At 32.6% G+C, this 115,343-nt stretch carries 100 protein-coding genes and 2 pseudogenes (1 of these 102 only partly in view); 52 read left to right on the top strand and 50 right to left on the bottom strand.

Annotation, left to right across the window (positions count from 1 at the left end; genetic code table 11):
* Positions 1-1,280 carry the 3' portion of an amino acid permease gene (locus tag LW133_RS04610; RefSeq protein ID WP_233077064.1) on the top strand. Its footprint begins 79 nt before the window's first position, so 1,280 of the gene's 1,359 nt are visible here — the last part of the coding sequence; its start codon lies off the left edge, out of view; its stop codon occupies positions 1,278-1,280.
* Here the strand turns inward: LW133_RS04610 and LW133_RS04615 are convergent.
* The 4 genes from LW133_RS04615 to accD are packed head-to-tail and all read right to left on the bottom strand — an operon-like array spanning position 1,269 to position 3,948.
* On the bottom strand, positions 1,269-2,282 hold the full coding sequence (locus LW133_RS04615) for a hypothetical protein (RefSeq protein ID WP_233077065.1): 1,014 nt from the start codon (positions 2,280-2,282) through the stop codon (positions 1,269-1,271). The genes LW133_RS04610 and LW133_RS04615 overlap by 12 nt on opposite strands.
* Positions 2,282-2,635, bottom strand: a complete 354-nt coding sequence (locus tag LW133_RS04620) for a TraR/DksA C4-type zinc finger protein (protein WP_233077066.1) — start codon at positions 2,633-2,635, stop codon at positions 2,282-2,284. Before LW133_RS04620 ends, LW133_RS04615 begins: the two co-directional genes overlap by 1 nt.
* A 10-nt stretch (positions 2,636-2,645) precedes the next feature.
* Positions 2,646-3,104 carry a 23S rRNA (pseudouridine(1915)-N(3))-methyltransferase RlmH gene (rlmH, locus tag LW133_RS04625; RefSeq protein WP_233077067.1) on the bottom strand — a complete coding sequence of 153 codons (459 nt, stop codon included), beginning with the start codon at positions 3,102-3,104 and terminating at the stop codon, positions 2,646-2,648.
* On the bottom strand, positions 3,076-3,948 hold the full coding sequence (gene accD / locus LW133_RS04630) for an acetyl-CoA carboxylase, carboxyltransferase subunit beta (RefSeq protein WP_233077068.1): 873 nt from the start codon (positions 3,946-3,948) through the stop codon (positions 3,076-3,078). Before accD ends, rlmH begins: the two co-directional genes overlap by 29 nt.
* Positions 3,949-4,211: 263 nt before the next feature.
* Between accD and LW133_RS04635 the strand changes: the two genes are divergently transcribed.
* The 3 genes from LW133_RS04635 (at position 4,212) to lpxD (ending at position 10,478) form a co-directional block, all read left to right on the top strand.
* On the top strand, positions 4,212-8,690 hold the full coding sequence (locus LW133_RS04635) for an autotransporter outer membrane beta-barrel domain-containing protein (RefSeq protein WP_233077069.1): 4,479 nt from the start codon (positions 4,212-4,214) through the stop codon (positions 8,688-8,690).
* Positions 8,691-8,826: 136 nt separating this feature from the next.
* Positions 8,827-9,525 carry a triose-phosphate isomerase gene (locus tag LW133_RS04640; RefSeq protein WP_233077070.1) on the top strand — a complete coding sequence of 233 codons (699 nt, stop codon included), beginning with the start codon at positions 8,827-8,829 and terminating at the stop codon, positions 9,523-9,525.
* Positions 9,522-10,478 carry a UDP-3-O-(3-hydroxymyristoyl)glucosamine N-acyltransferase gene (gene lpxD / locus LW133_RS04645; RefSeq protein ID WP_233077071.1) on the top strand — a complete coding sequence of 319 codons (957 nt, stop codon included), beginning with the start codon at positions 9,522-9,524 and terminating at the stop codon, positions 10,476-10,478. Before LW133_RS04640 ends, lpxD begins: the two co-directional genes overlap by 4 nt.
* Positions 10,479-10,586: 108 nt before the next feature.
* On the opposite strand, the gene ccoG is transcribed toward lpxD, so the two are convergent.
* The gene (ccoG, locus tag LW133_RS04650; protein WP_233077072.1) at positions 10,587-11,927 is read right to left on the bottom strand and encodes a cytochrome c oxidase accessory protein CcoG; all 1,341 of its coding nucleotides are present in this window, start codon (positions 11,925-11,927) and stop codon (positions 10,587-10,589) included.
* Between the two features lie 147 nt (positions 11,928-12,074).
* Here ccoG and LW133_RS04655 point away from each other — a divergent pair, with 147 nt between their 5' ends.
* The 5 genes from LW133_RS04655 to LW133_RS04675 all read left to right on the top strand — a co-directional run bounded on the left by LW133_RS04655 (position 12,075) and on the right by LW133_RS04675 (position 18,447).
* Positions 12,075-13,679, top strand: a complete 1,605-nt coding sequence (locus tag LW133_RS04655) for an ABC-F family ATP-binding cassette domain-containing protein (RefSeq protein WP_233077073.1) — start codon at positions 12,075-12,077, stop codon at positions 13,677-13,679.
* Between the two features lie 28 nt (positions 13,680-13,707).
* The gene (locus LW133_RS04660; RefSeq protein ID WP_233077074.1) at positions 13,708-14,991 is read left to right on the top strand and encodes a TolC family protein; all 1,284 of its coding nucleotides are present in this window, start codon (positions 13,708-13,710) and stop codon (positions 14,989-14,991) included.
* 266 nt (positions 14,992-15,257) lie between these two features.
* Entirely contained in the window at positions 15,258-16,229 is a 972-nt protein-coding gene (locus LW133_RS04665; protein WP_233077458.1) for an HlyD family secretion protein, read from the top strand.
* Positions 16,229-17,308, top strand: a complete 1,080-nt coding sequence (locus LW133_RS04670; RefSeq protein WP_233077075.1) for an ABC transporter permease — start codon at positions 16,229-16,231, stop codon at positions 17,306-17,308. The genes LW133_RS04665 and LW133_RS04670 overlap by 1 nt, the downstream gene beginning before the upstream one ends.
* A complete protein-coding gene (locus LW133_RS04675; protein WP_233077076.1) occupies positions 17,305-18,447 on the top strand; it encodes an ABC transporter permease in 1,143 nt (380 codons plus the stop codon). Before LW133_RS04670 ends, LW133_RS04675 begins: the two co-directional genes overlap by 4 nt.
* 12 nt (positions 18,448-18,459) lie before the next feature.
* On the opposite strand, the gene LW133_RS04680 is transcribed toward LW133_RS04675, so the two are convergent.
* Genes LW133_RS04680 through LW133_RS04785 form a run of 22 tightly spaced genes read right to left on the bottom strand, consistent with a single transcriptional unit; the run spans position 18,460 to position 38,168 of the window.
* On the bottom strand, positions 18,460-19,641 hold the full coding sequence (locus LW133_RS04680; protein ID WP_233077077.1) for an NAD(P)/FAD-dependent oxidoreductase: 1,182 nt from the start codon (positions 19,639-19,641) through the stop codon (positions 18,460-18,462).
* A gap of 46 nt (positions 19,642-19,687) precedes the next feature.
* On the bottom strand, positions 19,688-20,683 hold the full coding sequence (gene ruvB / locus LW133_RS04685) for a Holliday junction branch migration DNA helicase RuvB (RefSeq protein ID WP_233037929.1): 996 nt from the start codon (positions 20,681-20,683) through the stop codon (positions 19,688-19,690).
* Entirely contained in the window at positions 20,683-21,468 is a 786-nt protein-coding gene (panB, locus tag LW133_RS04690) for a 3-methyl-2-oxobutanoate hydroxymethyltransferase (protein WP_233077078.1), read from the bottom strand. Before panB ends, ruvB begins: the two co-directional genes overlap by 1 nt.
* Entirely contained in the window at positions 21,468-21,905 is a 438-nt protein-coding gene (locus LW133_RS04695) for a ribosome maturation factor RimP (RefSeq protein ID WP_233077459.1), read from the bottom strand. Before LW133_RS04695 ends, panB begins: the two co-directional genes overlap by 1 nt.
* 10 nt (positions 21,906-21,915) lie before the next feature.
* Positions 21,916-22,260 (bottom strand): 30S ribosome-binding factor RbfA, encoded by a 345-nt coding sequence (rbfA, locus tag LW133_RS04700; protein WP_233037925.1) that lies wholly within the window; start codon positions 22,258-22,260, stop codon positions 21,916-21,918.
* Positions 22,261-24,837 (bottom strand): translation initiation factor IF-2, encoded by a 2,577-nt coding sequence (gene infB / locus LW133_RS04705; protein WP_233077079.1) that lies wholly within the window; start codon positions 24,835-24,837, stop codon positions 22,261-22,263.
* Positions 24,822-25,097 (bottom strand): DUF448 domain-containing protein, encoded by a 276-nt coding sequence (locus tag LW133_RS04710; RefSeq protein ID WP_233077080.1) that lies wholly within the window; start codon positions 25,095-25,097, stop codon positions 24,822-24,824. The genes infB and LW133_RS04710 overlap by 16 nt, the downstream gene beginning before the upstream one ends.
* A 15-nt stretch (positions 25,098-25,112) precedes the next feature.
* On the bottom strand, positions 25,113-25,997 hold the full coding sequence (thrB, locus tag LW133_RS04715; protein WP_233077081.1) for a homoserine kinase: 885 nt from the start codon (positions 25,995-25,997) through the stop codon (positions 25,113-25,115).
* Between the two features lie 29 nt (positions 25,998-26,026).
* A complete protein-coding gene (locus LW133_RS04720; RefSeq protein ID WP_233077082.1) occupies positions 26,027-26,482 on the bottom strand; it encodes a hypothetical protein in 456 nt (151 codons plus the stop codon).
* On the bottom strand, positions 26,482-27,369 hold the full coding sequence (gene lpxC / locus LW133_RS04725) for a UDP-3-O-acyl-N-acetylglucosamine deacetylase (protein ID WP_233077083.1): 888 nt from the start codon (positions 27,367-27,369) through the stop codon (positions 26,482-26,484). The genes LW133_RS04720 and lpxC overlap by 1 nt, the downstream gene beginning before the upstream one ends.
* Positions 27,366-27,920, bottom strand: coding sequence for a septum site-determining protein MinC (locus LW133_RS04730; protein WP_233077084.1), 555 nt, complete (start codon positions 27,918-27,920; stop codon positions 27,366-27,368). The genes lpxC and LW133_RS04730 overlap by 4 nt, the downstream gene beginning before the upstream one ends.
* A gap of 18 nt (positions 27,921-27,938) precedes the next feature.
* Positions 27,939-29,342, bottom strand: coding sequence for a M23 family metallopeptidase (locus tag LW133_RS04735; protein ID WP_233077085.1), 1,404 nt, complete (start codon positions 29,340-29,342; stop codon positions 27,939-27,941).
* Positions 29,343-29,368: 26 nt separating this feature from the next.
* On the bottom strand, positions 29,369-30,400 hold the full coding sequence (locus LW133_RS04740) for an outer membrane beta-barrel protein (protein ID WP_233077086.1): 1,032 nt from the start codon (positions 30,398-30,400) through the stop codon (positions 29,369-29,371).
* A 9-nt stretch (positions 30,401-30,409) separates the two neighbouring features.
* A complete protein-coding gene (locus tag LW133_RS04745) occupies positions 30,410-31,051 on the bottom strand; it encodes an outer membrane beta-barrel protein (protein ID WP_233077087.1) in 642 nt (213 codons plus the stop codon).
* Positions 31,041-31,727: a hypothetical protein gene (locus LW133_RS04750; RefSeq protein WP_233077088.1), complete on the bottom strand. Its 687-nt coding sequence runs from the start codon at positions 31,725-31,727 to the stop codon at positions 31,041-31,043. Before LW133_RS04750 ends, LW133_RS04745 begins: the two co-directional genes overlap by 11 nt.
* A 1-nt stretch (position 31,728) precedes the next feature.
* Positions 31,729-32,952 carry a UDP-N-acetylmuramoyl-L-alanine--D-glutamate ligase gene (murD, locus tag LW133_RS04755; protein WP_233077089.1) on the bottom strand — a complete coding sequence of 408 codons (1,224 nt, stop codon included), beginning with the start codon at positions 32,950-32,952 and terminating at the stop codon, positions 31,729-31,731.
* Positions 32,949-34,016, bottom strand: a complete 1,068-nt coding sequence (mraY, locus tag LW133_RS04760) for a phospho-N-acetylmuramoyl-pentapeptide-transferase (protein ID WP_233077090.1) — start codon at positions 34,014-34,016, stop codon at positions 32,949-32,951. The genes murD and mraY overlap by 4 nt, the downstream gene beginning before the upstream one ends.
* Positions 34,017-34,058: 42 nt before the next feature.
* Positions 34,059-35,864: a mechanosensitive ion channel family protein gene (locus LW133_RS04765; RefSeq protein ID WP_233077091.1), complete on the bottom strand. Its 1,806-nt coding sequence runs from the start codon at positions 35,862-35,864 to the stop codon at positions 34,059-34,061.
* A gap of 1 nt (position 35,865) precedes the next feature.
* A complete protein-coding gene (nusB, locus tag LW133_RS04770; protein WP_233077092.1) occupies positions 35,866-36,258 on the bottom strand; it encodes a transcription antitermination factor NusB in 393 nt (130 codons plus the stop codon).
* A 1-nt stretch (position 36,259) separates the two neighbouring features.
* Positions 36,260-36,724, bottom strand: a complete 465-nt coding sequence (gene ribH / locus LW133_RS04775) for a 6,7-dimethyl-8-ribityllumazine synthase (RefSeq protein ID WP_233077093.1) — start codon at positions 36,722-36,724, stop codon at positions 36,260-36,262.
* Positions 36,721-37,518 carry a 3-deoxy-8-phosphooctulonate synthase gene (gene kdsA / locus LW133_RS04780; protein ID WP_408610463.1) on the bottom strand — a complete coding sequence of 266 codons (798 nt, stop codon included), beginning with the start codon at positions 37,516-37,518 and terminating at the stop codon, positions 36,721-36,723. The genes ribH and kdsA overlap by 4 nt, the downstream gene beginning before the upstream one ends.
* A gap of 5 nt (positions 37,519-37,523) precedes the next feature.
* Positions 37,524-38,168 carry a carbonic anhydrase gene (locus LW133_RS04785; RefSeq protein ID WP_233077095.1) on the bottom strand — a complete coding sequence of 215 codons (645 nt, stop codon included), beginning with the start codon at positions 38,166-38,168 and terminating at the stop codon, positions 37,524-37,526.
* Between the two features lie 289 nt (positions 38,169-38,457).
* On the opposite strand from LW133_RS04785, the gene pyrF reads away from it, so the two are divergent.
* The 9 genes from pyrF to LW133_RS04830 all read left to right on the top strand — a co-directional run bounded on the left by pyrF (position 38,458) and on the right by LW133_RS04830 (position 48,560).
* The gene (gene pyrF, locus LW133_RS04790; RefSeq protein ID WP_233077096.1) at positions 38,458-39,159 is read left to right on the top strand and encodes an orotidine-5'-phosphate decarboxylase; all 702 of its coding nucleotides are present in this window, start codon (positions 38,458-38,460) and stop codon (positions 39,157-39,159) included.
* A complete protein-coding gene (gene panC / locus LW133_RS04795; protein ID WP_233077097.1) occupies positions 39,147-39,977 on the top strand; it encodes a pantoate--beta-alanine ligase in 831 nt (276 codons plus the stop codon). Before pyrF ends, panC begins: the two co-directional genes overlap by 13 nt.
* 8 nt (positions 39,978-39,985) lie before the next feature.
* On the top strand, positions 39,986-41,182 hold the full coding sequence (locus LW133_RS04800) for an Opr family porin (RefSeq protein WP_233077098.1): 1,197 nt from the start codon (positions 39,986-39,988) through the stop codon (positions 41,180-41,182).
* Between the two features lie 61 nt (positions 41,183-41,243).
* Positions 41,244-42,398: a pyridoxal-phosphate-dependent aminotransferase family protein gene (locus LW133_RS04805; RefSeq protein ID WP_233077099.1), complete on the top strand. Its 1,155-nt coding sequence runs from the start codon at positions 41,244-41,246 to the stop codon at positions 42,396-42,398.
* The gene (gene serA / locus LW133_RS04810; protein ID WP_233077100.1) at positions 42,395-43,993 is read left to right on the top strand and encodes a phosphoglycerate dehydrogenase; all 1,599 of its coding nucleotides are present in this window, start codon (positions 42,395-42,397) and stop codon (positions 43,991-43,993) included. The genes LW133_RS04805 and serA overlap by 4 nt, the downstream gene beginning before the upstream one ends.
* 2 nt (positions 43,994-43,995) lie before the next feature.
* Positions 43,996-44,631, top strand: coding sequence for a phosphoserine phosphatase SerB (serB, locus tag LW133_RS04815; RefSeq protein ID WP_233077101.1), 636 nt, complete (start codon positions 43,996-43,998; stop codon positions 44,629-44,631).
* A 447-nt stretch (positions 44,632-45,078) separates the two neighbouring features.
* Positions 45,079-45,843 (top strand): fumarate reductase cytochrome b subunit, encoded by a 765-nt coding sequence (locus LW133_RS04820; protein WP_233077102.1) that lies wholly within the window; start codon positions 45,079-45,081, stop codon positions 45,841-45,843.
* Positions 45,844-47,814 carry a fumarate reductase flavoprotein subunit gene (locus LW133_RS04825; protein ID WP_233077103.1) on the top strand — a complete coding sequence of 657 codons (1,971 nt, stop codon included), beginning with the start codon at positions 45,844-45,846 and terminating at the stop codon, positions 47,812-47,814.
* Positions 47,814-48,560 carry a fumarate reductase iron-sulfur subunit gene (locus tag LW133_RS04830; RefSeq protein ID WP_233037889.1) on the top strand — a complete coding sequence of 249 codons (747 nt, stop codon included), beginning with the start codon at positions 47,814-47,816 and terminating at the stop codon, positions 48,558-48,560. The genes LW133_RS04825 and LW133_RS04830 overlap by 1 nt, the downstream gene beginning before the upstream one ends.
* A 373-nt stretch (positions 48,561-48,933) precedes the next feature.
* On the opposite strand, the gene LW133_RS04835 is transcribed toward LW133_RS04830, so the two are convergent.
* Entirely contained in the window at positions 48,934-50,202 is a 1,269-nt protein-coding gene (locus LW133_RS04835; RefSeq protein ID WP_233077104.1) for a D-serine ammonia-lyase, read from the bottom strand.
* 6 nt (positions 50,203-50,208) lie between these two features.
* A complete protein-coding gene (locus tag LW133_RS04840) occupies positions 50,209-51,501 on the bottom strand; it encodes a GntT/GntP/DsdX family permease (protein WP_233077105.1) in 1,293 nt (430 codons plus the stop codon).
* A gap of 197 nt (positions 51,502-51,698) precedes the next feature.
* Here LW133_RS04840 and LW133_RS04845 point away from each other — a divergent pair, with 197 nt between their 5' ends.
* From LW133_RS04845 to LW133_RS04865, 5 genes are all read left to right on the top strand, one after another.
* A complete protein-coding gene (locus LW133_RS04845) occupies positions 51,699-52,118 on the top strand; it encodes a DUF411 domain-containing protein (protein WP_233077106.1) in 420 nt (139 codons plus the stop codon).
* A 97-nt stretch (positions 52,119-52,215) separates the two neighbouring features.
* Positions 52,216-53,271 (top strand): quinone-dependent dihydroorotate dehydrogenase, encoded by a 1,056-nt coding sequence (locus tag LW133_RS04850; protein ID WP_233077107.1) that lies wholly within the window; start codon positions 52,216-52,218, stop codon positions 53,269-53,271.
* A complete protein-coding gene (locus tag LW133_RS04855) occupies positions 53,268-54,575 on the top strand; it encodes a M16 family metallopeptidase (RefSeq protein WP_233077108.1) in 1,308 nt (435 codons plus the stop codon). The genes LW133_RS04850 and LW133_RS04855 overlap by 4 nt, the downstream gene beginning before the upstream one ends.
* Positions 54,575-55,465, top strand: a complete 891-nt coding sequence (gene dapA / locus LW133_RS04860) for a 4-hydroxy-tetrahydrodipicolinate synthase (protein ID WP_233077109.1) — start codon at positions 54,575-54,577, stop codon at positions 55,463-55,465. The genes LW133_RS04855 and dapA overlap by 1 nt, the downstream gene beginning before the upstream one ends.
* A gap of 20 nt (positions 55,466-55,485) precedes the next feature.
* Complete coding sequence (locus tag LW133_RS04865) at positions 55,486-56,256, top strand: enoyl-ACP reductase (protein WP_408610464.1); 771 nt, start codon at positions 55,486-55,488, stop codon at positions 56,254-56,256.
* Positions 56,257-56,349: 93 nt separating this feature from the next.
* On the opposite strand, the pseudogene LW133_RS04870 reads toward LW133_RS04865, so the two are convergent.
* Positions 56,350-56,935, bottom strand: a pseudogene (locus tag LW133_RS04870) (toprim domain-containing protein); the annotation flags it as partial.
* Positions 56,936-57,410: 475 nt separating this feature from the next.
* Between LW133_RS04870 and LW133_RS04875 the strand changes: the two are divergent.
* The 7 genes from LW133_RS04875 to LW133_RS04905 all read left to right on the top strand — a co-directional run bounded on the left by LW133_RS04875 (position 57,411) and on the right by LW133_RS04905 (position 63,498).
* Positions 57,411-58,427 (top strand): hypothetical protein, encoded by a 1,017-nt coding sequence (locus LW133_RS04875; protein WP_233077111.1) that lies wholly within the window; start codon positions 57,411-57,413, stop codon positions 58,425-58,427.
* Positions 58,428-58,555: 128 nt separating this feature from the next.
* Positions 58,556-58,858: a hypothetical protein gene (locus tag LW133_RS04880; protein ID WP_233077112.1), complete on the top strand. Its 303-nt coding sequence runs from the start codon at positions 58,556-58,558 to the stop codon at positions 58,856-58,858.
* On the top strand, positions 58,855-59,127 hold the full coding sequence (locus LW133_RS04885; RefSeq protein WP_233077113.1) for a hypothetical protein: 273 nt from the start codon (positions 58,855-58,857) through the stop codon (positions 59,125-59,127). The genes LW133_RS04880 and LW133_RS04885 overlap by 4 nt, the downstream gene beginning before the upstream one ends.
* Positions 59,124-60,593 carry a pilus (MSHA type) biogenesis protein MshL gene (mshL, locus tag LW133_RS04890; protein WP_233077114.1) on the top strand — a complete coding sequence of 490 codons (1,470 nt, stop codon included), beginning with the start codon at positions 59,124-59,126 and terminating at the stop codon, positions 60,591-60,593. Before LW133_RS04885 ends, mshL begins: the two co-directional genes overlap by 4 nt.
* Positions 60,574-61,011, top strand: coding sequence for a hypothetical protein (locus LW133_RS04895; RefSeq protein WP_233077115.1), 438 nt, complete (start codon positions 60,574-60,576; stop codon positions 61,009-61,011). Before mshL ends, LW133_RS04895 begins: the two co-directional genes overlap by 20 nt.
* A complete protein-coding gene (locus LW133_RS04900; protein ID WP_233077119.1) occupies positions 61,008-62,321 on the top strand; it encodes a GspE/PulE family protein in 1,314 nt (437 codons plus the stop codon). Before LW133_RS04895 ends, LW133_RS04900 begins: the two co-directional genes overlap by 4 nt.
* The gene (locus LW133_RS04905) at positions 62,314-63,498 is read left to right on the top strand and encodes a type II secretion system F family protein (RefSeq protein WP_233077128.1); all 1,185 of its coding nucleotides are present in this window, start codon (positions 62,314-62,316) and stop codon (positions 63,496-63,498) included. Before LW133_RS04900 ends, LW133_RS04905 begins: the two co-directional genes overlap by 8 nt.
* Positions 63,499-63,529: 31 nt before the next feature.
* Here the strand turns inward: LW133_RS04905 and LW133_RS04910 are convergent, their stop codons facing one another.
* Genes LW133_RS04910 through pyrG form a run of 3 tightly spaced genes read right to left on the bottom strand, consistent with a single transcriptional unit; the run spans position 63,530 to position 67,567 of the window.
* Positions 63,530-64,399, bottom strand: a complete 870-nt coding sequence (locus LW133_RS04910; protein WP_233077131.1) for an RluA family pseudouridine synthase — start codon at positions 64,397-64,399, stop codon at positions 63,530-63,532.
* Entirely contained in the window at positions 64,387-65,913 is a 1,527-nt protein-coding gene (gene recJ / locus LW133_RS04915) for a single-stranded-DNA-specific exonuclease RecJ (protein ID WP_233077133.1), read from the bottom strand. Before recJ ends, LW133_RS04910 begins: the two co-directional genes overlap by 13 nt.
* A 28-nt stretch (positions 65,914-65,941) precedes the next feature.
* Entirely contained in the window at positions 65,942-67,567 is a 1,626-nt protein-coding gene (pyrG, locus tag LW133_RS04920) for a glutamine hydrolyzing CTP synthase (RefSeq protein WP_233077136.1), read from the bottom strand.
* A 179-nt stretch (positions 67,568-67,746) separates the two neighbouring features.
* On the opposite strand from pyrG, the gene LW133_RS04925 reads away from it, so the two are divergent.
* Together LW133_RS04925 and prmC are read left to right on the top strand one after the other, a co-directional pair.
* Positions 67,747-68,961, top strand: a complete 1,215-nt coding sequence (locus LW133_RS04925; protein ID WP_233077139.1) for a M48 family metallopeptidase — start codon at positions 67,747-67,749, stop codon at positions 68,959-68,961.
* Positions 68,951-69,793, top strand: coding sequence for a peptide chain release factor N(5)-glutamine methyltransferase (prmC, locus tag LW133_RS04930; RefSeq protein ID WP_233077141.1), 843 nt, complete (start codon positions 68,951-68,953; stop codon positions 69,791-69,793). Before LW133_RS04925 ends, prmC begins: the two co-directional genes overlap by 11 nt.
* Before the next feature lie 38 nt (positions 69,794-69,831).
* Here prmC and LW133_RS04935 read toward each other — a convergent pair whose 3' ends face one another.
* Entirely contained in the window at positions 69,832-70,341 is a 510-nt protein-coding gene (locus tag LW133_RS04935; RefSeq protein WP_233077143.1) for a YqhA family protein, read from the bottom strand.
* A 150-nt stretch (positions 70,342-70,491) separates the two neighbouring features.
* Between LW133_RS04935 and LW133_RS04940 the strand changes: the two genes are divergently transcribed.
* Entirely contained in the window at positions 70,492-71,910 is a 1,419-nt protein-coding gene (locus LW133_RS04940; protein ID WP_233077160.1) for a Do family serine endopeptidase, read from the top strand.
* A gap of 162 nt (positions 71,911-72,072) precedes the next feature.
* On the opposite strand, the gene LW133_RS04945 is transcribed toward LW133_RS04940, so the two are convergent.
* From LW133_RS04945 to pheS, 11 genes are all read right to left on the bottom strand, one after another.
* The gene (locus LW133_RS04945) at positions 72,073-73,770 is read right to left on the bottom strand and encodes an ABC transporter ATP-binding protein/permease (RefSeq protein ID WP_233077162.1); all 1,698 of its coding nucleotides are present in this window, start codon (positions 73,768-73,770) and stop codon (positions 72,073-72,075) included.
* Positions 73,757-74,728, bottom strand: a complete 972-nt coding sequence (locus LW133_RS04950; protein ID WP_233077176.1) for a GDP-L-fucose synthase family protein — start codon at positions 74,726-74,728, stop codon at positions 73,757-73,759. The genes LW133_RS04945 and LW133_RS04950 overlap by 14 nt, the downstream gene beginning before the upstream one ends.
* Before the next feature lie 11 nt (positions 74,729-74,739).
* Positions 74,740-76,062 carry an aminotransferase class V-fold PLP-dependent enzyme gene (locus tag LW133_RS04955; RefSeq protein WP_233077202.1) on the bottom strand — a complete coding sequence of 441 codons (1,323 nt, stop codon included), beginning with the start codon at positions 76,060-76,062 and terminating at the stop codon, positions 74,740-74,742.
* Complete coding sequence (locus LW133_RS04960; RefSeq protein WP_233077204.1) at positions 76,063-76,395, bottom strand: histidine triad nucleotide-binding protein; 333 nt, start codon at positions 76,393-76,395, stop codon at positions 76,063-76,065.
* Positions 76,396-76,403: 8 nt separating this feature from the next.
* Positions 76,404-77,246, bottom strand: a complete 843-nt coding sequence (locus LW133_RS04965; RefSeq protein WP_233077205.1) for a biotin synthase — start codon at positions 77,244-77,246, stop codon at positions 76,404-76,406.
* Between the two features lie 9 nt (positions 77,247-77,255).
* Positions 77,256-77,678, bottom strand: coding sequence for a hypothetical protein (locus tag LW133_RS04970; RefSeq protein ID WP_233077206.1), 423 nt, complete (start codon positions 77,676-77,678; stop codon positions 77,256-77,258).
* 53 nt (positions 77,679-77,731) lie between these two features.
* Positions 77,732-79,378 carry a 30S ribosomal protein S1 gene (locus LW133_RS04975; protein ID WP_233077207.1) on the bottom strand — a complete coding sequence of 549 codons (1,647 nt, stop codon included), beginning with the start codon at positions 79,376-79,378 and terminating at the stop codon, positions 77,732-77,734.
* A 313-nt stretch (positions 79,379-79,691) separates the two neighbouring features.
* Positions 79,692-80,513, bottom strand: a complete 822-nt coding sequence (locus LW133_RS04980) for a 4-hydroxy-3-methylbut-2-enyl diphosphate reductase (protein ID WP_233037845.1) — start codon at positions 80,511-80,513, stop codon at positions 79,692-79,694.
* Positions 80,503-81,783, bottom strand: a complete 1,281-nt coding sequence (aroA, locus tag LW133_RS04985; RefSeq protein ID WP_233077209.1) for a 3-phosphoshikimate 1-carboxyvinyltransferase — start codon at positions 81,781-81,783, stop codon at positions 80,503-80,505. The genes LW133_RS04980 and aroA overlap by 11 nt, the downstream gene beginning before the upstream one ends.
* A 5-nt stretch (positions 81,784-81,788) precedes the next feature.
* Positions 81,789-84,134: a phenylalanine--tRNA ligase subunit beta gene (gene pheT / locus LW133_RS04990; RefSeq protein ID WP_233077212.1), complete on the bottom strand. Its 2,346-nt coding sequence runs from the start codon at positions 84,132-84,134 to the stop codon at positions 81,789-81,791.
* Positions 84,134-85,123 (bottom strand): phenylalanine--tRNA ligase subunit alpha, encoded by a 990-nt coding sequence (pheS, locus tag LW133_RS04995; protein WP_408610461.1) that lies wholly within the window; start codon positions 85,121-85,123, stop codon positions 84,134-84,136. The genes pheT and pheS overlap by 1 nt, the downstream gene beginning before the upstream one ends.
* A gap of 82 nt (positions 85,124-85,205) precedes the next feature.
* Between pheS and LW133_RS05000 the strand changes: the two genes are divergently transcribed.
* Positions 85,206-85,520 carry a rhodanese-like domain-containing protein gene (locus LW133_RS05000; RefSeq protein WP_233037839.1) on the top strand — a complete coding sequence of 105 codons (315 nt, stop codon included), beginning with the start codon at positions 85,206-85,208 and terminating at the stop codon, positions 85,518-85,520.
* Positions 85,521-85,637: 117 nt separating this feature from the next.
* On the opposite strand, the gene LW133_RS05005 is transcribed toward LW133_RS05000, so the two are convergent.
* The 4 genes from LW133_RS05005 to LW133_RS05020 form a co-directional block, all read right to left on the bottom strand.
* Positions 85,638-87,308 carry a lactate permease LctP family transporter gene (locus LW133_RS05005; protein ID WP_233077214.1) on the bottom strand — a complete coding sequence of 557 codons (1,671 nt, stop codon included), beginning with the start codon at positions 87,306-87,308 and terminating at the stop codon, positions 85,638-85,640.
* A 351-nt stretch (positions 87,309-87,659) separates the two neighbouring features.
* Positions 87,660-89,003: a DNA repair protein RadA gene (radA, locus tag LW133_RS05010; protein WP_233077221.1), complete on the bottom strand. Its 1,344-nt coding sequence runs from the start codon at positions 89,001-89,003 to the stop codon at positions 87,660-87,662.
* Entirely contained in the window at positions 89,004-89,879 is an 876-nt protein-coding gene (gene ftsY, locus LW133_RS05015) for a signal recognition particle-docking protein FtsY (RefSeq protein WP_233077232.1), read from the bottom strand.
* Between the two features lie 15 nt (positions 89,880-89,894).
* Positions 89,895-90,455 carry a TlpA family protein disulfide reductase gene (locus tag LW133_RS05020; RefSeq protein WP_233077241.1) on the bottom strand — a complete coding sequence of 187 codons (561 nt, stop codon included), beginning with the start codon at positions 90,453-90,455 and terminating at the stop codon, positions 89,895-89,897.
* Positions 90,456-90,540: 85 nt separating this feature from the next.
* Here LW133_RS05020 and LW133_RS05025 point away from each other — a divergent pair, with 85 nt between their 5' ends.
* The 14 genes and pseudogenes from LW133_RS05025 to LW133_RS07435 form a co-directional block, all read left to right on the top strand.
* Entirely contained in the window at positions 90,541-91,155 is a 615-nt protein-coding gene (locus LW133_RS05025) for a 5-formyltetrahydrofolate cyclo-ligase (protein WP_233077255.1), read from the top strand.
* Complete coding sequence (gene rny / locus LW133_RS05030; RefSeq protein WP_233077270.1) at positions 91,085-92,656, top strand: ribonuclease Y; 1,572 nt, start codon at positions 91,085-91,087, stop codon at positions 92,654-92,656. Before LW133_RS05025 ends, rny begins: the two co-directional genes overlap by 71 nt.
* A 10-nt stretch (positions 92,657-92,666) precedes the next feature.
* Positions 92,667-93,869 carry an HD domain-containing protein gene (locus tag LW133_RS05035; RefSeq protein WP_233077272.1) on the top strand — a complete coding sequence of 401 codons (1,203 nt, stop codon included), beginning with the start codon at positions 92,667-92,669 and terminating at the stop codon, positions 93,867-93,869.
* Positions 93,870-94,634, top strand: a complete 765-nt coding sequence (gene fliR / locus LW133_RS05040; protein WP_233077279.1) for a flagellar biosynthetic protein FliR — start codon at positions 93,870-93,872, stop codon at positions 94,632-94,634.
* Positions 94,635-94,644: 10 nt separating this feature from the next.
* Positions 94,645-95,871, top strand: coding sequence for a molybdopterin molybdotransferase MoeA (locus tag LW133_RS05045; RefSeq protein ID WP_233077281.1), 1,227 nt, complete (start codon positions 94,645-94,647; stop codon positions 95,869-95,871).
* A gap of 60 nt (positions 95,872-95,931) precedes the next feature.
* A complete protein-coding gene (locus tag LW133_RS05050) occupies positions 95,932-96,351 on the top strand; it encodes a universal stress protein (RefSeq protein WP_233077283.1) in 420 nt (139 codons plus the stop codon).
* Entirely contained in the window at positions 96,351-97,601 is a 1,251-nt protein-coding gene (rmuC, locus tag LW133_RS05055) for a DNA recombination protein RmuC (RefSeq protein WP_233077285.1), read from the top strand. The genes LW133_RS05050 and rmuC overlap by 1 nt, the downstream gene beginning before the upstream one ends.
* 10 nt (positions 97,602-97,611) lie before the next feature.
* Positions 97,612-98,298 (top strand): di-trans,poly-cis-decaprenylcistransferase, encoded by a 687-nt coding sequence (locus LW133_RS05060; RefSeq protein WP_233077287.1) that lies wholly within the window; start codon positions 97,612-97,614, stop codon positions 98,296-98,298.
* A 391-nt stretch (positions 98,299-98,689) separates the two neighbouring features.
* Complete coding sequence (locus LW133_RS05065; protein ID WP_233077289.1) at positions 98,690-102,082, top strand: helicase-related protein; 3,393 nt, start codon at positions 98,690-98,692, stop codon at positions 102,080-102,082.
* Positions 102,082-105,189, top strand: coding sequence for an Eco57I restriction-modification methylase domain-containing protein (locus LW133_RS05070; RefSeq protein ID WP_233077291.1), 3,108 nt, complete (start codon positions 102,082-102,084; stop codon positions 105,187-105,189). Before LW133_RS05065 ends, LW133_RS05070 begins: the two co-directional genes overlap by 1 nt.
* Positions 105,182-106,621 (top strand): hypothetical protein, encoded by a 1,440-nt coding sequence (locus LW133_RS05075; protein WP_233077293.1) that lies wholly within the window; start codon positions 105,182-105,184, stop codon positions 106,619-106,621. Before LW133_RS05070 ends, LW133_RS05075 begins: the two co-directional genes overlap by 8 nt.
* A gap of 50 nt (positions 106,622-106,671) precedes the next feature.
* Positions 106,672-107,709, top strand: coding sequence for an AAA family ATPase (locus LW133_RS05080; RefSeq protein ID WP_233077295.1), 1,038 nt, complete (start codon positions 106,672-106,674; stop codon positions 107,707-107,709).
* Positions 107,709-108,251 carry a DUF3226 domain-containing protein gene (locus LW133_RS05085; protein ID WP_233077297.1) on the top strand — a complete coding sequence of 181 codons (543 nt, stop codon included), beginning with the start codon at positions 107,709-107,711 and terminating at the stop codon, positions 108,249-108,251. The genes LW133_RS05080 and LW133_RS05085 overlap by 1 nt, the downstream gene beginning before the upstream one ends.
* A gap of 147 nt (positions 108,252-108,398) precedes the next feature.
* Positions 108,399-108,485 (top strand): annotated as a pseudogene (locus tag LW133_RS07435) (class I SAM-dependent DNA methyltransferase); the annotation flags it as partial.
* Between the two features lie 129 nt (positions 108,486-108,614).
* On the opposite strand, the gene LW133_RS05090 reads toward LW133_RS07435, so the two are convergent.
* Positions 108,615-110,507, bottom strand: coding sequence for a primosomal protein N' (locus LW133_RS05090; protein WP_233077298.1), 1,893 nt, complete (start codon positions 110,505-110,507; stop codon positions 108,615-108,617).
* A gap of 101 nt (positions 110,508-110,608) precedes the next feature.
* On the opposite strand from LW133_RS05090, the gene LW133_RS05095 reads away from it, so the two are divergent.
* The 4 genes from LW133_RS05095 to LW133_RS05110 all read left to right on the top strand — a co-directional run bounded on the left by LW133_RS05095 (position 110,609) and on the right by LW133_RS05110 (position 115,293).
* Positions 110,609-111,952, top strand: a complete 1,344-nt coding sequence (locus LW133_RS05095; protein ID WP_332908896.1) for an NTP/NDP exchange transporter — start codon at positions 110,609-110,611, stop codon at positions 111,950-111,952.
* A 216-nt stretch (positions 111,953-112,168) separates the two neighbouring features.
* Positions 112,169-113,962, top strand: coding sequence for a glutamine--fructose-6-phosphate transaminase (isomerizing) (glmS, locus tag LW133_RS05100; protein ID WP_233037800.1), 1,794 nt, complete (start codon positions 112,169-112,171; stop codon positions 113,960-113,962).
* Positions 113,963-114,154: 192 nt separating this feature from the next.
* On the top strand, positions 114,155-114,319 hold the full coding sequence (locus LW133_RS05105; RefSeq protein WP_233077302.1) for a hypothetical protein: 165 nt from the start codon (positions 114,155-114,157) through the stop codon (positions 114,317-114,319).
* Positions 114,316-115,293, top strand: coding sequence for an asparaginase (locus LW133_RS05110; protein ID WP_233077304.1), 978 nt, complete (start codon positions 114,316-114,318; stop codon positions 115,291-115,293). Before LW133_RS05105 ends, LW133_RS05110 begins: the two co-directional genes overlap by 4 nt.
* Positions 115,294-115,343: the final 50 nt, after the last annotated feature.

The following is a 115,343-nucleotide window of genomic DNA, read 5'->3' on the forward strand; positions in this document are numbered from 1 at the left end:
TTGGCACAGGACTATTCGTCGCCACTGGTGAAAATCTACACAATGCCGGAGCACTTGGCACTTTACTCTCTTATGCAATTGGTGCAATTATTGTCTATACAGTTATGCTAAGTTTAGGAGAACTTAGCTCGAAATTTCCACACACTTCAAGCTTTGGAGACTATGCGCATCGTTTTATTAGTCCAAGTACTGGCTATGTTGTTACTTGGCTTTATTGGCTCACATGGGTTGCAGCACTAGGAGGAGAATTTACTGCTGTGGGGCTTTTAATGCAAAAATGGTTTCCTGATATTCCCGTGTGGATTTGGGCAAGCATTTTTGGCATAATAATTTTTGCACTAAATATCTGGACTGTACGGATTTTTGCAGAAGGAGAATTTATTTTTAGTTCCATTAAAGTTGCTGCGGTAGTATTGTTTTTATTCCTTGGCTTTGGCGTAATTTTGTACAATATTTTTTCCCAAGGATTTAATGCGACTTTTATCAATTATTACAAAGATGGTTGGTTTCCCAATGGAATCCCCGCAATTTTAATGACAATCCTAGCGGTAAATTTTGCATTTTCTGGAACAGAAGTAATTGGCGTGGCAGTTGGTGAAACTAAATCCCCTGAACATGCAATGCCAAAAGCTATTAACGCCACACTTTGGCGACTTGTTTTATTTTTTATTGGCACCGTTTTTATTATTGCTACCCTACTTCCTTATAATGATGCACGTATTACTACAAGCCCATTTGTCGCAGTCTTGGACAAAATTGGCATTCCTTTTGCTGGTGATATTATGAATTTTATCATTATTATTGCAATCTTTTCTGTAAGTAATTCTGCGCTTTATGCTTCATCTAGAATGCTTTGGAATCTAGGAAATCAGGGTAAAATTCCTAAATTTTTTGGCAAAGTTAATCACAGAGGCATTCCCGTAAATGCAGTAATTTTTTCAATGATTGGATCTTTAAGCGCACTTGGTTCTCTTGTCTTTGCGCCCAATATTGTTTTTACCACTCTTATTAGTGTATCTGGTTTTACTTCAATTCTTACCTGGATGTCTGTTAGTCTTGCACAATATAATTTTAGAAAAAATATGGCAAAGGAAGATGAAGATTCTCTTCCTTACAAAACCCCCCTAATGCCATATACACCGATTATTGCACTTGTTCTTTGTAGCGCCTCAATCATTGGTTGCCTTTTTGATCCTACACAAAGAATTGCAATCTTTGCTACAGCAATTTTTGTCTTTTTCTGCTATATGGCATATTTTTTTACAAAATCAAAAAAATAAATGCAAAGGGTAAACCTTACCTTGTGCTCGCAAATCCATATATGCGCGCACATTTAAAAATTCTTCTTTAGAAAACCCTGTAAGTTTTTGACGAACAAGATCCATCATTTCTAAATCACATAGGGTATATAAATACCCCATCTCTGCTTTTTCATCAAACAATGCAAGTTTTTCAAAAAATTGCAATAACTCATCTGGTGTATAGACTGACTTAAGTCTTTTTGCTAATTCTAAATAATCTTTTGTTTCAAAACTAGATTTTTTCACAATCTCATGAAGATAGTTATCACTCACCTTACTCTTTTTTCTTTGCAAAAACTCTATCACCGCAAGTCCCATATCTTTATCCAAAGAATCAATTTTTTCAAAATCTAAAAATTTTTGCAAATCTCGTACCTCGATAAATTCAAGCAACTGAATAAAAATATCTTTTTTTACAAGATTTGGCATAGGGCTTTTTAGGGCATTGATTCCTATTCGATAATCTTTTTTAAATTTATTCATAAAATTTTTGATAAAAAACTCATTATCGTAAGGAATATTATATTTTTTAATATTCTGCTCATAGCCAAGAGTAATTTGTCGCAATATTCCGAAAAAATCGTCAATACTATCCACTCCACTAATTTGTGAATCAATCTTTGGCGTTATATTAAAACGACTTAAAACCTTTGAAAGCCTCTTAAAATACTCTTGCTTAAATTTTACATGCTGCTCACTCTTTCCCAAAGATTGATTAATAACTTGATCAACCAAGAGTGCAAAATCTTTTTTCTCATAAAAAGCATGAAGTTTTCTTGATATAAACCCCCATAAAACAAATAAAAGTGATAATACAAAACAACAAGATAAAAAAATTGCTGCCCACATCGCCGCTGGAAGCTCAATTTTTCTATTATCAGGCGTTGCAACCGCAAAACTATCCGGTACAGCATGATATACATACGCACTAATTACCAATACAAAAATTACCATAAACCCTAAATAATATCTAATCTTCATCACTTACCCTTTTTATTTTTCTCATAGATTTCACGACATTTTACACAATACTCCGCATGAGGCTTAATCAACAATCGCTCCAAGACAATTTCCTCATCACACATTTCGCAAATCCCATATATATTATTAGTCATTTTTTGCAACGCTTTGGTAATTTTCTTAATCTCTTGACCATGTTTTTGCAATAAAATTTCATTAAGATTATGTTGCAAATTCGCAGAAATTACATCCATTTCGTCATTCAAATTCCCCAAATCAAACTCTCCATCAATCTCTATATCCAAACAACCCAAAATCTCTTCTAGTCTATTTTCTAGCATCTTTTTTAGTTTTTCCAAATCCAATGTATCCATGCTCTCCCTTTTATTTGTGATAAGGATGCTTATGTAAAATACTAAGTCCTCGATAAATTTGCTCACATAATACAATTTTTGCAATTTTATGACTCATAGTAAGTTTGCTTAAACTTAAAGTTCTAGTTTCTTTTAAAAAATTTTCTTCAAAACCAAACGACCCTCCAATAAAAAAATTTACATGCATACAATCCAGCATTTTACTAAATATAAAACTATCGCAAGTTTTAGCATCAGGATGTAGGGCAATATTATTAGCAGTGTGGTTTTTAGAAAGATAAGGAGAAAGAATCTTAGTATAGCTACTCTGTGCCTCCTTGGCAGATTTTTTTTGTGCTTGCAAAACTTCTGTATTAAAAAGATTAAAAATTTTCAACTCTGCACCAAATTGCTTACACAATTTTTGATAATGCACTATAAAATCATCTTCTTTTTCTTTTTTAGCTATACAATACAGGTTGATTTTCATTTACAGGCACCAACATAGAAATAATATCGCTCAAAGTTTTTTTCATATCTTTGCGATGCACTACCATATCAATTAAGCCATGTTCCAATAGAAATTCTGCAGTCTGAAAGCCCTCTGGCAAATCTGCACCAATAGTCTGCTTAATCACCCTGGCACCTGCAAATCCAATCATAGCACCAGGTTCTGCCAAAATCAAATCTCCCAAAAATGCAAAAGAAGCACTCACACCCCCAAAAGTGGGATCAGTAAGCAGAGAGATAAAAGGGATTTTTGCCTCACTAAGCTTATTGAGTGCGGCACTAGTTTTTGCCATCTGCATCAAAGAAAAAGTAGATTCTTGCATCCTAGCACCCCCACTTGTAGATACAATAATTAATGCTTGCTTATTTTGCAAACTCCTTTGTACTGCTCTTACAATCTTCTCCCCCTCTACAGACCCCAAACTCCCCCCCATAAACGCAAAATCAAACACCACTAATTGCACAGGGATTTTATTAATTCTTGCAAATCCCGCAATTACAGAGCTAGGACGGCCGGTTTTATTTTTATATTTTTCGATTCTCTTTTTATAGCTTTCTTTATCTACAAAATTTAGCGGATCTATTGGCGACAATTCCTTATCATACTCTACAAAACTCTGACTATCGCAAAGAAAATCTATACGATCTTGTGCAGAGATTCTAAAATGATGTCCACATTTTGGGCAAACATAAAGCTGTGCATGCACTTCCTTATAATACATCAAAGCACTACAACCATCACACTTAATCCAATGGCTTGTAGTATCTTTTTTTGCTCTTGCTTCATCTCGCTTAAGATTCTTCAAAAAATCCGTAAAAAACATAACACGCCTCTTGCCTCATAAAATTAATGATAAAATTTTAGCAAAATATTTGATGTTTTTATCCTTCACATCACAAGTACCTAAAAACCCTAAATCTTTATCCTGATTTTTATTCATCTTTATTTCATAAAGAACAAAAACTTATTACTAGCAACAATACAGCAAATAATAAAAATTTCATAAAAATGTCAAGAAATCTTGAAAAGTTTTAAAAAATATGTATAATTCTGCCCCAAAAAACAAAAAAACTATAAGGATAATCTATGCAAAACTATGCAAAAAAATACTTTTTCTTAAAAAATCCACGCGGAGGAGGCAACAAAATCTTTAAACCTGCAGTAGCAACCTCTTTGGCACTTTTATTAAATCTTGGTGGTAACATGGCATATGCACAAGCTAGCACAGAATCAAATTGTATTGATAGCAACAATTGCCAACAAATCTCACAAGATATTACACTTTTTTTCGCTACCTCCGGTTCTACTAATGTTAATATTGAGAGTGGAAAGGTAACTTTTGGTCAAAATGTAAACACAGTAAATCTTTCTGATAAAAATTTTGAAAATACTACGCCTGGAGATGGTGTGTTTAATTTCCCTAACTCTACACTTACCATTGACTTTGGTCAAGCCACAAGCAAAACATTTAATCTCACAGCAGAAAATGCAATCTTTAAAGGAAATATTCTTCTAGCAGGTGCAAAAACAGGCAATACTTTTACAGGGAGTTTTACCAAAGGCTATGAAGGAACTATCGAATTCCGCGGTGATTCTACCCATAATATTACACTAGCTAAAAAAGAAATGGTTAAGAAAGAATTAGAAGAAATGTCTCAACCAGAAGATAGCGCCGGACTATCTATAAAAGGTGATATTATAATGGGGCAAAATGTTAGTAGTGGCTCTATGACAATCGACCTTGCAGACGCAAATAACAAAATTATAGGAAATATCTATCGCTATAAAACCAGCAATGAATCCTCTGGAAGTGATACTGCAAAAATCGTGATCAAAAATGGAATTTTAGAAGGAAATATCGGTGGACAACATCTAAATACAAACTCTGGTGCTAAAAATTTTAATGTAGAGCTAGTAGATGGTGCAACAATGAAAGGAAATATCCAAACAGGTTTGCCAACTAGTGGAAATGATTTTGTGGGGAACTATGTCATATTTGGCGGAACTTCACCAGTAATGGAAGAAGAAGCAGCGGCAAAAGTAGTTATGGAAAATAACGATGCGACTAAAGTATATCTAGATGGCAATATCATCTCCTATGGCACAGGGTTTTCAGGAAAAACAGACACAAAAAAAGGGAATCATGTAACCTTTGAAAAAGGCATAATGCAAGGAAAAATCCTAGCAGGAAAAGCAGTTAGTGATGGCACGCGCTATGGATACAATAATATAGTTTTCAAACAAGCAGGGATTAAGCTCGATAAGCTTAGTATCGAATCTACCGGTGGGACAAATGAGATTGTATTTAAAAATGGACAAGTAGATTCTGAAGCTAGCAGTATGTCAAAAGTAGTAGCCAAAGCAGCTGAAGCAAAAACAATCACAGCCGCAACATTTATCGGAAACATCACTGCTGATAGTGGTGGAAAAAATATAATCACTTTTGAAAAAGATGGTGCACTTGGTGCAGCAACTATGAGTCAAAATACAGCAGATCAAATAACAAAAATCACTGCAAATAATCAATCTACTAACCTTATTACTTTTAAAGAAGGTGGAAAAGTCATCAATACAGCTTTTGAAACATTTAATGGCGGAACAAACACTGTCACTTTTGAAACAAAAGATAATACAACTAGTCCAATACTAATGTTAGGAGATATCAATACACAAAGCGGAAGCAATAACTTTACTTTCAAAATCACAGATGCTACTGCTAGTGAGGGTGTTGCTAGTGCTGCTGGCGCTACCGATCTTTTAAAAAATGCAGTATTTGCTGGAAATATCCTAACAAATGGTGGCGCAACAAGAATTATTTTTGACAATAGTTTCTGGATACCAAATAATGCAGCAGAACTCTTAGCAAGTAAATATGATGATAGCCTTGCTACTCAACATCAAGAACTTATGCAATATCTTACAGCTCATCCAAATGGATCTGGAAATATCATTACAAAAAATGGTGGTGGGACGACAATTGTTTTGAGAGAAAAAACTAGTAATTTTACAACAGATAAAGCTGCAAACTTCAAGATCACAAACGCAGGTAGTAGCACAACAAATGTCGTAATCCAAGCACCTGTAAAAGTAAGTGCAGACATAGATTATGCAGGGAGATTTGATAACGATGATAATTACATCTGGGATGGAAGTTCAAATAGCGGAATCGTAAATATCGTATTTGCAAATAATAATAACCTAGGTGATTCTATCAATGGACAAAATGGCACAACAAATGGAAGCGTGCAAGATGACTTCTCGACAGGAACAGATAATAATTTTAATGAAAATAAATTCCTTGGTGTAACTTATAAAGATGGTCTAAGATTTAATCTTAGAGATAGAAATATTACCTTGCAAGATGAGTATGGCACTTATTCTGCATCATTTACAGGAGCTTTTAAAGATTATCTAGGAACAGATACTGATAGAAAAGGTCTTTTAAAAATCACTGTTGATAAAACTCCAAATATGGCTACAAGACAAGATGGTCAAACAACTTCTTATAAAGATAAAATTACTCTTGATGGTATCGCAGTGGGTAGTATTGTGGCACTTGAAAGCAGCAATAGCTCAGCAAATTCAAACTATATAATAGAGCTTACAAAAGGATCAATCTTCTTTGGTGATTTTGATTATTCTAAAATCAAAGCAACAAGCACAGATCAAGCAAATCCAGTAAAAGTGGATATGATAATGAAAGAAGGTTCAAAACTTCTTGTACCTGGAGGAACAAATATTATAAATCTTACTTTTGACAATGCTCCTGTGGTAGATCCAACAGATCCAAATCTTCTTTTAAATACAATTGCACAAAAAAATACAATTGTAGATATTGGTTCTTATGGTAATGATGCAAGCTTTATCCCAACAAGAACAAGCTTCAATCTTTTGCAAATTGGTGACGCACCACAAAATTCTTCTAATACAACAGAAATGCTAGGCAAAAGCGGTCTTAAAGGCGATAATGCAATCTTTAGAGTATATGTAAATACAGACGCATTCCAAGGAAGAAAAAATGCTGGAAGTAGCGGTGCTACACTCAATGGGGAATCTTCTAAAGCAGGAACAGGACAATATGGACATGTATATAGCGATAGAGTAATTGTCTATGATATACAAAATGGTGAAACAGGTAGTGCTAGTACACCAACAAAAGCCGTAACCGAATATATCCAAATCCTTACAAATGGAAATGTAAGCAAGATTAAATATGCGGGTGGTGGAACTGAAACTGCTGGAAATATCGCGGTAATGACTGTAAAACAAGGAAGCCAAGATGTAAATAGCGAGGGTGTAACTGAAGCAGAGAAAAAATCTCTTGTGAATCTAAAATCAACAAATGCTGTTGTGGGGTTTGATGTATTTAGCTCTGAACTAATTGGGGTAACTACTGATAGATATGGAAAAACTACAAATAATAATGGTGGCTATACAACATACTTTATCAAGGATGCAAAAGCAGAAACTTCTACAGCAAACAAAGTAGTTTCTTCCAGTGCACTTAATGCAAACTATGAACTTTATTTAGCAAACTTAAACAGCCTTAATAAAAGAATGGGTGAATTAAGAGATAATTCTAATGCGCATGGCGTATGGGCAAGAGTATTTACTGGTATGCAAACATCTAGCTTTGCAACACAAAGCACATCATACTACACGACAATTCAAGGTGGTTATGACTATGCATTTGGCATGGAAGGTGCAAACAACTATCTAGGTTTTGCAATATCCTATGCGAACTCTGTTAATAAAACAGACCTATTGACAGAAGAAGTAACTAACCATAAAAAAGGAATCAATAGCTCTATTGCTAATGGTGCAGAAATTGCGATTTATAACGCTTATGTACAAGATGGTGCAAGTAAGGCAAATGGCTTTAAAAATGGTCTTTACTCAGATACAATTCTTAAATTAAGTTTTATTAATAATAGACTTTCTTTCTTTAATGAAAGTGGAAATGACAGTGTAAATAATTTTGCATTTACATTTTCTCAAGAATTGGGATATAGATTCTTGCTTGGTGAGAAAAATGAATGGTATATCGACCCACAAGCAGAAATTGCTTTTGGTTTCTTGGATCAAAGTAGTCTAAGAAGAGTTTTGGGTGCATATCATCTAGATGGTGTTCAAGATGCAATCCTTACGCTAAGAGGAAGAATAGGTTCTAGCTTTGGATACAAATTTGATCGCTTTACACAAGATAAGGGCTTTAGATCACAACTTTATATAGGAACTTACTATACAGGTGATTATATCCATGGTGGATCTATCAATCTTACATCTAGTGCTGGTGGAGATTCTACACTTACACCTCTTGCATCCACTGGAAGATTTACACTTAATCTAGGTACAAACTTCACAATAAAAGATCATCACAGAATCTATTTTGATTTTGAAAGAAGTTTTGGTGGTAAGATTGTTACACAATATCAATTCAATCTTGGCTATAGATATAGCTTTGGCGAAAATAAAAAATATACACCAACAGCTTTAACAATAACTTCTGATATCAAAAAAGACAAAAAACAAACTGAAAATAAAGAAGAAGCTACTAAAAACTAATACAAAAAATAAACCGTAACTTGGTAAATCCATTGAGATAATCTACTATCTCAATGGAACTTTTCTTTAAACCCTACCTCCTACTTTTAAAACCCTATATTTTATGTTAGAATTTAAAAAATACTAAAGGATTTTCATGTCAAAAATCATTGCTGGTAATTTCAAATCCAATCTCACACGCACAAAAATACAAGAATATTATCAAATTCTAGATTCTAAAATTATGCCAAATGATAAAGTATTTTTATTTCCTCCATTTTTTGCTTTACAACAAAGCCAAAAATTTCAAATCGGTGCACAAAATGCATATCCTGCAAATAATGGTGCATTTACTGGAGAAATCACACTAGAAGCACTAAAGGATTTAAATATCAACACTCTTCTAATCGGTCACAGCGAAAGAAGAGCTTTACTAGGAGAAAATCAGGAGTTTTGTGCACAAAAATTTAATTTTTTTAAAGCACAAAATTTTTCAATTTTTTATTGTATTGGTGAAAATCTAGAAGTACGACAAAAAGGTTTTGAAATGACAAAAAAATTTCTTGCCACACAATTACAAGGAATTGATATAAACTATCCAAATCTTATCCTTGCATACGAACCTATCTGGGCAATTGGCACGGGAAAAAGTGCAAGTCTAGAAGAAATTGAAGAAGTACATACATTTTTAAAAACTCTATGTCCTGCTAAGATTCTTTATGGAGGAAGTGTGCAAAAAAATAATCTTGCAGAAATTTTAAAGTTACCGAATGTAGATGGTGCATTAATTGGTAGTGCATCGCTTGATATAAATAATTTTGTTGATATGATCACACTAGCAAGGGAGTTATCATGAAACTTTCAGAAATTTTACAACTTATTGATATAAAACAACCTCTAATAAAAGATTTCGAACTTGAAGGCATCGCACCACTAGATAAAGCCTCGCCAAAAGAAATTGGTTATATAGATCAAAAACAATACCTCGATACATTAGAAAATTCTCACGCTGGCGCAGTCCTTATTCGAGAAGAATTTAAGGAAAATGTCCCTGCGCATATCCAAGCAATTATCACTGACAACCCGCATTTAGCCTTTGCAAGAATCTCACATTTTTTTGAAAAAAAAGAATTTAATCAAGAGGGACGAGAGGCAAATATTCACAAAGATGCCAAAATTATGCCAAATGTCTATATTGGTAAAAATGTAAGCATAGGTAGTGACACAGAAATCATGCCAGGTGTTGTAATTAGTGACAATGTAAGCATAGGGGAAGGGTGTAAAATCTATCCTAATGTAGTAATTTATCGTGATACAATTATTGGAAATCATGTCTCTATTCATGCAGGAAGCGTGATAGGGAGTGATGGTTTTGGCTATGCGCACACTAAAACTGGTGAACATGTAAAAATCCAACATAATGGTCGCGTAGTAATCGAAGATGATGTAGAAATCGGTGCAAATAACACAATTGATCGTGCAGTATTTGGAGAAACCAGAATCCAAAAAGGTGCAAAAATTGACAATCTTGTACAAATCGGGCATAACTGCATAATTGGCCCTTATACAATCCTAGTTTCTCAAGTAGGTCTAGCTGGATCCACCACTACAGGTAGAAATGTCGTTATGGGAGGACAAGCAGGGACAGGCGGACATATTCATATTGGTGATTTTACACAAATTGCAGGGCGTGGAGCAGTAGGTAAAAATCTCCCTGCAAATACCAAATGGGGTGGCCATCCATTAATGGAACTTGATGAATGGATGAAGTTTTATGTAAGCTTAAAAAGAATGTTGAAAAAAAAATAAAGATAATAAAGAAAAATAATTCTTCATTTTTTTACCCTCTATGCAAATATAAGGGGTTTTAAACTCCTTGTTGTCTTATAGCAATACTACTACTTTGTTACAACCAAATTAAGGTGTAACAAAAATAGTTTTCCTCAAGATAAAAATCTTTGGATCATCTAAATCATAGATTTTGATTTGGAGTGGAATTGTGGTTTGAGAATCTTTTGATTTTTGCATACTTCCTTGCTTCTTTCGTAAAATCACTACTTGCTTAATCTTACCTCCCGCATCTACCTTTATTGCTTCCTTAGGCTTTAAAATCTCAAGACTAGGATAATTCAAAATTTCAAATTTATAGGTATGGGGTTTATTATCAGTGTTTTCAAACAAAAAGATATAAAAATTATCAATTGCACCATTTTTTCGTATCTCATAAAGCTGGGTATTTCGATCAATATTTACCAAAATAGATTCCTTCTTACTCCCCATAAAAATCATAATTCCCATCACAATACAAAGCACAATTACATATCCAATCGTAGCACCTCTAAAATATTTTACTTTGGATTTTGTCTGCACTGCATTTGGCGAACTCCACTGAATAAGCGAAGGTTTTTGAAACTTTTTCATCACATCGCCACATGCATCTACACACTCAAGGCAATTAATACATTCAAGTTGCATTCCCTTACGGATGTCAATATGCGTTGGGCACACTTTTACACATTGATGGCAATTAATACATTCATTATTGCTATCTTGTTTTTTGGGTGCTAAAAGCAAATTCCCCTCCTTGCTATATACTGCACCACCACGATTATTATCATAAATTGCCATGATTGTATTATTATCATAAAGCACAGATTGCACCCTTGCATAAGGACACATATAGATACAAAAATTTTCCGCCATAAAAGTAATATCAAAAATCAAAAATATAGCAATACAGAGCCAAAATCCTAATAAAACTTTATGTTCCATGGGATTTTGCAAATACAAAAAGAATTCTTTTGGAGGAATAAAATAAAATAAAAATACACCCGCTGCACAAAGCGCAATACAAGAAAAAAGCAAAATTCCTATAATCTTTTTTATTATATTGGTTTTTATATGATAATCTGGCTTTTTTTGCTTATCAGAGATTTTTTTACGCAATCCTAAAATCTTAGTTTCAATCAGATCGCGATAGATCACACGAAAAATTGTCTGCGGACAACTCCATCCACACCACACTCTCCCCCCCAAAGTCGTCATAAAAAAAATACCGATAAAAAGCATTATCAATAAAAATGGCATCAAGTAAAGTTCTTGCACATTAAAAACAATTCCAAAAAGATGCAATTGTCTATGATCAAATGAAAGCAAAAAAATTTGATTACCATTAAATTGGATAAAAGGTATCACAATTAAAAATAAAGAAATTAGTAGGTAGAGTGCATAACGCCTCATTCTATAATAAGCAAACATCTCTCTTCCTTATGTCATTTACAGGGTTTTTTATATAATAGCACCTTTTTTGATAAAAAATCACCAAAAATATAAATATATTTTTTATATTGAAAAACAGCATAATAATTGCTAAAATCAAGAAAAATAATTATTTTAAGGAATGTTATGCTGCAAACAATCAATCTCACCATGAATTATGCAACAAAAAAATTATTTGAAAACATAAACATCAAATTAGATTCTGGCAAACGCTATGGATTAATTGGCGCAAATGGTGCAGGAAAATCAACTTTCTTAAAAATCCTTTGTGGGATTTATGAACCCAGTAGTGGAGAAGTAGTAATCAATCCTAATGCACGACTGGGGGTCTTAGGACAAGATCAATACGCTTTTGAAGAACTCAGCTTAAAAGATGCTGTTTTAATCGGAAATAAAAGATTATTTGATGCAGTCAAAGAAAAAGAAAGGCTCTATACAGAAGGAGATCTTAGTGATGATAAGATCAATGAGAGATTAGGCGAATTAGAAATGATTTGTGCCGAAGAAGATCCAATGTATGAATATGAAGTAGTCATTGAAAAAATCCTACAAGATTTGGGATTCCCTACTAAACAACATGAAGACCTAATGAAAACTCTCACTGGTGGCGATAAGTTTAAAATCTTGCTTGCGCAAGTACTTTTTCCAAAACCTGATATTTTACTACTTGATGAGCCTACCAACAACCTTGATCTCCCCGCAATTGCATGGTTAGAAGAAAATCTAAAACGCCATGAGGGCACTATGGTTGTAATTAGTCATGATAGACATTTTTTAAACACAGTTTGTACACATATTTTAGATCTAGATTTCAAAACCATCAGGGAATTTAGTGGAAATTATGATGATTGGTATATTGCATCTACCTTAATTTCCAAGCAACAAGAAATGGAACGCAATAAAAAACTTAAAGAAAAAGAAGAATTAGAAAACTTTATTGCAAGATTTTCTGCCAACGCATCAAAAGCCAAACAAGCTACCTCACGTCAGAAACAACTAGAAAAGCTTGATATCAAAGCTCTTGAAGTTTCAAGTCGTAGAGATCCAAGCATTATCTTCAAACCAAAAAGAACAATCGGCAACGAGGCATTAGAATGTGAAAATATCTCTAAATCTTATGGGGATAAAAAAATTTTTACAAATCTTGATTTGAAATTCTTGCCTGGTGATAAGGTTGCATTAATTGGTGCTAATGGAGTGGGAAAAAGTACATTATGTAAAATTTTAGTAGAAGAATTGCATCCAGATAATGGAATAATCAAATGGGGTGCAACTACACAAAAAGGGTATTTTCCTCAAAATGTAAGCGAAGAAATTAAAGGGGAGGAAACACTTTATGAATGGCTAAGAGGCTTTGATAAAAAAATGGAAAGTGGAGAGATTAGAAACGCACTTGGAAGAATGCTTTTTAATGGGGAAGAACAAGAAAAAAGTATCAATGCACTTAGCGGTGGAGAAAAACACAGAATGGTTTTATCAAAATTAATGCTTGAAGGAGGAAATTTTTTGATACTTGATGAACCTAGCAACCATCTTGATTTAGAATCTATTGTCGCATTAGGTGAAGCACTTTATAAATTTAACGGCAATGTAATTTGCGTTAGCCATGATAGAGAGCTTATTGGTGCATTTGCAAATCGCATCATCGAGCTCAAAGAAGATGGAGAAAATGGTGTAAAACTTATTGATTTTAGGGGTAACTATGAAGAATATTTGGAAAGCCGCTCATAATTGCTTTGTTAAAATTTTTTATATCTTTTTGCTAACAACACCTCCACTCGTTCATGCAGAAAATCAAAACCTAAGTTTTAAACAAGCATGGGAATATGTGTTAAAAAATCATAATGGAATCAAAGCTGAAGAGCTAGGTGTAGAAAAAAGCCAAAAGCTCTCTCTTGCCTCCAAACTCACATTTTTACCAAATATTGATATCACTGCAACCTATATCCATCTTTCTGAACCTGTCCATCTCAACCTTGCGCCAATAAGCAATGTATTACCACAAATTAATCTAATCAATCAAGATATAATAATTGGTTCACTAAATATTATTTATCCACTTTATACAGGAGGGAAAAGATGGCATGGAGTAAATATTGCAAAACTTCAAGAAAAAGATGCAAAAGAGGCATTGCGACTCAAAAAACTAGCCACCTTTGAAGAATTAGCAAAAATTTATTATGGTGTTTGGCTACAGCAAGAAATTTATTTTACCTTGCAAGAAATGCAAAAAAGCGCACAAATCCACTACAATAATGCATTAAAATTGCAAAAAGCTGGGCAGATTGCAAAAATTGAAGTTTTGGGTGCACAAGTAGCATTAGATAAAAGCAAAAATAAAAGCAAAGAAGCAAAAAACAAACTTGAAATTTCGCAAATTGCACTTAATACTGCCTTAAATTTAAAAAATACACATCCTACTTCAAATATAGAAGTCAAAAGACCAAAAAAATATGAAGATTTTTTTGTGCAAAAAACGCTAAATTCCTATCCAATTTTAAAAAGTTTAGATCAAAAAATCTCGATTGCTAGTGAAGCAAGAAAAATAGAAATTGCCAAACTTTTCCCTGATGTTGCTTTGATGGGATCATATTTTATGGACAATAATTTTTTATTACATAATCAATCCTTGCCTTCTTGGTATATAGGCATCACAGCACGATTACCTCTTGTAAGTGCAGGAGGTAAGATTCCTCAAATCCAAGCAGCAAAGATCGTAGAAATGCAACTAGATAAAACCAAGGCCCAAGCCATAAAAGATATGGAAGTTTTAGCAAGAAGTACCTATAAGGAAGTAATTTTTGCACAAGAGGAATATTGGAGTTTAGAATCTAGCATCAAACTTGCGCAAGAAAATCTAAAATTACAAGAGGTTGCATTTAATCAAGGTCTAGCAACAAGCATACAAGTTATTGATGCAAGGAATATGCTCTCAAACACTCTTATTGAACAAAAAACCATTGCATATAAATATGTGATTTTACTCTCAAAACTTATGGCACTTAGTGACAATATTGCCATGTTTTATGAATTACAACAATAAGGATTAACATGAAAGAAGAAAAAAAACTCTCCCTAGAAAAAAATCCCAAAGAAAAAAAGCAAAAAAAACAAAAAGGGCAAAAAGAAAAAACCAAAGAGAAAAAAAATAAAATACAAACAGAAGAGAAAAAATCAAAAAAAGAACAAACAAAAAATGAAACTTATACTCAGATAACTACGCAAAAAAATACCATAAAACAGAAAAAAGATTTTAAAAAAATACAAAATACACTACTTGAAAAAATCAAAAATTTTAAAAATAAAAAAGTGGTTGAAAAAATCATACTTATTGTAATTTTATTTTTTATTATACTTTGGTTAGGAATCACATTTTATCGTGCCTATGAAACTAAACCTCAATATTTGCAAGGTCAAATCACTGCAAAAGAATATAGTGTAAGCTCCAAACTTGCAGGAAGAGTAGAAAATCTCAAAGTAAAAAAGGGTGATTTTGTCAACAAAGGAGATTTAATCTATCAAATCAACAGTCCAGAAGTAAATGCCAAACTTACACAAGCGCAAGCAGGATATGAAGCAGCAAAAGCCCTAAGCGAAGAAACAAAAAAAGGTTCCCGAGAAGAAACTATCATTTCTGCAAAAGATGTTTGGTCTTCTGCAAAGGCTATGACAGAACTCACACAAAAAACCTATGACCGAATCGCTGAACTCTATAAAAGCGGTGTGGTAAGCTTGCAAAAAAGAGATGAAGCATATGCGGCCTATCAAAGTGCAAAATACAATGAAAATGTTGCTTATCAGCAATATAAAATTGCTCTTGATGGCGCAAGAGATGAAACCAAAAAAGCAGCCTTTGAAAAACAAAAAGCTGCAGAAGGACAAGTAAGTGAAGTAGAAGCCTACCTAAAGGATATCAATGCTTATGCACCAATTAGTGGAGAAGTAAGTAATGTTTTATTACATGATGGCGAGCTAAGCCCTAGTGGTTTCCCCGTCGTGCTTCTTATTGATACCAAAGATATTTGGTTAAGATTTAGTGTTAATGAACAATATCTCCCTAAATTCCAAAAAGATTCTGTTTTTGAAGGTTATATACCAGCACTTGATAGAACTATCCAGTTTAAAGTGCGTTATATCTCTGTAATGGGGGATTTTGCAACATGGAAAGCAACTGCAAATGGCAAGGGCTATGATATGAAAAGCTATGAAATTGAAGCAGTACCTCTTGAAGAAATTGAAGAATGGCGCGTGGGAATGAGCGTACTTATTAAGGTATTTTAATGCAGATTCTTGCAAATATTTTACTGCGTAATAAATTTTTATGCTTTCTCTACCTTATTGCCCCATTGCTTTTTGGGGGGATTATCTACAACATTTTCAAAGATGCTACTCCAAGACAATTACCTATAGGAATTCTTGATTATGACAAAAGTACATTGTCTGAAGAAATTATCTATAATATCACACACTCCCCCACCTTAAAACCTACAAATTTTTATCACTCTATCAAAGAAGCGCAAGAAGATCTAAGCACTACCAAAATTTATGCCCTTGTAGTGATTCCACAAGATATGCAAAAAAAAATCAAAATGGGCGTGATGCAAGAAATCACTTTTTATTACAACTCACAATTTATCTTAATTGGCAAAACGCTTGATAATGCAATGCTGCAAATCATTGCATTAAGCAACATCAAACTACAAACGGGAAAAAATCTCATTCAAGTTAAAAATCTACAAGCTGCGATGGGAAAAAGTGCACCAATCTTGCCACATATCAACGCGCTTTTTAATCCCAAAAATAGCTATATACAATTTTTAGGAACTTTAATTTTGCCCTGTATTTGGCAGATTCTCCTAGCCTTAGGATTGTTAAATCTTTTATCTTATCCCATTAAAAATAGTGGTGATTTTTTTATGCGTTTTGGATTCAATCTCTTGATTTTTATGTTTTGGGGCATGGTAATGATTTATTTTTTCAACACTCTAAAATTTCCGCTTGTAGGTAATATTTCACTAATTTTCTTTGCTCTTTTAATTTTGGGAATCTCTATTAGTGCAATTGTGGCATTTTTGCAAAGCATTTTTTTAAATGCCACAAAATCTATCAGCCTTATTGCTGCTTATACCGCACCAAGTCTAGCTTTTGCAGGAGTTACCTACCCACAAAGTGCAATGGATAGCTTTGCACTTTTTTGGAGCCATATTTTGCCTATTTCTTATTTTATGGAACTTTATTTCCAACAAGCCCACTATGGCGGTGATATTTTAGAAGGATTTTTTATCCTTGCAAAGATGTTGCCATTTTTACTTTTTTTACCCGCTGCTTGGTTGATTTATAAAATCAAAGGAAAAATATGAGTTTTTTTAAAATTTTTGCACTAGAGTTTAAAGCAATTTTTAGCAACTCTACGATTTTACTTATCGTTTTTGGTGGATCCTTGATGTATGTACTTTTATATCCTACACCATACAAAAGTGATCTTATTAGAGATCAAAAAATTGCTGTCGTAGATTTAGACCAGAGCATGCAAAGTAAAGAATTGATTTTTTATGTAAATTCTATGCCTCAAAATCAAGTCACGCAAATTTTAGATTCTGAACATCAAGCCTTAGAATCTCTAACACATAATAAAATTTTTGGCTATCTTATTATTCCAAAGGGTTTTGAAAAAAATCTCAAAAAAGGAGTGCCTGCACATCTTGCCTATATAGCAAATGCCTCATATTTTTCTGCATATGGTGCAATTGTAGAAGGGCTAAATGATGCAGCAAATGCGCTAGGCCAACAAATTATCATTCAAACCAAAATCTTACAAAACTCTACCATACACCAAAAAGCTGATCTGTTGCAAAAAACAAGCATTCCTCTTTTTAACCCCTCAAATGGCTATCTGAATTATGCCTTAGCAGCAATTTTGATTTTTATTTTACACCAAACTGCTATTGGTGGAACTATGCTTCTTGGTGCCTTTCAAAATAAAGAAAATAATCCTACAAGTTATTATCGCACACAGAGTTTTTTTAAAATTCTTTTTGCTCGACTGTTGATTTTTGGTGGAATTTACATTCTGCTTTTTCTCTTATTTTTTGGTTTCTTCTTCACACTTTATGATATTAATATCAAAGCAAATATAGTTGATTTCTGGTGTTTTGCACTAGTTTTTATTTTTGCCATGCTTTCTCTAGGAATTTTTTTGGGATTATTTATCAAAAATACTGCACTACCTACACAAATTGTTTTAATCTCATCTCTACCTATTGTATTTTTACTAGGTTTTATTTGGCCAAGTGAGCTTATTCCTAATTTTTTAAAATCTATCAGTGCACTTATACCCGCGTATCATGGAATCAATGGCTTTTTAAAACTCAATCAAATGAGCGCTAGTCTCAACCAAATTATGCCACAATTTTTCTATCTACTTTTCTTAGGCTGTTTTTATAGTTTTTGTGCAATCTTTTATCATTCTTTTTATATTAGAAATAAAAATCTGCAATAACTATAACAGGGATTATCTAAAAATCCCTCTGATTCCTAAAATCTTATACAGCCATTTCTTCTCTATCATTCTTTTTATAAAAATTGCTATTTTACCACTTATATCCCTACCTTTAACATTTCCTATCGCACACTCTTCTCCTAAAGAACAAACTGTCCCCTCAGAAATATAGTTAAAAGCCTCCACACCAACACCTAAGATTCTATTTTTAAATGCTTTAGCAAGATATTCACCTTGCTTGATAGCAATTTGTGCGGTAGGGGGATAAAATCTACCACTTTCTGCATCTTTTAACGCAGCACAATCTCCAATAATATAAATATTTTGCATTTTATCTTGATTTTCTTGATTATAAGGCCGTAAATAAGCATCTACTTCTACCTTGCTTCTTGCTGAAGTAAAAAAGCTAGAATTCTCAATCACTGCATTCCCCTTCACACCAGCTGTCCAAATAATTAATCCTGCCTCTATAGCCTCCTCTCTATCATTTCTTTGGACAATTACTCTCCCCTCTTCACAACGCAAAATCTTGCACCCCGTAGCCAACTCCACATTTTCTGTTTTTAAAAAATTTTTTGTTTTTTGCACCAGTTTTGCAGAAAACATTGGAAGAATATCAGGCATTGCCTCAATACATATAAACTGCAGCAATGTAGAATCCACTCCTTGTTCTTTACAAAATTTTTTGAGATTAATAGCCAAAGAAGTAATCGTTTCAATCCCACTAAATCCACCACCACACACCACAAATTTAAGATCTTTACAATCCTTTGTTTTTTTATATTTTTCAATCTGTAAATAAATTTTTTCTCGCAACTTTAACGCATTTTCAAAATCCACAATAGGTGTAGCATACTCTTTGATTCCTGCAATTCCAAAGCTATCGGATTGAAATCCAAGTCCAACAACTAAATAATCATAATCATAGCTTTGCTTTTTTGCAAGAACCTTGTCTTCTTTGATCTCTAAAACTTCATCTTGAATTATTTTAATCTTATGAGGCAAAATATCTGTGAGATAGATTCTTGCATCGCGTCTTGCACCTGTTACTACCTCATGCAATAAAATGCTAGTATAGTGATAATCATAACGACTAATCAAAAAAATTTCATAATCCCCCAAAGCCTCTAAATCTAAATTTTTTAAAAATGCTAAACTCGCATAACCCGCACCCAAAACTACAATCTTTTTCATGTAATCTCCTAGAGATAGTGTCATAACATTTTTTATAATGTTAAAACTATTTTAGCACATTAAAAATTTTATTTGTAGCAATTCTGCCTTTTGCAGTTTTTTCGATATATCCATTTGCTAATAAATATGGTTCAATCGCCTCCTCAATCGTCCCCTCATCCTCACTCATTGCAGCAGCAATAGTAGATAAACCAATAGGTCTTCCTTTTGCGCTTCTTAAAATTTCTAAATATCTCAAATCTAGCATATCAAAACCTAAGGTATTGATTCCTAATTCATTAAGTGCATATTGCGTGGTAGCAAGACTAATACTCTTCTCATTACCTACATCTGAAAAATCTCTTACCCTCTTAAGTAGCCGCAATGCAATGCGAGGTGTGCCTCTAGAGCGTTTAGCAATCTCCAAAGCACTTTTTTCATCAATACTTTTTTGAAAACGCTTGGCTGCACGCTCAATAATCAACCCCAATTCCTCAACACTATAAAACTCCATTCTAAAATTCATACCAAATCGATCACGCAAAGGATTACTTAACATTCCCGCCCTAGTTGTTGCTCCAATAAGTGTAAAACGTGGAAGATCAATCTTAATAGTCTGTGCTGCAGGACCAGAACCAATAATAATATCTAACCTAAAATCCTCCATTGCAGGATAAAGAATTTCTTCGATCGCAGGACTTAGGCGATGAATTTCATCAATAAATAAAATATCTCCTTCTGCAAGATTAGTCATAATAGCTGCCAAATCTCCAGACTTCTCAATCATTGGTGCCGCAGTAACTTTAATATTTGCTCCCATTTGTGTAGCAATAATATAGCTTAGTGTTGTTTTACCAAGCCCAGGAGGTCCAAAAAATAAAATATGATCTAAACATTCTCCCCGCTTTTTACTAGCCTTGATAAAAATATCCAAATTTTTCTTAATTTGTTCTTGACCTATATAATCTTCCCATTGACTAGGACGCAAAGAAAATTCCTCTTTTTCTTCAAAGGAAATTTTCTCAACATTCACCAATCGTGTGTCAAGCGTATTTTTTTCCATTAATAACTTTCATCAAGACTAGGAAAATTCATTGTCTTTACATCATTTACGTACTCTTTAATTGCATCTTTAAGTAATTGCGCTCCTTGTAAATAGCGACGCACAAACTTTGGTTGAAAATCATTAAAAAATCCAAATGCATCACTCCACACTAGAATTTGTCCATCACAATTTACCCCACTACCAATACCAATAGTAGGAATTTTTAGTATTTTTGTGATTTCTGTAGCCACTTCATGTTTTATTCCCTCTAATACAATTGCAAAAGCTCCTGATTCCTGCAACATCAGTGCTTCTTCTTTTAAACGGGTGCTACTCGCTTCATCTTTACCTTTAATTTTATACCCTCCTTCACTTCTTGCAAATTGTGGCATCAAACCAATATGCCCCATTACTGCAATTCCCTCATTTACAATAGCCTTAATAATATGCGCACGATTTGCACCACCCTCCAATTTAATTGCACCTGCTTGCGTTTCTTTATAAAATCGCACCGCATTAAAAATGGCTTGTTTTTCATTTTGATAGCTTCCAAAGCTCATGTCCCCAACAACAAGAGACTTTTGCACACCATTGCAAACTGCCTTGGTATGATAAATCATCTCATCAATACCTATTGCCAAAGTATCTTTATTGCCACCAAAACTTTGTGAAAGACTATCGCCTACCAAAATAAAATCTACTTCACCATCAAAAATCTTGCCAAATAAGGCATCATAAGCCGTAATTGCTGTAATTTTTTCTTGATTCTTCTTTTTTTGCAAAGTTGTAATTGTTGTTTGCATCACCACTCCAATATTGTTTTAACTTTTTTTAACGCTTTTAAATCAAAACTCTTTGTATCTCCGTTGATTTCAAAAACTACTTTTTCATCTTGATAATCTTTTAAAATCGCCTCAAATTCTTCTTTATTGTCCAATCTTACCTGCACTTTTTGATTGAGGGACAATAAAAAATGTCTAGAGGTTTTTAATATGCGCTCCACTCCTGGGGAACTCACCTCCAAAAAATAACTTTTTTCATCCAAAATTTCCACATCTAATAAAGGAGATAACACTTCACTTACTTCTTGACACATATCTAAGGTAATTTTATTTTCTTTATTTGTAATACTAATACGCAAAATATGAGAATCATTTTCCTTTAAAAATGCAATATCATAAAGCACATAACCCAAACTTTCTATCATTCTTTCAATTTTATTTTCTAATTCTTGTGTGATCATTTTAACCTCACTGCTTGTTAATCTGCGCAAAAATCCTATCTAAATTATTAGTGACTACTAAGCTATCATCTTCTTTAAAAGCAAATTTTGGACATTTAAACCAACCACTTGCACTCAAAACATAATCGCGTAAAATCCCCTCAGCTTTTTGCAAAAGTCGCAACAGCTGCTTTTTTTCTTCTTTTTCTTGCGTGTCCAATAAGACAAAAACTTCTGCATTATATTTTCCTTTTGAACAAACTACTCGTGTAATACTTAAATGATTAATACGATTATCACTTAACTGCACCAAAGCCTCACTCAAAAGCTCTAGCAACAAAGATTCAGTTCTTTGTTCTTTAATTGTTTTCATTTAGATTTTTTGCACCTTTTCTATTTGCTTATAAGTTTCAAACACATCACCAATTTGAATATCATTAAAATTCTCTAACATAATTCCACACTCATAGCCTTTGCTTACTTCTCTTGCATCATCTTTAAAACGCTTTAATGAAGCAATCACACCATCATGTATCACTACACCATTACGAATTAATCGAATCTTAATTCCACGCTGTATCACACCATCTACCACCATACAACCAGCAATAGTTCCTACCTTAGCAATACTAAAAGTTTCACGCACCTCTGCTTGACCTGTATGCTCCTCTTCATAAACCGGAGACATCATACCAGATACCAATGCCTTCATATCATCAATCAAGCCATAAATGATAGAATAAGTCTTAATCTCTACTCCAAATTCCTTGCTTTTTGTTTTGACTACACCTGTAGGACGGATATTAAAGCCTAGAATCAAACAATTTTTACTTGCTGCTGCTAAAGCTACATCACTCTCTGAAATACCCCCTACACCAGAATTAATCACATTAATCTCTACTTCATCATTATTTAATTTCATAAGGCTAGCCTTAATTGCCTCCAAACTTCCTTGTGTATCCGCTTTAATAATTACAGGTAAAGACTTAAGGTTACCTTTTGCTACCATTTCTGCCAACTCATCAAAAGATACTTTTGTGGTTTTAGAAAGCTCTTTTTGTCTGTGATAATTGCTTCTTTTTTGTGCATATTCCTTAGCAGCCGAATCGCTTTCCACACTTGCAAGTATAATCCCTGCAGAAGGTATATCTCCAAGCCCTACAACAACTGCCACACCCGATGGTCCAACTTCACTAATATTTTGCCCTCTATGATCAATCAAAGCTCTTACACGCCCATAAGTAGTATCAGCTACAATAGAATCCCCGACTCTAAGCGTCCCATCTTGCACAATAATTGTAGCCACAGGACCTCTTCCCTTATCCATACTACCTTCTAAAACCACAGCCTTAGCTTTTTTATTTGCATTAGCTTTTAACTCCAAAATTTCTGCTTGAATTAAAATCGTTTCAAGCAATGTTTCAATCCCTTCACCTGTTTTTGCAGAAACACCAATAAACTCATATTCCCCGCCCCAATCATTTGGCGTAAATCCAAGCTCTGCGCATTCTGCTTTTAATTTATCAATATTAATATTTTCTTTATCAATTTTATTCATTGCAACAATAATTTGCACACCTGCTGCCTTTGCATGATTAAATGCCTCAACTGTTTGTTGTTTTACCCCATCATCTGCAGCCACTACAATAATAGCAATATCTGTAATTTGCGCTCCTCTGCTACGCATCTCTGCAAAAGCCTCATGTCCAGGAGTGTCGATAAAAGAAATCATATTGCCATTTTTTTCAACACTATAAGCACCAATATGTTGTGTAATACCACCAGATTCTCCACTTGCTACCCTACTATTGCGTATTTTATCAAGCAAGGAGGTTTTACCATGATCTACATGACCCATAATTGTTACAACTGGTGGTCTGACTGAAAGATCTTTTTCATCACTCTCTTCTGTTGTAATATATTCCAATTCATCAAGATTATTTTGCAAGTTATAGCTAATTTGAAATTCTTCGCACAAAATTTCAATAGCATCGCGATCTAAAAAATCATTTTTTGTCACCATGGTACCAAGATTAAAAAGCACTTTTACTACTTCATTAAGCTTTAATCCTGCCAAATCCGCAAATTCATATACACGCACCTCCTCAGGAATTGTAACCATGTCTTTTTTATCTTGATTTTCCTTTTTATCACTTTCTTTAAATTTATTTTTCTTTTTACTCCTTCTACCGATGCCCCCCTCACTCATCCAAGGATTTTTTTTCTGCACCTTAATTCTATCAACCATAGCCTGCTTTTGTTGTGCATCTTTTTCCTCATCTTGTATATCTTGTTCATGCAAATCAAATAACATAATTTCATTGCTATCATCTTCATCATAGTCGTGATCTGCGATTTCTCTTTCTAAATCCATTTTTTGTTCATGTTGTTTATGGGAAACTGGTGGTTGCTTAACCTTAACTTTTTTTACTACTTTTTCTTGTTCTGGAGCTTTATCTTCTTGAATACTATCAAACATTGCCTGCATGCTTGGAAAGTGGGATTTTTTAACTTCTACTTTATTCTCACCTATTTCATTTTCATTGTTTCTTTTTACAATCCTTATGCCTGTACGTCGCATGGCTAATTGTTGCGCAGGTTCCTGAGAGACAATTTCTAAAATTTCACTTTGACTATTTTGTTTTTTTGCAAGAGAGTCGGGGGATTTTTTTACTACTTTTTTTACAGCCTCTTTCACAACCTTTGGCTTTTTCTCTTCTTTGGGTTTTTTCTCATCCTTTTTCTTTACCTGCGGTTGCAACTCTTGCAGTAATTTATCCAGACTCACTTTTCCCATATAATGACTCACAATAAGTTCTGCAAATTTTTGCTCAATACTACTTGTGGTAACCTTAACAGATAAACCCAATTCTTTCACAAATTCCAAAACATCTTTAGGTTGCTTTCCAACTTCGTTCGCGATTTCTGATATTTTTATTTTTGATGACATGTCTTTCTTATCTCCTGAATTCCAAATTGGATTTTTTCCTTACTTTTTGGGGCGTGCTTTATTTTCAGAATACTTTGAAAAATTTTTTCTTTATCAAGGCAGATTCTACAAAGATAAAAACTTCTGCCAAAACCATTAAAAAAAATGATGTCATCATTTTCGATCTTTAAACGAATAAGGTCTTTTTGCAAAAATCTTTGACGACAACCCACGCACATTCTTGTGGTCTTTTTTATTTCAAAATCTCTAAAATTCCTCATCATTATACCAAAATTTTATTCTTTCTCAATTCTTAAGCCCTCGTTATCAAATGCCAAATCCAAAACCCTAAAATTTGTAAACTTATCTTGCAATGCTTTAGCAATTCTTGGAGCATCATCCTTGAAACATATATTTAAAAATGAAGAACCGCTGCCTGAAAGAGTGCTCATCAAAGCCCCTTTATCTAAAGCTATTTTTTGCACAGAAAATAAAACAGGGTATTGCTTCATTCTACGATATTGATGCATTCTATCCTTGCTAGCAATTCGTAACAAATCCCACTTTTTTTGAGCAAATGCCATTGTCATTAAAGATGCATGTGATAAATTATATGTAGTGTCTACACTACTATAATATTTTGGTAATGTTTGTCTTGAATGTTTTGTTGAAGTTGCGCGATTAGGAATGACCACCACAGCGCGTATGTCATCAGGTATATTTTCTCTAAGATGATAAACACGATTTTTTTCTACAACAGCAACATTAAATCCTCCAAAAATTGCTGGAGTAATATTATCAGGATGATTTTCATACACCAATGCTGTATCGAGAATTTTTTGCTTATCTATACTACCATTTTGCATTAATTGTGCCATACCAATTGCACCACTAATTACTGCAGAACTACTCCCAAGTCCTCGAGAAATAGGAATCTTATTATTAAAAAAAAATGAATACTTATCTTTTGCGATATTTGTTTTTTCCAAGTTTTGCATAAAAATTTTGACAAAGACATTGTCAACCTTGATTTTTAAATATCCCTCTCCCTCGCCAACTATTTTAATACTTTGATACTTTGCTTTTTCCACATGAAAAAAATTTCTAAAATCCAAACTCAATCCCAAAGAATCAAATCCTGGTCCTAGATTTGCACTGGTTGCAGGAACACTAATAATCATTTCATTCCTTAATTTTTTTTATATTATACTTAAATCGGAGGAACAATATATAATGGCACACACTCTTGATTAAAATCTTCTTGCTGTAATTTTTCTGGCAACATAAAATCATTTAGAATCTCACATTCTCGATTCTCTAAAGAAATTTCACCATCTTTTTTTATAAAAAACTGACTACCAAAAGCTCGAATAGGTCGTTGCTTATTAAAATAAAAATGATCTACCGCAAAAAGTTCTAGATTTGTAAGATTTTTTAAAGTATGCACAAAAATATGCAAAAGTTTCAATGCACTCAAACTATTAGGCCCTCTAGCATAAAAAATTGCCCTAACCTGATAATGTTTTTTAATCTCTATCCATAACTCTAAAAGTGCATCTAGAGTTTTTTGCCTGCTTTCATATTTTTTTATCAAGGATTTTTCTACATAAATCCCACATTGCACCAAAGATGAAGAACAAACAAGCAAAATAGAAGCTTCTTGCATTATGCAAACTCTTGTGATAATTCTAAAGATTTTTCAAGCTCTTTAGATTCTACAAGCTCATAAGCACCATTTTCCTCTAAAATTTTTTGCGTCAATAAAGCATTTAATTTATGACTCCCTGCAAAAGATACATAACTTCCTAAAAGTGGCATACCAAGAATAGCCATATCCCCTATCGCATCTAAAATTTTATGACGCACAAACTCTTCTTTATAACGTAAACCCTCTTTATTTAAAATCCCATTTTCATCTAAAACGATACAATTATTCAAATTGCCACCTAAGCCAAGCCCAATAGATCGCAAATAATTTACCTCTTGCAAAAATCCAAAAGTTCGTGCTCTAGCAATCTCTTCTTTATAGTTTTGTTTACTGAAAATAAATTTATATTTTTGTTGCTTGATAGCAGGATGAGGAAAATCAATAGAAAAATCAAAAATTGTCTGATTACTAGGCTCAATACGCACAAATTTATCCCCCTCTTTTACCTCTATAGGTTTTTTAATTGCCATAATCTTTTTGTTTGCATCTAATACTCTTATACCTGCTTCATCTAAAAGCATACAGTATCCTATCGCGCTTCCATCCATAATTGGAATTTCTTCATTATCTACAGAAATTTTTAAATTATCAATCCCATAAGCATAGATTGCTGAAAGTAAATGTTCAATTGTAGAAATTTTTGCATCCCCCAAACTCAATACAGTTGCCATTGTAGTATTAGTAACATTTTGAGGTTTCATAGGGATACTTACCCCTAAATCACTACGATAAAAAATAATTCCACTATCTGCCTCCAATGGCTCTAAAACCATTTTTACAGGCACTCCTTTATGTAAGCCAATACCTACAAGCTCTACTTTTTTATTAATTGTTTTTTGTTTCATTTTAATTCCTTAATGGTAATACAATCTCCATTTCTTACAACAAGCTTTAAAATATCTTGATTTGCATTAATCATATTCAACATAGAATCCGAAAAAATCTGTCCTGCAAAAATCAAGGGATTTCCTACAATCGACTTTAAAATTAAATATTTTCCTCCACATTCAATACGCCCCTCACATTTTCCAAAAATTACAAGATTTCCAGATGCATAAATTTTAGCACCATTATGAATATTTTCACAGATAATCAAATCTCCATCATGCTCTACCTCTTCACCACTTCTTGTAGGTTTGGAAATTACTCTTAATTGTGATTTTTCTGCAACATTTTCTACTTGATGACTATTTTGTTTAAATGAATAATTTGGCACAAAATAAGTAAGATTTAGCTCCTGTGTTAATGCCTGTATCTCTTCTTGTGGTGTAGATGTGAAAATAATCAAATAATCTTTAAGCAAAACAGAATTTTTTACCAAAAACTCTACACATTCTTGTAAATTTGTATTATCAATTTCAAAAGCTCTAATTGTTTTTTGTTTTACTTTGACCACTTCCTGTCCTTAAATAATTTATTTTTTGCCTTCAATAATATTTTGTGCCTTTAAAAATACATCTGTAATATTGCTTTTAATCCATTTGGCATCCATCCACTCTGCTACGCGTACTGGATGTCCTTGCACCAAAATTCCTAAATGCAAATGATCCCCAAATGCCCAACCTGTTTGTCCTGTCTTGCCAATCTCTGTGTATGCATTAATCACATCACCTGCTTTTACTTCAAACTCTGACATATGAGAATATAAAGAAGATAATCCCATACCATGATCAATTAAAACCGTATTACCATACACGCCAAGAAGTCCTGTAAAAAGTACTTCACCTGCATTTGTACTAAGAATCGGTGCATTTTTATAATTAGCAATATCAAGTCCTAAATGCATAGAATGTGAAAACTTTTTATCTTTATAAAGATATGTTCTATCATCTCCAAAACTCCCTACAACTTGTGCTTTTTTAAGTGGTAAAAAAACATTAAAGTGTATTGGCTTTAAATATCCTTGATAATCTGATGCATTTGTAGTTCTAAATATAATATTTTCATCTTTATTGCGAATTAACTCATTGATATATTTAAATTTTTCCAATGGTTCGCTAAAACTACTAGGAGATCTCTCACCAATCACATCAATCAAATGATCTAATTTTGTATTTAAAAATTGATCGCTAATTTTTATTTTAGAAAAACGATAATGCACATTAGGATCTTTAATAATTGGAATTGCAACTTTTTTTGTATTAAATGCCTGATCAATTGCTGTAATTGTGCCATTAAAAATTTTATTTCGTATAGACCAAGCAATTAAGACTGCATAATACCCTTTTTGCAAAAATGGAAAAGCCTTAAACTGATCTGTGCCATTTGTCACAATTACTTCTCTTGTGCTTTTATCTTCGATTTTAAAAATCAAAAGTGCACTACCTCCATAAGAAATCTTATAAGAACTTGCCACCATTCTTACCAAAGGTGCTTCAGTATCTACTTCAAAATCAAATTTTAATTTTGTAGTATTTCCACTAAAAAAATGAGAATTACTCCAATCATTTACAATAATTTCATAAAAAATATGCTCGTTTTCTTTCAACATAACATTTGGCTTTGGTAATAAAACTTTTAAATGCTCTGGTCTTTGTACAATCGCTTCTTGTTTATCGATTAAAATGCTTCCATTTTCACTTTTTGCAATGATTCTATAACTTCTAATTCCACTGGCATCCTTCATATATAAGACCATATCTCTATAAGGATTCCAAAAATTTGCCCCTGGCATTACTTCTTTTTCTTCATTGCCAATACGAACCATCATCTTTACTTCTGGTGGATTTGTTTCAAATATTTTTGAATGATAAATCCAGTAGCCAAATAATCCTATGCCAAATAAAATTAAAACTTGTAAAAGGGTTTTTAATCTCATCTGCCCACCTTTTTGCAAAAATCGCTTTAAAATAGGTAATTATAACCAATAATAAAAAAACTTGAACGCCAAAAGCTAATATCTCCAGACATTATCGCTTCGTTACCACTACTAATACTAACTTTTGATTGATTTTCTGAAATTTTTGTTTTTTCCGTATGCGTATAACTTACATTTCCAGGTTTTTCTAGTCCTAAGCGGAGTTGTGAAACAGGTATTTTAACCCCAATTTCTATACGATGTTTTGTATCAATTGCCACATTAACCCCAAAATTAACCATATAGTCAATTTGTAACAAATGCTTCCATAAGCCATTGCTATACAAACTTCTAGTTATTTCTGTTTGGCCACTCTGCCAAGATACATTAGCCAAATTAACATTTTGAATCTGATCACTAAAAAGCATTACACCAAAACCAAAACCAACAAACCCCCCAAGCTCTATTTTTTTATGAACCCTAAAATCTACAAGCATATCTAAATTCAGTGCTGCCAACAAATAATTATTTCTCCCCACATTTTTACCAAGTGCTGCCAACAAATAATTATTTCTCCCCACATTTTTACCATTTGACTTTACATGACCCCAACCCAACAAAGCATCTCCATAGATTCTAGTCCCAAAATAGCGATTAAAAAAATTCTGGTAGCCAATTTTTCCACCAAACATTCCAATTAGACTATTAAAATCCCTAGGTGCACCAAGCACAGGAAGCGAACCCTCAACATTATTATCTTGATTGTATTTATTATACTCATAACGATTATTAACTAAACCACTCCCTGCCATAATTCCTAAAAACAACCCATTTTTACTTGCTGGAATCTGAGCTCTCTGCTTTTTTATCTCTTCCAAAGATAATGCTTTTTCTCCTAATTTCTCAATCTCTTTTTTAATCCCTGAAATTTTTTGATCCAAATCTGTATTTTGATATGGCAATTCTTGAACTGACATATTTTTGGTTTTTTCTTCTTCTGGTTCTAGCACAACAAAATTAGAACTCTCTTGTGCTTGCAATAAAACACCAAAAAGCAATACTATCAAGATACTCCGCATCACCATTCCTTAAAATACATATTGATAAACCAACAAATACATACTATTAAATCTTACTTCATCACCCAAATTAAAACTTGATGGGGTATTTTTCATTTGAAAATCAATACGATGCTTCACATTCAAAATCACTCCCATCCCTATATTAAACAACATGCTCCATTGTTGAGTATTTTTATTTTTTCCTGCAATCCCTTGAAAAAAACTCCCTACACCTAGACCTGCAAAAAAAGATAAACCATATTTTTTATTTTTATCGAGCATAATATCGCCTAAAAAATCTACATTTGCACTAGGTAAGACATACCATAATAGATTTCTTGTAGTATCTACCAAATATAGTGCACTATCCACATCTATATAAGCCCGAATCCCTGCAGAAGAGTTTTTAATAAATTTTTGATACCCTACACGCATATTTAAAAGTGTAGAAATTGTACCAAAATGATAATTTAAAAATGTATTTCCAACCCCAACACCTAGCAAAACCCCATCTTTTTCCCTATTATTAGAATGTTCAAGCTCTTTATTTTCCAACTCATGGAGTTGACCTTTTAACATATAATATTCTTTTTGTTTTTCATATTCCTTTTCATTAGCAAATATTACGCAAAGATTTATCACACATATCAGAAAAATTCTAAAATACATAGTTATATCCTACACCATAAAATGCACCAAACCAATCTAGCATCGAATTTGTAAAAATCTTAAGTTCAAAATCTATGCGATTATGTCCAAATAAAGACACTCCTATACCAAAATTTGCCATAAAACTAAAAGAAGAATCCGCATTATTTTGGTATACCATATTTCCAGCAGCCACCCCAAAAATAACCCCTGCATCAAAATTTTTTACTACCGGAATATCTAACAATAAATCCCAAGCAAGCATAATGCTTGACATTCTTTCCTTACCAAATAAAGTTGTGGTAGGCAACATTGATAAATACTGCACATATGCTCTAGTACCAAGCATGCCAGGATAAGATAAACGCTCCAAAAAAGAAGGTAAAAAAGATTGGTATCCTAATTTAATTCCATAAGAAAAGGAAGGTGAAGAAGATTGATTTGATCCATAGGAAAAATATTGCTTATACGCGCTTCCTCCTAAATCTCCATCAAAACCACCCGTAATCACCCCTAAAAATACTCCTGTTTTTTTCTCGCCCCTATCTACATCTTCAATAAGCTGCGCAATTTCTTCATCAGAAAATTTTTCATAAAACATTATATAGGGATAATATTTTAAATCCAGATTCATATAATCTATTTTTTCACAAAAAGCAAAAAGAATTGTCATTATAAAAAATAGTATTTTTTTCATATTACTCCAACGCCAACTTTTGAAACAACTCCCCTCGCTCCTTATAGGATTTAAATTGATCAAGACTTGCTGCAGCAGGACTTAAAAGTGCGACTTCATTTTTTTGCAAACATGATTTTATCATCAAAACTGCTTTTTCCATCACTCCACACATTTTTGATTCAACTCCAAAATCTTGCGCTATGTTTTCTAATTTTTTTGCATTGCTGCCAATAAGATATAAAATAATATCTTTATTTTGCATTAAAGTAAAAAGCTCTTTATGGTTCGCTCCTTTATCATCACCCCCCAAAATGAGATGAATTTTCCTGTCTTGATAGCGTTTAATTGCCTCACAAGTTGCATCTACATTTGTCCCCTTGCTATCATCTACCCACAAACGCCCAAAAGAATCCAAAAATTCCTGCAAACGATGTGCACCTAATAAAAAAGCATTTAAAGATTCTAAAGAAATATTTTTATCAAAAAATCTTGCCATACAAAATGCCAAAACTGCATCAAGCAAAAATGGAGGTTTAAAAATACTTTTTTTTAAAGAAAAATTAAAGTTTTTTGCAAGATCATTCTCATCTTCATAATAAATAATTGTTGCTAGAGATTGTTTACACTCCTCAAATGTTTGAAAGTTTGCAGGAACAAAGGCTATACCATCTTTTTGCATCTGTAAAAGTGGACTTAATTTATCTTTGATATATCCTTGAAAATCTCCATGCCAATGGATATGGTCCTCTTTTACAGGAAGTAAAATATAATATTTTGGATAAGCCTTTTTTGTATAATGTAAAGTAAAAGAGCTTGTCTCTAAAATCCATATTTTTGGATTTTCTTGTGCTAATTTTGCTAGAGGATAACCAATATTCCCCCCACTTTTCCCTCCCACTTTTTGTAATAAAAATTCTAACATTTGCGTGGTAGTAGTTTTGCCATTTGTTCCGCTAATCCAAATGCTTTTATCCTTAAAATAATCAAAGAAAAAATCATATTCACTATAAAGATTCTTTGCCTTTCTAATCATAGGGTGAGAAGGCGGAATCCCTGGACTTGTAATTTCTATTACAGAATCTTTTGTTTCAAAAAATCTTGAAGGATAAAAAGTTTTTTTATTTTCCTGTTTCACTTCCTTGCAATAATCATCAAAAATATCGCAATCCACACCATTTTGATTCAAAAATTCTGCAATTGCCTCTGTTGTAGTACCATAACCAAGAAGAGAAACTTTTTTCATCGAATTTTTAAACTCATCAATGCAATAATATTACTCAGAATAGCAATAATCCAAAAACGCACAATAATCTTATTTTCCGCCCAACCTTTTTTTTCAAAATGATGATGAATAGGTGCCATCAAGAATATTTTTTTATTCCGCGTTTTATAACTTCCAATTTGTAAAATTACAGACAAAGTTTCAATAACAAAAATAGATCCAATCAAAATCAACAATATTTCATTATTAGAAACAATCGCCATGTACGCAATAAATCCACCTGTTGCTAAACTCCCACTATCCCCCATAAAAACTTGTGCAGGATGACAGTTATACCACAAGAATCCAAAAAGCGCCCCAATAAAAGCCACAGAAACAACAAATAATTCTCCAGCATCTGTAATTCTAGGCCACAAAAGATATTTTGCCAACTCATAATTCCCCGCAATATACACGAAAATTGACAACGAAATTAACGCACAAATACTAGGCACTGTAGCAAGCCCATCTAGACCATCTGTGATATTTACCGCATTTGTTGTCGCCAAAAAGACTAAAATCCAAAAGCAAGTGCTTACTAAAGGAAAATCCCCCATATAAAAAAGTGGTTTTTTCATAAAAGGTACATACAAACTTGAATCAAAATTAATTACATAACTCAGATAAAAAGACACAAGCAACGACAAAGAAAATAAAAAAAACATTTTACTTCTAGGATTCATTCCTGCATTATTTTTTGCAGAAATTTTTACATAATCATCTCTTGCCCCAATCAAACAAAATCCCAACAAAACAATTAGCCCCAAAAACACAAAACTATTTGTAAATTGTGCACTAACTAAAGATGCAACAATAGCACTAAACACAAACACAATTCCACCCATTGTCGGAGTATTATGCTTGGATTGATGTGCTGGAACAAATTTAGAAATTGGCTGGCTAGCATTAGATTTCTTTGCCCATGCCATAAAATAAGGCATTAAAACCACACATAAAAAAAATGCTAAAAAAAAGCTAATCCCTGCCCTAAAAGTAATATAGCGAAATACATTGATTCCAAATTCAGAATACAAATAATATAGCATTTAAACACCTTTGTTCAAAAATCAAAATTCTATCATAGAATCCTATAGATCTTTTGTTGCTACAGGCAAGGATTCTACATAAACACTTTGAGAAGGAAAAGCAAAGCTAAGGTTATTGTTTTTTACAATTTCCATGATTTTAAACATCACATCTTCCTTGATATTCAAAAATTCACCCCAAACTACACTCTTTGAAAAACAATACACCAAAATATTAATTGAGCTATCTTCAAAAGTATCCAAAACAACAAATAAATTATCTTTATATCCCAATAAATCTTCCATAGAAACAATATTTTGCTTCAAAGAGAGTTCATATTTTTCCATATTAACATCAGCCTTGATAGATTTTGCAATCCCTGAATGTGACATCAACATTTCTCTAATTTCTTTGATACATTTTTTAATATCTTCCATTGAAGAATTATAACTCACACCAACAGACATTTTAATTCTGCGTCCTATTTTTCTACGATTCCAATTTACAATTGCGGCATTTGCTAATGTAGAATTTGGCACAAGCACAAGTGCATTATCGAATGTCCTAATACTCGTACGTCTAAGCCCCATTTCTACCACACTTCCTTCAATATTTTCACATATAATCCAATCACCTTGTGAAAAAGAATTTTCAAACAAAAGCATAATAGAAGCAAAGAAATTTGCCAGCATATCTTTTAATGCCAAAGCTACTGCAAGTCCTCCAATCCCCAATGATGCCAAAATTGCAGAAATATTAAATCCTAAATATTTCAATGCAATCAGAACTCCAATCACTACAACAAAGAAATAACTTACTTTTAAAATCAAATTGATTATTTCTCTTCTAAAACCATCTTTTTTCTGTAGGATACTCCCCATAATTCCCACGCCATAAGACTGCAATAAAACAATAAAAAACCACACTCCGATCCCAATATAAGAAAGCCCAAACCAAACTTCAATTTTTTGTGGCGAAGTATTAGGATAATACAAAATACTCACTGCAATATCAAAGCTAATCAAGAGCAAGGCATAAGTAATCGGAGTGGTAATATCTTTACAAATCTTATTACGCAAATTATGATTTTTACTAGAAAGATGAGTAAAAAAATTAATAATAAAAAAAATTAGTCTTGCCAATATCTTTCTACATGTCAATAATACCACCAACGCCATCAAAGAAAGTAGGACTTTTGCAAACTCCAAAGAAAATCCATCAAAAGGAATAAAAACCGCAATTTTTTGTAAAATCCACCCCACTCCAAGATTAATCAACGCATTTTGTGGAAGTAAAGCTCTTGGATGTTCTGCAAAATACCGAACTATCTCTTTATAGGTTTGTAAAATTTCTTGATATTTTTGAATTTGTACATGCAGATAACCGTTTTGCAAATCTTTAAAATAAGGTTGTTTAGCAAGCTCTGCAGCCGCCTTACTTGCCAAAATATTCACATCATTTTCTTGTGAAAGAATCCCTATTTTTTTTAAACCCTCTGCAAAATTTTGCATAATTTCATTTAGATGTGATAAGGCATAATCCAGCCGTTGTATTGCAAGTTCCTTGGCTTTATCATTTGTTACATTTTGCTTCATATCTTTTTGCATATTTTGTAAAATTATTTTCTGTTCTTGCAAAATCTTATCAAACACCTCTGTGCTTGCCCTGGATTTCAAAAGCTCAAGTGTCAGTTTTTTGAACTCATAATTTTTTTGCTCTTCTAATAAAGCAATATCCTCAGTAGCTTTGACTTTTTGCATCACTGCAATTTGATGATTTAAAAAAATCAAATTTTCTAAAGCCATCGCAAAACTATCTGCACGCAAAAAAGCAAAAAATAGAAAGAGAGGAAAAATTATTCTCAACATCTTATCTTCCCAAAGAATCTAAGATTCCATTGATAAGTTTTGGTGCCATTTCTTCACCATAACTTTTTGCAAGTTCTACTGCCTCATTAATCACCACAGGCTTATCTGTTTGACTATACAAAATCTCATAAGCCCCCAATCGCAAGATTGCACGCTCCATACCACCGAGTTTTCTAAAATCCCAATCTTTAAGGTATTTGGCAATCTGTGTATCCAGATCTTCAAGTCTAGTAACAATACCATCAAATAATTCTAATGCAAACACTTGCTGCTTATTGCGAATCTTTTTTTCTTCTAAAATTTCCACTGCCATTTTCCTAATTTCATAATTCCCGCTATCATAGGCATACAAAAGCCCAATAACCGCTTCTCTTGCTTGCGATCTTGTCGCCATCTTAAAACTTTCTATAAAGATTAATAAGCTCAATGAGTCCACTCATTGCCTCAAATCCTTTATTACCCACCTTACTTCCTGCGCGCTCAATTGCTTGCTCAATATTTTCTGTAGTCAAAACACCAAATGTCACAGGAATATCATATTTTAATGTTGTATTAGCAATTCCTTTTGTAGCCTCAGCACTCACATAATCAAAATGCGGAGTACTTCCCCTTATAATCGCACCTAAAGTACAAACAGCATCATATTTACCACTAGCCAAAACCCTATCTAAAACAAAGGGAATCTCATATGCTCCTGGCACAAATATCACATCTAGTTTCTCTTCATTGCCACCATGTCTAACAAAACTATCCCTTGCACCTTCTACTAAACGATCTGTGATAATATGATTAAAACGACTAACAATAATTGCCACTCGCTCTTCCCCACTTAATGCAATTTTTCCTTCTAAAATATTCACGCTACACACTCCTTAATCTTCAATAAACTCTCAACCAATGCTGGCATATTGTCAGTTTTTACCATGTTTGGCCCATCGCTCAATGCAATGCTAGGATCAAAATGCGTTTCTGCAAAAAGCCCATCAATCCCAACACTAGCTGCTGCTCTAGCTAAATAAGGCACAAAACTAGAATCTCCCCCACTCTTACCTCCTGCACCCCCTGGCATTTGCACACTATGTGTCGCATCAAAAATTACAGGTGCAAATTCTCTCATAATCACCAAAGATCGCATATCTACAACCAGATTTCCGTATCCAAAAGTACTTCCACGCTCTGTTAACCATATACCAAGCTTTTTACTTTCTTCATATTTTGCTTCTTTTCCCCCACGTGTCTTAATTGCCTTTAAAACACTATATTGCATATCTTTTGGATTCATAAACTGCCCTTTTTTAATATTAATAATGCTTTTAGTTTTTGCAACCTCAACAATCAAATCTGTCTGACGACACAAAAAAGCAGGAATCTGAATCACATCAGCCACTTCTGCAATTGCTTTTGCTTGATAGCTTTCATGAATATCGGTAATAATTTTATAACCAAATTCCTTTTTAATATTATCAAGCATTAAAAGCCCTTCTTCTAAACCAGGCCCCCTAAACCCCTCTAAACTTGTGCGATTTGCCTTATCAAAACTTGCTTTAAAATAAAAGTCTATTCTTTTATCCTCTGCAATGGTCTTCAAAGATTCTGCAATGCGACTTAATTGCTCTTTACTTTCAATAACACAAGGACCGCTCAACACAATCATTCTATTCATTTTTTTTCCTTATTAATAAGTTTAAATTCTCTAGTAATCATATTGTAATTATAAATTTGTCCTGTCGAAATTATATAATACCACCCATAAATTCGCAACTCTCCACGATCAAAACGCTCTTCCACGAATGGATAAGTCATAAGATTCTCTAATTGTTGCTCAATATTAATTTGCTCAGTAAGCCATCTTTGCTTTATTTTACTTTTCGGCTTTAAGTTATTTACCTTTTGTTTTACCGGTTCAAGCAATTCAATCCATTTTTTAACATAAGGTGCTTGATTTAAAACCTCTTCTTCTTCATAAACCGCACCACAAGCCCCGCAATCACTATGACCACAAATAATAATATTTTTGATATTTAAAATACTTAATGCATATTCAATTGCAGAAGTTGTTGCTAAATATCCATCTCTAAAATTAGAATCCTGCTTATAAGGAGGGACAATATTTCCCATATTGCGTATCACAAACAAATCCCCAGGTAATGAATTTGTAATTAAGTTTGGCACCACTCTTGAATCTACACAAGTCAAAAAAAGCGTATGAGGTTCTTGGTGCTTTTCAAGACTTTGATATAGTTCCTTGTATTGCTCAAAATCATCTTCTTGGAACTTTATTGCGCCATCAAATAATTCTTTCATTTTACTCCTTAAGCTTTATCCCAAAAATATTAAATTATACCAAAGTAATGATATATATTCTCTTATATCATCAAAAAATTATTTTCTTTAGCATAGCTTTTTGCTTATTTTTACACAAAGTTTAAGATTGCAATCCTGACTTTTTTAGGTATTATTTGGGAATTTTTTACATTTCCTGTAAAATTAAAGTATCATAAAATTATTTTAACTATTGCAATATGCTTTATGGCTTTCTTAAACTCAAGGTCATCAAAAATAAGCAATATTTCTTTTATTATAAAGGAGTAGAATGGAACTTTGCCTCGCCCTAGATCTCAGTACCAAAGAACAAAATCTCACATTACTTAATACGCTCAAAATTTTCCCCAAGCTCTGGGTAAAAGTAGGTTTAAGAAGTTTTATCCGTGATGGTATTCCTTTTTTAGAATCCATTAAGACTATTAATCCTGATTTTAAGATATTTTTAGATCTAAAACTCTATGACATACCAAATACAATGGCAGATGCGGCTTTTGAATGCGCAAATCTTGGTGTAGACATGATCACAATCCATACAAGTAGTGGAAAAAATGCAATGCAAACAATAATGGAAAGACTGGCTCCACTAAAAAAACGACCCCTTGTTTTGGGTGTTACTGCACTCACAAGCTTTAGTAATGAAGATTTTCAAACCATCTATCACAAAAATATTCAAGATCAAGCTATAAATCTCGCTACACTAGCTTATCAAAGCGCATTAGATGGAATAGTTTGCTCTGTTTTTGAAAGCCTAGAAATCAAAAAACACACTACAAATTCTTTTATCACACTTACTCCAGGAATCCGCCCTTTTAACGAAGATAATAATGATCAAAAAAGAGTGGGGACAATCCTTGATGCTTTCAAAAACAAATCAGATTTTATTGTTATAGGACGTCCAATTTATAAACATGATTCTCCAAAATCAGTGGTAGAGAATATTTACAAGGAGATAGAAAAATGCAAATCCTAAAAAATGTAGAGGAATTAATATCTTATAGAAGGTCTCTTCCATCCAATAGCAATGTTGGGCTAGTCCCAACAATGGGTGCACTCCACAAAGGACATCAAAGCCTAATCCAACGATCTGTGGCTAATAATTCACACACAATTTTAAGTATTTTTGTCAATCCTACACAATTTGGTCCTACAGAAGATTTTGAAAAATATCCACGCACCTTGCAAAAAGATTGCGAAATTGCTAAATCTTGTGGTGTGAGTGCAGTTTTTGCCCCTGAAATTACAGAAATGTATCCCAATAATGATGAAATCACGCTACATCCACCTAAAAATATGGGCTATATCTTTGAAGGTTTTATCCGTGATGGACATTTTGATGGAGTTTTACAAATTGTATTAAAACTCTTTCATCTCATTCAACCGCATTTTGCATACTTTGGACAAAAAGATGCGCAACAACTTCTCATTATTAAACGATTAGTAAAAGATACATTTTTACCACTAAAAATTATTCCTTGTCCAACAATTAGAGACACTGATGGTCTAGCACTTAGCTCAAGAAATATTTATCTATCAGCTACACAAAGACAACATGCACTAGAGATTCCACAAAGTCTTCAATATATCAAAGAACTTATCAATAATGGCACAGAGGACACAAAAACTCTTATTAAAAGTGCAAAACAAATACTAAAAAATATTACACTAGATTATCTTGCCATCACAGATTATAATCTTCAGGAAATCTCTACTATACAACCTAATAACTCCTTGGTGCTTATTGCAGCAAAAGTAGGTAATACAAGACTAATTGATAATCTCTGGCTATAAGGATTTTAATGTTTCAAAAATTAAAATTTTTTTCCATTTTTTTACTTTTTATACATGCTTTTGCTTATGACAATATCGACGAGGCTCTAAAAAATGGTGTTACAAAGGGCGATATTATTTTATTTGGAGACTATCAAAAACTAAGCTCTAAAAGCTCTAGCATTATTACACCAAATAATCTTTCTACCTACGCGTATCTAGGAAATACAGGCTATATTTTAGGAAATGTTCGCTTAGGCTATACCTCTGGATTCTATAAAAATGTACGCGCTGCTATTAGTTTTGCTGCAGCTCTCCCTATCTATAATCATCATACAAAATTACTACTACCCACAGGCAATACAGATTCCCAAAAAGATTTTTTTAATCGCAATCAAGCCGCAATTGGAGAAAGTTTTTTAGAGTATTTTGATGGAGACACTAACATTAAATTAGGGCGGATTTATTTAGCAAATGAATGGAGCAATATGCTCTCTGATGGTTTTTGGTTTCGTAACAAAACAATTAACAAACTCCTTATTGAGGCATTTTGGGCAAAAACTTATGGAAGAATTGATTACTATCAAATGACAGATTTTAGAGAAATCAATTCCCTTAGCCTCTTTGGAATTGCAAATCTCGGAATAAAATATGATATTTTTGATGAATTATTATCTCTCAAAGCTTATAGCTACTTTGCACCTAATGTTTTTACTGCATTTGGCACAAGAATTAATGCTCTATTCAATGTTTGGAATCTAAAAATTGGCGGAGAATTTGGTGCGACCTATAGCATCCAACACTCATCCAATACCAAAAATGCTTATGTAATTGACACAAATGCTTTTATCAACTATAAAGAATATCTAAGTTTTAAAATAGGATATATCCACACAAGTAAAGATTCTGGTATGGGGAATTTAAATATCTTAGGTGACACCATTACTCCATTTTTTGTCTGGGGAGGCAAAGCAATACGCACACAAAAAAATGCCAATCTTTTTTATGGAAGTCTTAATGCAAAATTCCAACAATTTACCTTTTCTCTTACTTATGGTACCACCTCATTTGGAACGCACCATCGACAAAATGAAATAGACTTTACAACAGAAATTGGTATTACAAATAATGTATTTATGCTTTTTAACCTTCTAAATACGCATCTTGATTCTCAAGTCATTCCTACGACCACGCAAATCAATGGAGGTATACGCTTAAGATTCTAAATAATATCTTTATTAATTAATTAATAATAGAATGAAATATTATTTATTTTTTGGAGCCCCAATGAAAGAAAAAACTTTTTTAATGATCCCAGGTCCCACGCCAGTTCCCCAAAGTGTCTTGCAAGAAATTTCTAAGCATCCTATCGGACATAGAAGCCCAGAGTTTTCTCAAATTATGCAAGAAGTTTTCGAAGATTTGAAATATGTTTTTCAAACCAAAAATGATGTTTTTATCTATGCTGCAAGTGGTACAGGTGCAATGTGTGCAGCCCTTGAAAATATTATCAACCCAAATGATAAAATCCTTTGTCTTGTGATTGGAAACTTTGGAGAACGATGGGTTAAGATTGCAAAATCTAGAGGAGCCATTGTAGAAATTTTACAGGTAAATCATGGGGAGGTTATCACACAAGAAATGCTAGAGCTTGCATTAAAAAATCATCCTGATACAAAAGCAGTCACCCTCACTCATAGCGAAACCTCTACAGGCGCTGCCAATGATATCAAAACTCTTTGTTCCATCATACAAAAAACCAATGCTATTAGCATAGTAGATGGAATTACAAGCCTTTGTGCTATGCCTTGCAAAATGGATGAATGGGGAATTGATGTGCTTGTATCAGGCTCACAAAAAGGTTTTATGCTTCCCCCAGGACTTGCCTTTTTAGCAGCAAGTAAAAAAGCTATGCATTTAAGAGAATCTTGCTTATATCCAAGTTTTTATTTTGATTGGAAAAACCACAAAGCCTCTCTTGATAAAAATACCACACCCTTTACCCCTGCAGTAAATCTTATTTTTGGATTACATAAAGCCCTCCAACTTATCAAAGAAGAAGGTATTGAGAATATTAATACTAGACACCAAAAATACGCTCTTGCTCTGCGTAAAGCACTTCGTGCAATAAATCTTGATCTTTTTATTAAAGATGATTGCAACGCAAGCTATGCAATTACCTCTATCTATCCTCCAAAAAATATTCCAGTCCCTATGATTAGAAAAACACTTAAAGAAGATTTTGATATTTTAGTAGCAAATGGACAGGGGGTCTTGGAGGATAAAATCTTTCGTATTGGAACATTAGGCTTTATTTGCCAAAGAGATCTTATCGCCGCAATTTCTGCACTTGAAGCCACGCTTTATAAATTAGGTCATAATTTTTCACTAGGAAATGGTGTTAACACAATCATCAAAGAGCTAAACAAGGAGAACAAATGAAAATTCTAGTTACAGATTCTATTAATACTTGTGTAAAAGATATATTAGCAGAAGTAGGGGAAGTAGATTTTTTACCATCTATGAATGAAGATGAATTAATGAAAATTATTGAAAATTATGATGCACTGATGGTAAGAAGCCAAACCAAAGTTACAAAAAATATTATTGAAAAAAGCAAACTAAAAATTATAGGGCGCGCTGGAGTTGGTGTCGATAATATCGACCTTGAAGCAGCCACACAAAAAGGTATCATTGTAACAAATTCTCCTGATGGAAATACCATTGCAGCTGCTGAACATACTTTAGCACTTATTTTTGCACTTACAAGAAATATTGTCCCTGCAAACAATTCTATTATTCTTGATAAAAAATGGGATCGATCAAGCTTTGTTGGTAGAGAGCTTTATGGAAAAACACTAGGAATTGTAGGCTTTGGAAGAATTGGTAAACATGTAGGAAAAGTTGCCACTACACTAGGAATGTCACTTTGTGTATTTGACCCCTATAGTACCAAAGAAATTGTAGAAAGCCATCAAGGGCGGTTTTATGAAGATCTAGAAAGTTTTTTAAAAGTTTGTGATTATTTTACATTCCATGTACCAAAAACCAAAGAAACCACTCATATGATCAATAAAGATACATTAAAAATCATGAAAAAAGGTGCTTTTATCATCAATGCAAGTCGAGGGGGAATTATTGATGAAGTGGCACTAAAAGAAGCTATTATGTCTGATCATATCGGCGGGGCAGCATTAGATGTGTATGAAAATGAGCCTGATGTTGCAAATTTTCCTTTATGTGATTGCAAAAATGTCGTACTCACTCCACATTTAGGTGCTAGCACACAAGAAGCACAAACTAATGTAGCAATCGATGTAGCTGAACAAATCAAATCTGTCTTAAACGGGGGATATGCAGAATCTGCAATCAATATCCCTTCTTTGAAAATTGAAAAACTAGAACCTGTAAAAAACTACATGCTTCTTGCACAAAATGCTGGAAATTTTATCGCACAAATTATGACTGAAAAAATCAATACTATCACCATTATCGCACAAGGTCTACTTGCGCAAAAAAATCTAGAACCCCTTGAAATCGCGATTTTAAAGGGTATTTTAGACCATAAAATTGAAAATGTAAACTTTGTCAATGCGCCATTATTTGCCAAACAATATGGAATTAATTGTACTACATTACAATCTAGTGCTCCATGCAACTTTCCAAACCTCCTTAGTATCCAAGTAAGAGGAGCTACACAAGAACATAGTATTAGCGTAGGTATTATTGCAGGAATTCCAAAAATTTTAAAAATTAATCAATATGATACAAGTTTCAATCTCCAAAAACACACGCTCCTTATTCCTCATAAAAATCAACCCTCAATGATTGCAAAGATTGCACAAATCCTAGGAGATGAACATCAAATTAATATCAATCACATGAGTGTAATACAAGGAGAAAATGGAATATCTTTAATGATGCTTGATATAGAAGAATCCCTAAATTATGAAATTCTCAACAACATTGCACAAATTGATGGAATAAAAGACCCAAAATATATTTGTTTAAATTCTTTACCAAAAATAAAGGAATAAAGATGGAGAAAAAAATACCAAAACTAGCAGTTTTTGATTTTGATTCAACATTAATGGATGGTGAAACTTTGGGATTTCTTGCCAAAGAACTATCCCTGGAAGAAAAAATGCACAATATTACAAAAAAAGCCATGGAGGGTGAAATGGATTTTTTTGAAAGTCTAATTGAGCGTGTAATGCTACTGAAGGGACTAGATTATCAACTAGCCAAAAAAATATGTCAGAACCTCCCACTAATTAAGGGAGCAGAAGAAATCATCTCCGTCCTCAAAGATAAAGGATATTATTGTGTATGTTTTTCTGGAGGATTTGATATTGCCACAGAGGTGCTAAAGGAAAAAATCCATATCCATGCTACTTTTGCAAATACTCTTCATCATAAAAATGGAATCTTAACAGGATTTGTTGGTGGCTCTATGATGTTTAATGATAGTAAAGGAATCTTATTAAAAAAATTACAAGAAATTTTTAACATTACGGAAGAAAATACACTTGTAGTAGGAGATGGAGCTAATGATATAAGTATGTTTCAATACGCCAAAACACGTATTGCTTTTTGCGCCAAACCTATTTTAAAAGAATATGCAAATATCATTATTGATCAAAAAGATCTCAGTTTGATTAAAAATTATATTTAATTATTTTACAAGCATTTTTTTAATTTACTATCTTTAGTCATAGCCTCCTATCAAAAGTAAATTCCGCTTATGGTTTTACTTTTTCATGTCCTATAGTACTTAGAGCAAAACTAATTGTTTTTTTAGTATTTTTCAAGATAATATTCACCATAACTCTACAACACATCCCTATCGTCTGTATTTTTTATATAAATTTGATTTTATCAATCTTTTTAGATTATCAATAATATAAATATAACAGTTTTATAAAACCTCAATCTAAAAAATAAATTTTTATCGGGAAAATTTAAATCTAAGTAAATATTTTTTTTACTATTTTTCATTTTGTATAGGATTTGTTAGTTTTAAATTGTATGATTACAAATAGCATCAAAGATTATAATTTGTTGTCATCTGTTTTTTAAAAAAAACTTATAATTAAATAAAAACTGCAAAAGGAGATAGTGTATGCAAGACAATAATATTATAGAGGGTTATCTTGGCATAACTCCAGAGAGAAAACGTAGTAAACTACCTGCAAAACTTGATTTTTTGCAAAGTGCTACGGGGCTTTTTTTGGGTATTTTTATGATTATTCACATGTTTTTTGTTTCAAGTATTTTGCTTGGCGAAGAAGTGATGTATAAGGTTGCAAAGTTTTTTGAAGGCAGCATGTTTCTTTCAGAAAATCAACCCTTTTTGGTAAGTATCGTAGCTGCTATTGTAATCATTGCATTTGTAGCACATGCATTTTTAGCATTGAGAAAGTTTCCTATTAACTATAGACAATTTAAAATCCTAAAAACGCATAAACACTTAATGAAACATAGTGATACTAGCCTTTGGTTTATACAAGCGGGGACAGGGTTTGTATTATTTTTTCTTGCTAGTGTGCATTTATTCATTATGCTTACACAGCCAGATACTATAGGGCCAAATAGTTCTGCTTATCGCTTTGTGCACCAACATTTTTGGATTCTTTATATTGTATTACTATTTGCTGTAGAACTGCATGGGTCTATCGGACTTTATCGTCTTTGTATAAAATGGGGATGGTTTGAAAAAATAGGATTAAAAAACCTCAGGATGATTAAATGGGCAATGAGTACATTTTTTATCGTCTTGGGCCTTTTTACATTTGCAGCTTATGTGAAAATTGGCTTACAACAAGAAAAAGCAGCTATTGAATTTTATAAAGCTATTGATACTCTAAAATATGGAAAAGGATTCTAAATGAAAATTACTTATTGTGATGCATTAATCATTGGAGGTGGTTTGGCAGGATTAAGAGCCTCTGTATCAGCAAGAAAAAAAGGATTAAACACTATAGTTTTAAGCCTGGTTCCCGTGCGAAGAAGTCACTCTGCAGCAGCACAAGGCGGGATGCAAGCAAGTCTTGGGAATGGGAAAATGAGCGAAGGCGATAATGAAGATTTGCACTTTATGGATACAGTAAAAGGAAGTGATTGGGGCTGTGATCAAAAAGTAGCGCGCATGTTTGTTACTACTGCTCCAAAAGCCATTAGAGAGTTGGCAAGCTTTGGTGTGCCTTGGACAAGAATCAAAGCTGGTGATAGAAATGCCGTAATTAATGGTGAACATGTTACCATCACAGAAGAAAAAGAAAAAGAAGGTTATATCCAAAGTAGGGATTTTGGTGGAACAAAAAAATGGAGAACTTGTTTTACTGCTGATGCTACAGGTCACACAATGCTTTATGCAGTAGCTAATGAAGCATATAAACATGGAGTGGATATTCAAGATAGAAAAGAAGTTATTGCAATTATTCACGAAAATAATCGCTGTTATGGTGCGGTAGTAAGAGATCTTATTAGTGGCGAAGTTTCTGCTTATGTATCTAAAGGAACACTACTTGCAACTGGAGGATATGGGAGAATTTATGCAAATACAACAAATGCAGTAATTTGCGAAGGTATCGGTATTGCTGTTGCGATGGAAACAGGAATTGCAAAGCTTGGCAACATGGAAGCGGTGCAATTTCACCCCACTTGTCTTGTACCAAGTGGAATCTTAATGACTGAAGGTTGTCGTGGTGATGGTGGTGTACTTAGAGATAAAGATGGTTATCGCTTTATGCCAGATTATGAACCAGAAAAAAAAGAATTAGCAAGTCGCGATGTTGTAAGCCGCAGAATCTTAGAGCATATAAAAAGTGGCAAGGGAGTAGATTCTCCTTATGGAAAACATGTTTGGCTTGATATTGCAATTTTAGGACGCGAACATATAGAAAGAAACTTACGCGATGTACAAGATATCGCAATCACTTTTGCTGGACTTGATCCTGCAGAAAAATGGGTGCCCATTCGCCCAATGCAACACTACTCTATGGGTGGAGTGCGCACAAACTATAAAGGTGAAACACATCTAAAAGGACTATTTTGTGCAGGCGAGGCAAGTTGCTGGGATCTACATGGATTTAATCGACTTGGCGGAAATTCTGTGAGCGAAGCAGCAGTTGCAGGAATGATCATTGGAGATTATTTTGCTCAACATTGCGAAGGTGCAAATCTTGATATAAACACACAAACCATCGAGCATTTTATTACGAAACAAGAACAATATCTTCAATCCCTAATCAATAATAATGGAACAGAAGATGTTTATAAAATTAAAAGTAGAATGAAAGAAATCATGGACGATAAAGTAGGGGTTTTTAGAGATGGTGAAGGACTACAAGAAGCACTCACAGAACTCGAAGAACTTTATAAAAAAACCAAAAATATTCAAGTAAAAAATAAAAAACTTCATAGCAATCCTGAACTAGAAGATGCTTATCGTGTTCCAAAAATGCTAAAACTAGCACTATGCGTTGCCAAAGGAGCACTAAATCGTACAGAATCTAGAGGTGCACATACACGCATTGACTATCCTAAGCGCGATGATGCAAACTGGTTAAAAAGAACACTTGCTTCATGGAGCGATCCTAATCAGACATTACCAACACTAGAATACGAAGAACTTGATGTAATGAGCATGGAAATTACACCTGATTGGAGAGGTTATGGTGCGAAAGGAAACTTTATTCCTCATCCTGACAAAGAAAAGCGTGATGCAGAAATCGCAGAAATCACGAAGCGAAACGAAGAAAATGGCGGGGATCGCTATACCTTACAAGAAGCATTAATGCCATTTGATCTACACCCAGAATATAAAGTAAAAAATCAAAGATTAGGAGATAAATAATGAGCGCCCCACAAAACGAAGGAAGAATAATTACAATAAGAGTTTTAAAATTTGATCCACAGAGTGCAATTTCTAAACCTCATTTTAAAGAATATAAATTGCAAGAAGCACATTCTATGACAATTTTTATTGCACTTAATATGATTAGAGAAAAATTTGATCCGGATCTTAGCTTTGATTTTGTCTGTCGTGCAGGAATCTGTGGAAGTTGCGGAATGATGATCAATGGTCGTCCGCGTCTTGCTTGCAAAACTCTAACACAAGATTTTGCAGAAGGAGTAATTACTCTTATGCCACTACCTGCATTTAAACTTATCAAGGATTTGAGTGTAAATACCGGGGAATGGTTTGCAGGAATGACAAAAAAAGTAGAAAGCTGGATTCATAGCAACACCCCTGTGGATATTAGCAAAGTAGAAGAAAAAGTTGATCCCGATGTAGCCCAAGAGGTTTTTGAGCTTGATAGATGCATAGAATGTGGATGCTGTATTGCCAGCTGTGCTACAAAACTTATGCGTGAGGACTTTATTGGTGCAGCAGGAATGAATCGTATTGTAAGATTTATGATTGATCCGCACGATAAAAGAAGTGATGAAGATTTTTATGAGCTAGTAGGCAATGATGATGGTGTATTTGGTTGTATGAGTTTAATTGCTTGTCATGATACTTGCCCAAAAGAGTTACCATTACAAAGCAAGATTGCTTACTTAAGAAGAAAAATGATACAAGTAGGGATGAAAAAATAATCTTATCTACCATCTTAAATGATGGTAGAATTATATATCATTACTTTTATTTTTCTAGTAATTTATATTCTTGATTAAACAAATGATTATTACTAATTGCTATTTATAATAAACCCACATCTACCAAATAATTCAAAATAAAACTTATAGTATTTTAAAAAAGCTTCTAGTCTTCTTAGCAATTTTAAATTTCAGGATCTTTAAAAAAACAAATCAAAATTTGTGACAGCCCAACCAAAGCTGCCAGCCTTTTCTATTTATTTTTCATAAAATCTATCATATACTCAATAATAAATATACCAATTAGTAAAAGCGTATATAAACTAAAATTTTATATTATCAAATTTATTGCCCCTCCTTTTCTGTCATTTTATTAAAGATATTTTTCACCCTCTTTTAAAAACTTTTCCATTTCTACTGGTGGCACCATGCTGCCACCAGTAGCCCATATCAAATGCAAAGCATTAGGATGGATATTGCCAAGCTCTTTACTAAAAACAAGACCCTTAACACCAGCCAATGCACTTGGTTCTAAAAATATATCTTGTGTCTTAGCCATCAATGTAAGATATTTATACATATTAGAATCGCTAACACTAAAACAACCATCAATAATATGTTCTAATACTCTTCCAACAAGTTTAGATGCCCTCCCCACTGCCAAACCATCTGCTGCTGTTTTATTATCCAACCCTATATCATTGACACTTATAGCATCATGTCGTCTTGTCAAAAGCCCCAACATCATACAAGGGCTATGTGTAGGTTCTGCGAAAAAACATTTAACATGTTCACCAAATACACTTTTCAAACCATATGCTACACCACCAGGTCCACCACCCACACCACAAGGCAAATAAACATAAAGTGGTCTTTTTTCACCAATTTGAATATCAAAGCTTTCTAATTGTCCTTTTAATCTCCTTGCAGCTACACTATAACCCAAAAAAAGGTTTTTTGAGTTTTCATCATCGATAAAATAACAAAAAGGATCATTTTCAGAACTCTTTCTTCCTTCTTCTACTGCTCTACCATAATCACTTTCATAAGTAATCACATTGCAACCATGCTCTCTTAACATTTGCTTCTTCCACTCTTTTGCATCATTGCTCATATGCACCTCTACTCTATAACCAAGTTTTGCACTCATAATACCAATGGAAAGCCCAAGATTTCCTGTGGATCCTACAGCAATTTTATATTGACTTAAAAAATCCTTATGATCGACAATTAAGCTATAATCAGAATCTAAACTCAATAAATTATTTTGCAAAAGCAAATCTTCTGTATACTTTAATACCTCGTAGATTCCTCCTCTTGCTTTAATAGATCCAGAAATAGGCAAATGAGAATCGAGTTTAATATAAACATCTCCACTAATTTTTACATCTTCTTTTTTTTCCAAAACCGACTTAAAATTATTTATACACTCCAAAGGACTTTCAATAATTCCATTACTTTTTTGCGTGATAGGAAAAATCTTTTTAAGCAAAGGAGCAAAACGATTAAGTCTTGCTCGCGCATCCTCAATATCTGAATATCTAATACCATTTGACTCCAATTCTGTTTTTAAATCTGTTGTCAAATCATTATTTAACCAAAAACACTCTTCCATTCTTTTTAATTGTTCTAATACCATCATTTTCTCCTAAATAAATTTTGATAAAACAAAGCTTAAACCCAAACCTACAACACTAGCAATTGTTGTTGCACCAGTAAAATATTTAAACATATCTTTCATGTCCAATCTTAATGTTTCTTTTACCAACCAAAATAAACTATCTGTCACAATTGTTAAACCAATAGCCCCACTTCCTATAGCTAAACATAAAACCTCTTTACTAACACCTGTGTCAAGAGTTCCGATAATTCCAGCTGCACTAATCATTGCCACTGTTGCACTCCCCACACTTACATGTAAAATAATAGCAATAAGCCATGCTAAAAATATAGGATTAAGCTCAGAGGTTTTTAAAACTTGTTTTAATGCCTCACCAATATCACTTGCAATTAACACTTCATTAAAAGCACCTCCAGCACCAATAATTAATAAAACCCCTGCAATTTCTCGAAAAGAATCTCCACTTTTTATTAATAAATCGCCCATATTAAAACCTTGTAATACACCCAAAAGATAACAACTTGCCATCACTCCAATAAGTAGAGCAACTATGGGATTACTAATAAAACCAACAAAGGTATTATTAAAAAATACCTTACTAAACATCAAAAATAAAGGCAAAAGTACACAAAAATATGTTGCAAATACACTGGGAAGTTTTTTTGAATCTTCAAAAGTATGGCCAAAACTCTCAACCTCAGATTCCCTAAAAGAAAAAGTGCACAAATAAAAGATGCCTCCAAAAAATGCTGCAATTAATCCAATGAAAATACTCCACATAATAACCTGTGCCATATCCGCATCAAGTTTTTGAACCACACTTGTTGCTGCAGGGTGTGGTGGTACCAAACAATGCACACACATCAAGGAAGTTGCCAATGCAATGCCTATTTTAATATATGAAATTTTCATTTCTCTAGCAACAACAAAAATTAAAGGGGCTAATAAAACAAAACCTACTTCAACAAAAACAGCGATCCCAGCAAAAAAACCTACAAACATCATTGCAATATCTGCTCTTTTTGGCCCCAGTAGTTTTAATAAAGAATTTGCAATAACCAATGCCCCTCCGCTAATTTCCAAAATCTTTCCCAAAATCGCACCACACCCTATAATAATAGCCAAAAACCCCAAAGTACCACCAACACCCTTTTCTAAAATATTTCCAATTTTGTCCAAAGGAATACCTGCTAGCATCCCTACAAAAATACTAGCTAAAGACAAGGCCAAAAATGCGTGTAATTTAAGCCTTGTAATTGCAAAAATAATAAATAAGATGCCAAGGACTAAAATACCAATCAACATCATATTATTACTCATAGTTATCTCCTCAACACTTATTCGCAAAAATCAATCCAATATTCCCAAAAAATTAGTAAATGTATTTTTTTATTTTAATAAAATACATTTTTTAAAATAAATATTTACTTTTTTACACATTTTTTACTTTTTAAAATAAAAAAATGATTCATTGTTTTTGTTATAATTCATACTGGTCTTGAAATTAGAGGTGTTAAATGAAAAAGTTTTTTTTATATTTGGCTCTATCTTTTATACTCTTTGCACAAACTATTACAATCTATGAAAGCCCCACTTGTGAATGCTGCACAAAATGGAGTTCTTATCTTAAAAAGAATGGCTTTAAAACAAGAGATGTTAAGATAGCTAATTTTTATGATTATAAAAACAAATATAATATTCCAGAAAATATGCAAAGTTGTCATACAGGCTATGTGGAAGGATACTTTTTAGAAGGACATATCCCTGCTGAAGATATTCAAAAACTTCTTCAACAAAAACCAAATGATATTATTGGTCTTTCTGTGCCTAATATGCCAATTGGAAGCCCAGGAATGGAGCAAGGGGATTATAAAGAGAACTATAACACTTATGCAATTAAAAAAGATGGCAGTATTATAATATGGAGTAGACATTAATCTATAATTTTAAAGTTATGGCAAAGATTACATATATTTACCAAATAGATTAAGATTAAAGCTTTTTAAGTAAAATTAAAAAAATAAAAGGGGTAAAATGTTAAAGTATCAGAGATTCCGAGATTTTTTATTTAAGTTTGATGCAGAAAATATCCATAATCTTGCAGAAAATTTTTTGGCACATTTTGCAAATAAACCCATTATTCAAGATGTTTTACTAAAAAAATTTTACTATCAAGATTCTATGCTTTATTACAGAGTATGCGGAATCCCTTTTAACAACCCCATTGGACTTGCAGCTGGATTTGACAAAAATGCTAGAATGCTAGAAGGCTTAGCTACATTAGGATTTGGATTTTTAGAACTTGGAACAATCACAAAACTCCCACAATCAGGGAATCCAAAACCTAGACTTTTTAGACATATCGAGGAAAAAAGCATACAAAATGCAATGGGATTTAATAATGATGGTGCAGATGCAATTAAGGAGCGTTTAAAAAAATCCTATCCTTTTTGCTTGCCCATTGGTATCAATTTTGGAAAAAATAAACAAACTAAACAAGAAGATGCATTAAGCGATTATGAGAAACTTTTACAAGAATTTTTAACACTTGGAGATTATTATGTCTTCAATCTTTCATCACCAAATACACTAAATTTGCGCGATTTACAAAACGAAAGCTTTGTTGGAGAGCTTTTTAGTATGGCAAGAACATATACAAACAAACCTTTATTTTTAAAAATAGCACCAGATATTTCTACAGATTCAATGTTGCAAGTATGCAAAAAAGCTATTGATACGGGGGCTAGTGGAATTATTGCAACAAATACCACTCTTGATTATAGTGTGGTCAAAAACCCTAAAGATATTGGCGGAATTAGTGGTGCAGCATTACGACAAAAAAGCTCTGAGGTTTTTAAAATTTTAGCGCAAAACTTCTTCAAAGAAACTACCCTTATTGCCGTAGGCGGGATTAGTAGTGCAATGGATGCTTATGAAAGAATCCTCCATGGTGCAAGTTTGGTACAAGTATATACAGGTTTTATTTTTGAAGGTCCTAGTATTTGCAAAAATATCAATCAAGAATTAACCACACTGCTAAAAGCAGATGGTTTTAGTAATATCAAAGAAGCAATAGGTGCAAATTTATGAAAAAAATTTTATTTTTATTAGGAGTGATTGTAAGTATGAGTATTGCAAGCAATTTGCCAAAATATGAAAGCAGAAAACTAGAAAATGGTCTTGAAGTTGTTGTTATTCCTTTGCAAAATCAGAGCAACGTGATACAAACTAGTATATTTTACAAAGTTGGATCAAGAAATGAGTTTATGGGAAAAAGTGGAATTGCTCATATGTTAGAGCATCTAAACTTTAAATCTACACAAAATCTAAAGGCTGGTGAATTTGATGAGATTGTAAAAAAATTTGGTGGGGTTGATAATGCTTCCACGGGCTTTGATTATACACATTATTATATCAAATCAAGCACACAAAACCTTGATAAATCCCTAGAGCTTTTTGCTGAAGTAATGCAGAATCTTTTGCTAAAAGAAGAAGAATTTCTACCTGAACGCGATGTAGTAGCTGAGGAAAGACGCTGGCGAACAGACAATTCTCCTATAGGAACGCTTTATTTTAGATTTTTCAACACAGCATTTATATATCACCCCTACCACTGGACTCCCATTGGCTTTATGGATGATATTTTAAATTGGAAAATTGATGATATTAAGGCTTTCCACAAAACATACTATCAGCCACAAAATGCTATTGTACTAGTTGCAGGAGATGTAGATGCTAATAAAGTTTTTGAAAAAGTAGAAAAATATTTTTCCACGATCAAAAACAAAACAACATTACCGCATTTTTTTAGCAAAGAACCCAAACAAGATGGTGAAAGAAGCGCAATAATCCATAAAGATACACAAGTAGAGTGGTTAGCTTTTGGATTTAAAATTCCAAACTTTAAACATAAAGATCAAATTGCATTAAATGCGCTATCTGGGCTTCTTAGCAACGGAAAAAGTAGTCTCCTTTATCGCGAACTTGTAGATAAAAAACGCCTTGTCAATCAAATCTATGGATATAATATGGATCTTATTGATGAGGGAATCTTTATGTTTATTGCCGCGGCAAATCAAGGAGTAAGTGCAGAAAATATTAGAAAAGAAATCTTAAAAATTATAGAAGAAATTAAGCAGGGGAATGTCTCCAATGAAGAATTAGAAAAACTAAAAATTAATGCAAAGGCAGAATTTTTATACAATCTTGAAAGTGCTTCTGGTGTAGCAGATTTATTTGGAAGTTATTTTGCTAGAGGAAGTATACAACCCCTCTTAGAGTATGAAGAAAATTTTGATAAACTAACCAAAGAAGATATTTGTGCAGTAGCAAAAAAATATCTCATTTTAAATCAATCTACAAGCGTAATTCTCAAGCCACAAAAGGAGAAATGATGGGTTCTGGATTTAATGGTGCGATGAGTGCTTTAATTACCCCATTTAAAAACAACAAAATTGATGAAGAAACTTATATTCAAAACATCAAAAGACAAATTAAGTATGGCATGCAAGCATGCGTCCCTGTAGGAACCACGGGAGAATCCGCCACTCTTAGCCATAATGAACATAAAAAATGCATAGAAATTGCAGTTGAAACTTGCAAAAATACAGGAGTAAAAGTCTTAGCAGGTGCTGGTAGCAATGCAACCTCTGAAGCTATTGAACTAGCAGTTTTTGCACAAAAATGTGGAGCAGATGCAATTTTATGTGTTAGCCCTTATTATAATAAACCCACACAAGAAGGGATTTACCAACACTATAAAGCAGTGGCAAATAGCGTAGAAATACCACTAATGCTTTATAATGTACCTGGTAGAACAGGTGTTGAGATAGAATCTCACACTGCAATTAGGCTTTTTCAAGATGTAACAAATATTTTTGCTATCAAAGAAGCAAATGGTTCAATGAATACAATCATTGAACTCAATACTTATGCAAACGATTTGGCAATTTTTAGTGGGGAAGATTCTATAAATTATCCCATTTTAGCAAATGGGGGCAAAGGTGTAATTTCTGTAACAGGAAATTTATTGCCTGATAAAATTGCAAACCTTACTAACTATGCACTTTCTGGAAAATTATCAGAATCTAAAGCAATAAATAATGAACTTTATGATATAAATAGAGTTTTATTTTGCGAAAGCAATCCGATACCTATAAAAGCGGCAATGTATTTATCAGGTTTAATAAATACGCTAGAATATAGACTGCCACTTCTAGCTCCTACAAAAGAACATATGGAGCTGATTGAAAAAACTTTACAAAAATATGAGGTGCTAAGATAATGAATAAAACAAAAGAATATATGCAAGGAAAAACTTTAGTCATTAGTGGAGCAACAAGAGGGATTGGTAAGGCAATTTTATATAGATTTGCAGAATATGGTGTAAATATTGCCTTTACTTACAACAAAAATGAGGAAGAGGCAAGAAAAATTGCTGAGGATGTGAGTAAAAAATACAACATTAAAGCAAAATATTATCCCTTAAATGTGTTGGAACCTGAACAATATATAGATCTCTTCAAACAAATTGATGAGGATTTCAATCGGGTAGATTTTTTTATCTCTAATGCAATTATCTATGGTCGTAGTGTTGTGGGTGGATTTGCTCCTTTTATGCGTTTAAAACCTAAAGGATTAAATAATATCTATACTGCTACTGTTTTAGCTTTTGTTGTAGGAGCACAAGAAGCAGCAAAAAGAATGAAAGAAGTAGGTGGTGGAGCAATTATTTCTTTAAGTTCTACAGGAAATCTTGTTTATATGCCTAATTACGCAGGACATGGAAACTCTAAAAATGCAGTAGAAACAATGGTAAAATACGCAGCAGCAGAACTTGGTGAATTTAATATCCGCGTAAATGCTGTAAGTGGTGGACCAATTGATACAGATGCACTTCGTGCTTTTCCAGACTATGATGAAGTAAAAGCAAAAGTAGAAGAGCAGTCTCCATTAAAAAGAATGGGAAATCCGGAAGATCTTGCAGGGGCGGCATTTTTCTTATGTGACAAAACACAAAGTGGATGGCTCACAGGTCAAACAATTGTCATTGATGGTGGAACAACCTTTCAATAATTCCACATACTTCAACCCTATCTAGCAAAAGTCTTACCAAGTCTTTTGCTTGTTTTTTAATAAAAACTCTTGTTTATTTTTTAAAAAACCAATAGCCTCTAAACAATAACTAACTTTTTGTTCTTTAGGTAGAGATTTAAATTCTAAAATCTCTCTTTCTCTATCCACAATAATTGAAAGAGCAGGTGTTTGCACTCTTCCTGCACTCATTCCTTTAATTTTAAGCTGGTTGGATAAATAAGGAGAAAGGCTAAATCCGATTAATAAATCACCCACTCTTCTACCTAAAAAAGAATCATAGTAAGAAAAAGAAGTATTTGCAAAGAGTTTGGCTTCTTTTAAACCTTTTTTAATTCCATTTAAAGTAATTTCATGAAATTCTGCTCGATACACTTCTTTTGCAACATTTTTAATTTTATCAAAAAACATTTTTCCAATTGCATAACCCTCACGATCAGGATCTGTGGCAATATAAACAACTTTATTTTTGCATCGCTCAATATAATAAAAAATACTCTTTTTCTTTTTTTTCATCATAGACAAATTTAGCTTTAAAGTTTTCATCAAAACTCACTAAATTCATAAAATGTCCAATTATGGCAAAAGTTTCATAACCACTATATTTTTTTACTTTTTCTACCTTATTGGGAGATTCAATAATAATAATTGCTTCACTCATTTTTTCTCCTTTTATTATTTTTTGCTAGTATTCCATCAAGTAACTCTGTTGGTTGAGTTAGATGGGATACCTGTAAAAGCCTTAAAGATTCTTGGAATCGTGGACGAGCTACCCGAGGTTTGGGAGTTACTCACCATCTACTTTTTCCTCTTATTCTTTCTTGATTAAGTTTTTGTTGTATAAGTCTTAATTCATCATTGCTTTTGTTTTTAAGAATAACATCTCCTTGAAAACCACAATTATTATATTAATAAATCATACTACTACCCAAAACTCGCACCTTGTAAAAATAAAGTCACAAAAACTTATAAATATTGCATAACATAAAATTATTATATAAAAAATAAAAATTTATTTAAAATTTAAATAAAAATTAAAAAATATGTAAAATATTAAAAAAATATTTATAAAAAATAATTTTTATTATATAATTAAGTAAATTTTGAAAATAATTATCAAATAAGGAAATGTTTCTATGCCTTCTTTTTTTTCAAAAAAACAAAAATTACCACAAATCATTTCCTATACAAACTGCACAGTTATTCTTCTAGAATCCAATCAGCTGGAATTTCACCAAAAAACAAGAGATTTTATCCTTGCTACTTGCATGCAAAAAAATCTACTCGATATTCAAAAAAATTACAGCCTAGTGTGGTATGAAACCCCAAGAGATCAATTACTAGTCGCTGCAGTTCCACAAGATTCTATTTCTCATGCAAGTATTCCTGAATTTTTTCTTCCTCTTGCATTAGATCAAAAATATACCAATAATACACTTTTTTGTTTCAAAAATTTTTTAGTAGCCCTTTACCAACAAAAAATCATCTTATTGCAAAAAAATGAAAACCCTTCTGATCTACTTCTTGCTATAGAAACTATAAAAAACTTTACAAAAGAATCGGTGCAAACCATCTATACTGATCAAAAATATGAAAGCATTCCTATAAATCAAGAATCCCTCTCTACACTCCTTGGAACAAATTATTACCAAGATGCTTGTTTGCAATGCCTAAAGCTTTATCCTTCACTCTTTTTACCAGCAAAACCAAGATTCTACCAACAAAGTCTATTTTATCTATTTTGTTTTTTTGCTATCTTATTTATCATGCTTAATTTTAGTGTTGCAATACTACAATACTCTATCGATAAACTACAAAAAACTATTGCTTCTCTTGGGCAAAACACCTATCCCTCTCATCACAATGCAAAAGATCCTGCTACCTATTTTTCTAAATACAATTTTATCCACCACCTTAATAAAGAAGCCGCACACTCTCTAGTGCATTTTGAAAGTTTTACCCTACTCACACAAGAAAAAGATTTTTTTATGCTACTAAATTCTTGTCATGCCAACAAAGATTATATTAAAACTTGGAATAAAAATTTAGAAACTTATCTTTTACTTTTTTACCCAAATATAAAAAATATCACTACGCAAGATTACCAAACCTCGCCCTATCACTGCACAGAAACAAGCTGGCAAAATCAATGAATATTTTTCACATTTTTTATAATTATTGGGATACCAAAAATTTATGGGAAAAGTATTTCTGGAGTATTTTTTTGTGTTTTGCACTATGTGCATACTTTTATTTCAAGCATTTTCAACCCCTATTTAATATGTATGCTAATTTAAAAAATGAATATGCCTACCATATCGGTAGACACCATAAGATTCAAACACAACCCATAAACACTATCTTGCAATCTATTAAACAAAATGCTACAAATCTTAATATTATATCTTTGCAAAAAAAGCATTCATTTTTTTACATCAAAGGCGAAGGTAATTTGCAAGACTTCATGTCTTGGATTTACACAATTGAAAATAATGCACAAAATTTTATCTGGGATATCTCAATCCACCCACTACATAAAAAAATTGCTTTTTATATCGCTATAGAAATTAAGGATTTTATATGAAACTATGCCTTATTTTCTGTATTTTTCTTACACTACTTTCTTCGCAACAAAGAGATTTGAAAAAACTCGAAAATCTTACAAATAATATTTTTTTCAAAACAGAGCCTCTTTATCTTGAAATGATTTTTAATAAAAAAGCTAAAATCAACCAAAAATGGTATGCAAAAGGAGAGGTGGTTGAAAGTTTTTTTATCAAAGAAATTTCTATGCACTCAGTTTTATTACAAGATCTGCAAGGAAATTTTTTGTATTTGGGATTTAAAAAATGAGAATCTTTTTGCTTTTTTATCTCTTTTGTACTCTAAATTTTGCACACATTTGCTCAGAAAAAACTTTTGATATTTCTCTGAGTAATCAAAATAGTTTTAAAGATATTTTAGAAATGCTTGCACAAGAGTGTATGTTAAGCATTATTTTTCAAGATAAATACGCAAGAAGTATTTTAGAAGAAAAAAATATTATTTTAAATTTCTATCACTCCAAACTTGATGAGATTTTACAAACTGGTTTTGAAGCCCTGGATTTATACTACATCTTCAAAGACAATACCATCAAAATCTCAAGTCTACAAACAAAAACATTTTATATCCACTATATCGCCACCTCACGCATTGCATCCAGCAATACAAATATTGTTTTTTCACAAGATAAAGATAGTAATTTTTATAATAACCATTTTTTGCAACAAAATATCAATCCCAATATCGATACACAACAAAATCTCTTTAATCTTGCTAACCAACAAGAAGAATCTTCAAACCGCAGTGGAAGTAAAATTTATTCTATTGATGCTTTTGATTTTTGGGGTGAATTAGAACAAGAACTCTGGCATATTGTTTTTAGAGAAAATGATAAACATATTCCATTAAAAGATCATCACCCGATCACCATTAACAAAGGCTCGGGTTTCATCACAATTACCGCTTCACCCTCTCAAATTAAAAGAGCAAAAAAATATCTTCAAGCACTTAATAAAAAAATCAGCCTACAAGTATTAATTGATGTAAATATCCTGAACATAAGCCACAAAGATATTCAAACCACAGGTATCGATTGGAGTACATTTTATAGTCTTGGAATCAATAAAGAAAATAATCCACTAACAACCATTCAAGGCTCTAATTTACAATACGGTATAAATATTTTTCCACAAGACCTAAGCATTGGAAAAATTATAGAATTCTTATATCAATATGGCAATGTCAAAACTATTAGCAATCCAAAAATTCTTACTCTAAACAACCAACCTGCCATTATTTCTGTAGGTAATATTATCCGCTACACACAAAATTACATCTACCAAACAAGCAATAGTTCCACCACCCTACAAAACACAAGGCAACAATATCCCAGTATTTTTTCTGGAATCCTTTTAGATATTACGCCATCTATTGAAGATGATTATATTATCTTGAAAATCAATCCCTCTATTACCGCTACAAAAGATATAAAAATTGAAAATGAGGCAGATGCTCTACTCTCTCCCCCTAATCTATCTACTAATCAAATTTCTTCAATCGTGCGACTTAAAAACAATCAAAAAGTTATCTTAGGTGGTCTAATCTCCAAAGTCCATTCCAAAGAAAAGAAAAGGATTCCTCTTTTAGGATACATTCCTTTGATAAAATATCTTTTTTCTTATTCAAAAGAAGCTAAACAAGTACAAGAAATGGTCATAGTAATTACCCCAAAAATTATTCAATTTAAGGAACAAGATGAAAACACCTCTCTTTAAAAAATCTTTGTTGCAGACTTTTTTGCCCCCCTTACTATTTTTATGTATTTTTACCATTATTATTTTTTTACTTTTTTATTTTTTTAAATCACCAAACCACCACACATCTCTCCCCTCTTTGCAAAAAATCGAAAAAACATACCCATATAACCTCAATAATGGTGAGCTTCCGATACCAAAAGGATTTTTTGATTCCAAAATTAGTGGCACGTTAAATTATAATCATGCTATAAAAATTGCACAAGAAAAATACAATCAAGGAAATTATCAAGATTCTTTAATTTGGACATATCGTGCTGAAAAAATTTCACCCAAAAAACAAGATACTTGGATTTTGTATGCCAAAAATATCTATAAAATGGGCTATAAAAAACAAGCTATCGCTATACTCCAATACTATAAACAAAATCTACAATGAATCTCTTCCCTCATCCTGATAATCTCAAGATTCTAGGCAAGCATTTTTGTCTAGAATATCAAGCTCTACTTTTTAGTGATGAACAACAAAACCCTTATATCGCTCTCACAAAAAAAGAAAATTATGTGATCGTGCAAGAGATATTAAAACATCATTTTCAATCTATTCCAAAACTTCACCTTATTACACAAAAAACTTTTTATCGCTATGCAAAATTTTTAAATTTTCAAGAAATGCAACAAAAAATACAGCACAATATTCAAGAGCTTTTTCACTTTATCCTACAACAAGCAATAATTTTTGAAGCAAGTGATATTCATCTAGAAAGTTTTATGGATAAAGGCTATCTTAGATTTAGAATCCATGGAGATTTAGAAATTGTTAGCTACTTTAGCAACGAAATTTTTAAAACACTTTGTTCAAAAATCAAACTAGAATCCAAACTTGATATCACCAACACACAACAATCTAAAGATAGTAGATATAGTGCCACTTTTCATCAAATTACTTATGATTTTAGAATTGCCTACATTCCTCTTTATCAAGGAGAATTACTTACCATAAGAATCTTTTACAAAAATAAAGATAACCTAAGCCTACAAGATTTACATATTACACCCAAACATCTTAATCTTATTTATCATGCCCTAAAAAATCCCTATGGTATCTTTCTTGTTACAGGACCTACAGGCAGTGGAAAAACTACAACTCTTTATGCAATATTGGAATATCTTAAAAAAGAAAATAAAAAAATTATCACTCTTGAAGATCCTCCGGAATACAAAATGCACTTTGCTTCACAAGTCAAAATTTCTAGTGAAAATGGCTTTGATTTCCAAGATGCACTAAAAGCAATTCTTCGGCATGATCCAGATATTATTATGGTAGGTGAAATCCGTGATAAAACTACACTAAATCTCGCATTTAGAGCAGCATTAACAGGACATTTAGTCCTAGCAACACTCCATAGTAATGACTGCGTTAGCACTCTACAAAGAATCCGTAATATGGGGTTGGATAAACAAGAAATTCTTAGCTCACTACTCTTGATAATTTCCCAACGCCTTTATAAAAAACCTTGTCCTTATTGCAAAAATCTCCCACAAAAAGGTTGCCAAAAATGCAGCATGCAAGGGATTTTGGGTAGAGAAATTGCCACTGAAGTTTTATTGCTTGACAAAAATATAAAAAAAGCCATTCGAAATGAAACCCTGGAAGATTATCTTGAAAATATAGATTTTGAAGATTTACAGGCAAATCTTAATTATAAGATCCGGCAAGGTGAAATCATAGAGTTGGATTATGAATAAATACAAAATTATTGGAATTAAAAATGGTAAAAAGAAAATCAAAACCCTTAGAGCCAAAACACCAGAAGAAGCAAAGAATAAAGCATTAAGTTTGCAAATTACCCCTATTGAAATTTACCCACACAAACAATGGCATTTTTTTTCTTCCATAAAAAAGGAAACATTAATTTTATGCTTTGAGCAAATGATTTTATTATTACATTCTTTTTTACCCCTTGATGAAATTATTATGCATTGTGCAAATACTCAAAACACCAAACTAAATTTAATTCTTATGTGCGTATTTCAAAACCTCAAAGAAGGAAAAGACCTAAAAACAAGCTTTTTGGTATTTGGCAAAACCCTAAAACCTCTACATTATATGCTTATAGAATCTGGCGAAAAAACTGGAAGACTTGTGGAACATTTCACACTTATTAAACAAGATTTACAAGAACAAAATCGCTACAAAAAGCGTATGCAAAAAGCTCTTTTTTATCCTATGATTGTATTTTTCAGTATTATCATGGCATTTTTTCTTGCAATCTCTTTGATCATTCCAGAATTTCAAGGATTTTTTGACAACAATCAAGCCAAACTCCCCTGGATCACAATGAGTCTAATTGCTCTAGATTCTTTTATAAAAAACTTTTTTCCTCTCATCATTTTGTGTATTATTTTATGTATTGGAATTTTTATTATTTTTTATAGAAAACAAAAATGTAAAATCTTTGTACATAAACTATTTTTAAAAATCCCACTAATTAAAAATATTATTTTATATTATCGCCTTGATGTTTTCTTTCAAACCTTGTATTTTTTTCAAATCACAGGCAATGATATCAAACATAGTCTCTATACAAATTTAGAACTCTTAGATAATCAATTTTTAAAACAAGATTTCTTAAAAATCTATTTTTTTATCAATGAGGGCAATACCCTCAAGCACTCATTTTCTCAAAGTCACTTTTTAGATTCTATTACTTTAGCACTTTTATCTAGTGGAGAAGAAAGCGGAAAAATTGATAAAGTATTTTTACATATTGCAGAACGCTATAGAATGCTACATCAAAATATTCTGGAAAATTTACTACTATATCTGGAGCCACTAGCCACTTTTTTTAGTGCAATAATGGTGCTTTATCTCACTATTGGAATCTTTCTGCCTATTTGGAATTTACAAGACATTGCACTCTAACTCAGATATCAAATCCAAATCATTATAATTTTTATTTGCCCAAATCTAAAAAATTTTCATCTACACTAAAAAAATATCTCTGTCCTTCATAACAAAAATCAAGACTTCTTGCATGTAAAAATAATTGCTTTTTACTCTCAAGTTTATGATCTAAATACAAACATGCCTCCTTGTCATCTACGCCATATAAAGGCTCGTTAATAATACTATGCCCAATAGCAAAAAGATGGATTCTAATTTGATGCGTACGCCCTGTAATAGGAAATATCTCTAAAAGTGTCCTATCTTCTCTAATATCCAAAGGCTTAATAAAAGTCAATGCTTCTTTACCATTTTTATCAATTCTTGAGCGTATGCCAAGGCTTTGTTTTTTCTGTTCTTTATTTGGTGAAAGGATTTTTAAATCTATCATCATTTCTTTTTCTATTCTTCCCCATACCCACGCACGATAAATTTTTCGCACCATATTAGCTTCAAACATTTTCTTAAGTTTAATTTCTGCATCTTTATGCAAACTTGCAAGTATAATTCCACTGGTTTCAAAATCTAACCGGTGTACAGGATTAGCATCTTTTCCAAAAATCCCCTTAATACTATCACATAAACTTTGATGAGAAAATTTACCCTTAGGATGTGTTAAAAGATTATAAGGTTTATGAAAAATTGCAAAATCTCTATGCACAAAAATAGGCTTTAAAAAAACCTGTGGTTCAAAAACATCCAAACACACTTTGCCAAAAATTACTTGAGATTTTTTAATAATCTCCCCATTAGGATAATACAATCTTGCTTTATCAATAATTTTTTGTGCCTCTTTACTAGAATATCCTAAAGAGTTTTCCAAAAACATAAAAGCTTTTGTAGAATCTGTAAGAAAAAATTCTTTTGTTACAAATGGCATAAAATTTTTTTAATCACAAGCATTGGAGTTTTTTTATAATGCTCTTCTTGCAATGTACAATAAAAATCAATTCGATCATTTTGTTTATAAAAATCTTCACTAAAAAATTCTATTGCTTGCACTTGATTTTCTAATTCAAATTTTTGATGCAAATCCTTTAAAGTTTTACTTTTATAAATTTTTGCATCTTTAACAAGAAATTGTGGTACAGGATTGCCTTGTCCATACGGCTCAAAACTCCGTACTACATCTAGTAATCTTCTATTAATATCAATCAATAAAAGCTCCCCTAAAACTTCGGTTTCCTTTTCTTCTTTATAAATTTGTCTTTTTGCAAATATATCCAAGAAGCTTTCTAAAAACTCCAATGTAATACTAATCCCCACTGCTTCAGAATGCCCTCCAAAACGTACAAAATTATCATTATCGGGCAAAAGTGTTTGAAAAATGTCGATCAAACCACCACTTCGTCCGCTCCCTTTTAAAACTCCATCTTTAAGACGAAAAACAAAAGCAGGTTTGTTTTTAATATTTGCAAGTTTTGCTGCCAAAATCCCCAAAACACCTTCATTCCAATCTTCATGATAAGCAACAACACAAAAATCATTTTCAACAAGATGGTGTTCCAACTCTAGTGTAATTTTTTGGGCAAGATCTTTGCGTTCCTGATTTAATTCTTTTAAAAGAGTAAAGTTTTTATGTGTCTCCTGCTCATCTTTTGCAAGAAAAAATTCACACACAAGTCCCGCATCTTTAATTCTGCCCGCACTATTTAATAAAGGAGTAATGTAAAATGCCACATCTTGTGCGGTAATCAAGGGAGATTTAAGCAAGGTTTTTAATAAAATATCTTCCAACAATTCTGATTTTTCAAAAATTTCTAAACCTTTTTTTACAAAAATCCGATTAAGCTCTACTAAAGGCATCATATCTGCAATAGTTGCAATAGCAACATATTTCAATAAAAAAACTAAGGAAATATCTTTTTTTAATGCAATTTTTATAGCATTACAAAAATACCATGCCACTGCCGCACCACAAATACTATCTTGTGGAAAATCACAATTTTCTTGCTGTGGATTTATAAGCGCATCTGCTCTAGGAATCCTATCTTGCACAGCATGATGATCTGTAATAATAAGTTTTTTTTGTTTCTCAAAACAATATTCCCCTACATCAATAGCACTAATACCATTATCCACGGTAATTATTAAATCACTTTCATATCTTTTAATAATTTCTACACTCACCCCATAACCATCACTAAAACGATTAGGGATATAATATGCAACATTTTTATACCCTAGCAATGCAAAAAAACGCATCATGATTACACTTGCCAAAGTACCATCTACATCATAATCACCAACAATTAAAATTTTTTGTTGCTTATTTATACATTCTTTAACAAGACTTGCTCCCTTTTCCATATCTTTAAAAACATAGGGATGAGGAAGATCTTTTAGTGAAGAAAAAGAATCATTAATAAATCGTGATTCTAAAATATATTTCACTTTTTCCCAATTTAATCGTTCCATCATTTTATTTTTTATTTTTTAAACTTTGTCTTACAAAATCTAAGATTATGAGATTGGGGTTTTTTAATCTTGAAGTAAATTCTGGATGAAACTGCACTGCAACAAAAAATGGATGATCTTTAATTTCCACTGCTTCAATAAGTTGGTTTTTAGATTCTCCACTTACAAACATACCATATTTTTCCAACATAGGTTTATACTTTGGATTTGCCTCATAACGATGACGATGGCGTTCTTTAATAATTTCTTGTCTATTATAGCTTTGATAAATCACAGAATCTTTTTTCAAAATACATTCATACTCACCTAAACGCATTGTTCCTCCCATTGGGGATTTATGTGTTCTAATTTGTGCTTGTCCATTTTGATCAATAAAATCTTCAATAAGATAAATAGCCGGCTCTTTAGTGTTAGGATTAAATTCTACAGAATCTGCTTCCTTGATTTGCACAACATTACGCAAAAATTCCAAAATCGAAAGTTGCATACCCAAACAAATCCCCAAAAAAGGAATCTTGTTTTCTCTTGCATAAGTAATTGCGCAAATTTTTCCTTCAACTCCTCTGCTTCCAAATCCCCCCGGAATCAAAACTCCATCTACATCACTAAGTTCAGTAATATTTTCTTGAGAAAGTTTTTCACTATCAATCCATTTAATATCAATACAAGTATCAAGATTTGCTCCTGCATGCACTAACGCTTCAGTCAAGGATTTATAAGATTCTTTAAGATCGAGATATTTCCCTACAAAACCAATAGAAATAGTATTTTTTGGGGAAATAATTTTTTTAACCAAAACATCCCAATCGTCCATATTAGGGGTGATATTTTCTATCCCAAAGTGCCTTGCAATTGCATTTAATACACCCTCCTTTAAGAAATTTAATGGACACTGATAGATACTTTTTGCATCCTCTGCAACAATAACACTATCATCATCAACATCACAACTTAAAGCAAGTTTCTTTTTTAAATCTTTACTTAAAGGTTTTTCTGATCTAGCTAAAATAATTTGCGGACTAATACCTATACGACGCAATTCTTGAACAGAATGTTGTGTGGGTTTTGTCTTTAACTCGCCTGCTGCCTTAATATAAGGAATCAAAGTCACATGAATACTAATTACTCTTTTAAACCCAAGCTCATGCTTCATTTGACGCATTGCTTCAAGATATGGCATTCCTTCAATATCCCCCACCGTACCACCAAGCTCAACTACTAAAAAATCATTACCTTTTGCAACTTCTTTGATTCGATATTTGATTTCATCAACAATATGTGGTACCACTTGAATGGTTTTACCAAGATATTTCCCTTGTCTTTCATTTTCAATTACAGAAAGATAAACTTGTCCTGTTGTAAAATTATTACTTTTTTCAAGACTAGTATCCAAAAATCTCTCATAATGTCCAATATCCAAATCTGTTTCTGCACCATCCGCTGTTACAAAGACTTCTCCATGCTCTAATGGACTCATCGTCCCCGGATCCACATTAATATAAGGGTCAATCTTTAAAATCGAAACCTTAAACCCCGCTGCCTTTAATAAAGTAGCAATGGATGAAGAGGAAATCCCCTTGCCCAACGAACTTAAAACCCCTCCTGTAACAAATAGATATTTTGATTGCATGTCTTCACCCTACTTTCTCAAGAATAAAATCTGATTTGATATTTTCTGTATTTTGACATAAATTTTCATGTTTTATCTCTTAATCCTTCTAAGCAATGCTTCATTCCCGCATTATTAACATAGATTAAGATTCTTAATTTATTATTCTACAACTATTATCATAAAGGTTAGATGAAAAAATGACATTTATTCTAATTTCTGTTTTTGTGTTGTTGTATGTAATACCAAAATTTTATATTGATATTTTACAAGTCCGCTACATCCAAAAAAAATTACACGCAAAAGCTGTGATTTTACCTCAACAAGACTATATAAAATCTGGAAAATATGCTATCAAAAAAATTTATTTTTCCTTAACTATGCTGATTTATGAAACTATTTTATTTATATGCTGGGTATATTTTGGTTTTGAAATGCTAATGTATTATTTGCAAACCTTTTTAGATTCCCAAACATTACAAGGAGTAGCCTTTTTCATGGGCTTTTTATTACTGCAAACCTTTTTAAACGTTCCTTTTAATTATTATTCAACCATGATACTAGATAAACAATATGGCTTTAGTACCACCACCAAACAACTCTTTTTTATTGATACCTTAAAAAGTTTTATTGTCTTGACAGTGATTGGAACAATCTTTAGTTATATTTTTATTTACTTCGCAGATCATTTTGAGTTTTGGTGGCTTTATGGCGCCTGTGTTGCTATTATTGCAATATTATTATTTAATATCTTTTATCCTATTGTTTTTGCACCACTTTTTAACACTTTCACTCCACTAAAAAATGAAGAATTACAGAAAAAAATTACACACTTGCTTGATCATGTCGGTTTTAAAAATAATGGTGTTTTTGTTATGGATGCAAGCCGTAGAGATGGCAGATTAAATGCATATTTTGGTGGTATTGGCAAAGCAAAACGCGTAATTTTATTTGATACTCTACTAAACAAGGTAAGCACAGATGGATTACTTGCAATACTAGGACATGAACTTGGACATTTCAAACACAAAGATATTATCAAAAATTTTTTTATTAGCGGGGTTTTGATTTTTATCATGTTTTCTATTGCTGGAGTTTTAAGTATTCAAATCCTACAAGACTTAGGAATCTATAGTAATAATGGTGGTATCTTAGCATTAATGATCCTTTTATCTCCGATTTTATCTTTTTGGGCTATGCCACTAATTGGTTATTTTAATAGAAAAGCAGAATATGCTGCGGATGATTTTGGAGCAAGCCTTACCAATAAATCTACACTTGCAAATGCACTAGTAAGAATTGTTAATGAAAATAAATCATTCCCACATTCTCACCCTATCTATGTATTTTTTCACTATACGCACCCCCCATTACTCAACAGACTTAAAGTGTTGGAGTATCAATTTGAAAATTAATGAAGCATTACTTAAAGCAAAAAAATATCTACTTCAATCTTCCATAATAAATCTACGCCCATCTCTAGAGAGTGAAATTTTGCTTGCATATGTCTTAAAAACAACTAGAGAATGGCTACACACTTGGGGAGATCAATTATTACATGAAGATGATTTTGAAAAATTCTGGCATTATATTGAACTAAGAAAAAACAACTATCCTGTTGAATATATCACCCATCAAGCAGGGTTTTATAGTAAAAATTTCTATGTCAATTCCAATGTCCTTATCCCTCGCCCAGAAACAGAATTGCTCATCAATTCTGTAGATTTTTTTATCCAGCATTATCAACTAAAAAATATTGTTGAAATAGGCACAGGAAGCGGTGCTATTGCTATTACTCTTGCGTTAAAATATCCTGATATTAATATCATTGCCACAGATATTTCATTACAAGCCTTAGAAGTAGCACAAGTTAATATTGAAAAATTCCATACCACACAAAATAATCTCAAAAATAAAATTACCCTATTGCACACAAATCTTATAGATTCTGTACAAAATGATATTGATTTACTCATCTCCAATCCCCCTTATATCGCAAAAGACTATCCCTTAGAGCCACATGTTCTCCTAGAACCCCATACTGCATTATTTGGTGGGGAACGAGGGTATGAAATTTTATTACAAATCATCCAAGAATCTCAAAAAAGAGGGGTAAGGTTTTTAGCCTGTGAAATGGGATACGACCAAAAAGAAGTTTTACAAAATGCACTCACAGAAGTGGGATACAAAGCAGATTTTTATAAAGATTTTGCGGGAATTGACCGTGGTTTTGTCGCACAAAAATAACTCAAAAATTCCTCCCATCAAAAACAAAGAGGAATTGATCAATGCTTAGAGTCTTTATGTAAAAAATAAAGTCCTAGTGATAATGCGAGAATTGAAGCAGCAAAATAAATCATATCTAGTGTCGATGTGATTTCCATATTAAGCACTTTTGAAAAAAATGCCACAATCAATGCCATCACAATTACTTTTGCAAGTTTATCTTTAAGCTGATCTAGAGTATGAATCTCCAAGACCTTGATGTTAGAAATTTCTTTGATATTGATTTTTGAAATAAAAAGCTCATAAAGCCCAAAAGAAAAAATTAAAAGTACCACTGCAATTAAATATAAATCAACAGAGCTAATAATTGTATTTAATAAAAGATTGTGAATATCACTCTCTTCATGACTTATACTACCTGTGTAATATGCTACAGTCTGCATTCCTGCTTCAACAATATCCCAACTAGCCACAACAAATAAAAGCACCGATCCCACCAAAGATAAAATCACTGCCAACAAGACAATCAATCTTGTATTCCATAAAATCATTTCAAAAAATTTTTTCATCTTTTATTTCCTTGAAACTTGATAAAAACAAAATTATAACAAAATTCTTTTTTTCATTTACCTGTGTTAATTTTTTGTTTTGCTGTTGTTTGTTTTTTCAATTTAGAATTTTTTTTCTTATTAAATTATCATAACTTGCGAGGAGTTTTTATGAAAAACAAGATTATTCTAAGCCTTGCTCTAACTCTTAGTCTTGGAGCATTTGAAATAGAGAATATGCCAGATGTTACGCAACGCACACAACCAGATACATCAACAACAAGCGTATATTCTTATAATAATTCTATCAAGCATGCCATTATGGCTGTGGTAAATATCTCTACACAAAAAAAAATCAAATCTTCTTTACAAAATAATCCTATGTTTAATGATCCATTCTTCCAACAATTTTTTGGCGATCTCTACAATCAAGTCCCCAAAGATAGAATCGAACGCGCGCTAGGAAGTGGAGTAATTGTTTCTCCTGATGGCTATATTGTCACAAATAACCATGTAATTGATGGGGCAAGCAAGATTCTTGTTACCCTACCAGATAGTTCAAAAGAATATAACGCAACCTTGGTGGGTACAGATCCTGATAGCGATTTAGCTGTAATTAAAATTGATAAAAAAGATTTACCCTATATCAAATTTGCAAATAGCAATAATGTATTAGTAGGAGATGTTGTATTTGCAATAGGTAATCCTTTTGGTGTAGGAGAAACGGTTACTCAAGGAATCATTTCTGCTCTCAACAAAAACGGTATGGGAATTAATAATTATGAAAACTTCTTACAAACAGATACTTCCATCAATCCTGGAAATTCAGGGGGAGCTCTTATTGATACACGAGGGGCTTTGGTAGGAATTAATACTGCAATCATTTCACGATCTGGAGGTAATCTCGGAATTGGATTTGCTATCCCTTCGGATATGGTAAAAAATGTCGTTAATCAACTCATAAAAGATGGAAAAATACAAAGAGGATATCTTGGTGTAGGTATTCAAGATATCAATAACGATCTTAGAGATAGTTATAATAATCGTGAAGGAGCTGTGGTAATTAGCCTAGAAAAAGATTCTCCTGCAAAAAAAGCAGGTTTAATGGTATGGGATCTTATCACCGAGGTTAATGGCAAAAAGATAAAAAATAGTGCTGAGTTAAAAAATCTTATTGGTACTTTAAAGCCAAACTCTGCAACAACACTAAAAATTCTAAGAGATGGCAAAGAACAAACAATTACTCTTAATCTTGCAGAGCGTAATGCAGAAAAAAACAATAATCCTGTGAATACAAAAAATAATGATGAAGGAGAACTAAAGGGACTTAGAGTAGAAAGCATTACTCCACAAATGAGACAACAATACAATATTAGTAATAGTATTCAAGGTGTTATCATTACAAGTGTAGCAGAAGATTCTCCAGCACAAGAAGCAGGCTTTAATCAAGGTGATATCATCGCTCAAATTGAAAATATCAGTATTAAAAATACAGCAGATTTTACCAATGCAATCAATAAATTTAAAGGTAAAAGCAAAAGAATTTTGGTATATACACGCAATGGAGTAAAAACCATCGTTACCAAATAACTTCTATCCCACTCTTGTGGGATACTTCACAGTTCATAATTCCAATTACCCCATTATCATCCATTGTTATTTATAACCTCTTGTCTCTAAATTAGTATTTTGTTTTAAGAATTATCACATTGACAAAAGTTGTCAATATATTTTGTCTCACCAATTTTCATCTTATTTTTTACCAATAATAATTTTCTTTTCACATCTTTCAATTGTACTTAAGCGATGTGCAATAATTAAAAGTGTTTTATTTTTTGCAATATTATAAATCTCATCCATAATAACACTCTCTGTTTTCGTATCCAAAGCACTCGTAGCCTCATCAAGTACCAAAATATCAGGATTATTATAAAGCGCCCTTGCAATCCCTATACGTTGTCTTTGACCACCACTTAGCTGCTTACCTCCATCACCAACCTGTGTATCAAATCCATTATTTTCCTGCAAAAAATCATAAATCTTTGTCATTTTTGCAACTTCGATTAAGCGTTTTTTATCCATCTTGCTCCCAAAGGTAATATTTTCGCCCACACTCCCATCAAAAAGATAAATATCTTGAGGAATATATCCTATCTTTTTACGCCATGAACGAATATTTTCAGAATTCAATTTCACACCATCAATCAAAATCTCTCCATCTTTTGGTTGCAAGATTCCGATAATTAAATCTACTAAAGTTGATTTTCCTGCGCCACTTGTCCCCACAAACGCTACTTTTTCACCCTTTTTAATTTCTAAATCAAGCCCGTGAAATAATTCTCTTTTTCCTGGATAAGAAAAGTGAATATTTTTTAAAATAATATTATTTTCAAAAATAACCTGAGTATCCCCCTCTACTTTTTCCTCGTCTGTCATTGCTTCATAAATATCTTCTACTGCCTTACCAACAAAAAGCATTGCATTATAGTGATCCAAAATTCTTGTCACAGATGGCAATACGCGATAAAGCGCTAAAGCATACATAGACACAATAGGCAAAACTGCTTTTGCATCTCCATAAGAATATAAAATATATCCCACACATGCCACCAAAATACAAAAACCAATAGTTTCTAAAATATTTCTAGGTAAAAGCGTTAAGGTTCCATAAAGCGCCTGTGCTCTAGAACGTTTCAAAGAAATTTGTTCAAAAAGTCTAAAATCTTCTTCTTCTTTTGCACGCAATTTCACAATTTTAAAATTACTTAAAGTATGCGAAATAATTTTATAAAACCCCTCTTCACTTTTTGATCGTTCTTGACCCTGTTTATCCACAGCCCTACCCACACCTTTGACAATCAAAAAAACATTAATTCCCAAAAATAAAGTCAAAATCATTGTCATTTTCCAACTAATCAGCAATAAAATTACATACAAAAGCAATCCAATACTAATTTCTGCAAAAATATTTAAAAAACTACTCAAAAATTGCGATGTTCGCAAAGAATCTGTCACGATTTTTTTACGAATTTCATCAAGATTTTTTTTGGAAAAATTTTCATAATCTGAACGCAAAACTCTACAAAAAATACTATAAGAAAAATAATGATATTTCCGTGATACAAAGCGATTTAAAAAATAATTATAAGTAATATTATAAACTGCTCTAAAAATATAAAAAATAATCAAAACAATAGAAAATGTGATCATAAAATCTGTAGTATTTTTAAAGTTAAAAAAATCATAAATTTCTCTAGGGATTCTTTGGTTTAAAATCAAATCAGGGTTTGTTGCCAAAGTAATAAATGGCATAATCACACTCACTCCAAAAGTTTCTACAAGAGTAAGAAATAAGGTGGCAAATAATAAAAAAAATAAAATCATTTTATCTCTTCTTGTAATCAGAGTAAAAATCAAGCCAATATCATGCAAAAATTTATTTTTTTTCATTTTCTAAATACCATTGATAAGTTTTTAAAATCCCCTCTTTAAGGTTAATTTTTGGTTTCCAACCAAGGTCAAAAATCTTTGTGCTATCAAGCAATTTTTTTAGTGTCCCATCAGGCTTTGTATGATCAAAAACAATTTTACCATTAAATCCCACTACCTCTTTTATTAAAAATGCTAAATCTTTAATACTAATATCCTCGCCAAAACCAATATTAATGTGTGTATTTTTTATTTGATTTTTCATATTTTCACAAATAAGATCACTAAAATTAATATTTTCCATCAAAAATATACAAGCCTCTGCCATATCCATACTATGTAAAAATTCTCTTCTAGGATTCCCGCTACCCCATACAACAACATGATCCTCACCGCGTATTTTTGCTTCATGAAACTTTCTCATCAAAGCAGGCAAGACATGCGAATTCTGTAAATCAAAATTATCATTTTCACCATATAAATTTGTCGGCATCACAGAAATAAAATTTGTGTCATATTGCAAATTAAAAGATTCACACATTTTAAGCCCTGCAATTTTAGCGATCGCATAAGGTTCATTGGTGTATTCTAACTCACCGCTTAAGAGATATTCTTCTTTGATAGGTTGTGGAGAATTTTTAGGGTAAATGCAACTAGATCCTAAAAATAAAAGTTTTTTTACTCCATATTTATATGCTAAAAATAGCATATGATTTTGTAGAGTTAGATTTTGATAAATAAAATCTGCACGATAAGTATTATTTGCCACTATCCCCCCTACCTTTGCTGCACATAAGAACACATACTCTATAGCATGCGTCTTAAAAAATTCTTCTAATGCGTAAAAATCAAGCAAGTCCAACTCTTCTCTAGTCTTTACAATCACATTACAATATCCCCTAGATAACAATGTTTTTAAAATTGCAGAACCTACAAGCCCCCTATGTCCTGCCACAAAAATTACAGAATCTTTTTTCATCACTATCCTTTTTAAGAAACTCGTAATAAATCTACTAATTTTTTCAAAACTAGCAATAAGTGTTCTATTTCAAATAAAGTATGCGTATAGTGCAAACTTACTCTAAGCCAGCCATATTGACTATCTTCACCTAAAAATACCCCGTCTTCTAAACCTAACAAATCATGCCCATAAGGACCTGCACAACTGCATCCTGCGCGCGTTTGTATTTGATAATTATAACTCAAATAATGTGCCAAAATAAAAGGTGAAATCCCCTTGATATTAAAAGAAACAATCCCCTCATGTTCCATACCTCCATAAATTTTAATTCCCTCAATTTCTCTTAATCCTTTCAATAAAACACGCATTAAAACGCGTTTTTTTTGCTTAATCACATCTAACCCTACTTCATTCCGCATTTGATAAACTAATGCTGAGCGAAAAATCTGCAAAAGTGGTGGAGTCCCAGCTTCCTCTCTTTGTTCAAAATCTGTAGCATAAATCTGAGTTTTTCGATCAACATACTTCACCACCCCACCACCTGCAAAACTAGGTGATGTTTCCAAATCTATCAATTCTTTTTTGATTGCTAAAATTCCACAGCTTCCTACCCCTCCAATAAGTTTATGCGGAGAAAGAAAACATGCATCAAAATAAGAAGAATCTATAGAAATATCCACAGAACTTGTTGCCATATCTAGAGCAATTATACAACCATATTTACGTGCAATAGTAGAGATTTTTTCAATAGGCGCCCTATTTCCTGTAACATTAGAAAGCACATTGCAAGATACAATAATTCTACGATGCTTATTTTTTTTTAAAGTTTTTTCAAAATCTATTAAATCAAAACTAAAATCACTACACAAAGGAATGCGATACACTTCACACAACCCCTCTCGAAAACTAATTTCATTAGAATGATGTTCAAAAGCTCCCACAACTACCAATGGCAACTCTTGTTTTTTGATATCTACATATTTTTTTGTTTGCGGAGGAATATAGATTCCTAAAAGTTCTTGAAATTTTTTAATAGCTCCTGTAGCACCACTACCACATGCAAGCAATACAAAATCCTCACTAAGTCCTAAAGATTTTCTTATCACATTTTTTGATTCTTTGTAAAGCTCTTGAATCAAAAATGCATGCTTAGATGCTATAGAGTGCGTATTTGCATAGTAAGGTAAAATTTCTGCTATACGATTTTCAATAATTTGATTTGCAAGACCTGAGGCAGTCCAATCAAAATATATTGCATGTTTTTTTAAAATTATATTTTCGCGGACATATTCCACTTTATCGCCATAAACATCTAACAACTCTCTAAAAGCTGTATGCAAAAAATTTTTCAATTAAGCCAAGGCCTCCCATCTAAGCTTAGCGCCACCTAAAATATGATAATGAAAATGTGGCACTTCTTGCCCACCATCATTTCCAATATTAGTAATCAAACGATATCCACTCTCATAAATCCCTACTTTCTTCACTACCTCTATAATAAAATCACTCATCTCAGCTAATAATTCTTTTGGCATTGCATTAAAATCTTTGTAACCCTGCTTAGGAATAGCCAATATATGAATAGGTGCCTTAGGTGCAATATCATAAAATGCCAAAAATTTATCATTTTCTAAAACTTTTTTACAAGGAATCTCACCTTTTATAATTTTTTCAAAAACATTCATTTTTCACCTCAATGACAAGTTGTTGCAATATCTAAGCCATAAGATTTCAATCTAGCGATATCGCTTTGTGGTGTATGTCCCCTTGTTGTTAAATAATCCCCCAAAACAATTGCATTTACACCATTTTCATATAAATCCTTTTGCTCATCTCCAAAAACAAGCTCTCTTCCACCAGCAATCATCAAGCGCACATGTGGCAGATAACCTCTAGCCATTACAATACACTCTAATGCCTCATCTCTACTAATCGTATTTTGCACAATAGGCAAAGCTTTATTATTAATAAAAAAATTGATTGGTGTACTATGAGGCTGCAAAGATTTTAAAGCTTCTAAAAACTCTATTCTTTGATCCCAGCTCTCTCCTAGGCCAAAAATCCCCCCACTACAAAGCCCAAGTTCTGCTTTTAGTGTATTTTGACAAGTTTGATAACGCTCCTCCCAAGTATGTGTACTACAAATTTTACTAAAAAAGCTTTGTGCAGTCTCTAAATTGTGATTATAGCTATCAATGCCGTTATTTTTAAGATAACGCAAAGAATCTAGATCTGCCCTACCACAACAAGCAATTAAATGCAAATCCAATTTCTCTGCTTTCAAAGCATGGGCAATATTTGCAATATAATCACACTTTTGAGAATCTAACTCTCTACCTGAAGTCACAAGACAAAAACCAAGGGCGCCAAACTCTTTTAATCTCTTTGCTTCTTGCACAATAGTAGAAATAGGTTTAGTTTTATAAGTCTCTACCCCTGTTTTATAATGCACACTCTGCGTGCAATATGCACAATCCTCTGCACAATTTCCACTGCTTACATTTGAAATAGAACATAAAAAAATATCTTTTTTCATCAAGCCTTCCTAATTATTTTTATAGCTAATGCCATAATAATCTAACATTTTTAAAACATGTTCTTTTTGTTCACTAGAAAGATAGAGCACTATATCCATATCTTTTCCTGTTTTGCTAGTTGCATACTCCACCTTATCTTTTTCCAAAACTTCTTTTAAGCAAAAGAATATATAAGGGTCAAGACTCGCAATCAAAAAACGATGCGATTGCCTATTATCTGATATGGGATTTAAAAAATCTATAGAAAAACTAGCCTCTGTGGCGGGATAAGAATAATCTTGATTTTTGGATAATTGATCAAGCCATTGTTCATTTGGAGTAATCTTTTTAACTTGTACATTTTTTTTTACTTCATCTTGATAGAAATCCATCATGGCATTAGACACGTAATCTTTATAAAGAAAAACTGTATAGCCGATAACAACTACCATGACTATACAAATAAAAAATAGAATTATTTTAGTAATTCTAGACATTGCAAAACTTAAATGCGTCCCTTCAATTTATCGCCCAAAGTCATTTTTTCACTAGAATTAAAATTTTTAATCTCTTCTCTTTCTTGTTGTTTCTCCAATCTTCTCATAGAAACCTTGATTTTGCCATTCAAACGATCAATGTTTACAACCATACCCTTCAAAGACATACCTTGAGTGATTTGCTCTTTTGTAATTCCAGATAAATCCTCATTTCTAATCAACGCATCGACACCATCAATTCGAATAAATACACCAAAATCTTTAATATCAACTACTTCACCCTCAACGACATCATCAACTTTATATTTTTTTGCGAAAATATCGGTTGGAGATTCTTGCAATGCTCTTTTACTTAAAGAAACACGTTCATTTTTTGTATCGATTTTTATAATTTTAACTTCAACACTATCACCAACTTTTAAAATATCTTTACATTTTTCATTTTTACCCCAAGAAACATCCTCATTATGCAACAATCCATCAATACTACCAATGTTAATAAACGCACCAAAATCTGTGATTTTTTCTACTTTTCCAGAAATTACATCACCTTCTTTATGCTGTTTTGCAAATTGTATAAAAGGTTTTTCAGAAAGCTTCTTTAAAGATACTCTCAATCTTCTTGTTTCAGGGTTAATTTCAATAATCTCCACATCAATTTCTTGACCTACACTCAAGCAATCCTGTGGATGTTTAATATTTTTATCCCAAGAAATTTCAGAAATATGCAAAAAGCCCTCAAGGTCATTGCCAATATCTACAAATGCTCCATATGGCTCAATATTACTAACATTTACTTTAATCGTATAACCTACCTTAAGCTCATTCATTACTTCTTTCCAAGGATCTTCTTGTAATGCTTTGATAGAAAATGACAATCTTTGTTTTTCTTCATCATATGCAATAGCTTTTACTTGCACCTCATCACCTTCTTTATAAAGTGATGCAGGATTTTCAGGGCCACGACGTGTAATTTCTGTATAATGCACCAACCCTTCTACACCATCCACGCTTACAAACATTCCAAAGCTTGCAATTCTTTTTACAACACCCTTCAATGGCTCTGTAGCCTCCATAAATCTTTTTGCATTTTCACTTTGATTTTTGCGCATCAAATCAAAATATCTTTTACGCGATACAATAATGCTATTTTCCTCTGGTTTTACATTAATAACACATACTTCAATTTTTTTACCCTTATCTTCTTTAAATGATGCATGTAATTTTGGCATAAAATACTCTACACCGCCAGCTTCAAGTACAACACCGCCACGATTTTTCCCAATAATTTTAGCCTCAATAATCTTATCTTGATAATCTTGACCTAATTCTTTGATTTTTTCTTGCACCTTTTCATGACGCAAGACTTTCTTGTAAGAAACGCTAAATCTATCACCAATTCCGCGAGTAACATACACTTTAATTTTATCGTTTTCCTTAAAAAGCAACTTGCCATTCTCATCTGTGATTTCAGCAACAGGGAATCTACCCTCTACTTTTTCCCCTACATTTACCATAACGCTATCATCTGTGATTTTTACAATTGCTACTTCCTTGATTGCACCAACTTCTTCACTCTGTTGACTTGCCTCAAAAAGTGCTGCAAAATCCTCACCACTATCAAATTGCTCTAAATTATCCAAATTAACTCTCATAAAAAACCCTTAAAACAAGTATAATTCAGTTATTCTATCTTTTTTTTATAAATCTCATACACAAGATGTTGACTTTTTTACAAATCATATCCTCTAGCAATTCTTAATACACGTTCTAGCTAATAACACAAAACATTTTATTCTCTCGCAAGCAAATAAGAAATTTTTTAATTCATCCTAATTTGCACAAATCTACTTCAAACTAAAACACTTCCATTTTAATTACAACCATAAAACTTTTACAAATAACCAAAAAATAAAATAAAAAACATTGGCTAGATATTTAGTTGTAAAATCCACCTCTCTTGGTATTTCAAATTTCTCGAATCTTGTCTTGCACTTTTTTTACAATCCAATCTGGCGTAGATGCTCCTGCAGTGATTCCACATAGCTTTTTACCCTCAAACCAAGAAAGCTCTAGGTCCATCTCATCTTCTACTAAATAACTGCTCTGACAATACATTTGTGCAATGCTTAAGAGTTGTTTTGTATTTGATGAAGTTTTACCCCCCACAACAATCATGATATCCACTTCCTGGCTTAACTCTTTTACTGCTTCTTGATTGTCAAATGTCGCATTACAAATTGTATTAAAAACTCTTGTTTCATAACACTGCTGCATTAAATAATTTGCAATTTCTAAAAATTTTTTGGTTTGCTTAGTGGTCTGTGAAATAAGTGCAACTTTTTTCCCAAATTTTTTATTTTGCAATTCTTCCAGACTCCCCACTACAATAGGATCATGCGCATAACTCATCACCCCTTTAATCTCTGGATGTGTAATATCTCCAAAAATCACAATACTATATCCCTCTTTACTCATATTTTCTGCAATTTGTTGAGGTTTGATTACAAAAGGACAAGTTGCATCAGTAATTTTTGCATTTTTATTTTTTAAAATTTCTAGATCTTGTTTAGTGATTCCATGCGTACGGATAATAACACTTTGATTTTCCTTAACATTTGTAGTTTCATTTTCTACAAAAACACCAAAGCCTTCTTCTAGTCTTTTTATCTCTCTTGCATTATGAATTAATGGACCGAAAGTAATAGCACCAGGGCTTTTTTCAGCAAGCTTTATAGCTCTTTTTACTCCAAAACAAAAACCATATTTTTTTGCTAATTTAATTTCCATTTTCCACCACCTTATTTAAAATTTCTAAAAAATTTGGAAAAGACACATTTACACAATCAAAATCCTTCACACTACCCCCATATACACTACAAATAATCGCAAAACTCATCGCGATTCTATGATCTCCAAAACTCTCCAAAATAGCAGGCTTTGCCTCACCTCCAACAATACTAAACCCATCTTCAAATTCATAAGCCTCAATCCCCATTTTTTGTAGATTTGACACAACAGCCTTGATTCTATCTGTTTCTTTTATACGCAATTCTTTAGCATTTTTTACCACACTTTTTCCCTCTGCAAATGCCATAGCAATACCTAGTGCAGGAAGCTCATCAATAAGCCATGCAATTTTTTCTTCCAAAACAATCGCACGCAAAGAACTAGATTTTACAACAATATCTCCTGAAATATCCAAGTCTTCTTTGATATTCTCATAAGTAATTTTTCCACCCATTTTTTTCAAAACTTCAAAAGCTTCAATACGCGTAGGATTTAACAAAATATTTTTTAACACCAAATGGCTATCTGGTAAAATTAAAGCCATTACCGCGAAAAAAAATGCGCTTGAAGGATCTGCTGGAATCTCTACGCTAAAAGAATCAAGCTTTTTTTCTAAAGGAAAAAGTGTAATTTTTTTGCCTTCAATTTTTAAATTAGCACCCATATTTTTTAGCATTTTTTCTGTATGATCTCTGCTTAAAATTGGCTCTTCAAACCTACAGACATCTTTTGCAAATAATCCTGCAAGTAGCATCGCGCTTTTAATTTGCGCGGAAGCAACATTGCTTGTGTAATCAAAACCCTCTAATTTTTGACCAACAATACTAATAGGGGCAAATTTATTGTCTTCTCTAGCAAAAATACATGCGCCAATACTTTTTAATGGTTCAATCACTCTTTGCATAGGACGAGCATGCAAATACTCATCTCCACACAAAACAAAATACCCCTTTGTACTTGCAAGAAGTCCGGTAAAAAGCCTCATTGCTGTCCCTGCATTACCACAATCAAGTACATTCTTTGGTTCTAAAATCCCTTCTTTTTTAGGGATAAACAGCATGGTTTTAGAATCTTTATTTACAACTTCAAGCCCCAGATTCTGCGAAATTTTTAGAGTGTTTAATGTATCTTGTGCATGTAAAAAGTTTTTTACCTCACAAGGTTTTTCTGCCAATAAACTAAATATTGCACAACGATGTGAAATGGATTTATCTGCGGCAATATCTACAATCTCTCCATTAATTTTTTTGATAGGCTTAAATTCCTTCATCAATCTTACACCTTAAGTTTTGCACCAAAATCATTTTCCAAAATTTTTAATACCTCTTGTGTGACCCAAGAAATATCTTCATCTCGCAAACTTGTATCTTCAGGAGAAATTTCCATACGAATGCTTAAAGCAATTTGCCCATTTTCTTGATCAAAAATATCCACAGGATAAACATTTTTTAAATACCTAATTTGTGATTGCAAAAGTCTTTTTCTAATCTCCCCAAATGCAATATTGCGATTGATTAAAATTGTAAGGTCTCTTTGGCTTATAGGAAGTTTTGAAAACTTCTCAAACATTGGGTGCTCTAAATTTAGATATGAAACATCTAGTTCACAAACAAAAGTATTTTGCAATCCCATATCTTGCGCAATTTTTGGGTGCAATTTTGCAATCACACCAAGCTTTTGCCCATTTTTATAAACATAAGCACTTTGATAAGGATGATAGAAATTTTCTACCTGCATATCTACTAATTCAAACTCACCAATAATACTAGAAATCACCTGTGCAAATGTATAAAAATCCCACTTTTGCCCTTTAGGTTTTGGAAAAATTTCCCTAGTTTGTAAACCACTTGCTACAAAAGCAATTTTTACGCTTTCTTCTCTTTTATGATTATATACGCTACCAATTTCACAAATCTTAATATTTTTATAACCAAAATTTTGATTCCTGCTTGCTGTGTCTAGCAATGCTGGCAATAATGAAGTTCTTAAAGTATTAAGTTCGGAAGTAATAGGATTTAAAAGTTCTTTTTCTTCATCCAAAACCTCAAAACCAAATTGTTGCAATTTTTCTTTTTGATAAAAAAGATAATGAATACATTCCAAAAAACCATGTGACAATGCTCTTTGAATTAATTTTCTTTGATTAATGTAATCTTGATATGCGGGAGTATTTTTTGATTGCTCTGCCATAAAATGTGGCAATGCAGGAATATTATCCACCCCATAAATTCTCAAAATTTCTTCGGCTAAATCTTGTTCAGTCTCAATATCATGCCGATAGCAAGGCGTAATAATACTAAAAGAATCATCATTTGTTTTAATTTCCAAAGAAAAATCCAATTGCTTAAGAATTTGTGACATCGTTTCTCGATCAATATTACACCCAATGATTGCTGCAATATTAGAAAACTGTGTGCGTATAACTTTTTGTTTAAAATCTTGCTTAACTTCTTGCACTCCATCATAAACAAAACAATGATTAAATTCGCTAAGCAATAAACATAAAAAATTAATTCCCATTTGCAAATCTGGGTTACTTCCACGCATCGTTTTATAAACTAAATCTTTATCTCTCATCTGATTTTTATGTTTAAAAAGTAATTGAGATACTCTAGCAGGATCAATATAGCTTGCCTCAAAAATAATTGTTTTAGCTTGATCGATATTTTGCTCAATCACATTACCTATGCCTATATTTGAAAGCTTTTTATCCGCATATACCGCATCAAACCCATCTTCATCTTCTTTGACATTTAACCACAAAATTTCATTAGTATGATTCTGGTCTTTAGAAAGACTATCAGCCTCATAAGCATTTAAAACTACTCCTGTCATATATGTAATATAAGAAAGATAGTTTTCTAAAATCCCTGATTTAAGATTATTACTTAGAGTAAGAGAAAACTGCATGCAAAAAGGCAAAATCTTATCTTCAAAATCTATCACTTTATAAAGCAAAGAAGATTGTATCTTATTCTTCATTGCAACTTGAAATTTTCTTCCAACTCCAATTTGATTGGTACTCATATATTCTTTTGGTTTTTTAATCTTTAAGCCAAAATACGCCTTGAGTTCTCTTGCAATTCCTAATACACACAAACAATCCCCACGATTTGGGGTAAGCGAGATTTCTAGTACATATCCTTGAAAAATATCATACTCACGCAATTCTTTTCCCAATTCAAGCTCACCAATACTAGAATCCAAAACCATAATGCCATCATTAAGTTTTACTAATCCTAGCTCAACACTAGAACAAAGCATTCCATAACTATCCACACCCCTTAATTTACTCACACCAATTTCTAGTACTTTAGAATCAAACTCTAACACTGCTCCACGCAATGCCACAGCTACATACTGGTTTTCTGCAACATTCTTTGCTCCACATACAATCTGCAAAACCTCATAACCCACATCCACCTGACAAACACTAAGCTTATTTGCATCAGGATGTGGAGATTTTTTTAACACCTTTCCTAGCACCACCTTGGAAGGAAGCTTAAGAGGATTTACACTCTCAACTTCTAAACCAATATTATTTAATACATTACAAATTTCATCAATTTTTAAATGCGAAATATCTATGAATTCTTTTAATAAATGCGTTGTAACTATCATTAAAACTGCTCCAATACTCTTAAATCGGTTTCAAAAAAACTTCTCAAATCATTTACGCCACAAGTAAGCATTGCAAGACGCTCAATCCCCATGCCAAAAGCATATCCACTAACCCCTTCATAGCCCACAGACTCAAAAACATGAGAATCTACTACTCCGCAACCAAGCACTTCAAGCCATCCAGTATGCGAACAAACTCTACAACCACTACCCCCACAAAAATTACAACTAATATCTACTTCTGCGCTAGGCTCTGTAAAAGGAAAAAAACTAGAACGAAAACGCACTTTTACATCACCAAATAAATATTTCAAAAAATCTTCCAATGTATATTTTAAATTAGCAAAATTTGCCTTATCTTTGTGATCTACCACAAGCCCCTCTACCTGATGGAACATTGGTGTATGTGTCAAATCGTAGTCTCTGCGAAAAGTTGGTCCAGGACAAATCATTTTAATTGGGGGCTTTTGGCTAAGCATGGTTCTAATTTGCACAGGCGAAGTATGTGTCCTAAGTAGCATAGAATCCTTAAAATAAAAAGTATCTTGCATATCTCTTGCAGGATGATATTCTGGTAAATTAAGTGCTTGAAAATTATGAAAATCGTCTTCTACAAGTGGTCCTACACACAAATCAAAATCCAGATTCCTAAAATACTCAATAATTCTATCTTTTGTATAATTAATCGGATGCCCTACACTGCGTTTTGTGCTATTACTAAATAAACTCACATCAATTTTTTCTGCCAATAATGCTTCTTTTAATGCAATATTTTCTAACTCCTCTTTTTTTTGTGCAAACATTTTTTCAAATGTTGCTTTTAGGAGATTTAGCTCCTTTGCTACTTGTTTTTTTTCTTCACCCTCCAAATCTTTCAATGCATTGAATTTTTGTGTTACGCTGCCTTTTTTACCAAAAAATTCAATACGTACCATCTCAAGTTCTGCCATATTTTTAGAATCTAAAATTCTTTGTTGCATCATATCCACTTTTCTTTCCTTGCTTCCAAATATTAAATATAAAATACTATTCTCTATTTTATCTAAATTTTCATATCAAAAAAGGAAACCTATGCAAGAACGCGCACTGAAATATCATGCTATCAATCTTAAGGATTATTTACTTATTGATATCCGAGAAAAAGAAGATTATCTAAATTTTCATATTCAAAATGCTACTTGGGTTCAAGATATTACAAAGATCACCGAGCTTTGCCAAAATAATCCAGACAAAAAAATTTTACTTTATTGCTACCACGGAAATACTGCAAGATTTTATACAGAACACCTCATCCAAGCAGGATACAAAAATATCTATTATCTTAAAGAAAACTATGAAGAATTTGAAGAGTTAAAAATTCCATTAGAATATTCTAAAAAATCATAATCTGCTAATAAAAAGTTTAGCAACACATTAAAATCACAATATTATAAATTCTAAAATAAAAGCAGTACCCCACCAAAAGGTGGGATTTTAACATTTTTTGACTTGTTAAATTTAGGATTATTTAGCAATAACTGCGGGAATAATTTCTGGAATCATAAATGCAATAAACAAAGTCCATAATCCCACTAAAATTATAAATGCTATAGAATATTTCACAGCAAATCTAAACAAATCAGACTCTCTGCCTACTAATCCCACTGCAGCACAAGCAATTGCAATACTTTGCGGACTAATCATCTTGCCTACTACGCCGCCTACAGAGTTTGCTGCCAAAAACAAAGTTTCTGAGATTCCAAGCTTTTGTGCACTTACTTGTTGTAATGTTCCAAACAAGAGGTTTGCACTTGTATCAGATCCCGTCAAAAATACACCAATCCACCCAATAATTGGTGAAAAGAATGCAAAAGCATCACCTGTATGTGCCAATGCCAAGCCTAGTGTCGTGCTCATTCCACTATTTTTAGAGATAAATGCAAAAGCCACAACAAGTCCAATTGTTAAACAAGGAATTGCCATTTCTTTCAAAGTCGCACCAAAACACTCGGCTGCATCACTAGCCTTAATTTTTAAAATCCACATACTTAAAAATGCCGCAAACAAAATTGCTGTCCCTGCTTGTGCTACTGTTTTTCCATTAATAAGATCGATATTAAGCCCTAAAGCAAGAGGTTTAATTTCATCAGCATTCACGATATTTGGACTTAAAATAACATCACTAATATTATTAAATTGTATACCAAAGCTTGTAAAACCTAAAATTGCACCTTTTTCAAAAAGCACCTTAAACCAAGGTTGTGTCCAAATAATAATACACACAACAAGTAAAACAAAAGGCATCCAAGCACGCAACACTTCCCCAAAACTCAAAGTATTTTTAAATTCAAAATTTTTTTCATCATCAAGTCTAAAAATATTTTTTGGCTTCCAAACTTTTAAGAAAAGTGTCGTAACCGCCAAAGATACAATCGCAGAAATAATATCTGGCAATTCTGCACCCAAATGATTTGAGCTAAAAAACTGTGTCCCTGTAAATGAAAGTGCTGCCACAAAAATTGCTGGAAAAGTCTCCCTAACCCCTTTAAACCCATCCATCAAAAATACAATAAAGAATGGAATACTAAGGCTTAGAGGCACTAGCATTCTCCCCACCATTGCAGAAACTGCATGCTGCTCAACACCTACAAGATTGCTCATCGCAATGATAGGAATCCCCACAGCACCAAATGCCACAGGTGCGGTATTTGCAATCAAACAAAGTCCTGCTGCATACAAGGGCTTAAGCCCTAATCCCACCAAAAGTGCTGCGGTAATAGCCACAGGCCCACCAAAACCAATCGCTCCTTCCAAAAATGAACCAAAACAAAAACCAATCAAAATTACTTGGATTCTATGATCTGGAGTAATACTCATTACACTTTGTTTAATAATCTCAAATGCACCAGATTTGACAGAAAGCTTATAAAGAAAAATTGCTGCAATAATAATCCATGCAATAGGCCACATACCATTAATAAAACCTTGTATAAAACTTGCCCCTACAAGATTGCTAGGCATATCGTAAACAAAAAGTGCCACAATACAAGAAACTACAACGGTTAAAAATCCGGCTTGATAACCCTTAAGTTTGAAAAATACCAAAGATGCCAAAAAGCACAAAATTGGTAAAAATGCTACAATTGCGCTAAGCGCTATATTGCCTAATGGATCGTAATTTTGAATAAACTCCATAAATACTCCTAAAAAAAGTGTGTAATCTGTAAAGTATAGCTAACATTATGCAAGAATTATAAAAAAAAATAAAAAAAATTCTAAATTATGTTACAAAAAGTTATCTTTATTTATACTGACCAAAAACCTAAATTTAACATACTTAAATCTCAAATCTAAATTACAACAATCAAATTATTTCTTATTTTCTTCTACAAAAAAATAATGTCAAAAATAAAGCTGTTTTAAAACTATTTTAAATTTTATGATTTTCCAAAAATCTCTTATCCCATATATACTCTTGTAAGATCTTGCAAGGTTATTTTACTTTTAAAGTAAATTTACACAAAAACAAATTAATAATTCTAGAATCTACATCCAATCTAAAAGTTTAGTGACTTCCAAAACTTCAAAAATCTTAATTGTGGTGGTAGTTTTTGGTTTTTTTGCCAAAATTGCATTTTTAAAGCCGTAATTCTCCATTTCTTTCAATCGCATATCAATATTACTAGCCTCTCTAATATCTCCAATCAGGCTCACCTCACCAATAAAAGCCACATCATTATTTAATGGACGATTTTTAAAACTTGAAAGAATGCTTGCAATCACTGCCAAATCTGCACTTGTTTCTGTAATTTTGATTCCACCTGTAACATTAATAAAAACATCATAACGATTTAGCGGAATCTCTAGTTTTTTTTCTAAAAGTGCTAAAAGCATGTTTAAACGATTAGTATCAAAACCCGTAGCAGATCGCTTAGGAACAGCAAAACTACTCTCACTCACTAAGGCTTGAATTTCAAGTACTAATGCTCTACTACCCTCAAGAAGTATGGTAATCGCGCTGCCTGCTGCTCTGCTTTTTGAAGAGAAAAAGAGTTTAGAAGCATTTTTAGCACTCACCAAACCATCTGCATGCATTTCAAAAATTCCCACATCACTTGTCGTGCCAAAACGATTTTTAAATCCCCTTAAAAGTCTTAATTCTCTACTAGGATCCCCCTCAAAATAAAGCACACAATCTACCATATGTTCAAGCACTCTAGGACCAGCTATGCTTCCTTCTTTTGTGATGTGGCCAATGATAAAAATTGCAATTTCATATTCTTTGGCTAATCTCATTAACTCAAAAGTAATCTCTCTTACCTGCGAAACTGAGCCTGCTGCAGAGAGAATCTGAGAAGAAAAAATTGTCTGAATAGAATCAATAATACAGACTTCAAATTTTCTACTTATAAGATGAGTTTTGATAGTTTGCAACTCAATTTCATTAAGCAAAAAAAGATTTTCATGCACACATTTTAAGCGATCAGCGCGCATTTTTATTTGCCCTGCGGATTCTTCTCCACTCACATACAAAACTCTTTTACCCTCTTGTGCTAACCCGCCTGAAACCTTTAAAAGCAAAGTTGATTTTCCTACTCCTGGACTTCCACCAATAAGATAAAGCCCTCCTTTTACAATTCCCCCACCAAGCACAATATCAAACTCTTCTTGTGTAGAACTAAATTTATCAATGCTTTCATAGGAAATTTGTGTAATAGGCATAGGAACATTATGCGAAGTATTTTGCTGCATAATTTTTAAGTCTTGAATTTGACTTGCTTTTAACTCAATAAAACTATCCCAGGAATCGCAATTATTGCACTTGCCAAGCCATTTTGAGCTTTGATAACCACAATGTTGACATTCAAATAAGCTTTGTTTTTTTGCCATTTATTTATTTTCAAAAATAGAATCTAAAAATTCTTTAATAAATTTTTGCTCATCAAAATCTATTAGATCCTCTGCTTTTTCACCAACACCTATTGCAATAATTGGCAATTTTAATGCATAAATAATACTTAAAATTGCTCCTCCTTTACTCGTACCATCTAACTTTGTAATAATCACGCCATCTACACTTAGCATTTCATGAAAAATTCTTGCTTGATTAATGCTTGAGCTCCCCTGCGTCCCATCTAACACTAAAATTTTACGATATTTAGCACCATTTAGTGCTTTGGAACAAACTTTTGTAATTTTTAAAAGCTCGTTTTTAAGATTGGTTTGATTGTGCAATCTTCCTGCAGTATCAATAATTACATGATCCATTCCTCTTGCAATTCCCGCAGTTATCGCATCAAAAGCCAAAGCACTGGGATCGCTCCCATATTGTGTACTTACAAGCTCTACACCAATTTTTTGACTCCATAATTTTAATTGATCAATTGCAGCTGCTCTAAAAGTATCTCCCGCGCCAAGCAAAACTTTTTTATGATCATCTTTATAGCGTTTGGCTAATTTTGCAATTGTTGTAGTTTTTCCTGCACCATTTACCCCAATAATTAACTCTACCAAGGGCTTTGTATCAATCTTTTCTAAACGTACTTTATCATAATAACTCTCTCCCCTAAAAAATCTATCTAACCCTACTTCAAGTTGCGTACGATTGATATTTTCAGGCAAATGCTCTAAAAGCATCTCAATAAGATCATAATCTACATCAGATTCTATTAAAACCTCTTCCAAAAGATCTTTTTTGATTTCTTGTTTTTTACTTCCTAAAATATTTGCAATATTTTGTGTTGTTTTTTTTAGAAAACTAAACATTTCTCTTCCTCGATTTTATAAATTACTAAGATCATGCATAAACATTTCTTGTGGCACTGCACCGCTATACATCTCAAATCTTTTACCACTTTTGTCATAAAGCAATAAAAAAGGTAGCTGTATTTTTTCTGCAGCAATTTTATCCTCCCTACCGCTAAGCAAAGAAATTTTTAACGCAAAATCTTTTAAAATATCTTTATTGTCTATAGGATTTAAAATCAAAAAATTAATCTGAAATTTTTCAATAAAATCTGCAAAATCTTCTTCTTTAATATTTTTATTCAAAACTCCAACAACTTGCAAATCCCCATACCCAGCTTGCAAATTATTCAACACCTCAAAATATTCCAAACATGCCTCATTTTTAGGATCAAAAAAGAAAACTAGCGTATTTGATACATTCTTTTTTTTCTTTTTAAAAACAAGATTAAAAAAATCAATATCTGTATAAATCTGTATTTTTTCTTTTTCTAAAGTTTGAAATGTATAGCTTTTTCCATATCGCTTTGTCTGATTTTGGCATCCTGTAATCATCAAAATCATACAAGCGAATAACAAAACAAATATTTTTTTCATAGACCTATCTTTTTAAATAAAATTATAAAATTAAAAAATAAAAGAATCAAGATTTATCAAAACTTCTCCAAAAATAAGGATAAGCATGACACAAAAAGAGGTATTTCGCAAGTTTTGTAAAAGCAAAATGCAAAATAAAGCAAACTATTTTTACGAACACCAAATACATGACACGCTTTTTGAAATGCTTAAAAAACTTCAAGCAACAAATATTTTACTTTATTGCCCCTTAAAAACAGAAGTAAATATTTTTCCACTTCTTTACCGCCTAAAAAAACAAAAAAACTATAAAATATTTATCCCAAAAGTAACAGGAATTAGCTTTGATATTGTAGAATTTAAGCTACCATTAATAAAAAATAAATATGGCATTTTAGAATCAAAAACATGTGCCAAAAATGTAAAAATTGATATTGCAATTATCCCTGTACTAGGAATTGATAAGGATTTCAGGCGGATTGGTTTTGGCAAAGGAATGTATGATTTATTTTTTGCCAAATTGAAAAAAAAACCAAAAATTATTTTTATAACTAAAAATTTATTTTTTTCTAAAGATAAGATCACGCAGGATCACGATATCCAAGGGGATTATCTTATTTCTAATTTTTATAGAATAAAGAGGATTAAAAATGATAACTTATTTTCTCATAGCTTCTATAGTAGGCTTTCTGGCCGGAATCATCGCCTTTTTTATTTTTAAAAAATTTTTTTATCCTGATGCAAATTTTATTATTAAAGAAGCTAAGGCTAAAGCTAAGGCTATTGAACTTGAAGCTACCACGATTTTGCAGAATCAAAATATCAAACTTCAAGAAAAAGAATTGGAACTAAAAAAACATTTTGAAAATGAAAATTCAAAAATCATTAAAGAATATAATCAAAAACTCTGTGAACTCAAAGAAAAACAATACAAACTCAAAGAAAAAGAACAAAAAGACCAAGCGTTTTTAGAAAATGAAAAAAATCAAATTTCTACACTGAAAAACAAGCTACTTTATCAAGAAGTTGAACAAAAAAAACTTATTAAAGATTATCAAGAAGCACTAAATGCAATCACCACCACACTAAGTTCCTACACCCAACTCACTATTGAAGAAGCCACAAAAATCCTACTTGAGCAACTCGAAAAACAACTAAGCATCAAGCAAGCAAGACTAATAAAACGCTACGAAAATGAGGCTCTAGAACTCGCAAAAAAGAAAGCAAGTTATATCATTGCACAAGCTACAAGTCGCTATGCAGGAGAATTTGCTGCAGAAAAACTCATCAACACCATCCATCTCCCTAGCGATGAAGTCAAAGGGAAAATTATTGGAAAAGAGGGACGAAATATTAAGACTTTTGAGATGATTACTGGGGTAGATGTAATCATTGATGATACACCTTGTAGCATAATTTTAAGTAGCTTTAATCTCTATCGTCGTGCCATTGCAGTAAAAACTATGGAACATCTCATAGAAGATGGAAGAATTCAACCTACGCATATCGAGGAAACCTATGCAAAAGTCACTCAAGACATGGAAAACAGTATTCAAGAAGAAGGGCAAAAAGTTATTACAGAACTAGGATTGCACAACATTCATCCAGAGATTCAGAAACTTTTAGGCAAACTTAAATACCGTTCAAGCTTTGGTCAAAATGCATTAGGACATTCTATTGAAGTGGCTAAACTCGCAAGAATTATGGCTGCAGAACTAGGTGCTGATCCAGATCTAGCATGTCGTGCAGGACTTTTGCATGATATTGGCAAAGCTCTCACACAAGATGCAAGTAGCGGAAACCATGTAACCTTAGGTGCTGAAATTTGTAAACGCTACAATGAACATCCCGTAGTAATTAATGCAATAAAATCTCATCATGGTGGTGAAGAAGCTCAAAGCATTGAAGCAGCTCTAATTTGTGCAGCAGATGCTATTAGTGCAGGAAGACCAGGAGCAAGAAAAGAAGTATTAGAAAACTTTTTGCATCGCATGCAAGATATTGAAAGAATTGCTTCACAAAAACTAGGTGTAAAACAAGCCTATGCCATTAGTGCGGGAAGAGAAGTGCGCGTAATTGCAAGAGCAGACCTCATTAAAGATGAAGACACGATAGTATTAGCTCATGATATTGCAAGAGAAATTGAAAACACTCTACAATATCCTGGTGAAATTAAAGTCAGTGTGATTCGCGAAACACGATCTGTCGATTTTGCAAAATAACGGAGAGATGATGAAACAAAAATTAAAAAAACCAAGACTTAGCACCTCGCTTTTAAGATATATTTTTACTGCTGCATCTATTAGAAGATGGAATGATCAAGCCACACCTATTGAATTTACAGAACTTGATAAACAAGCACATAAATTTGTAATCGCTTATTTATTTGCAAAAATTGAGGAAAATGAAAAAAAAATCAATATTGATTGGGAAAAACTTATTCTTCATTTTTGTTTTGAATTTTTTTCACGCATTGTTTTAACAGATATTAAACCCCCTATTTTTTATGCATTGCAAAAAAATTATCGCGATAATTTAAGTATTTTTGTAATTGAAAAATTACGAAATGAACTTTCTGAATATCCTTTTTTTGACACAATGCACAACTATCTCAAAAATCCACCAAATACCATTGAAACACAAATTCTCAAAGCGGCACATTTTTATGCATCTAAATGGGAGTTTGATATTATCTATCATTTCAATCCCTATATGTATGATGTGCAAAATATCAAAAAATCCATTGATCTAGAAGTAGAAAACCATTACCATCTAAGTGGTATGCAAAAAACTATTTTGTTTAAAAATATCCAAGAACTCATCACAATGTTTGGGCAACTCCGCTTTCAAAAACGCTGGAGTCAAACACCACGAATCCCATCTACAAGCGTTTTGGGACATACTCTTGTTGTAGCAATTTGTAGCTATCTTTTAAGCTATGATATTGATGCTTGTAAACAAATGAGAATCAATCATTTTTTATGTGGACTTTTTCACGATCTTCCTGAAATACTAACGCGCGATATTATCTCTCCAATCAAACAAAGTGTAAAAGGGCTTGATCAACAAATCAAAGAATTAGAAGAAAAAGCTGTGAAAGAAAAAATCCTCTCTATCGTACCTGAAAATATTGCTGATGATATTGTTTATTTCACACATAACGAATTTAGCAATCGCTACAAAATTTCTTGCTTTATCGAAAATATAGAAGGTGAAGAAATTTTTAAATACAATCAAGATGAATACTCACCTATTTATGGAGAATTTCTCAAAATTTGTGATTTATTAAGCGCATATTTGGAAGCAAAAATCTCTATTGCTCATGGCATTTCTTCCAAAGACCTCACAGAAGGCGCAGAAGTAATTTTAAAAAAATGTGGCACAAAAGTAATAAAAAATATTGATATTGGTAGCATTTTTAGGGATTTTGAATAAATGGAGTTTTTAACACTCTTAACAGAACACAATACACAAGGATTTTTACTACTTTTATTGCGATTTGCAGGAATCTTTGCCTTTTTCCCTTTTTTTGATTCTGGATTGATTCCTGTGGGAATACGCGGGGCATTAGCTTTTTTTATGTGTCTTGTATTTTTTCCCATTCTCCCTGAACAACCACTTAACTATGATGTTATACATTTTTTAATTGCAGGAACACTAGAACTCTTGTTTGGTTTTTTAACTTCATTAATCTTACAAATTGTTCTATCTACACTAACTTTTGCAGGAGATAGTATTAGTTTTGCAATGGGACTTACTATAGCAAGTGCTTATGACCCTGCCACCGGATCGCAAAAACCAATTGTTGGGCAAGTTTTGTCCATGCTCGCCATTCTTTTAGCATTGCAAACAAATTTTCACCATCTTATTTTTTCTTTTATTGCACAAAGTCTTTCACAAATTCCATTAGGATTATTCACTCCCAATCAAAATTTACTAGAGAGCATTGTATATAATTTTTCCCTACTTTTTAGCATTGGGTTTGCAATGGCTTTTCCAATTTTAGGCCTTATTTTATTAAGTGATATTCTTTTTGGAATGATTATGAAAACTCATCCACAATTTAATCTTCTTGCCATTGGATTCCCCGTCAAAATTGCCATTGCCATTATTGCAATAATTGTTATAATACCTGCTATTATGAATAATTTCTTAACCTACTTAAAATCAAGTTTTGAGATCTTGGAAAAACTTTTTTAGGAGATTAAAAATGATAGAACTTCAAGACGCAATAAAAATCAACAATTCTCTCCCCTTGCCTTCTTTAAAAACCTTACAAAAAGATCTTTTTGAAGCACAGGGTTATATTCTCGCACAAGATTACTTTATCACGCGCCCTTTACCGCTTTTTGATAATTCTGCAATGGATGGCTATGCTATTTCTTCCAAACAGCAAGGAGAAATACTTCATTGCACAAGAAGTATTTTTGCTGGAGAAGATGCAACAAAAATTACTCTAAAAGAAAATGAAGCTATCAAAATCATGACAGGGGCAATGATTCCGCAAAATGCCGATATTGTTGTGCCCTTTGAGTTGGCTAACTTAGAAAATGGAGTTTTAAATATTCATAAAAAATTCCAACCCTATGACAATATCCGCAAACAAGGTGAGGAAAAAAAAATAGGTGATCTTATAGCAAAAAAAGGAAGCAAACTTGATTTTACAATCATCGGTCTTCTTGCATCGCAAGGCATTGCACAAGTCCAAGTCTTTGAAAAGCTAAAAATTGGTGTTTTTTCTACAGGAGATGAAATCATAGACCCCAAAGAAACTGCCCTACCTCACCAAATCTACAACATCAATGCACCAAGCATTTTAGCAATTTTACAAAAATATCAATTTGATTGTAGTTATCTTGGAATCCTAAAAGACAATGAGGGTTTAGAAGAAGCACTATTGCAAGCAACCGCTAAATATTCTCTACTCATCACAAGTGGTGGGGCTAGTGTGGGAGAAAAAGATTTACTTGAAAAAATCCTTTTAAAACATCACGCAACAATCTTTTATCACAAAATCAATTTAAAACCTGGTAAGCCACTCATGATTGCACAAATTAATGGTTGTTATCTTTTTTGTCTTCCTGGTAATCCTTTAAGTGGCATTCTCAATCTACTAGCCTTATTAATCCCTACAATCCTCCGTCTTGGACTTGGTAATGCATACACACCTATAGCACAATACGGAATCTTAAAAACCCCTCTTTGCCTCAAGGGAAATCGCGCACAAATTTTACTTGGCACACTGCAAGATGAGTACTTCATCCCCTATCTCAAACATAGCCCTAATGCCATTAGCACTTTTTATCATTGCACACATTTTGCAATTTTTGATTCCAAGGCTACCATGTTTGATGCCGGAAGTAAAGTTATGATATTTCCTTATTTTGGAGAATTTGATCAAAAAAACTATGATTTTATCAATTATGCAAAACAATAATCCTAGAAAATGTTATAAATTTTGTATAAAATAACAACATCCCAAAAAGAGAGTAAAAAAATGAAAAAAATATTATTTGGTGTCCATGATACAGAAGAATGTAGGCAAGCAATCCATACGATTAATAGACTTTTTGGTGATCAAAAAGAGAGTATTGAACTCACTCTTTTACATGTTATACCAGAAACAATTATCTATGCTGAAAGTGGAATTGTAGATTATGAAATGATTGAAGATAGAGAAAACCACGAATCTCAAAGAATTTTGCAAAGCTTTTTTAATTCTTTTAAAGACTTAGGTTTTACATGTCAGACTTTATTAAAAACTGGCAATCCTATTGATATGGTCTTAGAAATTGCGAGCGAATACGAACTCTTAATTATTGGCGCTAGCGAATCTTCACTTTTGCATCGCATTTTCAATTCACATCAAAATAGCTTTGTTAATGCATCACCTATTTCTGTGCTAGTGGCAAAGTAATGTTAATTATCATAAATATTTTGCTAGCGATATTGCTAGTAATTTTAATTTTTTATATTTTTTCAATTAAAAAGAATCAACAAAAATTACAAGAAATCTATCTTGAACTTCAAACCAAAAATCAAAAACTCGAAAATGAGAAAAATACCCTACAATTAAAAAATCAAAATCTCGAGGAAACAAAAAACTTTTTACAAAGTGAATATGACAAATCCCTATCTAGATTAAGAGATGATCATGCACAAAATCTAAAAAATGCGCACGAGCAATACCAAAACAATCTCTCTGCACTCAAAGAAGAATTACAAAAAAATTTCAAGGAGCAAAACCAGGCTCTTTTATTTCAAAATAAAAACCTCATTAATGAAGATTCTAAAAAACTACTTGAAGAGATATTTATTCCTATCAAAAATCAAGTAAAAAGCTATGAAGAGAGATTGCTAAAAAATGAAGAACGTCTTAAAATTGAAATTGATAATATATTTAAATCTTCAGAACTTATAGGAAAAAATGCCGATAGACTTGCTCTAGTCCTCAAAGGAGATAAAAAAATCCGTGGAAATTTTGGAGAGATCCAACTAAAAAGTGTCCTGGAAAATAGCGGATTGATAGAGGGTGAGCAATATAAACTACAAAATGTAATGCATGATGAAGATGCAAAATACATTCCTGATGCTATTATTTATTTAGAACGCGAAAAAAGTGTTATTGTTGATGCAAAATTCTCTCTTCCCACACAATTTGATTTTGAGCAAATCACAGATGAAATAAAATTGGAACTTTATAAAAATCTTCGTGCAAGAATTGATGAACTTGCCAAAAAACCTTATGCTTCTTTAGATTCTAATATTTATGATTTTGTTTTACTTTTTATCCCTTATCAAAATATTTTGGATCTAGCACTAGATTGTAATCCTGGCCTTTATCAATATGCTTATGAAAAAAAAGTCTATCTTACCACGCCTCATACACTTTTCATGGCTCTTAAAACTATCAATATCACATGGCTAAACATCAAACGAAATGAAAATGTCACTAAAGCTTTTGAAGAGATTGGTAAGCTTTATGACAAGTTTGCAGGAGTAATAGATAGCTTTAATGAAATCAAAACCCATACAGAAAGACTAGAAAAAGCAAAAAATGAACTAGAAAATAAACTTATCTCTGGCAGCGGAAACCTTAGCAATCGGTTTAGACAGCTCGAAGAACTAGGAATCAAAACCAAAAAATCCCTGCTTCCCAAAACATAAGGAAAAAAATATGAATAACCTTAATCATTTAGCCATTATCATGGATGGCAATGGGCGTTGGGCGCAAATACGCAATAAACCTCGCAAAATAGGTCATCAAGAGGGGGCAAAAGTCGTTCGAGATATTACAATTTGGTGTGCAAAAAATTCTATCAAATATCTCACACTTTTTGCTTTTTCTACAGAAAATTGGAAACGCCCAAAAGCTGAGGTAGATTTTTTAATGAAGCTTTTATTAAAATACCTCAAAAAAGAAAAAAATACCTATTTGCAAAACAATATCCGATTTAAGGCGATCGGAAATATCGAAGTTTTTAACAATCCACTCAAAGATATGATTTGCGAACTTGAAGAATCTACCAAAATGCATACAAGTCTTACACAAACCCTAGCCTTAAATTATGGTTCTAGAGATGAAATCACCCGCACTTTTAAAAAGCTTTTAAAAAACCCACCACAAGAACTAGAAAACCTAGAATCTCTTATTGCAAAAAATCTTGATACATGTGATTTTCCTGATGTAGATTTATTAATTCGTACAGGAGGAGAAATGAGAATCTCAAATTTTTTACTTTGGCAAATTAGTTATGCAGAACTTTATTTTACACCAACTTATTGGCCGGAATTTAGCACTACAGAACTATCTGATATCATCAAATCCTACAAAAAAAAAGAACGACGCTTTGGCGGACTTTAATTCTTTGGATCTCTTTTGCCACTAAATTGCAACTAACAACTTTAAAATAAAAAAGCCCTATATGTTGCAAATCTCTTGTAAATTTTAGAAAATAATTTCCATACAACAAAAGACATAAAATCTCTCTATTTCTTTAGATTTTCAAATTTTTAAGAATACTATAAAAAAAAGGGGGGGGGGGAGTAAAAATATCAAAGAGTTTTACACTTTTTTTAGACTTTGATTCTTTTTTGGTTAATTTAATTTTTGATTTAATTAGGTTTTTGTTTTCCTACTAGTAGCTTAAAGTTATCTAAAAATATTTTTTCTCTAATACCTTTATCTGTCTTGATTTATCAAGGGCTATTTGATAGAATTATCCCTCCTACTCAGTTTTATTCAAAGGTTAGTTATGTCAGATGTTCGTCCAGCCCCACGCAAGAATGAAAACTCCAAATTTATCAATAATACAGACATAAAGCTCAAAGACAAGCTAAGTCAAATTATCAATAATTCTGCACAAAGCATAAGTTATCTTGATTTTCTTATTGGATATTTTCAAATCAGTGGCTTCAAGCATCTCAATGACATTATCAAAAATAAGCTTGATCAGATTGAAGAGGTAAAAATCCTTGTAGGTATCAACCTAGATCCCATTATCGCTGATCTTGTAGATAAAAACATTGATTTTGCGACAGCAAAAAAAGAGAGGTTTATCAAACAATTTGCCAAAGAACAAGTGCATCTACTTAATAATGATGAAAATTACTCACAAGATACCGATCTCTCTATTTATCAACTCCTTGAAGCTATAAAAAATAAGAAGATAAAAATGCGTATTATTCGTGAAAAAAGAGTTCATGCAAAATTCTATATCATGAGTTGCAAGCCCCAACTTATCACAAAAGCTAATGGAGAATTAAGCTATGACTATCAGGGTTCTGTCATTATAGGAAGTTCCAACCTTAGCCATAATGGACTTGTAGAATATTATGAATTTAATGCGGAACTAAGAGATAGTCAGGATATAGAAACTGCTCTTTATGAGTTTAGTCAATTGTGGGAAAAGAGTATCGAAATTTCATTAGACGATATAAAAGCAATTGAACAAGAATCCTATCTTTCCACACTTACTCCAAAAGAGCTTTATTACAAAATGCTTATAGAACACTTTGGAATAGATAAAATTGGAAGAGATGAGAGTATAGAATCCCTCTTTCCCGATGGCTATAAAGCCTTAGAATATCAAATTCATGCTATTAAAGATGGCTTAAATAAACTAGAAAAATATAATGGTTTTTTTCTCTCTGATGTTGTAGGATTAGGAAAAACTCTTATTGCTACAATTATTGCCCAAAAACTTGAAGTAAGTGGGAAACTTGGAGGAAAAATCCTTGTAACTTGTCCTCCAGCTCTTAAAGCAAATTGGGAAGATCATTTTGACAAAGTAGGCATCAATCGCCATAGAACAATAATAACTCACGATATGCTTCATGAAATAGATCCACAAAATTATGGGATAGTGATAGTTGATGAATCGCATCGCTTCAAATCCAAAGCATCCCAACGCTATGAGCAGCTTTACCGAATATGTAAAGAAGAAACAAAATATACAAAAAAAGTAATTCTCCTATCTGCTACACCTCAAAACAACTCACCTCAAGACCTAGCAAATCAAATCTATCTTTTTACCGACCCAAGAAACTCACGCATAGGAAAACTCCGCAACTTAGAAGAGTTTTTTAGCAAAATTCAAAAAGAATATAAAAATATAAAAGATAAACTTAAAGAACTTGATGGAAAAAAAGATACAGCAACAAACAAGAAGCAAAAAGAAGATCTCAAAGAACAATTGCGTGAAATCTCCAATAAAATGAGAGATGAAGTGCTTAAATACATTATGATACGACGCACTCGAAACGATGTGAAAGTGCTTTATAAAGATGATTTAGACTCTCAAGGTATTGCCTTTCCCGAAACTCCTGCTCCAACACCACTTGAATACGAACTAAAAGACGATGTGAGGGACTTAACAGAGGAAACACTCAAGCTTCTCAAGATTGAACCTAACACAATTGGAAAATATGGTTATTACCGCTATTTGATTTATCCAAACCTCACTCCTGAAGGACAAAAAATCTATCAAGAAAAAATGGGGACAAAAAAGAATGGGGAATTTTATGAGCAAACCGCAGAGAGATTGACAGGGCTTATGAAGTCCCTAATGTTTAAACGTTTCGAATCAAGTATTTATTCATTTAAACAAACTCTTAAACGACAAATCACTTCGCTTCGCACACTTGTTAAGATGCTAGAAGATGGTAAAGTCTATATTCCTATGAAAAATCTTAGCAATCTTGATGCTTACTATGAAGCACTCGAAAGCGATAACGAAAATGGAATAGATGAGGAGTTTTATGAGCAATACAAAGATAAACTTATGGAGCTTGATTATAAAGACTTTAAGCCCAATTATCTTAACAACCTCAAAAAAGACTTGGATGCCTTAGGGAATTTGTTAGAAAAATGGGAAAAAATTAATGAAGATTCCAAGCTTAAGAAATTAGTAGAGCAAGTCAAAATCCAACTACAGAGAGAAATTCAAGGAGATACCCCTAAGGTCATTATTTTTACAGAAGCTCAAACAACAGCTCACTATCTCAAAGATAAGCTAGAAAAGCTTTTACCACAATATTTACCACAATATGGATTATTGCAGGTTGATTCTGATAATCGCAAAGATTATCAAGATAAAATCAAAGAAAACTTTGATGCAAACCTTTCTCAAGAACAATGGAAACACGATATTCAAATCCTTATCTCCACTGACACGCTCTCTGAGGGTGTCAATATGCACAGAGCTGATACCATCATCAACTACGATGCACCTTGGAATGCCACAATCCTAATGCAAAGAGCAGGAAGAATCAATCGTGTAGGAACACAGCATAATAATATCCTTATCTATAACTTCCAACCAAGTAATATCGGGGAAGAAACGCTTAAATTTGGAAAGCAAGTCTATCAAAAACTCCAAAGCTTCCATTTCACACTTGGAGAAGATAATGCAGTCTATACTCCTGAAGAAGAAGCAGGAACTCAAGGTCTCCACCAATCAAGCAAAAACAAAAGAGAAGAGATTGATCCTGAAGTGGAGTTTTTAGCAGATATTCTTGAGCTTTATAGGAATGATCCAAAAGAATTTAATCGTATCAAATCTCTACCAAATAAGGTTAGAGGTTCAATGATCGGAGAAAATGAGAGCTTTTTTTATTTCAAACAAAGTGTGCAAGAAATTCATCCAAACCACACGCTAGAATTTTTAGGAGAGTATTTTTACCAAGTCTCTACACAAGGAGACAATCGACAAGCAAAAAGGGTTGATTTCTGTCAAATGGCTCAACATCTTAAAACTCATCTTGAAAGCACCCAGATACCACTCTCAAAAGACTTACATTATGCTGATGCAGACTTAGTGTGGGAAACCCACAAAGAAGAAGTCAAAAATCCACAAAGGAATACAAATCACTTAGACAAAAAAGAGGTAAATGAGGCAAAGTTTTATATTCAACACAATGTATTGCTCACTTTAGAAGAAAAAAATTGTTTAATCCAAGCTCTTGAGAGAGGTGTGTATATTGATAGCTCAATAAGGAAGCAAATAATTGCAGGAAAGATTGATTTAAACGAACTTGCAAATGAACTCAAAGAAAAAATGAGGATTGAGAATAGTAAGTCCAAAGTTACAATCCGATATGCCAAACCTTCACTACAACTTAGCTACACAACAAAAAAGGATAGATAATGGATATTGCAAAAGAGATTTCAAACTTTGTAACACAAGAATTTGACACACAAAGATATAAGGACTTTGTTTCTTATGTTTTTTCAAATAAAGAAGGATTTGAGTTTTTGACAGAGGATTTTAAAAAGCCTGAAGAAAACTTTACCTATATCAAAAAAGAATATTGTCTCTCTGAACCACTAGATTTGGGAAATTCTCAAACTCTCCAATTTTATGTTTTTGAAGTGGATTCAGTCAATGCCAAAGTCGGACTTCACAAAGAACTGAAAGAGAGGTTGAGAAGTATTGGAGGAAGTGCGATTTTGGCTTGTTTTTATCAAAAGGGGAATCCCACTTTTAGGCTTTCTCTTATCACTCGCTCACTCAATGAGAAAAGAAACATTGATTACAGCAATCCCAAACGCCAAAGCTTTGTTCTTGGCAACAACAATAAAACAGCCTTACTTAATTTTACAAAACTTGTTGAAAACATTGAAAAATCTCTAAACCCCCTAGAAGCCATTACTCAAGCATTTTCAGCAGAAAATGTAACCAAAGAGTTTTATAACGAAATTGTCGAGTCTTTTGAAAAGTTTGCAAACGAGATTAAATTCCCAACCAAGCAAGAAGATGCTCACACTCGCCAATTTATCTTAAGAATGTTTTCTAGGATTTTGTTCTGTAAATTTTTGGAAAAAAAGGAAGTGATCCCCTCAAAACTTTGGGATACAAACCTATCAGAGAACTACTATCACGATGTTTTGGAACCTCTATTTTTCGGTACCCTCAATACAGAAAAAGACAAGAGAAATTACAGTCTCATCTCTGAGGAGATTCAAGAACTCTTGAGGAATATTCCCTATCTCAATGGAGGACTTTTTGCTCCACAAGAAGGAGATTTTTTTGACTCCAAAAACCCCACAGCTCACATCAACACACTCAAGATCCCCAATCAACTTTTTAAAGATTTTTTTGCGATGCTTGATACATTTCACTTCACCATCGATGAATCCACTCCACTAGATCAAGAAGTGGGATTGGATCCTGAAATGCTTGGAATGATCTTTGAGAGTCTTCTCTCTGTGCTTTTTACAGATAACAAAGTTGATAAGCTCAATTCTCTTAGAAAGAAAACAGGGAGCTACTATACTCCTAGAGAAATCGTCAGCTATATGGTAAAAAGTTCAATTTTAGAGTATTTGACAGACAAAACAAACCTAGATAAAACACAACTCAAAACCCTTGTTTTTGACCACTCCTCTAGTTTTGAAGGCAAAGAAGCACTTGACATTATGAAGGCACTTCTAGAATTCAAAGTTTTAGACCCTGCTTGTGGAAGTGGGGCTTTCCCCATGGGAATGCTTCAAGAGATTTGCTCTATTTTAGAAGCTCTTGATCCTCAAGCCAAAGCTTTTTTCAATATTCAATCCTCAGGCTTCAAAGAAGAAAATGAAGGCAAAGACCCGACATATATTCGCAAACTCTCAATCTTGCAAAACAATATCTATGGGATAGATATCCAGCCTATGGCGATTGAGATTTCAAGGTTGCGTTGCTTTCTCTCTCTAATTTGTGAAGAAGATAAAGATTATATTGCTCCACTGCCAAACCTTGAGTTTAAATTTGTCAGTGCAAACTCCCTGATCCCTATGCCAAAAAATGACAACATTCTCATCCACGATGCTTATTCCACTATCAGAAAAGTAATGAAGAAATACTTCAATAGTTCAGACAAAGAAAAATTACAAAAGCAGTATAGAGAAGCTCAAAAAATTATCGCTAAAAATTATGAATTTTCTCCACTTGCTGAGTATGACCCCTTCAATCCTCAAAGTGTGGCAGGATTTTTTGATAGTGAGATTATGTTTGAAATCAAAGAGTTTGATGTGGTGATAGGTAATCCGCCTTATATCTCTGCACCCTCACAAGAGGAAGATCCTCAGCTCAGCACTCAAAGAAAGATCCTTGCCTCAAACAAAAGATTTAAAAGCCTTGCTTCAAAGTGGGATTTGTATATCCCTTTTATTGAGCTTGGTATCTCATATCTTTGCAAGGAAAATGCAATTTGTTCGATGATTATTCCCTATCCGCTCACAAATCAAATTTATGGTAAAAAGCTAAGAGAAATGCTAACTTCAAACTTTAATCTCTATGAACTTACAGATTTGAGAGGAACAAAAGTATTTGAAAGTGCAACAGTAACAAATTGTATTGTTTTTGCTAAAAAACAGCCACCTCTCAATACTCTTGCCATTTCACAAATTGATGAAAATCTCAAAATTACCAAACAATTTGAAAAATCATATTCTGAACTCATTCAAGATGAAAAAACCCAAGTGTGGAACACCACTCAAGAAAAAAGAGATTCAAGTCGTCATTCTGATTTAAATATTTTAGGAGATTTTTGTTATATCTCCAAGGGTATGGTTTTGCATTCAGAAAATGGTGATTTTAGCAACATTGATTTGATTAATCCCACAAGAACAAAAATACACTCTCGTGTGTATTTAGAAGCAAAAGATATAGATAGGTTCATAATAAAACAAAAAAGATATATCGAATACGATACGGAAAGAGTGCCAAGCCAAGTGAGCAGACCAACTTTTAGAGAGCTGTATTTATGTCAAAAAATTATGATCAATTGTCTTGGCGAGCTTAAAGCAATGATAGATCTCAGCAATCAAATTGTATGCCAACAAGGGATAAGACTCGTTGTTTTGTGGAAAGATTTAAGAGGTGTGGAAAATCGAAGCATCAAAGATAGCATCAAGCGTTACTCACGATTTGATAGAGAATCAATGGAACAACTTTCATGCGATATGAATCTCAAATATATTTTGGGAATTTTAAATTCCAAATACGCTCAAAAACTTCTAGCAAATCTTAGAGGAGATGACTACCATATTGTTCCAGAGCATATTAGAAACCTTCCAATCCCACAAATCACAGAATCCAACCAATCTATAGCAGATAAAATCATTGCTTTAGTCGAGGAGATTCTAGAAGCAAAAGAGCAAAACCCAAAAGCCAACACCCAAGAGTTAGAAAAAGAAATCAATTCCCTAGTCTATTTCCTCTACACCCTCACTCCTGAAGAAATCGCAATCATCGAGGGAAAGAATGGATGACCCTCAATTGATAAAGAGCATCAGAGAAGGTGTCGCACAAGCACTTGACTTAAATGCTCAAGATATCAATCTTTGTCCAGATGAAAAGATTGCTAGAGTTGAGGGCAAAACGATTGGAAAATTTGATTTTCCAAAAAATTCAGAGTATTTTATTTGTTTTGAAAAATGTATTTTTAAAGTTGATATTTCAATACGGACAGCAACTAGTCTAATCCTGCATTTTAGAGAAACTCATTTTCAGGCTATCAATATCTCTTATGCAAGAATCAAAGAACTTCAAATATTATCATCTTATATCCACGGCTCTGTTCTTATCGCAGAACACAATCATTTCGATAATATTGTTTTGCAAAGATGTATATTTTGCAATCGGTTTGAAATTAGCTCTACAAGGGTGATTGATTCCCTCTTTGCAACTAACAATCATTTCAAAAAAACCCCATTTGTTTTAAGCGATTCGTATTTTGAAGGTGCGTGCATTTTACGCGAAAACACTTTCTATGGATTGGAGGTGCGGCTCTGCACTTTTCAATCAAATCTTGATCTTTCACTCTCCGAGCTTTCTACCCCATTGATTTTTATAGGAAATAAAATCGCGGATGAGCGACTAGCAGTTTTTCATTTTACTAGAGCATTTTTTGATTTTGATATTTTGCAAAATTGGATTCAGCAAGCAGACAAAAAGACAGAAGTCCTTCCAAATCCTATGTCTTCTAGTTGGCTTATCAAATCTTCTACACCAATTTTATATACAGACAATCCAATCAACCAGTATTTCTTAGAATCAAACTCCTATCCAAAAACACTCCTACAAACCTATCAAGAAACAACAATAAGCATAAAAAAGATCTCAAACAATAATGGAAGCATCATCGAATCTTCATCTTGGAATACCCAATCTCTCTATTGTAAAGAAATCGAGCTAGATTCCAAGCTTAGAGAATCTTGGAATTGGAGAGATTGGATAGATAAGTGGCAGTTATGCCTCTATCGCCATACTTCAGACCATCACACCGATTTGCTCAAAATCATCTCTTGGATAGTTGTTGTGATTGGGGGCTTTGGACTTGCTCTTTTTGCTTGTAAATATGGGACAAATCTTCAAGCCTTTATTGATAATCATTCCAAGGGCACTCTTGTAGGGTTTTTTAATGTGCCTTTTTTCACACAAAGCAAAATAATAGGCTTAGTCTATCTCTTTGGATTTTGCAGTCTCTTTTGGAGATGGAGCAGATTACTCTTTTTTTCTAGTATTGCTTTTTGGATTGCCTATTGCAAGCCTTCTCTTATCTTTGGAGTGATGAATCTTATCGATAGATCTCCTCGCTCGGGTGTTGAAAATCTCCTTTTGGTTTTCTACACTCTTGTGATGATACTCTTGCTCTTCTCTCTTCAAAAAACCGCTCGTAAAAACTCTATCATTCCAAGTTAGAAGGGAATAATATTTGCATTGAGAAACAAAATTTATCTTGAGGAATTTAAATGATTAAAAAAATTGAGATTAATAATTTTAGAGGGATAGAAAGCTTGGCAATCCAAGATTTTGGAGAATTTAACATTTTTGTTGGAGAAAATAGTTGTGGCAAAACAAGTATTTTGGAAGCGATATCAATCTGTTGTGGATCTGAAGAGGTTGGATCTTTGATCAAGATTCAAAACTTTCGTCATACCGTTGTACTCCCATCCAATCTTACTTCACTTTTTTATAATTTTAATTTTCTCTCACCTATCGAGATTGCTGCTGTGGTTGATTCTCAAGAAGTACAAACTCAAATCTACCCAATGACAAATGACAAAATATTCTACCCTCAAGATGAAATCAAACATACCCCTCCAAGTATGCTAGAACAAAAAACCAATGGTTTGAGTCTTGTTAGAAAATATAATCAAGAAGAATATACAACCAGCTTTAGTGTTCAGCCTAACGGTGATGTCCAGTACGCAGAACGATCAGGATCTACACCCCCTCTTCTTGCTGTATTTTTATCAAGCGATATTGAGCAATGGGGATTGAAATATTTTATTGACATTGTGAGGAAAGAAAAAAAGAGAGAAGAGCTAGTAGAGTATCTCAAGCTCTTTGATGATAGAGTGAGAGATATTGAAGCACAAGAGAATAGCATTCTTGTCAATCTTGAGGGGGTTTCTAAGCTAATTAATATCAATTTTTTGGGGGAGGGATTTAAAAAATATACAACGATTTTGGCTCTTATGCTTGTGGCTTTGCAATGGCATACACGCTTTTGTGTGTGCATCGATGAAATTGAAAATGGCTTACATTTTTCAAGTATTCAAAAGCTTCTTACAAGTATTCTTAAACTTTCAAAGCAAATAGATTTTCAATTCTTTTTTACAACCCACAGTATTGAGTTTTTGGATATTTCACGCAAGATTTTAGGAGAGAAAAGCAGGGTTTATAAAGTCGTTTCCACACAAAAGGGAGTAAAAACCTATCCTTATTCCCAAGATGGTGAAGCTTACTTTACTCTTGATCGAATTGATCCAAGAGGAAAGAGATAATGTATGTCAAAATCTTTGTAGAGGGTAAACAAGATAGAGAGTTTTTGGAAGTGTATTTGAAATATTTGGGGTATTCAAATGCAGAAATACTAGTGTGTAATGGTAATGTTATTAATATCAATATACGGTCAAGTATTCAAGAAGCAAGAGATAGGGGGCAGAAGATTTTGGTGATTTTTGATAGTGATGATAGCTGTGAAAATACTATGGAGCGACTTATCAGAGAGAGTGAAGAGTTGTTAAGCAAGAGCGAGATTTTCCTATTCCCAAACAACTCTCAAAAAGGTGAGTTAGAAACACTTCTGTTTGCCATAGCCAAAGAGCCTCAAGTATGTCAATGTTTTGAAGGATACAAAACTTGTATCTCCCTCTACAATCCCGACTACGCAAAAAATATTCACAAGAAATCAGCTCGATATGCTTATTTTGAGGCTTTGGGGCTACTTGATGAAAAAAAGAGAAAGGAGGCGTATTCAAAAGTTTTTGATTTTGATTCTCTATATCTTGAGACTTTGAAGGGTTTTTTACAGAAACATTGCTAATCTAAGTTTTGCAAATTGATAATCTTTGTGGTGTATTGTATCTTGATGTTTTCGCTTCTATTCTCTCTCCAAAAAACTGCGCGCAAAAACTCCATCATCCCAAGCTAAGATAAATAATGATAAGAGAGGAGCAATGACTTTTTTTGAGAGCTAGAAAAAGAAATTGATTCCCTAGTCTATACCCTCTACACCCTCACTCCTGATGAGATTAAAATCATTGAAAATAAGGAGTAAGGATAAATTTGAAGTATTATCACCCCAAAAATAAAAAGAGGTAATTTTTAAAATCCCCTCTTTTTGATTCTAACTTTACGATAACTTTAAAATCTTCAAAAAAATACTCTCCTATAAAAATTTATTTTATTAATAAAAATCTATAGGATCAACATCGATTTCAAAAAGTGGGTATTGCTTTTGTAATTGCTGGATAATTTTTAATGTAGGGATAATTTGATGCACTCTTAATAAAATATGATAACGAAAAACATTGGCAATTTTTTCAATCAAATTTTTCTGTGCACCTATAATAGAAAAACTTTGAGAATTACAACCCTCTAAAATTTGCAAAATAAACTCCATATCTTCTTTGGCTTTGCTTTCATTTTTGTGATTAAACAACAATAAAATCAACTTTTTATAAGGAGGATAAAGTTCTTTTCTGTTTTGTTTTTCATAAAACAAAAAATCTTCATAATCTGTAAGATATTTTTGCAAAAAAGTAGGATTAAGACTCTGGATAAACACTTTTCCATCAGATACCCTTCCACTTCTCCCTGCAACTTGATAAAGCAATTGAAAAGCTTTTTCCATGCTTCTAAAATCAACTCCTTTTAATGTGTAATCAATGCCCAAAATCACAGATAGTGACACATTAGGATAATCATGCCCCTTTGCAATCATTTGTGTCCCGATAAGAATATCAATTTCATAATTCTTTAAAGACTGGAGAATGGTATTCATTTTATTGCTAGTTTGTGCATGATCTTTGTCTAAAATCTCTATTTTTGCATCGGGTAAAATATTTTGTAATTCTATTTTTAACTGCGCAGTCCCAATGCGGTTAGAAACAAAATCCTTGCTTTTGCAATACGGGCATTCTTTAGGGATAGGAATACTAAAATTACAATAATGGCATAGCATAAGATTTTTTTTGACATGCACACTCATTGCAATACTACAATGATCACAAGTGATAATTTGACCACAATCTTGACAAACAAGAGTTTTAAAGTTTGCGCGCGTAGGAACAAAAATAATACTTTGTTTTTTATCCATAAGATTTTGCTGAAGATAAGATAGTAATGCCGGGCTAACCATCTCAACAGAACGATCAAAAATAAATGTTTTTTGTGTTTGATGAAAATTACCTTTGATTCGAAAAATACTATGATTTTTTTTTGCCAAAAAATAACTAGATACACTTGGGGTAGCAGATGCTAAAACTACTCTAATATCAGCATTTTTAGAAAGAAACAAACAAAGATCTCTAGCATTATAAAGAGGCTTTTTTTGCGACTTATAGGCATCATCATGTTCTTCATCTACAATAATAAGCCCCAAAGATTCCAAAGGCAAAAAAAGCGCACTTCTTGCCCCTGCAATGATCTTTGCCTCATGATTTAGAATTTTTTCCAAATTACTTTTTTTCTTTTTTTTAGTTAATTTGCTATGCCAAAGAACAAAAATATCACCAAAAGCTTTTTTTAACCTTCTTTCTATTTGGGGAGTAAGAGAGATTTCTGGCATCAATAAAAGTGTGGTTTGATTCTTTTCTAATGCATTTTTAATAAGATGAAAAAAAATCTCTGTTTTTCCACTCCCTGTATCGCCAAAAAGTAGCGTAAAATTTTGCGTAAGACAAAATTGCAAAGCTTCTTGCTGTATAGAGTTTAAAGGATTAAGATTTAAAGATAAAGGTGTTTTTGTCATTTGCAAATTAGATTTTAAATTATCTTGCATAAAAGGTAGTATATTTTTTTTGGGAACAAAAAGACTAAAGGTATCGCTATAACTTGCACAATAATATTTAGCAATAAAACTTGCAAGATGTTTTTGCAATGATGTATAAGATAACTCTAGCGGCTCAAGCATTTTGCATGCAAAAGGTGGTTTTTGCACTTCTTTTATTATAACAGCCTCTTGCGCCTTATTTCTCAAAGTAATACTTACAATAGAAAAAATTTCACATTTTTCCTTAGATGCATAAGTGAGTAATGGGGTATTGTTTTTGAGTAAAGCAAGTAAATAATAATACATTACAGGATAGATTCTAGATTTTTTTGCGTGGCTTTAAGATTTTGTTTTTTAGACACAATAAAGACATACAAGGGCATCTGTTTTCCTTGGATTAGATTTTATTGATTATAACATTTTATCAAGATAAATTTAGTGTGAAAAAATTTGCTATCACACCAAAATCAGAGGAAAAAATGCAATTATTTTATAAAGTTTTCAAACTTAAACCTAAAGAATGGAAACTGCTACTTTATAGTGTAAGTTTTATTTTGCTACTTTTTGCAAGCTATTCTATTTTGCGCCCTATTCGAGATGCCCTAGGATTAGAAGGAGGCAAAGAAGAATTAAAATGGCTTTTTATGGGAACTTTTCTTGCAACATTATTAAGCTCTATAGTAGCGATGTTTGTAAGCTCAAGAGTACAAAGACGCTACTACATTAATAGTATTTTTTATTTTTTTGCATTAAATTTAGTAGGATTTTATATAGCATTTTATTTTATTAGTCCCTCTAGCTCATATTATCTTTGGCTTTCTCGTTGTTTTTTTATATGGGTCAGTGTCTTTAATATCTTTGTAATCTCAAGTGCTTGGAGTTTATTAACCGATCTTTTTAATAAAGATAGTAGCAAAAGATTATTTGGTATCGTAATGGCGGGATCTAGTTTAGGAAGTATATTAGGAAGCTTTGGAGTTGCGCAACTTATTGTAATTTTAGGACATGTACATTTTATCGCAATCTCTATTGTATTGATACTTTTGTCTGTTATACTAAAAAGCTTACTTGTTAAAGAAAGCTATTTACTTTTAGCCGAAGACAAAAAACAAGAATTTAAGCAAAGATTTTTTCAACCTGTGGGAGTGAAAAACCCTTTCTCAGGATTTAAGATTATTATACAATCCCCATATCTACTAACCTTTTTAGCTTTTATCTTGCTTTTGACAAGTGTATCGACATTTTTATACATGGAACAAGCAAGAATCGTAAAAATTGTTTTTACAACGCGTGATGAGCGTGTGCGCGTATTTGCAAATATTGATTTTTTTGTACAAAGTGCAAGCTTATTTTTACAGATTTTTGCTACTTCAAGAATCATGGAGAAATTTGGAGCAAAATTTTTGCTTTCTACTTTAGGATTTTTAGTAGGAATTGGCTTTATCATACTAGCCTTTAGTCATCCTAGTTTCTTGCCACTTGTAATTATTATGAGTATCCGCAGAATCGGAGAATATGTTCTCATCAAACCTGGTAGAGAAATGCTTTTTGTGCCGATGAATTCAGAACAAAAATACAAAGTTAAAAATTTTTTAGATTCTGTGGTATATCGTGGTGGAGATACCCTAGGAGCACAACTTGAGGGAGCACTAGCTAAAATTAGCATCACTTTAACCCTACTTGTAGGTGCTTTGCTTTCTTTTGCATGGGGAACTTTAGGATATTATTTGGGGAAAAAATACGAAGAGTAATTCTACAAAAAAACAAACCCAACTAGAGATTTAAAAAAATAATTTTTAATCCTTAAAAACTCTACCAAAACAGCAAAATCCCTCCATCTTCGCAACTAGATATTAAAAAATTCCCAAAAAATACCATTTTTAAAAATAATATTTAAAGAGTTAATTTCAAATTGAATGATTGAAAAAAATTATGCTAAAATTTTTTAAAAAATGGAGCGAGTGAGTATGTGTGGAATCGTGGGCTACATAGGTGAAAAAAATATCAAAAAAATACTTTTACATGGGCTAGAAGAACTAGAATATCGTGGTTATGACAGCGCAGGATTTGCAATTTTAAGCCACAATGAACTCTCTTCTTTTAAATCCGTAGGAAAAATCCAAAACCTCATCGAAAAAACTAAATATTTTGAAACACAAGGCTTTGGTGTTGGGATTGGCCACACAAGATGGGCGACACATGGCAAGCCCACAGAAATAAATGCACATCCTCACAGCGGAGAATTTAGTAGCGTAGTGCATAATGGAATCATAGAAAATTATGCAGAATTAAAAACAATGCTACAAAAAAAAGGTTATCACTTTTTAAGCCAAACAGATACAGAAGTAATCATTCATCTTTTTGAAGATAATCTTAAAGAACAAAAAGATCCGCTAAAAGCATTTGAAAAAACAATCAATTCTTGCAAAGGTGCATATGCAATACTGCTTGTCACAAAAATCATGCCAGACAAAGTTTTTTATGCCAAAAATGGCTCTCCACTTATCATCGGAAAAGGTGAAGAAGGAATTTATTTTGCAAGTTCTGATTCTCCTTTAGTAGGATTAGCAAAAGAGGTTTGCTATCTTGAAGATGGAAAAATAGGTGTTTTGGGTATTGAAGATTTTTATACCCTCCCCTCTATACAACCTCTAAACATTAATAAAAGCTTTGCACAAAAAGAGGGTTTTCGCTATTTCATGGAAAAAGAAATCTATGAGCAACATCGCGTTTTATTAGAAACACTTATGGGGCGCATACAAACAGATACTCAACAAATCACTCTAGAAAATATTGATGATAGCTTTTTAGAAGGGATCAAAAGTATTACGATTTGTGCATGTGGAACAAGCTACCATGCCGCAATGGTAGGAAAATATCTTTTAGAAAGAATGGCAAAAATCCGCGTAAATATTGCTATTGCAAGTGAATTTAGATATGCAGGATTTGTGATGGATAAAGAGGAACTTTTTATTAGTATTTCCCAGAGTGGAGAAACTGCTGATACTCTAGAAGCTCTAAAGCTTGCTAAAAAACATCAACAAAAAACCCTTGCAATTTGTAATGTAGAAAATAGCTCTATTGTGCGAGAAAGCGATCATACAATCCTTACACGCGCAGGCATAGAAAAAGGTGTTGCAAGCACAAAAGCCTTTGCTTCACAAGTATTAGTACTTTGGCTTTTTGCTCTCTTTTTTGCGCAACAAAGAAAAACACTAGAGAAAAAAGACATTGCACAAGAAATCTCTTTTATGTTTGCTGCCATCAAAGCCACACAAGTAAATAACAAAATGCATGAGAGAATCAAAAAACTCTCTAAAAGATATTTACATGGTCATGGATTCTTTTTTATTGGTAGGGATATTTTTTACCCTCTGGCTCTAGAAGGTGCACTAAAACTCAAAGAAATTAGCTATCTTCATGCCGAAGGATACCCTAGCGGAGAAATGAAACATGGACCTATCGCACTTGCAGATTCTAATCTTTTTACCATTGCCTTAATGCCAGAGCATTTACTTTTTGAAAAAATTAAAAGCAATGTTGAAGAACTTAGTGCTAGAGATGCTACAATATGTGCAATTAGCCCAAAAGAATGTGAAAGTGCTGATGACATGATTTATATCCCTAAAGCACAAAGCTATATGGAAGAGTTTTTTTCCATGATGGTAGTTTTACAAGTTTTAGCATTAGAAATTGCTATCAAACTTGGCAATGATGTGGATATGCCAAGAAATCTTGCAAAAAGTGTAACCGTGGAATAAACACAAAATAGCAGGAAAGCTATGCAAAAAAATTTAAATATTTTTATATCTTTTTTAATTATCATTCTTTGTAATGCATGCATTAGTAAAAAACTAAAAAACCAACTTGCAAGAAATATAATATTCAATAAGAATGTTATATGCTTAATGATAAATTTAATAGGAAAGATAACAGAGTTGCTATTTTTACTTATGCGAGAAAAAACAAAAATGCTAAACATTATCTGTGATGAAGTATTAAATACTCCTAGAAATAAAAAAATCCCAAATTACACAACTATTAATAACATGCAATCCATGCCAAAAATCACCACACTAAACCCTATAGCATTTTTAATAATCAAGGAAGTAATATGAAAAAAATAGCTCTTGCATCTATTGGCGGAACAATCTCTATGCAAGTTTCTAATAATGGAGGTATTACTCCACAAATTGGAGCAAAAGATTTTATTAGTGCGATTCCTGAAATAAAAAAAATTGCACAAATCTCCACTCACAATCTCTTTAGTATTGCAAGTGGACATATTACTTTTCAAAATCTCTTAGAAGCATACAATTGGGCAAAAAATGCAGCAAAAGATTCGCAAGGAATTATCATCACACAAGGAACTGACACGCTAGAAGAAAGTGCATTTTTTTTAAGCTTATTGTGGAATGAACCTATCCCCCTTATTCTCACGGGTGCTATGCGTAGTAGTGATGAACTAGGTTATGATGGACTAAATAATATTTATAACGCTATAACACTGATTGTAAATTACCCCTCTTCTTTAAATGCTGGTGTCATGGTTGTGATGAATAATACCATTCACCACCCCCTATGGATGCAAAAAAAACATAGTCTTGCCTTAGAAACTTTTGATTCCATGCATCAAGAATTAGGAATAATATTTGAAAATAAAGTAGAATTTTTTAGACCCCTTAGCCCTCTTCCCAAATTCCCCAATCTCCAAACACTACATAAAAAAGTCTTTTGCTATGAACACAGCCTTGATGATGAAAAAGAGATTTTAGAATGGGCGGGAGAAAAATATGATGGAATTGTCATTGCAGGATATGGCGCGGGACACACAAATCTACAAACACGCGACACTATTATAAAAATTGCAAAAACAAAGCCTGTGATTATGTGTGCTAGAACATATGCAGGACCTAGTGCAATTTCCACTTATGGCTATCTAGGTAGCGAAATAGACTTGCAAAAAGAAGGCGTGGTTATGAGTAAATGGCTACAACCCAAAAAGGCAAGAATCTTGCTTACCATTCTCTTATCCCAAAATCTAGGAATCAAAGATTTTATAAATTTTAGAGATTTCATCACGATAAAATAACACTTTCTATAAAATTTTGTTAGAATTAAAACATTTTAACCTAAGGATGT

The sequence above is a fragment of the Helicobacter anatolicus genome (genome assembly GCF_021300615.1).
Lineage (GTDB): Bacteria > Campylobacterota > Campylobacteria > Campylobacterales > Helicobacteraceae > Helicobacter_H > Helicobacter_H anatolicus.

What these genes read in the sequence shown, in the direction of transcription:
- LW133_RS04615 (WP_233077065.1), bottom strand. Translation starts at nt 2,282, where the DNA reads ATGAAGATTAGATATTATTTAGGGTTTATGGTAATTTTTGTATTGGTA.
- LW133_RS04620 (WP_233077066.1), bottom strand. Translation starts at nt 2,635, where the DNA reads ATGGATACATTGGATTTGGAAAAACTAAAAAAGATGCTAGAAAATAGA.
- rlmH (WP_233077067.1), bottom strand. Translation starts at nt 3,104, where the DNA reads ATGAAAATCAACCTGTATTGTATAGCTAAAAAAGAAAAAGAAGATGAT.
- accD (WP_233077068.1), bottom strand. Translation starts at nt 3,948, where the DNA reads ATGTTTTTTACGGATTTTTTGAAGAATCTTAAGCGAGATGAAGCAAGA.
- LW133_RS04635 (WP_233077069.1), top strand. Translation starts at nt 4,212, where the DNA reads ATGCAAAACTATGCAAAAAAATACTTTTTCTTAAAAAATCCACGCGGA.
- LW133_RS04640 (WP_233077070.1), top strand. Translation starts at nt 8,827, where the DNA reads ATGTCAAAAATCATTGCTGGTAATTTCAAATCCAATCTCACACGCACA.
- lpxD (WP_233077071.1), top strand. Translation starts at nt 9,522, where the DNA reads ATGAAACTTTCAGAAATTTTACAACTTATTGATATAAAACAACCTCTA.
- ccoG (WP_233077072.1), bottom strand. Translation starts at nt 11,927, where the DNA reads ATGTTTGCTTATTATAGAATGAGGCGTTATGCACTCTACCTACTAATT.
- LW133_RS04655 (WP_233077073.1), top strand. Translation starts at nt 12,075, where the DNA reads ATGCTGCAAACAATCAATCTCACCATGAATTATGCAACAAAAAAATTA.
- LW133_RS04670 (WP_233077075.1), top strand. Translation starts at nt 16,229, where the DNA reads ATGCAGATTCTTGCAAATATTTTACTGCGTAATAAATTTTTATGCTTT.
- LW133_RS04675 (WP_233077076.1), top strand. Translation starts at nt 17,305, where the DNA reads ATGAGTTTTTTTAAAATTTTTGCACTAGAGTTTAAAGCAATTTTTAGC.
- LW133_RS04680 (WP_233077077.1), bottom strand. Translation starts at nt 19,641, where the DNA reads ATGAAAAAGATTGTAGTTTTGGGTGCGGGTTATGCGAGTTTAGCATTT.
- ruvB (WP_233037929.1), bottom strand. Translation starts at nt 20,683, where the DNA reads ATGGAAAAAAATACGCTTGACACACGATTGGTGAATGTTGAGAAAATT.
- panB (WP_233077078.1), bottom strand. Translation starts at nt 21,468, where the DNA reads ATGCAAACAACAATTACAACTTTGCAAAAAAAGAAGAATCAAGAAAAA.
- rbfA (WP_233037925.1), bottom strand. Translation starts at nt 22,260, where the DNA reads ATGAAAACAATTAAAGAACAAAGAACTGAATCTTTGTTGCTAGAGCTT.
- infB (WP_233077079.1), bottom strand. Translation starts at nt 24,837, where the DNA reads ATGTCATCAAAAATAAAAATATCAGAAATCGCGAACGAAGTTGGAAAG.
- LW133_RS04710 (WP_233077080.1), bottom strand. Translation starts at nt 25,097, where the DNA reads ATGAGGAATTTTAGAGATTTTGAAATAAAAAAGACCACAAGAATGTGC.
- thrB (WP_233077081.1), bottom strand. Translation starts at nt 25,997, where the DNA reads ATGATTATTAGTGTTCCTGCAACCAGTGCAAATCTAGGACCAGGATTT.
- LW133_RS04720 (WP_233077082.1), bottom strand. Translation starts at nt 26,482, where the DNA reads ATGCAAGAAGCTTCTATTTTGCTTGTTTGTTCTTCATCTTTGGTGCAA.
- lpxC (WP_233077083.1), bottom strand. Translation starts at nt 27,369, where the DNA reads ATGAAACAAAAAACAATTAATAAAAAAGTAGAGCTTGTAGGTATTGGC.
- LW133_RS04735 (WP_233077085.1), bottom strand. Translation starts at nt 29,342, where the DNA reads ATGAGATTAAAAACCCTTTTACAAGTTTTAATTTTATTTGGCATAGGA.
- LW133_RS04740 (WP_233077086.1), bottom strand. Translation starts at nt 30,400, where the DNA reads ATGCGGAGTATCTTGATAGTATTGCTTTTTGGTGTTTTATTGCAAGCA.
- LW133_RS04745 (WP_233077087.1), bottom strand. Translation starts at nt 31,051, where the DNA reads ATGTATTTTAGAATTTTTCTGATATGTGTGATAAATCTTTGCGTAATA.
- LW133_RS04750 (WP_233077088.1), bottom strand. Translation starts at nt 31,727, where the DNA reads ATGAAAAAAATACTATTTTTTATAATGACAATTCTTTTTGCTTTTTGT.
- murD (WP_233077089.1), bottom strand. Translation starts at nt 32,952, where the DNA reads ATGAAAAAAGTTTCTCTTCTTGGTTATGGTACTACAACAGAGGCAATT.
- mraY (WP_233077090.1), bottom strand. Translation starts at nt 34,016, where the DNA reads ATGCTATATTATTTGTATTCTGAATTTGGAATCAATGTATTTCGCTAT.
- LW133_RS04765 (WP_233077091.1), bottom strand. Translation starts at nt 35,864, where the DNA reads ATGTTGAGAATAATTTTTCCTCTCTTTCTATTTTTTGCTTTTTTGCGT.
- nusB (WP_233077092.1), bottom strand. Translation starts at nt 36,258, where the DNA reads ATGGCGACAAGATCGCAAGCAAGAGAAGCGGTTATTGGGCTTTTGTAT.
- kdsA (WP_408610463.1), bottom strand. Translation starts at nt 37,518, where the DNA reads ATGATTGTGTTGAGCGGTCCTTGTGTTATTGAAAGTAAAGAGCAATTA.
- LW133_RS04785 (WP_233077095.1), bottom strand. Translation starts at nt 38,168, where the DNA reads ATGAAAGAATTATTTGATGGCGCAATAAAGTTCCAAGAAGATGATTTT.
- pyrF (WP_233077096.1), top strand. Translation starts at nt 38,458, where the DNA reads ATGGAACTTTGCCTCGCCCTAGATCTCAGTACCAAAGAACAAAATCTC.
- panC (WP_233077097.1), top strand. Translation starts at nt 39,147, where the DNA reads ATGCAAATCCTAAAAAATGTAGAGGAATTAATATCTTATAGAAGGTCT.
- LW133_RS04800 (WP_233077098.1), top strand. Translation starts at nt 39,986, where the DNA reads ATGTTTCAAAAATTAAAATTTTTTTCCATTTTTTTACTTTTTATACAT.
- LW133_RS04805 (WP_233077099.1), top strand. Translation starts at nt 41,244, where the DNA reads ATGAAAGAAAAAACTTTTTTAATGATCCCAGGTCCCACGCCAGTTCCC.
- serA (WP_233077100.1), top strand. Translation starts at nt 42,395, where the DNA reads ATGAAAATTCTAGTTACAGATTCTATTAATACTTGTGTAAAAGATATA.
- serB (WP_233077101.1), top strand. Translation starts at nt 43,996, where the DNA reads ATGGAGAAAAAAATACCAAAACTAGCAGTTTTTGATTTTGATTCAACA.
- LW133_RS04820 (WP_233077102.1), top strand. Translation starts at nt 45,079, where the DNA reads ATGCAAGACAATAATATTATAGAGGGTTATCTTGGCATAACTCCAGAG.
- LW133_RS04825 (WP_233077103.1), top strand. Translation starts at nt 45,844, where the DNA reads ATGAAAATTACTTATTGTGATGCATTAATCATTGGAGGTGGTTTGGCA.
- LW133_RS04830 (WP_233037889.1), top strand. Translation starts at nt 47,814, where the DNA reads ATGAGCGCCCCACAAAACGAAGGAAGAATAATTACAATAAGAGTTTTA.
- LW133_RS04835 (WP_233077104.1), bottom strand. Translation starts at nt 50,202, where the DNA reads ATGATGGTATTAGAACAATTAAAAAGAATGGAAGAGTGTTTTTGGTTA.
- LW133_RS04840 (WP_233077105.1), bottom strand. Translation starts at nt 51,501, where the DNA reads ATGAGTAATAATATGATGTTGATTGGTATTTTAGTCCTTGGCATCTTA.
- LW133_RS04845 (WP_233077106.1), top strand. Translation starts at nt 51,699, where the DNA reads ATGAAAAAGTTTTTTTTATATTTGGCTCTATCTTTTATACTCTTTGCA.
- LW133_RS04850 (WP_233077107.1), top strand. Translation starts at nt 52,216, where the DNA reads ATGTTAAAGTATCAGAGATTCCGAGATTTTTTATTTAAGTTTGATGCA.
- LW133_RS04855 (WP_233077108.1), top strand. Translation starts at nt 53,268, where the DNA reads ATGAAAAAAATTTTATTTTTATTAGGAGTGATTGTAAGTATGAGTATT.
- dapA (WP_233077109.1), top strand. Translation starts at nt 54,575, where the DNA reads ATGGGTTCTGGATTTAATGGTGCGATGAGTGCTTTAATTACCCCATTT.
- LW133_RS04865 (WP_408610464.1), top strand. Translation starts at nt 55,486, where the DNA reads ATGCAAGGAAAAACTTTAGTCATTAGTGGAGCAACAAGAGGGATTGGT.
- LW133_RS04875 (WP_233077111.1), top strand. Translation starts at nt 57,411, where the DNA reads ATGCCTTCTTTTTTTTCAAAAAAACAAAAATTACCACAAATCATTTCC.
- LW133_RS04880 (WP_233077112.1), top strand. Translation starts at nt 58,556, where the DNA reads ATGTATGCTAATTTAAAAAATGAATATGCCTACCATATCGGTAGACAC.
- LW133_RS04885 (WP_233077113.1), top strand. Translation starts at nt 58,855, where the DNA reads ATGAAACTATGCCTTATTTTCTGTATTTTTCTTACACTACTTTCTTCG.
- mshL (WP_233077114.1), top strand. Translation starts at nt 59,124, where the DNA reads ATGAGAATCTTTTTGCTTTTTTATCTCTTTTGTACTCTAAATTTTGCA.
- LW133_RS04895 (WP_233077115.1), top strand. Translation starts at nt 60,574, where the DNA reads ATGAAAACACCTCTCTTTAAAAAATCTTTGTTGCAGACTTTTTTGCCC.
- LW133_RS04900 (WP_233077119.1), top strand. Translation starts at nt 61,008, where the DNA reads ATGAATCTCTTCCCTCATCCTGATAATCTCAAGATTCTAGGCAAGCAT.
- LW133_RS04905 (WP_233077128.1), top strand. Translation starts at nt 62,314, where the DNA reads ATGAATAAATACAAAATTATTGGAATTAAAAATGGTAAAAAGAAAATC.
- LW133_RS04910 (WP_233077131.1), bottom strand. Translation starts at nt 64,399, where the DNA reads ATGCCATTTGTAACAAAAGAATTTTTTCTTACAGATTCTACAAAAGCT.
- pyrG (WP_233077136.1), bottom strand. Translation starts at nt 67,567, where the DNA reads ATGCAATCAAAATATCTATTTGTTACAGGAGGGGTTTTAAGTTCGTTG.
- LW133_RS04925 (WP_233077139.1), top strand. Translation starts at nt 67,747, where the DNA reads ATGACATTTATTCTAATTTCTGTTTTTGTGTTGTTGTATGTAATACCA.
- LW133_RS04935 (WP_233077143.1), bottom strand. Translation starts at nt 70,341, where the DNA reads ATGAAAAAATTTTTTGAAATGATTTTATGGAATACAAGATTGATTGTC.
- LW133_RS04940 (WP_233077160.1), top strand. Translation starts at nt 70,492, where the DNA reads ATGAAAAACAAGATTATTCTAAGCCTTGCTCTAACTCTTAGTCTTGGA.
- LW133_RS04945 (WP_233077162.1), bottom strand. Translation starts at nt 73,770, where the DNA reads ATGAAAAAAAATAAATTTTTGCATGATATTGGCTTGATTTTTACTCTG.
- LW133_RS04950 (WP_233077176.1), bottom strand. Translation starts at nt 74,728, where the DNA reads ATGAAAAAAGATTCTGTAATTTTTGTGGCAGGACATAGGGGGCTTGTA.
- LW133_RS04960 (WP_233077204.1), bottom strand. Translation starts at nt 76,395, where the DNA reads ATGAATGTTTTTGAAAAAATTATAAAAGGTGAGATTCCTTGTAAAAAA.
- LW133_RS04965 (WP_233077205.1), bottom strand. Translation starts at nt 77,246, where the DNA reads ATGAAAAAAGATATTTTTTTATGTTCTATTTCAAATGTAAGCAGTGGA.
- LW133_RS04970 (WP_233077206.1), bottom strand. Translation starts at nt 77,678, where the DNA reads ATGGTAGTTGTTATCGGCTATACAGTTTTTCTTTATAAAGATTACGTG.
- LW133_RS04975 (WP_233077207.1), bottom strand. Translation starts at nt 79,378, where the DNA reads ATGAGAGTTAATTTGGATAATTTAGAGCAATTTGATAGTGGTGAGGAT.
- LW133_RS04980 (WP_233037845.1), bottom strand. Translation starts at nt 80,513, where the DNA reads ATGGAAATTAAATTAGCAAAAAAATATGGTTTTTGTTTTGGAGTAAAA.
- aroA (WP_233077209.1), bottom strand. Translation starts at nt 81,783, where the DNA reads ATGAAGGAATTTAAGCCTATCAAAAAAATTAATGGAGAGATTGTAGAT.
- pheT (WP_233077212.1), bottom strand. Translation starts at nt 84,134, where the DNA reads ATGATAGTTACAACGCATTTATTAAAAGAATTCATAGATATTTCGCAT.
- LW133_RS05000 (WP_233037839.1), top strand. Translation starts at nt 85,206, where the DNA reads ATGCAAGAACGCGCACTGAAATATCATGCTATCAATCTTAAGGATTAT.
- LW133_RS05005 (WP_233077214.1), bottom strand. Translation starts at nt 87,308, where the DNA reads ATGGAGTTTATTCAAAATTACGATCCATTAGGCAATATAGCGCTTAGC.
- radA (WP_233077221.1), bottom strand. Translation starts at nt 89,003, where the DNA reads ATGGCAAAAAAACAAAGCTTATTTGAATGTCAACATTGTGGTTATCAA.
- ftsY (WP_233077232.1), bottom strand. Translation starts at nt 89,879, where the DNA reads ATGTTTAGTTTTCTAAAAAAAACAACACAAAATATTGCAAATATTTTA.
- LW133_RS05020 (WP_233077241.1), bottom strand. Translation starts at nt 90,455, where the DNA reads ATGAAAAAAATATTTGTTTTGTTATTCGCTTGTATGATTTTGATGATT.
- LW133_RS05025 (WP_233077255.1), top strand. Translation starts at nt 90,541, where the DNA reads ATGACACAAAAAGAGGTATTTCGCAAGTTTTGTAAAAGCAAAATGCAA.
- rny (WP_233077270.1), top strand. Translation starts at nt 91,085, where the DNA reads ATGATAACTTATTTTCTCATAGCTTCTATAGTAGGCTTTCTGGCCGGA.
- LW133_RS05035 (WP_233077272.1), top strand. Translation starts at nt 92,667, where the DNA reads ATGAAACAAAAATTAAAAAAACCAAGACTTAGCACCTCGCTTTTAAGA.
- fliR (WP_233077279.1), top strand. Translation starts at nt 93,870, where the DNA reads ATGGAGTTTTTAACACTCTTAACAGAACACAATACACAAGGATTTTTA.
- LW133_RS05045 (WP_233077281.1), top strand. Translation starts at nt 94,645, where the DNA reads ATGATAGAACTTCAAGACGCAATAAAAATCAACAATTCTCTCCCCTTG.
- LW133_RS05050 (WP_233077283.1), top strand. Translation starts at nt 95,932, where the DNA reads ATGAAAAAAATATTATTTGGTGTCCATGATACAGAAGAATGTAGGCAA.
- rmuC (WP_233077285.1), top strand. Translation starts at nt 96,351, where the DNA reads ATGTTAATTATCATAAATATTTTGCTAGCGATATTGCTAGTAATTTTA.
- LW133_RS05060 (WP_233077287.1), top strand. Translation starts at nt 97,612, where the DNA reads ATGAATAACCTTAATCATTTAGCCATTATCATGGATGGCAATGGGCGT.
- LW133_RS05065 (WP_233077289.1), top strand. Translation starts at nt 98,690, where the DNA reads ATGTCAGATGTTCGTCCAGCCCCACGCAAGAATGAAAACTCCAAATTT.
- LW133_RS05070 (WP_233077291.1), top strand. Translation starts at nt 102,082, where the DNA reads ATGGATATTGCAAAAGAGATTTCAAACTTTGTAACACAAGAATTTGAC.
- LW133_RS05075 (WP_233077293.1), top strand. Translation starts at nt 105,182, where the DNA reads ATGGATGACCCTCAATTGATAAAGAGCATCAGAGAAGGTGTCGCACAA.
- LW133_RS05080 (WP_233077295.1), top strand. Translation starts at nt 106,672, where the DNA reads ATGATTAAAAAAATTGAGATTAATAATTTTAGAGGGATAGAAAGCTTG.
- LW133_RS05085 (WP_233077297.1), top strand. Translation starts at nt 107,709, where the DNA reads ATGTATGTCAAAATCTTTGTAGAGGGTAAACAAGATAGAGAGTTTTTG.
- LW133_RS05090 (WP_233077298.1), bottom strand. Translation starts at nt 110,507, where the DNA reads ATGTATTATTATTTACTTGCTTTACTCAAAAACAATACCCCATTACTC.
- glmS (WP_233037800.1), top strand. Translation starts at nt 112,169, where the DNA reads ATGTGTGGAATCGTGGGCTACATAGGTGAAAAAAATATCAAAAAAATA.
- LW133_RS05105 (WP_233077302.1), top strand. Translation starts at nt 114,155, where the DNA reads ATGCGAGAAAAAACAAAAATGCTAAACATTATCTGTGATGAAGTATTA.
- LW133_RS05110 (WP_233077304.1), top strand. Translation starts at nt 114,316, where the DNA reads ATGAAAAAAATAGCTCTTGCATCTATTGGCGGAACAATCTCTATGCAA.